Here is an 86999-nt window from a genome sequence, read left to right as displayed (position 1 = left end):
CGCTAAAACCGGCCCGGTAGGGGCGTTTTCCCCGAGATCAACGAGGAGCGGCACCGGGGGTGCGGGCGCCACGAGCGCGCTTGGCCATTCGCCCACCCGGTCGCGCCACTGCCCGGACCGCGAGGGGCCCGCCGGACGGCAGGCAGGGCCCGGGAACCGCCCCGCTCTCGCCGTCGCTGCCATTCACGGTGACCATCCGCACGCCCGACGGCCGACAGCGCTTCAGTGCGGGCCGCCGGCCTTTCCTCGTTGCTGCCCCTACCTGGCGCTTCGCCGACCCGCCGCCCGGCCGGGGCCTGGAGTGGGGTACCAGCTCAGCCGCCCGACCTCCCAGACCACCAATAGCCGGACGGACGGCAGGTAGGGCCCGGGAACCGCCCCGCTCTCGCCGTCGCTGCCATTCACAGTGACCACGCACACGCCCGGCGGCCGACGGCGCTGCGGCGTGGGCCACCGACCTTTCCTCGTCGCTGCCCTGCCTGGCGCTTCGCCGACCCGCCGCCCGGCCGAGGCCTGGAGCGGGGTACCGGCCCAGCCGCCCACCCCGACCGCGAGAACCTGAGACCTGAGCCGCGGCCGTAGGGTCCATCCCCCCCGAGAAGCGTCAACGCGGCAAGTGCTGGTCCGGCAGGCGGCCGAGGAGGGCCGTCGCGTCGTCGTGGCGCTTGCCCCGCGGCGCGGTGTGGGCCTCCTCGCTCCGTATCTCCTCGCTCCGCACCCAGGAGATCAGCGCCCTGGGCCCCTCGTCCTCCAGGCACTTCCAGACCCGGTCCCAGCCGTGGCCGAACCGCTCGGCCAGCCGTGTGCAGCCGTCGGTGAGCAGGGCGAACCGCCGGTCCGGGGTGCCGTCCGGCGCCGCCGGGAACGGGCGCACCCCGGTCAGCGCCTCGCGCGCGGCCTCCGGCCGGGACCCGGCCACCCAGAACCCGCCCGGCGCGTTGCGCATCGCCCGCACCAGCGCCGGGCTGTAGGGGCGCCCGCCGGGCAGGTGGTCGAGCCGGTCGTCGGTGAGCACCTCCGGCGGGCCGCCGGGCACCGGGAGCAGCACCGCCGAGTCGGCCAGCACCAGGTACTCCAGGCCGTCGGGGACCGCGCGCACCGCCGCGACCGTCGTCGCCGGGGCGTCGGGGTGGTCGGGGTCGCAGCCGGGGCCGTGCGCGGCGCGCGTGCGGACGGTCGCCTCCTCCAGCGCCGAGACGAGCGGGAGCCGCGGGGCGCCCTCGTCCCCCACACCGTCCAGGAGCGCCGCCAGCTCGGCCGCCAGGCGCCGCACCGTCCAGCGCACGCTGTGCCGGCACGCCTCCTCCGCGCCCGGCGGCGCGGTCGCCCCGTCCAGCACGAAGGCCCAGCCGCCGCCGGAGGCGGCCACGTCCTCGTTGAACGCGCCGTCCCCCGGACGCGACGCCCACGCGATGTCCACGGCGGAACCCTACGCGCGCTGCGGGGGCGGAGGGATGAGCTTCCCGGGATTCAGCACGCCCTCGGGGTCCAGGCGCTCCTTGACGGCGCGCAGGACCTCGGCGCCCAGAGGGCCGATCTCCGCCTCCATCCACGGCAGGTGGTCGGTGCCCACGGCGTGGTGGTGGCTGATGGTGCCCCCGCCCTCCGCGATCGCGTTCCCCGCCGCGCGCTTGGCGCGCTCCCACCGCGCCGACGGGTCCTCCCCAGCCGCGGTGACCACGGTGAAGTACAGGGAGGCGCCCTCGGGGTAGGTGTGCGAGATGTGGCACAGCACCACGGCGTCGCCCTCCGGCCCCTTGAGGGCCTGGGAGACCGCGCCCGAGACCGCCCGGTAGAGCGGCAGCAGGTCCGCCCACGTGGCGGCGGTCTCCAGGGTCTCGGCGAGCACTCCCGCCGACAGCAGGGTGTCCCGCAGGTAGGGGGCGTGGAACCGGGAGCCGCGCCAGTCGGCGACCGGCTCCGACCCCAGCGGCGTGCCGCCCGCCCCGGACAGCACGCGCGCGCACGCCGCCCGCCGGGCCTCCACGTCGTCCTCCTCTCCGTCGAAGCCCACCACCGCGAGGCAGCCGGGGGCGGCCTCCTTGCCGGACAGTGCGGCGTTGACGAAGGTCTCGGTCTCGTCGGAGAGCCGGGCCGTGGTCGGGCGCAGCGGCGACCGCGCCAGGGCGCGCAGCGCGGCGGCGCCCTCGGTGAAGGAGGGGAACGCCCACGCCTCGTCCCGGTGGGCCGAGGGGAGCGGCCGCACGCGCACCGTCACCTCGGTGATCACTCCGAAGACGCCCTCCGAGCCGAGGAGGAGCTGGCGCAGGTCCGGCCCGGCGGCGGAGGCGGGGGCGCGCCCCGCCTCCAGGGTGCCGCGCGGGGTGGCGGCCTTGAGCGCGAGCACCATGGAGTCGAAGCGGCCGTAGCCCGATGAGGCCTGGCCGCTGGAACGGGTCGCCGCGTAGCCGCCGATGGTGGCGTACTCGTAGCTCTGCGGCAGGTGGCCGAGCGTGTACCCGTGCGCGGCCAGCAGCTCCTCGGCCTCGGGGGTGCGCAGCCCGGCCTGCAGAACGGCGGTGCCCGACTCGGCGTCCAGGCGCACCAGCCGGTCCATCTCGCGCAGGTCCAGCGCGACGACGGCGGCGAACGGCCCGCGCAGCGGGTCGACCCCGCCGACGACGCTGGTGCCGCCGCCGAACGGCACCACCGCGACCCGGTGCCGGGAGCAGGCGGCGAGCACCGCCTCCACCTCCTCGTGCGCGGCGGGCAGCACGACGGCGTCGGGGGCCCGCACGTCCCGCCCGGCGCGCATGCGCAGCAGGTCGGGGGTGGACTTCCCGGCGCCGTGCCGCAGCCGCGCGGCGCGGTCGTCGCGCACCCGGCCGGAGTCGCCGCCGACGGCGTCCACCAGGTCGGCGCGGGCGGCCGCGGGCAGCGCAGGGTCGGGCAGGCGCACGGCGTCCTCGGGCACGGGAGGCAGGTCGCGCAGCTCCGCGCCGAGGGTCTGGGCGATCAGGGCGCGCACGTTCGGGTCGAGGGGCGCGGCGCGGTCCGGGTCGCCCCAGGCGTACCAGGACATCGCGCCGGTGCGGGCGGCGGGGCGCTGCTGCATGCTCATGGCGTACAGTTTTACACATGACGTCAAGACGTAACGTTGAGGACGCGGTCCTGGACGCCGCCCGCGCCTGCGTCGAGGCCTTCGGTATCCGCCGCACCACCCTGACCGACGTGGCCCGCAGGGCGGGGGTGAGCCGTCCGACCGTCTACCGCCGCTGGCCGGACGCCACCGCCCTCGTCGCCGACCTGCTCACCCGGGAGCTGCTGGCGCTGCTCGACCGGGCCGACGACACCGGCGGCGATGGCGGCGACGGCGACGGCGGCGCGGAGGGCGCGCGCACCGCCCGGGGGCGGCTGACCGCCCAGGCCGAAGGGCTGATGCGGGAGGCACTGCACCACCCCCTGCTCACCCGGATCATCGACCACGAGCCCGAGACCATGGCCGTCTACGCCTTCCAGCGCCTGGGCACCAGCCAGTTCGCCGCGCTGGACCTGCTCCGCTCCGGCATCGAGGACGGGCAGGTCGACGGGTCCATCAGGGACGGCGACGCCGAAGGGATGGCGCGCATCGTGCTGCTGTCCGTGCAGTCGCTGATGACCTCCCGGCGCCTCACCGAGGACGTGCTCGACGAGGACGCGCTCGTCGCCGAGGCGCGCAGGGTCCTCGACGGCTATCTGGCGCCGGAGGGCGGGCGATGAGCACGGTCCTGGACGCGGCGCGCCGTGAGGCCGACATCGACGCCCTGGCCGACGGGGGCGATGGGGCCGCCGGGGGCGCGGTGGACGTGCTCGTGGTCGGCGCCGGGGTCACGGGCGCGGGGGTCGCGCTCGACGCGGCGTCGCGCGGTCTGAAGGTCGCCCTCGTTGAGCGCGGGGACCTGGCGCACGGCACCAGCCGGTGGAGCTCCAAGCTCGTCCACGGCGGACTGCGCTACCTCGCGAAGGGGCAGGTCGGCGTGGCCATGGAGAGCGCGCGCGAGCGCGGCATCCTGCTGGAGACCACCGCGCCGCACCTGGTGCGGACGCTGCCCATGGTGCTGCCGCTGCACGAGGCCGTGGGCGCCGCGAACGCCGTCGCGGCGCGCGCGGGGATGGCCGTGGGAGACGTGCTGCGCGTCGCGGCGGGGACGGGACGCCGGGCGCTGCCGCGGTCGCGCAGGCTCACGGCGGAGCAGACGGTGCGGCTGCTGCCGGGGGTGCGCGCCGAGGGGCTGCGCGGGGGAGTGCTCTCCTTCGACGGGCAGCTGACCGATGACGCGCGCCTCGTCGTCGCGCTGGCGCGCACCGCCGCCGGGTTCGGGGCGCGGGTCGTCACGCGGTGCGCCGCCGAGCGCCTGGGCGGCGACGGCGCGGTGCTGCGGGACCTGCGGTCGGGGCGGAGGATCGAGGTCCGGGCGCGCGCGGTCGTCAACGCGGCGGGCGTCTATGCGGGGGAACTGGTCCCGGACGTGCGGCTGCGGCCCAGCAGGGGCACGCACATCGTCCTGAGGGCGGAGGCGCTTGGGCGGCCGAAGGCGGCGCTGATGGTGCCGGTGCCGGGGACCGCCAACCGGTTCGTGTTCGCGCTGCCGCAGGTGGACGGGAGGGTGTTCGCCGGCCTGACCGACGAGCCCGTGGACGGCCCGCTGCCGGAGGTCCCGGAGGCGCCGGAGGAGGACGTCGCGTTCCTGCTGGAGGTGCTGAACCGGGCGCTGGGGACGGCGCTGGAGCGGTCGGACGTGGCGGGCGCGTACGCGGGCCTGCGCCCGCTGCTGGAGGACGGCGGGGGCCGCGGCGGCCCGAGCGCCGACCTGTCCCGGCGGCACGCCGTGCTGCGGTCGGGGGAGGGCGTGCTGACGGTGGTCGGGGGGAAGCTGACGACCTACCGGAGGATGGCCGAGGAGGCCGTGGACGCCGCGGTGGAGTCGGTAGGGCTGCGGGCGGGGGCGTGCAGGACGCGCGCGCTGCCGGTGGTCGGCGCGGCGCCGTGGGAGGAGCTGGACGCGGTGGAGGCGCCGAGGAGGCTGATCGCCAGGTACGGCACGGAGGCCCCGGAGGTGATGGCCATGGCGGAGGGCGATCCGGAGCTCCTGCGCCCGGTGGCGGCGGGGGTGACCGGGGCGGAGATGCGCTTCGCGGTGAAGGCGGAGGGGGCGCTGGAAGCGGAGGACATCCTGGACCGGCGGACGAGGCTGGGCCTGGTGGCAGAGGACAGGGAGGCGGGCCGCCAGGCGGCGGAGGACGCGATCAAGTGGGCGAGGAGCGGGGCGTCGGGGCGGCGGTTTTAGCCGCGATGCGGAAAGAGGAAGCGTAAAGTTGCACGAGCGGGGGTTCCGCCACCCTGGAACCCCAGGTCAACGAGACAGCTCCCCGCCCGCGCGGGGATGGACCCTCGGCCGAGGGACAGCAGCAGCTCGGCGAACTCAGCTCCCCGCCCGCGCGGGGATGGACCCTCGCGGCTGGGCCAGCGGATGGGGCGTGTGAACTGCTCCCCGCATGTGCGGGGATGGACCGGTCCGCAGTTGGGTCCTCGCTGTCACGCAGCTCATCCCCCCGCGCGTGGGCCCCTTCGGCCGCCCTTCGCCGGGTGGCCGAAGGGGCCACGCCACCCCGTCCGGAACGTGCCTCCGGGGCACTCCCCATCCTTCCCACGCGCACCACGCGTTCGCGTCATTCCCGGTTGACCGGCATTCCTGTCCGGAACAGGACATCGCCAGGGCTTTCGCCCTATTGACTCCTTAACGCCACCTCCGTAGGACGGGTGAGGACCGGAGGGAACGCGGGAGGGGAGCCGATCATGCAGCCGGTGGTGGACACCGTCACCGGGCGGGTGCGGGGCGCCTTCGACGGTGGGGTCGCGGTCTTCCGTGGGATCCCCTACGCCGCGCCCCCGGTCGGTGACCTGCGGTTCCGCCCTCCGCGGCACCCCGCCCCCTGGGACGACGTCCGGGACGCCACCGTCCCCGGGCCCACCCCGCCCGCGCCGCCGCCGTCCCCCGACCCGGCCCTGCGCCCCCTCCTGCCCGACCGGCGGGTGCCCGGTGACGACTACCTCAACCTCGACGTGTGGACCCCCGACCCCGGCCCCGGGGCCGGAGGGCTGCCCGTCATGGTGTGGATCCCCGGCGACGGGTTCCACCGCGGCTCCGGCGCGGGCGCCGGCCCGGGCTTCGGACCCACCTCCGTCACCGACGGCGCCGCCCTGGCCCGGGAGGGCGTCGTCGCCGTCGCGATCCACCACCGGGTGGGCGCCGAGGGCTTCGCGCTGATCGACGGCGGCACCCCCAACGTCGGCCTGCTGGACCAGATCCACGCCCTGGAGTGGGTGCGCGACAACATCGAGCGGTTCGGCGGCGACCCGCGCAAGGTCACCGTCTTCGGCCACTCCTCCGGCGCCATGTCCGCGGTCACCCTCATGGCCGTGCCCCGCGCCCGCGGCCTGTTCCGGCGCGTCATCGCCCAGTCCGGCGCCGGGCACCACGCCATCCGGAGCGGGGACGCCCGGCGCGTCGCCGCCCACCTCGCCCGCCGTGCGGGCGTGCGCGCCGCCTCCGCCGCGGTCCTGTCCCGCCTGCCCGCCGCGCGGCTGCTGGACGCCCAGGCCTCCATCGCCGACGAGTTCACCGGCGGCCCCGACCCGGCCGTGTGGGGCGAGCGGCTGTCCCACCCCGCCGCCCTGCCGTTCGCGCCGGTCGTCGACGGCGAGCTGGTCACCCGCCGCCCCGTCGACGGCCTGCGGGCGGGCGACGGCGCCGAGGTGGACCTGCTCATTGGCACCACGTCCGAGGAGTTCCGGCGCTACGCCGTCCCGGCGGGCACCCACCGCTCCGGCGCCGAGAAGGACCTGGCCGACGCGGTGGCGCGGCTGGGCCTGGAGGCCAAGGCGGCCGCCGTCTACACCGCCGAGCACCCGGGCGGCCCGGGGGAGGCCCACACGGCGCTGCTCGGCGACGCGTACTTCCGCATCCCCGCCTACCGGGTGCTGGAGGCCCGCTCGCGGGTGGGCGTGCGCGCCTACGGCTACGAGTTCGCCTGGCGCTCACCGGGGTTCGGCGGGGAGCTGGGCGCCTGCCACGGGGTCGAGCTGCCGTTCCTGTTCGACACCCTGCCGCGCGCCGGTGAGCTGGTGGGGGACGCGCCGCCGGAGCGGCTCTCCGGCGAGATCCGGTCCGCCTGGGTGCGGTTCGCCCGCACCGGCGACCCGGGGTGGGCGCCGTGGAACCCGGTGAGCCGACCGGTGTGGCGGTTCGCCGACCCGGAGTCGTCCCTGGTTGAGGACCCCGGGGCGGAGACCCGGCGGCTCTGGGACGCGGTCCCGGCGACGCGCTAGCGGCGCCGGCCCGCCCTCCGGCCCGCTCCTTCAGCCCGCCCCGGCGCGCTCGCGCGCGTCCTCGATGGCGGCGATCGCGGCGCTCCGGTCCTGCCAGCCGCGGACCTCCGAGCTCTTGCCCGGCTCCAGCAGCTTGTAGATCTCGAAGAAGTGGGTGACCTCCCGGCGCTGGAACTCGGGCAGGTCCTTCAGGTCGCGGATGTGCTCCAGGCGGGGGTCGCCCGCCGGCATGCACAGCACCTTGGCGTCCGGCCCCTTCTCGTCGCGCATCCAGAACACCGCCACCGGCCGCACCCGCACCAGGCACCCGGGGAACGACGGCTGCTCCAGCGGCACCATGGCGTCCAGCGGGTCGCCGTCCTCGGCGAGCGTCCCGGGGAAGAAGCCGTAGTCGGCCGGGTACTGGGTCGAGGTGAACAGGGTGCGGTCCAGCCGGATCCGGCCCGACCGGTGGTCCATCTCGTACTTGTTCTGCGACCCCTGCGGGATCTCCACGACCATGTCCAGGTTCATGCGCGCTCCTTCCGGCCCACGGGCGGCGCCCGGCGTCCGGCTCCTACCCGCTCGCCGGCCGCCCGACCCTCCTCGGCGCCCCCCGGCGCCCCTCCGGCCCCACGGGGGCCCACAGAGGCGGGGCTGCATACTGTCCACGATGTGAACTGGCTAACATTGCCCTGCTTTGACGGTCCACGATCGAGGAGGCAGGTGTGACCGGTACATCCGAGGACGCCGGGCGCCCGCGCGCGCCCCGCGAACCGATACGCCGACCGTGGGTGTGGATCGTGACCGCCGTGCTCATCGTCGGCGGGGTGCCCTGGTACTGGCCGCCGGGGACCGTCCACCCCCTCGTCCTCGGCGTCCCCCTGTGGGCCCTGGTGAGCATGGCCTTCACCGTCGCCCTGGCCGCCCACCTGAGCCATGTGTGCCGGACCCAGTGGGCGATGGCCGACGAGGACGAAGGCGAGGGCGGCGCGTGAACGAGCTGACCTTCGGCGGCGCCCCCGGGATCGCCGTCCTCACCGCCTACGCCGTCATCATGCTGGGCATCGGCTTCTGGGTGAGCCGCCGCCGGCCCGGCGTGCGCGACGGCCTGAAGAGCTACTACCTGGCGGGCGGCCACCTGGGCGCGGTCGTCCTGTTCTTCACCCTCTACGCCAGCCAGTACAGCGGCAACAACGTGGTCGGCTACGCCCCGGCCGCCTACCGGTCCGGCTTCACCTGGTGGCAGTCGGTCACCTTCATGACCGCCATCATCGGCGGCTACCTGCTCTTCGCGCCCCGGCTGTACACCGTCGCCAAGCGCGAGGGGTTCGTGACCCCGACCGACTGGATGCGCTACCGCTTCGGCGGCGCCCGCGGCCCCCTGCTGGCCGCGCTGCTGATGCTCTGGGCGCTGGCCAACTTCCTGCTGGAGCAGCTGGTCGCGATGGGCCACGGCATCGCCGGGCTCACCGGCGGCACCGTCCCCTACCAGGCGGCGGTCATCGGATTCGTCGTGGTGATGCTGGCCTACTCCTGGATGGGCGGCATGCGGGCGGTCGCCTTCACCGATGTCATGCAGGGCATCGCGCTCCTGGTCGGCGTCACCGTGCTGCTCGCCGGAGGGCTGTGGCTGGCCGGGGGCTCCCTGGGCGGGGTGGTCGACCACATCATCGCCAACGAGCCCGAGAAGGCGGCGGTGCCGCCGGTGCGCGACTCGGTCAACTGGCTGTCCCTGGTGGTGATGGTCGGCATCGGCGCGGCCCTGTACCCGCACGCGGTACAGCGCATCTACGCGGCCGACAGCGAGCGCACCCTCAAGCGGTCCCTGTCCCGGATGGCCTGGATGCCCCTGGTCACCACCGGCGTGGTGTTCGCCGTGGGCCTCATCGGCATCCGGCTCTTCCCCGGGCTGGACGACACCGAATCCGAACAGCTGGTCGGGCTCATCGCCAACGAGGTCGCCGGGATCAACGTGTTCTTCTACGTCATGATGATCCTGCTGTTCGGCGGCGTCGTCGCGGCCATCGTGTCCACCGCCGACTCGGTGCTGCTGTCCCTGTCCTCGATCATCTCCAAGGACGTCTACGCGCGGCACATCGCGCCCGGCGCCGACGAGAAGAAGGCCGTGGCGGTCGGCAAGGGCGTCGGCGTGGCCGCCGTCGCGGTGCTGCTGGTGCTGGCGTGGAACCCGCCCACCCTGCTGGTGAACATCTTCGTGCTCAAGTTCGAGTTGCTCATCCAGGTGGCGCCCGCGTTCATCCTCGGCCTGTACTGGAAGCGGCTGGCCGAGGGGCCGGTGTTCTGGGGCATGGCGGCCGGGGCGGCGCTCGCGGGCGGACTGGTCCTGGCCGGGGTCGAGGACGTGTACGGCGTCCACGGCGGCCTGGTCGGGCTGGCCCTGAACACGCTGGTGTGCGTGGTGGGCTCGCTCATGCGGCGGCCGGGGGCCGGGCCCGTCCCCGTGCCCGGGGTCAGGGACGCGGAACGTTCCGCAGATTAGAGCGCGCGAGGTCGAGCATCTTCCCGACGCCCCCTTCCAGCACGGTGCGCCCGGCGGACAGCGCGAAGCCCTTCACCTGCCCGGCCTTGATGTGCGCGGGGATGGACAGGGCGTTGGAGTCGGTGACGAGCTCCACCAGCGCCGGGCCGTCCGCCGCGAACGCCTCCCGGAGGGCCCCGTCGACACCGGCGGGGTCCTCCACCCGCCACGCGGGCATCCCGCAGGCGCGGGCGATCGCCGAGAAGTCGGCCTGCGGGTGGTCGGTGCCGAAGGAGGGCAGGCCGTCGACCATCATCTCCAGCTTCACCATCCCCAGGGACGCGTTGTTGAAGACGACGGTCTTCACCGGCAGGCGGTACTGCACGACCGTCAGCAGCTCGCCCATGAGCATGCTCAGCCCGCCGTCGCCCGCCATCGCCACGACCTGGCGGCCGCCTCCCGCGAACGCCGCCCCGATGGCGTGCGGCAGGGCGTTGGCCATGCTGCCGTGCGTGAACGACCCGATGATGCGCCGTCGCCCGTTGGGGGACAGGTAGCGGGCGGCCCACACGTTGTTCATGCCGGTGTCGACGGTGAACACCGCGTCGTCGTCGGCCGCCTCGTCCAGCAGGCGCGCGGCGTACTCGGGGTGGATGGGGCGCATCCGCTCGATGTCGTGCGTGTAGGCCTCCACCACCTTCGACAGCGCGCGCTCGTGCCGCTTGAGCATCGACACCAGGAACCGCTCGGGGTGGTCGCGGGTGAGCAGCGGCAGCACCTCCTCCAGGGTCGCCCCGACGTCCCCGTGGACCGCCTGCACCAGGGGCGTGCGGCGGCCCAGCCGGCGGGCGTCCCGGTCCACCTGGACGGTGTCGCGGCCCGGGAGGAACTCGTCGTAGGGGAAGTCGCACCCCAGCATCAGCACGAGGTCGGCCTCGTGCAGCGCCTCGTGGCACGCCCCGTAGCCCAGCAGGCCGATCATGCCCACGTCGAACGGGTTGCCGTACTGGATCCACTCCTTGCCGCGCAGGGTGTGCCCGACCGGGGCGTTGAGGCGGTCGGCCAGCGACAGCACCGCGTCGCGGGCGCCGCGCACCCCGGCGCCGCAGAAGAGCGCCACCGACTCGGCCGCGTCCAGCCTGCGCGCCAGCTCGCGCACCGCCCCGGGGTCGGGGTGCACGGTGGCCGGCGCCAGGCAGGGGGCCGCCGTCCCGGCGGGCGCGGAGGCCTCCTCGTCGGCCACGTCGCCCGGCAGCACCAGTACGGCGGTGCCGGGGGCGCCCATCGCCTCCTGCACCGCGATCCGCGCCAGCCGCGGCATCTGGCCCGAGTGGGCGACCTGCACGGTGTAGTCGGCCGCCTCGCCCAGCAGCCGGTCGGGGCGGGTCTCCTGGAAGTAGTCGGTGCCGATCTGCCGCGACGGGATCTGCGATGCCAGCGCGAGGACCGGGGCCCCGCTGCGCCGGGCGTCGTACAGGCCCTGCACGAGGTGGGTGTTGCCGGGGCCGCAGGAGCCCGCGCACACCGCGAGCCGGCCGGTGGTCTGCGCCTCGGCCGCGGCGGCGAACGCGCCGGCCTCCTCGTTGCGGACGTACACCCACTCCAGGCGGCCGCTGCGGCGCACGGCGTCCACCACGGGGTTGAGGCTGTCGCCCACCACGCCGTAGATCCGCTCGGCGCCCGCTTCGAGCAGGACCTGCACCAACTGGTCGGCGATGCGCTCGGTAGCCATGCCCCGGACGCTAGGCGCCCGGGCCCGGGGTGCGGCGGCGGCACACGGGCCCGGGCCGATCTTTTACCCGGCGGGCGGTCGCCCGGGCGTCACCTCCCGGCCGCGTAGCCTTGGGCGCCGCGCGGGTTGGCGGCGGCGCGCAGCACCCCGCTCGCCGGGTCGCGGACCACGGCCGACAGCCGCCCCAGGGTCCACGGGCCCGAGACGGTGACCCGGTGGCCCCGGCGGCGCAGCTCGTCGATGGCCTCGGCGCCCAGGCGGTCCTCGACCACCAGCTCGCCGGGCACGACCTCCCGCGGGTAGAAGGAGCTGGGCAGGGAGTTGGTGTGGAACATGGGGGCGTCGATCGCCGCCTGCAGGTCCCCCTCCAGGGGGTGGGCGGCCCCGTGCACCAGGCGCAGGAAGAGCGTCAGCGACCACTGGTCCTGCTGGTCGCCGCCGGGGGTGCCGAGCGCCGCCACCGGCTCCCCGCCCCGGGTGACCAGCGTCGGCGACAGGGTCGTGCGGGGGCGCTTGCGCGGGGCCAGGGCGCTGGGCGAGCGCGGGTCGAGCCAGAACATCTGGCCGCGGGTGCCCAGCGGGAACCCCAGGCCGGGGATGACGGGGGAGCTGGCCAGCCAGCCGCCGGAGGGGGTGGCGGCCACCATGTTGCCCTCGGCGTCGACGACGTCCAGGTGGCAGGTGTCGCCGCGCTGGGCGCCGGAGCGCTCCACGGTCGGCTCGCCCCCGGCGCGGTCGGCGGCGCTCGCGTCGGCGTCGAACTCCAGGTCGGGCAGGTAGGGGGAGCGGCCTCCGGGGGATCCGGGGCGCAGTTCCAGGGAGGCCTGCGCGGTGACCAGCGCGGCGCGGTCGGCGGCGTAGGCGTGCGAGAGCAGGGCCTCCAGGGGGACGTCGGCGAAGCGCGGGTCGCCGTAGTGGGCCTCGCGGTCGGCGAAGCCGAGCTTGGCGGCCTCGGTGACCAGGTGGACGAAGTCGGCCGAGAGCGGGTCGGCGTCCCCGGTTCCCAGGGCCTCGGCCAGGCGGAGCTGCTGCAGGAAGACCGGTCCCTGGCCCCAGGGCCCGGTCTTGTGCACGGTCAGGCCCGCGTGGTCGATGCTGCAGGTCTCCTCGTAGGTGGCGCTCCAGCAGGCCAGGTCGTCACCGGTGAGCAGGGCCCGGTGCGGCTCCCCGGTGCCGCTGGGCACGGGGTCGGCGAGGAAGTCGAGGATCGCCTCGGCGACGAAGCCCTCCCGCCAGACGCGGCGGGCGGCGTCGTAGACCCCCTCGCGGCCGCGGGCGGAGGCCTCGGCCTCGCGCAGGAGCCGCTCGTAGGCGTCGGCGAGGGCGGGGTTGCGGTGGAACCCGCGGGGGTCGGGGACCGCGCCGCCGCGGTCCAGCCACACCTCGGCGGAGGTGGGCCAGTGCTCCAGGAACACCGGGCGGACGGCGGCGATCTTCTCGGTGATCTGCGGCATCAGGGGGAAGCCGGAGCGGGCGTAGCCGATGGCGGGGGAGAGCAGGTCGCGCAGCGGCAGGGTGCCGTGGTCGCGGGCGAGCAGCGCCCAGGCGTCGAAGGCCCCGGGGACGCAGGCGGGGAGCACGCCGCTGCCGGGGATCCGCCCCATCCCGTCGAACGCCTCGGGGACGGCGGCGGCGGGGGAGGGGCCCTGCCCGCAGAGCACGGCGGGGCGCTCTCCGGCGGCCTGGAAGATGATCGGCACCTCACCGCCGGGCCCGTTGAGGTGGGGTTCGACCACTTGGAGGGTGAACCCGGCGGCGACCGCCGCGTCGAAGGCGTTGCCGCCGCGTTCGAGGACGGACATCCCGACGGCACTGGCGATCCAGTGCGTCGAGGCGACCATCCCGAAGCTCCCGCGCAGCTCGGGCCGGGTGGTGAATCCGCTCATCCGATGGTCCCTCCTATGCGCCGCTGTGACGGTGCACACGGTATACCGCGCCACCTCCCCGACGGCAGGGGGCCGGGGTGGGCGGGTTTCCATCCTGCTCGAAAGGCCTTGTGCGCGCCCTCTCCGGGCCGCGAGCATGCCGGTTCGTCCTCCCGCCCCCGGACCCCAGGAGCCGACCCGTGACGACACGCAGACGCCTGCCGCCAGTGTGGAGACTCGGCATCGCGGCGGGAGTCGTCACCCTGGCCGCCGGGGGTGTCGTCCTGGTCGGGGCTCAACCGGAGACCGCGCCGTCGATCGAGGTCACAGGGGAAGAGGAGGCTTTGACCGTCGCCTGGGAGGCACCCGCGGACGACGACCCGAACCCGGCGTATTCGCGCTTCGACGGTTGGGCCGCCCTATGGCCGAGGGCCGGTGCCGTCGTGCATGCCGACCAGCGAGGGGTGGCCGCCTACACCCCCGACGAGGGGGAGCTGCTCTGGGAGTTCACCCCGGAGGGCCGGGGGCTGTGCGCCGCGGCCGAGACCCCCGCCGGGGAGGAGGGGGACATCGGGGTCGTCCTCGTCGAAGAGGACGATGTCGACAACGAGTACGGGATCTACGGCAACGCCTGCCGCACCGTGGTCGCCCTCGATCTGGAGAGCGGTGAGGAGGTGTGGACCGCCCAGGTCGGATCCCCGTGGGCGGGGATCGGCGAGGAGGCGGGGCGAATGCCGGACGCGACCGGGGCAGGGGTGTGGGCCGACGGTCCGCGTGTGGTGGTCCAGCGGGCGGAGATCCTGGTCGGCCTGGACGCCGACAAGGAGGGGCGGGAGATGTGGCGGGAGGAGGACCCGCTGTTCTCCGGCGACCGCTGTTCCATGACGGAGCAGTACCTGTTGCCCAGAGGGACGGGGGAGCTGGCGGTTCAGGGCGCCTGTGACGAACGGTGGCGTGTCGGTGTCCTCGACACCGGGACGGGAGGCCTGTCGGGACGCAGTGACGCGCCTGAGAGAGGGCCCCGCTTCTGTCGGGAGATCCGCTCGTGAGGTCCTGCTGGGGGGAAGAGTGCAGACTGCCCGACGGTGGATTCGATGTGTATGTGTTCGACGGCGGCGAGGCGGAGACCGTCCACGTCGGACAGGAGCAGGAGGCGCTCCCCGACGAGCCGGACGAGGCGCCCGAATACGAATACTACGAATACCTGGAAGGCCCGGGGGAGTGGGACCACCCCGTCGTCGATGGAACCCTTTACCTGATCGCGTCCGACACGAGGAGGATCTGGGACCGCACGGCCGCCGTCGACCTGACGACCGGGCAGACCCGATGGGCTCGCTATGCCGAGGGGTACGTGCCCCGAGAGGTGCTGGCCGTCGAGGACGGCCGGGTCCTCGTCCTCGCGCTCCACGCCCCAGGGGCGTCGTCGACCCCGATGAGCGAAGACGAAGGGGTGGACCTGCGCCTCCTCGCCTTCCCCGCCGATGGTGAAGGCGCCGCCGAGGTGGTCGCCGACGGGCTCCCGCGGCTGTTCGACACTTTCGCCGACGAGGCCCGGGTGAGCGTGTCCGACGGCCGCTACTACCTCGCGCTCCCACCGCGCCTGCTGGGGAAGCGAACCGACGACGGCGAGCGGGTCCGCCCGCTCTACGCCATCGGCTGATCCTCCGTCGGGCCGAAGCGGCTGTACTGGGATGATCGGGACATGCTGTCCCCCGGTCGGATCCTGCGCAGCGCCCTCGGCAGCGTTGTCGCCCTCCTGTACGGCTTCGCCCTGGTGGGCGGTGCCGCCTATGCCGTCGCCGTCAACCTCGCCGACGGGCACCGGGACAACCGTGCCTACCTGGCCGCCGAGCCCTGCCCCTCCCCGCCCGAGGAGGCGGCCGAGTGCCTGTGGGAGCAGGAGTTCACCGCCTCCGACATCGTCAATGAGAGGGGCAGGAGCGGCACGCGCGCGCTGACGCTCAACGCCGAGGACGGCACCCGGATCAGGGTCGACATGGACGGCAGGGGCCCCGTCCTGCGGACCCTGGACGACGGGCAGAAGGTGACCGGCACGGTGTGGCGGGGCCTGCCCAGGGAGATCGCGGCGGAGGGGATGACCCAGCGCACCGGCTTGTACCCGATCGACATGCGGCACACCGCCCTGGTCCTCGCGCTCATCCTCGCCCCGTCGGGGACGGTGGTCGCCGCCGTCACCGGGCTGCGGCTCATCCGGTGGCGGCGGACCCCGACCAGGGCGATGGCCGCCGCGCTCGGCCTCGGCCTGGCGCTGCCGTTCGCCGGACTCCTGATGCCCATGTTCCTCGGGGACCTGGTCAACCGGCTCTGGGCCGCGACACTGGTGTGGGCCGTGCTCGCCGGACTGATGACCCTTACCGCCTGGGTCTGCGCGACCTACACCCCGCCGAAGGACGTCATCGACCCGGAGCCCTTCGCAAAGGACCGGTGAGTCGGCCTCAGAGGTTGAACCAGTGGATGTACCGGCACTCCGCGCAGATGTAACAGATCGCGCTCCGGTTGAGGAAGTCCAGATTGAAGAAGCTCATCCCCGCGGTGTTGAGCTGCCACTCGCGCTCATGGAAGGAGTCGTTCCGGCACACCACGCACGACAGGTCCATACCGTTGCGCAGCTTCACCCTGTGACCGGGCTGTTCGGCCATGGCTGTTTCCGCCTCCATCCGCTCATCGGAGTAAAGGGCCGTCTCCGGCCCCGTGCGGCGGATCGGACGGGCACGACACGTCCGGGGTTCCGGTGGCGGCCCCGCCACGGGCCAGGGAAGTGCTCGGCGGCAGGGAGAAGGAGCAACGGCCTGTCGGAGCCGTGTGTCCTGAAAGGGCCGGGCACACGAAAAACCAGCGGGTGCCGAAGCGATCCCGCTGGTCTTGACAGTGCCCCCTGGAGGATTCGAACCTCCGCACACGGCTCCGGAGGCCGTTGCTCTATCCCCTGAGCTAAGGGGGCGCGCTGCGTGATCCACTCTAGCAGTACTCCGGAGGTGGATCGTGCGAAACGGCCGCGCGGGCGGTGGTGCGGGCGCTACCCTCGCGGACGTGGGTGAAGAGGCGGCTCGGGTCCTGGTGGTCGACGACAACGAGGTCATCAGGCAGCTCATAGCGGTGAATCTGCAGCTCGAAGGGTTCGAGGTGCACCAGGCCGTCGACGGCCGGGACTGCCTGGAGCGGGCCGAGGAGGTGCGGCCGCACGTCATCACGCTCGACGTCATGATGCCCCGGCTCGACGGCTGGGTCACCGCCACCCGCCTGCGCGAGAACGCCGGCACCCGCGAGGCCAAGGTCGTGCTCATCACCGCCCGCGCCCAGGGCGAGGACCTCAAGCGCGGCGAGGAGCTCGGCGTCGACGCCTACCTCACCAAGCCCTTCGACCCGAACGAGCTCATCGGGACCGTCCGCGAGCTCGCCGGGGTCGCCTGATGGCGCTCGCCTCCGCCTCCCCCTGGGAGGTCGACGCCGCCGTGCGCCGCGCCGCCGCCGATGCGCTGGGGGCCGACCCCGGCGCCCTCCCCCCGGCCGACCCCCGGCGGGAGAAGGACGCCCTGGGCCTCACCTCTGCCATCGCCCTGAGGGTGGGGCAGAAGGCGGGGGACGGCGCGGAGCCGCTCGCCCGTGCCATCGCCGACCGCCTCAGACACGAGGACGGCATCGCCGACGCCTCCGCCGCCCCCGGCGGGCGCCTCCTCCTCACCCCCGAGCCCCGCCTCTTCGGGCCCCTCATCCTCGACGCCCGCGACGGGGCGGTGTTCCTCCACTCCGGGCGGCGCCCCCCGTCCCCGCTCCCCGGGCTGACCGACCTGGCTGCCCTCCCGACCCTGCACGCCGCCCGCTCCGCCGCCCGCGATGACGCCCGCAGGAGGTTGGAGGGGAGGGGAGAAGAAGGGGAAGGGGGCAGGAGAGCGGAGGACGTGCGGACCGGCGTCGGCTGGCGGGAGCCGCTCGTGGACCGTCCCCGCCTCGACACCCCGCCCGGCCGCCTCATCGCCGCCGTCGGCGAGGCCTCCGCCCGCTTCGCGTTCTGCCGCTCGCTCTCCGAGCAGCCCCGCCCCGGCGAGCTCACCGGGCCCGGCCTGCCCGCCCTGCCCACCGCCGACGCCCCCGGTGCCTGGGCCCGCCTCACCGCCGACAACCCCGCCTTCGCCGTCCGCTACGCCCACGCGCACGCCGTGACGGCGCGGGAATGGGAGGCGGGAGCGGAGGAGGAGGGAAGAGACGCGGCCGGACCCGCGTTGCACCTTCCGGGAGAGCCCGACCCGGAACTGACCGGACTCCTCGGCGCCCTCTACGACGGGCCCGGCGCAGCCGCCGCGGCCGGGCGGCGTGGGCGACCCCATATGCTGGTCAGATACCTGGAGGGGCTCGCCACGGCCTACCATGTGTGGGCCGGTCCCCGCGACGGCGCGGGGGCAGCGGGGGAGCGCGCCGCCTACCGGCAGGACCTGCGCGCCGCCGTGTCCGGAGTCCTCGGAGCCGGCCTCCTCCTTCTCGGTGTGACCGCGCCCACAAGGCTCTAGGCACCCCGGCCCCGCCCCGCCCGTGACACGCTTCCCAGAGCCCCGACACACCGCCGAGAGCCGTACATGAGCCGTTACGCCCACCCCGCAGGCCCACGCCACGCGGACGTGCTGCCCGAGGACCACCCGCCCGCCCCGCCCGAGGACCTCTACGCCCTCGACCCGCGGGTGTGGCCCGGCGGCGCCCACCGCGCCGACGGGGAGATCGTGCTGGGCGGGGTCGCGGCCACCGAGCTCGCCCGCGAGTACGGGACCCCCCTGTTCGTGCTCGACGAGGAGGACTTCCGCGCCCGCGCCCGCGAGTTCCGCGAGTCCTTCTCCGCCGTCGGCGCCGACGTCTACTACGCGGGCAAGGCCCTGCTCACCAAGGCCGTCGCCCGGTGGGTGCAGGAGGAGGGGCTCAAGCTCGACGTGTGCAGCGGCGGCGAGCTGGCCGTCGCCCTGGCCGCCGGGTTCCCCGCCGAGGACATCGGCCTGCACGGCAACAACAAGTCCGAGTCCGAGCTGGCCCGCGCCGTCGACGCCGGGGTGGGCCGCATCATCGTCGACTCCTTCGACGAGATCGACCGCCTGGAGCGCATCGCCGCCGACCGCGGCGCCCGCCCCCGGGTGCTGGTGCGCGTCACCACCGGCGTGGAGGCGCACACCCACGAGTTCGTCGCCACCGCCCACGACGACCAGAAGTTCGGCCTGGCGCTGAGCACCGGCGCCGCCGAGCGCGCCGTGCGCCGCCTGCTCGACTCCGACCACATCGACCTGGTCGGCCTGCACTCCCACATCGGCTCGCAGATCTTCGACACCGCCGGGTTCGAGGTCGCCGCCCGCCGCGTCGCCGCGTTCCTGGCCCGGATCCACGCCGACACCGGCGCCACCCTGTCCGAACTGGACCTGGGCGGCGGCCTGGGCATCGCCTACACCCCCGCCGACACCCCGCTGGCCGCCAAGGACATCGCGCAGAGCCTCAGCGCCATCGTCGCCCGCGAGTGCGAGGCCGGGGGCCTGCCGGTGCCCCGGCTGTCGGTCGAGCCCGGACGCGCCGTCGCCGGCCCCGCCGGGGTCACCCTCTACACCGTCGGCACCGTCAAGGACGTCGAGGGCATCCGCACCTACGTCAGCGTCGACGGCGGCATGAGCGACAACATCCGCACCGCCCTGTACGGCGCCGAGTACACCTGCGCCCCCGCCTCCCGCGCCGGCTCCGCCGAGCCGATGCTCTCCCGCCTGGTCGGCAAGCACTGCGAGAGCGGCGACATCATCGTGAACGACCTGCACCTGCCCCGGGACCTGCGCCCCGGCGACCTCGTCGCGGTGGCCGCCACCGGCGCCTACTGCCACTCGATGGCCAGCAACTACAACCACCTGCCGCGCCCGGCCGTGGTCGCCGTGCGCGGCGGGAGCTCCCGGACGCTGGTGCGCCGGGAGACCGAGGAGGACCTGCTCCGCCTCGACCGGGGCTGAGCAGGTCCGCAAGCAGGACAGGAACCGCACAAGCACATGAGAGAAGCGGGAGTCACCCCCCTATGGCGATGAAGGTGGCGCTGCTCGGATGCGGCGTCGTTGGTGCTGAGGTCGTCCGCCTGATCGACGAGCAGTCCGAGGAGCTCGCCGCGCGTATCGGCACGCCCGTCGAGATCGGCGGGATCGCGGTGCGGCGCCTGGGCCGCACCCGCGGCACGGGCCTGGACCCCGAGCTGTTCACCACCGACGCCGCGTCCCTCGTCACGCGCGACGACATCGACCTGGTGGTGGAGGTGATCGGCGGCATCGAGCCCGCCCGCTCGCTCATCCTGGCGGCGATCAAGGCCGGCAAGTCGGTGGTGACCGCCAACAAGGCGCTGCTCGCCGAGGACGGCGCCACCATCCACGACGCCGCCCGCGAGGCCGGGGTGGACGTGTACTACGAGGCCGCGGTCGCCGGGGCCATCCCGCTGCTGCGGCCGCTGCGCGACTCGCTGGCCGGGGACCGCGTCCGCCGCGTCATGGGCATCGTCAACGGCACCACCAACTTCATCCTGGACCGGATGGACTCCCAGGGCGCCGGGTTCGCCGAGTCCCTGGAGGAGGCCCAGGCGCTGGGCTACGCCGAGGCCGACCCCACCGCCGACGTGGAGGGCTTCGACGCCGCCGCCAAGGCCGCCATCCTGGCCCGGCTGGCCTTCCACACCCGGCAGGTCACCGCCGCCGACGTGCACCGCGAGGGCATCACCGGGGTGACCGCCGCCGACATCGCCAGCGCCAAGGCCATGGGCTGCGTCGTCAAACCCCTGGCGATCTGCCAGCTCTCCGAGGACGGCGCCTCGGTCGGCGTGCGCGTGCACCCGGCCATGCTGCCCCGCGAGCACCCGCTGGCCACCGTCGGCGGCGCCTACAACGCCGTGTTCGTGGAGGCCGAGTCGGCCGGGCGGCTGATGTTCTACGGGGCCGGCGCCGGGGGCGCCCCCACCGCCAGCGCCGTGCTCGGCGACCTGGTCGCGGTGGGCCGCAACCGGCTGGCCTCCACCTCGGTGGGCGAGGGCGCGCACGACACCGGCCTGCCGGTGCACCCGATGGGCGCCACCGTCACCCGCTACCACCTGTCCCTGGACGTGGCCGACCGGCCCGGCGTGCTGGCCCGGGTGGCCGAGGTGTTCGCCGAGAACGGGGTGTCCATCATGAACGTGCGCCAGGAGGGCCGCGGCGACGACGCCCAGCTCGTTCTGGTCAGCCACCCGGCCCCGGACGCGGCGCTGGACGCCACCGTCGAGCGGCTGCGCGCCCTGGACGAGGTGCGCTCGGTCGCCAGCGTGATGCGGGTCGAGGCGCTGGGCACGGGCATCTAGACTGCTGGCGCGGGTTCCCGCGTTTTCCGAATCACTTCTGATCAATCACTTCTGATCGCGAGAGGTCCCTGTCGTGAGCATGGCACGGGCGTGGCGCGGGGTGGTCGAGGAGTACCGCGACCGCCTCCCCGTCACGGCGAACACCCCGGTGGTCACCCTCCAGGAGGGCGGCACCCCGCTGGTACCGGCGCGGCGGGTGTCGGAGCTGACCGGATGCGAGGTCTTCCTGAAGGTGGAGGGCCTCAACCCCACCGGCTCCTTCAAGGACCGCGGTATGACGATGGCCATCAGCAAGGCCGCCGAGGACGGCGCGAAGGCGGTCATCTGCGCCTCCACCGGCAACACCAGCGCCAGCGCCGCCGCCTACGCGGTGCGCGCCGGCATGACGTGCGCGGTGCTGGTGCCCCAGGGCAAGATCGCCATGGGCAAGCTCGCCCAGGCGCTCGTGCACGGCGCCAAGCTGCTGCAGGTCGACGGCAACTTCGACGACTGCCTGGAGCTGGCCCGCAAGCTGTCGGTCGACTACCCGGTGGCGCTGGTCAACTCGGTCAACCCCTACCGGCTGCAGGGCCAGAAGACCGCCGCCTTCGAGGTGGTCGACGCCCTGGGCGACGCCCCCGACGTGCACTGCCTGCCGGTGGGCAACGCCGGGAACATCACCGCCTACTGGATGGGCTACCGGGAGTTCGCCGACGACGGCCCGGCCACCCGCACCCCGCGCATGCTCGGCTTCCAGGCCAGCGGCGCCGCGCCCATCGTCGGCGGCGAGCCGGTGCGCTCCCCGCGCACCATCGCCACCGCGATCCGCATCGGCAACCCCGCCTCCTGGCGCACCGCCGAGCAGGCGCGGGACGAGTCCGGCGGCGCCATCGACTCGGTCACCGACCGGCAGATCCTGGCCGCCTACCGGATGCTCGCCGCCGAGGAGGGCGTCTTCGTGGAGCTGGCCTCGGCCGCCAGTGTCGCGGGGCTGCTGCAGAGCGCCGAGGCCGGGCTGGTCGAGCCCGGCTCCCGGGTGGTCTGCACGGTGACCGGGAACGGCCTGAAGGACCCCGACTGGGCCCTGGCCGGGGCCTCGTCGGCGACCACGGTCCCGGTGGACGCCCGCGCCGCCGCGGGCGCCCTGGGCCTGGCGTGAGCGCCGCGCCCGCCGGGGTGCGCGTGCGCACCCCGGCCACCAGCGCGAACCTGGGGCCCGGGTTCGACGCCATGGGTCTGGCCCTGGACCTGCACGACGAGGTGGAGGCGAGGGTCCGCGACGACGGGCGGGTGCGCGTGGCGGTCGAGGGCGAGGGCGCCGGGACGGTGCCCGAGGGCCCCGACCACCTCGTCGCCCGCGCCTTCCGCGCCGCCTACGAGGCCGCGGGGGAGCGGCCCCCGGGCGTGGAGCTGCGCTGCCGCAACGCCGTGCCGCACGGGCGCGGCCTGGGCTCGTCGGCCTCGGCGATCACCGCCGGGGTGGCGGCCGCCGCCGCCCTGATGCGGCGTGTGGGCCCCGGCGGGGACGTCGACCGGGACTGGGTGTTCGGCACCGCCGCCGACATCGAGGGCCACCCCGACAACGTGGCCCCCTGCGTGTACGGCGGGTTCACCCTGTCCTGGGGCGGGCGCGGCGCCTGGCGGGCGCTGCGCCTGGAGCCCGACCCCCGGCTGCGGCCGGTGGTGTGCGTCCCCGACGCCGAGCTGTCCACCGAGGCCGCGCGCGGGCTGCTGCCCGCCGAGGTGCCGCACGCCGACGCCGCGTTCACCGCGGGCCGGGCGGCGCTGCTCACCGCGGCCGTTTCCGGCCACCCCGAGCTGCTCCTGGAGGCGACCGAGGACCGCCTGCACGAGCGCTACCGCGCCGCCGCCATGCCCGACAGCGCCCGCCTGGCCGCCGACCTGCGCGGACGGGACGGCCTGCCCGCGGTGGTGTCCGGCGCGGGGCCCACCGTGCTGGTGCTCGCCGCCGATGGGGGCACCGGTGCCCGAAACGCCCCAGTGGCGGGCGATGCCGGGCAAATCCATCGGGATGCGGTTGATTCGATTCACGCCCGAACGGGTACGGGTTGGCACATACGCCCCTTAGCAATCGATCCGGCTGGGGTGCGGATCAGTTCTCCCCGTTCATTGACCAGTGTCGAGGAATAGCCTTGGGCTCCGGTGATGTTAGGCTGGTCGTAGCACCAGATGCCCCGTTGCGGGGCGTGTGCTCATCCGCCACAGGGACCTCCGCGTCGCGCGGCCCGGCCCCCGTGTCGAGCTCACGTCGCCCCCGCGGCCCCGCCCATCCCACCGAGGCGCCGTCCTCGCCCGGCGAGAGCGACAGAACGGTCCGCGGGACGATCCATCGAGTTCACCGCCCCGACGTCTGGCTGTACCCAGAGCCCGCCGCGATTGGGTAAGGGCGCCGACCGACGGTTCCCGACAACCACGTGGGGCACGCCCGACCCGGCCCCCGCCGGTTCGCACCACCGGGCCGGCCGTTCATGACAAGACAACGGCACGAGCCCGCTCCTTGGGAAGGACCCTTAGTGAGCGACACCACCGAACTCCACACGGACGCGGCGGTCAGCACCAACGACGAATCCACCGCGCCCGCTGCGGACGCCGGCGACGGCGCGGCGCGCGCCGCCAAGAGCGCCCCGGCCCGGTCCCGGGCCGGCTCCGGCGCCACCGGGCTGTCGGCGCTCAAGCTCACCGAGCTCCAGCGGCTCGCGTCGAGCCTGGGCATCACCGGCACGGGGCGGATGCGCAAGAACGACGTCATCGCCGCCATCGAGGCCAAGCAGGGCGGCCCGGTGGCCACCCCCCAGGCCGACCGGAAGGACGCGCCGAAGGAGGCCCCGGAGAAGGGCTCCGCCGGGGGGTCCGCCAAGAAGGGCCGGGCCGCCGGGGGCGGCGGCAAGGGCGCCGACAAGGGCGGCGCCGACAAGAGCACCGAGCAGGACGGCCCCAAGGCCGACAAGGACACCGCGGGCCGCGGCCGCCGCTCGGCGCGGCGCCGCTCCGACGAGGCCGAGCAGGCCCCGGCGGCCGCGGAAGCGACCGAGACCCCGACCTCCGCGAGCAGTGTGAAGACCTCCAGCACCTCCCAGAAGAGCGGCTCCGACGGCGGCGAGGGCCGCAAGCAGGGCCGCGAGCGCCAGCGCAACCGCCGCAACCGGGGCGGACGCGAGGACGGCCCCGCCGAGGGCCACGGCGACGGCGGCCAGCAGCACGGCGGCTCCGGCGGCCAGGGCGGCCGGCAGGGCGCCGACGACGACTCCGGCGGCGGGCGCCGCCGCGGGCGCCGCCGGGACCGGCGCGACCGCCGCGGCCGCGACCGCCAGGACACCGAGCCGGTGATCAGCGAGGACGACGTCCTGCTGCCGGTGGCCGGGATCCTCGACATCCTGGACAACTACGCGTTCGTGCGCACCACCGGCTACCTGCCCGGGCCCAACGACGTCTACGTCTCGCTGGCCCAGGTGCGCAAGTACGGCCTGCGCAAGGGCGATGCGATCACCGGCGCGGTGCGCCAGCCCCGCGAGGGCGAGCGCCGCGAGAAGTTCAACGCGCTGGTGCGCCTGGACACCATCAACGGGATGGCGCCCGACCAGGCCCGCAACCGCCCCGAGTTCTCCAAGCTGGTGCCGCTGTACCCGCAGGACCGGCTCCGCCTGGAGACCGAGCCCAACGTGCTGACCACGCGGATCATCGACCTGGTCGCGCCGATCGGCAAGGGGCAGCGCGGGCTGATCGTCTCCCCGCCCAAGGCGGGCAAGACGATGGTGCTGCAGTCCATCGCCAACGCGATCACCGAGAACAACCCCGAGTGCCACCTCATGGTCGTCCTCGTCGACGAGCGGCCCGAAGAGGTCACCGACATGCAGCGCACGGTCAAGGGGGAGGTCATCCACTCCACCTTCGACCGCCCGGCCGAGGACCACACCACCGTGGCCGAGCTGTCCATCGAGCGCGCCAAGCGCCTGGTGGAGATGGGCCTGGACGTGGTCGTGCTGCTGGACTCCATCACCCGCCTGGGCCGCGCCTACAACCTGGCCGCCCCGGCCAGCGGGCGCATCCTCTCCGGCGGTGTGGACTCCACCGCGCTGTACCCGCCCAAGCGGTTCTTCGGCGCCGCCCGCAACATCGAGAACGGCGGCTCGCTGACGATCCTGGCCACCGCGCTGGTGGAGACCGGCTCGCGGATGGACGAGGTCATCTTCGAGGAGTTCAAGGGCACCGGCAACATGGAGCTCAAGCTCAACCGGTCGCTGGCCGACAAGCGCATCTTCCCGGCCGTGGACGTGGACGCCTCCTCCACCCGCAAGGAGGAGATCCTCATGTCCCAGGAGGAGCTGTCCATCATCTGGAAGCTCCGCCGGGTGCTGCACGCGCTGGACACCCAGCAGGCGGTCGAGCTGCTCCTGGACAAGATGAAGGACAGCAAGAGCAACGCCGAGTTCCTGATGCAGGTGCAGAAGACCAGCCCCGGGGGCGACTAGCCCGAGCGCCGCGGCGGCCCTTCCCGTGCGGGGAGGGCCGCTTTCGCGTCCTCCGGTGCCTTTACGGGGCCCACACGCCGGGCTTAGCATCCTCCCAGCTCGTGTATACGGTGTACTCCATTCCCCCCGGGAGTTGCCTGGATGGACGACCTCGCCCTGCTCAGCCTCTTCGCCCTGGCCCCCGTTCTGACCGTCGGCATCCTGCTGGTCGGCCTGCGCTGGCCCGCCAAGTACGCCATGCCCGCCGGGTACGCGGTGGTCGTGGCCGTCGCCGCCGGCGTCTGGGACGTGGACTGGACGGTCATCGCCGCCTCCAGCGCCCAGGGCCTGATCCTGGCCGCCGGACTCCTCTACATCGTCATTCGGGGAATATCAGCAAACAGTGGTACCCCTGTATGCAGGTGCGCTAAATTGTGACCATGTCGAGCCGGAGAGTGAAGCGGGCGTTCAAGTACCGCTTTTACCCCACTCCCGAACAGGCGGCTGAGCTAAGCCGCACGTTCGGCTGCGTCCGGCTCGTTTACAACAAAGCCTTGGCTGCCCGAAGCGAGGCCTGGCGCCAGCGCGGTGAGCGGGTGACCTACAACGCCAGCTCGGCGATGCTCACCGCCTGGAAGCGCACCGAGGAGCTGGCCTTTCTGAACGAGGTGTCCTCGGTGCCGCTGCAGCAGGCCCTGCGCCACCTGCAGGCGGCATTTACCAACTTCTTCGCAAAGCGTGCCCGGTACCCCAGGTTCAAGTGCAAGAAGAAGACGCGCGACTCCGCGGTGTACACCCGCAGCGCGTTCTGCATGCGTGGCGGCGAGCTGTACTTGGCGAAGATGGCCGGATCGCTGCGCGTTGTGTGGTCTCGGCCGCTTCCCGAGGGCGCGGAACCGTCAACGGTGACCGTCTCGCGTGATGCGGCCGGGCGTTGGTTCGTCTCTCTGCTGTGCACCGATATCCCGGAGGCGGCGCCGCCGACGGATCGGGCGGTGGCCTTGGACGCCGGGGTGGCCTCGCTGGTGACCCTTTCCACCGGGGAGAAGGTCGCCAACCCTAAACATGAGCGGCGCGACCGGAACAGGTTGGCCAGGGCCCAGCGAGAACTGTCCCGGAAGCAGAAGGGATCGAACAACCGGGCCAAAGCCCGCCGCGCGGTGGCCCGGGTGCACGCCCGGATCTCCGACCGCAGGAAGGACTTCCTGCACAAGCTCTCCACTCGGCTCGTCCGCGAAAACCAAGTGGTCGTGATCGAGGACCTGTCCGTGCGCAACATGGTCAAGAACCGAAGCCTGGCTCGCGCGATCTCCGATGCGTCCTGGCGCATGCTGCGGAACATGCTGGAATACAAGGCGGCCTGGCGCGGCCGGGAGCTGGTCGTCGTCGACCGGTTCTTCCCCTCCACAAGGCTGTGCTCGGCCTGCGGGGCGCTCCGGGAGCGCCTGCCGGTAGACGTTCGGGAATGGGGCTGTGGGTGCGGTGCGGTCCATGACCGCGACGTGAATGCGGCGATCAACATCAAGGCCGCCGGGCTGGCGGCATCGGCCTGTGGAGACGGTGTGAGACCTCGACGGGAGTCCTCCCGGACGGGGCGGTCGTCGGTGAAGCAGGAACTCCAGCGGGTGACCGCTGGAATCTCCGGCTTTTAGGCGCGGAGATGAAGCCAAGTTCAGCCTGTTCCAGTTCTCCACCGCCGAGCAGATCGGCGCCTCCCCCTCCACCGTGGTGGCCGCGCAGGCGGTCGGCGGCGCCGCCGGGAACATGGTCACCGTGCACAACGTCGTCGCCGCGTCCGCGGTCGTCGGCCTGGCCGGGCGGGAGGGCGATCTCATCCGCCAGAGCGTGATCCCGCTCACGTACTATCTGCTCGCGTCGGGCGCGCTGGCCTACCTCTTCGCCTACGGGGCGGGGGTGAACGCCGGTGCCGTCCAACTGGCGGCGCTGCTGCTCGCGCTGGCCGCGGTGGTGGTCCTGCTGCGCCGCCGGGACCGGGCCGAGGCGGCGGCGCGCGCGGCCGCGGGGGGCGGGGGATAACCCCGGATCCTTACCCGCCCGGCGGTTCGCCAAAACCCCGGTTCCGTGCTTCCATGCCACCCGATGGAGAAGAAGAGATGGGCCGCCGCTGCGGGAGTGTGCGCGGTCGCACTGGCCGCCGGGGGCGTGCTCGTCGCCTCCCCGTGGAGCTCTGACGCCCACGCCCCGGCGCCGGAGGCCTCGTCCCCGCCCCCCGACCCGCCGCGCATCAGCGACGAGCGCCGGCTGGCCCTCCAGCGCGCGCTGAACGAGACCGTGGCCGGGGGGTCGGCCAGCGGCGCCGTCGCCGAGTACGTCGAGCACAACGAGGGCGGCAGCGACTCCTGGACCGGCGTGGCCGGCGTGGCCGACCTGGCCTCCAAGGACCCCGTCGACCCGCAGGCGCACTTCCGCGTGGCCAGCATCTCCAAGCCGTTCGTCGCCGCCACCGTGCTCCAGCTCGTCGAGGAGGAGAGGATCCGCCTCGACGACACCATGGAGGACCTGCTGCCCGGCCTGGTCGACGGCGGCGACCGGATCACCCTGCGCATGGTGCTCAGCCACACCAGCGGGCTGTACAGCTACAACAAGGCCATGCCGAGCGTGCGCAGCGACCCCGGGCGGTCCTGGCGCCCCGAAGAGCTGGTGGAGATCGCCAACGAGCACGACCCGGTGTTCGCCCCCGGCACCGACGTGGAGTACTCCAACACCAACTACGTCCTGGCCGCCCTGGTCATCGAGGCCGTCACCGGCAACCCCTACCGCGACGAGGTCCGGGCGCGCATCCTGGACCCCCTGGAACTGGCCGACACCTCCATCCCCACCGACACCGGTGTGCCCGCCCCGTCCATGCACGGCTACGCCTGGGTCTCCGACGGCGCCGGCGGGCGCACCGCCGAGGACGTCACCGCCTTCGACACCTCCCGCTGGTACGGCACCGCGCAGGTCGTCTCCACCGTGAGCGACATCAACACCTACTGGCGCGCGCTGCTCGACGGCGAGGTGCTCGGCGAGGACATGCTCGAGGAGATGCTCACCGTCCAGGCCTACAACACCGGCGACTACGGATACGCCCTGGGTCCACGCTCCTACACCCTGTCCTGCGGGACGCAGGTGTGGATGCACCCCGGCAACATCCCGGGCCACCGCACCTGGACCGTGCACTCCGAGGACCGCGACCTGACCGTCTTCCAGGCCCGCTACCGCGAGGACCCCGACCCGCCCGCCTGGGCCATGATCGAGATGGCCATGTGCCCCGAGGGCGCCCCCTCCGAGCCGTCCCCCTCGCCCACCCCCGGCGACTACCCCAGCGAGGACGTCACCGGCACCGGCCGCGGCAAGGACGGCGGGAAGTAGTCCCGGTCGGTTCTTGTTGCACTCTCTGGCAGACTGGTAGGGGAAGGAACCCCTCTGCCCAGGGCAGGGGCACGCCAGGTCCGCATGAGAGACCGAGAGGCGGTACCGGTTCCCGCGCGCCGCAGACCTCTGCACCCGTGTCCAGCGTTCCTTCCACGGCGCGCGTCCGGCGACCGCACACAGCGAGGAGACCCAGTGAAGGCCGATATCCACCCCGAGTACGTCGTCACCCAGGTGACCTGCACCTGCGGGAACAGCTTCACCACCCGCAGCACCAAGACCGACGGCGCCATCCGCGCCGACATCTGCTCCGCCTGCCACCCGTTCTACACGGGCAAGCAGAAGATCATGGACACCGGCGGCCGGGTCGCCCGCTTCGAGAAGCGCTTCGGCAAGCGCAAGTAGCGCCAGCCGCAGCGGCGCCGGGACGTGCGACGGCGCGTCCCGGCGCCGCGCCTTGAGACCCGACCGCGCTATCGATGGGGACTGACGACACGTGAAGCTGGACGACCTCCTCGGCGAGTACTACGAACTGGAGCAGCAGCTCGCCGACCCCGACGTGCACGCCGACCCGGGCCGCGCGCGCTCCCTGGGCAAGCGGTACTCCCAGCTCACCCCCGTCATCGCCGCCTACCGCGAGCTGCAGCAGGTGGAGAGCGACCTGGAGGCGGCCCACGAGCTCGCCGCCGAGGACCGCTCCTTCGCCGAGGAGGCCGAGCGCCTGGAGGCCGAGCGCGAGCGCCTCACCGAGCGCCTGCGCGTGCTGCTCGTCCCGCGCGACCCCGCCGACGACAAGAACGTCATCCTGGAGGTCAAGGCCGGGGAGGGCGGCGAGGAGTCCGCGCTGTTCGCCGGCGACCTGGTCCGCATGTACCTGCGCTACGCCGAGCAGCGCGGCTGGAGGACCGAGGTGATCGACTCCACCGCCTCGGACCTGGGCGGGTACAAGGACATCACCATCGCCTTCAAGAACAAGGGCACCCCCGAGCCCGGCGAGGGCGTGTGGCCCCGCCTGAAGTTCGAGGGCGGCGTGCACCGCGTCCAGCGCGTCCCGGTCACCGAGTCCCAGGGCCGCATCCACACCTCGGCCGCCGGGGTGCTCGTGGTGCCCGAGGCCGAGGAGATCGAGGTCGAGGTCAACGAGAACGACCTGCGCATCGACGTGTACCGGTCCTCGGGCCCGGGCGGGCAGAGCGTCAACACCACCGACTCGGCCGTGCGCATCACCCACCTGCCCAGCGGCATCGTCGTCTCCTGCCAGAACGAGAAGAGCCAGCTGCAGAACAAGGAGCAGGCCATGCGCATCCTGCGCGCCCGCCTGTTCGCCGAGGCCCAGGCCAGCGCCGACGCCGAGGCCGCCGCCGAGCGCAAGAGCCAGGTCCGCACCGTGGACCGCTCCGAGCGGGTGCGCACCTACAATTTCCCGGAGAACCGCATCTCCGACCACCGGGTCGGCTACAAGGCCTACAACCTCGACCAGGTCCTCGACGGCGAGCTGGACGGCGTGCTGCAGGCCCTCATCGACGCCGACACCACCGAGAGGCTGGAGCAGGCCCAGTCATGAACTTCCTGCTCGACGAAGTCGCGCGCGCCACGCTGAGGCTGGCCGAGGCGGGCGTCGACTCGCCCCGCACCGACGCCGAGGAGCTCGCGGCGTTCGTGCACGGCGTTCGTCGAGGAGAGCTCCACCAGGTGGCCGACTCCGACTTCGACGCCCTGTACTGGGAGTGCGTCGCCCGCCGCGCCGCCCGCGAGCCGCTGCAGCACATCACCGGCCGCGCCTACTTCCGCTACCTGGAGCTGGCGGTGGGCCCCGGGGTGTTCACCCCCCGCCCCGAGACCGAGATCATGGTCGACTGGGCGATCGAGACGCTGCGCGCCATGGACGTGGCCGACCCCGTCGTGGTCGACCTGGGCACCGGCTCGGGCGCCATCGCCATCTCCATCGCCCAGGAGGTGCCGCGCTCGCGGGTGCACGCGGTCGAGCTCGACCCCGCGGCGCTGGAGTGGGCCCGGCGCAACATCGGCGCCACCGGCCACGCCGAGCGGGTCACCGCCCACCACGGCGACATGCGCACCGCCCTGGGCGAGCTGGACGGCCGGGCCGACATGGTGGTGAGCAACCCCCCCTACGTGCCCACCGGCCAGGCCGACACCGTCCCGCCCGAGGTCCGCGACCACGACCCCGCCCCCGCCCTGTGGGCCGGCGCCGACGGGCTGGACCTCATCCGCGACCTGGAGGCGGTCGGCCGCCGCCTGCTGCGCCCCGGCGGCGCCATGGCCATCGAGCACGGCGACGGACAGGGCATCGACATCCCCCCGCTCTTCCCCGAGGAGCGGGGATGGCGCGACGTGCGCAACCGCAAGGACCTGGCCCGCCGGGACCGGTTCGTCGCCATGCGCCGCGCCGACGACTGACCACCCGAGGACGCTGGGAGAAGGGGACCGATGAGCCGCCGCTACGACTGCGCGCAGGAGTCCGAGCGCAAGGACGGGGTCGCCGACGCCGCCTCGACCGTCCGCCGGGGCGAGCGGGTGGTGCTGCCCACCGACACCGTCTACGGGATCGGCGCCGACGCCTTCAGCCCCGCCGCGGTCGCCGGGCTGCTGGAGGCCAAGGGGCGCGGGCGGGACATGCCGCCGCCGGTGCTGGTGGGGTCGGTGCGCGCCGCCCACGCCCTCATCGACGACCTGGGCGGGCACGGCCAGGACCTGATCGAGGAGTTCTGGCCCGGGCCGCTGACCGTCGTGTGCACGGCCACCCCCAGCCTGTCCTGGGACCTGGGCGACACCAAGGGCACGGTCGCGGTGCGGATGCCGATGCACCCGGTCGCCCTGGAGCTGCTCAAGGAGACCGGCCCGATGGCGGTCAGCAGCGCCAACGTCTCCGGCGAGCCCGCGGCGACCACCGCCGCCGAGGCCCAGGCCCAGCTCGGCGAGAGCGTGGCGGTGTACCTGGACGGCGGCCCCTGCGCCGAGGCGGTGCCCTCCACCATCGTGGACCTGACCTACGCGGTGCCGCGGGTGCTGCGCCTGGGCGCCGTCCCGATCGAGAAGCTGCGCGCGGTGTGCGGCACGGTGATCGGGGAGGCCAAGCCGCGGCGCAGGCCCGAACCGGAGCCCGAACCGGAGCCCGGGCCCGGCCCCGGGGCACGGGACGAGGGGGCGGAGCCGGGCGAGGCGTCCGCACCGTGACCCCGGGGGTGCTAGGTTCGTGCACACCCGCAAGCCGTTCCAGCCAGCCAGCTCCGTGAAAGGCCTCCGGTCACGCCGTGCGTGAGTACGCGCTCACTTTCGTCATCGCCCTGGCGGTCACCTATCTGCTGACCCCCTTCGTGCGCAGGGCGGCGATCGCGGTCGGGGCCGTGCCCCCGGTGCGCGACCGCGACGTGCACACCGAGCCGATCCCGCGGATGGGCGGCATCGCGATCTACGGCGGGTTCGCCGCGGCGCTGCTGATCTCGGCGCAGCTGCCGCACCTGCAGGAGGTCTTCCGCACCGACACCGCCAAGATCTGGGCCGGGCTGCTGCTCAGCGGCGGGCTGATCACCGTGATCGGGATCATCGACGACCGGTGGGGGATGGGCCCAGTACCCAAGCTGGCCGGGCAGACCGCCGCCGCGGGCATCCTCGTCTCCCAGGGCGTGCAGCTGCTCTGGCTGCCCCTGCCCGGCATGCAGCTCTCCCTGGGCCCCTGGCTGGGCGCGGTGCTGTCGGTGCTGCTGGTGCTGGTCACCATCAACGCGGTCAACTTCGCCGACGGGCTGGACGGCCTGGCCGCCGGCATCGTCGCCATCTCGTCGCTGGCGTTCTTCGCCTACTACTACGTGGCCGCCGTGGACCGCGGCTTCGACCGCCAGTCCTACCCCGCGATGATCGCCATCATCCTGGTCGGGGTGTGCGTGGGGTTCCTGCTGCACAACTTCAACCCGGCCCGGGTGTTCATGGGCGACACCGGGTCGATGCTGCTGGGGCTGCTGCTGGCCTCCATCACCATCTCGGTGACCGGGCTGTTCCTGCCCGAGAGCCAGGCCGCCCCCGAGGCCGGGGGACTGGGCGGCATCCACTCGCTGGCCGCCTTCCTGCCGGTGCTGCTGCCGCTGCTGGTGCTGGCGCTGCCGCTGGCCGACCTGGTGCTGGCGGTGGTGCGGCGCACCCTGGCGGGCAAGTCGCCGTTCGCCCCGGACAAGAAGCACCTGCACCACCGGCTGCTGGAGCTGGGCCACTCGCACAAGCGCGCCGTGCTGCTGATGTACCTGTGGGCGGCGATCATCGCCTTCGCCTCGGTGTCGCTGTCGGTGCTGAGCTCGCCGGTCACCGTGCTGGCCGTGACCACATTGGTAGCCGCCTGCGCCGTGGGACTGATCACCCTGCCCCGGCTGCGCCGCAGGCGCGCCGCGGGGGCCGCCCAACGCTGACCCACCGGCGGTGGTCGGTTCTGTGAACTCCTGGGACACCGGGCCGGCGGGGCCGGGACAGGGGGGCGGTGCGGAGCATTCCGGAGCAGCGCTTACTCTGGAGTCCTCCCCCGGAACCGGACAACTCGGGCGACGGTAAGGTCCCGGTAAAGGTCCCAGGCGACGGGGGCAGAAAACCTTGTGATAGCTTTCACGAGCAAGCACCCCACTGAACATCCCGGAGCTCCGCACATGCAGGAACACGACGCCCGGATCCTCCGCGGCGCCGCGATTCCCACGGCCGCCGCCGGTCTGACCGGCATGGCCGCCGCCACGGCGGCGGCGGGCGTCCACGGACTCCTCGGCGCCCTGTACGGCACCCTCCTCGTCGTGGGCGCCTTCGCGGTGTCGGCCTGGGTCATCGCCCGCACGGGCGAGAAGAACCCGCAGCTCATGCTGCCGGTCGCATTCCTGGTCTACACCACCAAGGTCGGTGTTCTGGCGGTCGTCCTGGTGCTCTTCGGCGGGTCCACGGCCTTCGACCACACCGCCTTCGCCTTCACCGCGCTGGCCTGCGTCATCTGCTGGCTCGGCGGGCAGGCGTGGGCGAGCAGGCGGGTCAAGCAGCCCACGGTGGTCCCCGACGCCGAGTCCGAGGACGAACCGGCGGAGGCCGAGCAGGCCGAACCGGTCGAGGGGGGCCGGTGAGCCCCTTCCGGCAGGGGGATGTGCGAACGGTTATCACCTCCTGCTATCTTCCGGAGCGACGAGATGAACGAGCGTACAGACGCGAGGGACGGCGCCGAGCCCCCACGCGCCAACGCCGGCACGGTCCTCTCGTATCTGCTGGGAGGCCTGGCCTTCTGGGGCCTCATCGGCTGGGGAGCGGATCGGGCCCTCGGGTTCGACACGCTGTTCCTGCCCATCGGCCTGCTGCTGGGACTGGTCGGGGGGATCTACCTGATCATCACCCAGTACGTCCGGTCCTGAACGTCCAGCCCGGTAGCCGGCGGCTCCCCGAGAGCGGCGCGGCAGGGCCCTATAAATCGAGGATTGAGTTGCGTCACGACGAAAGGGTTCGCCGTGAGTGCTGACGTTATGTACAGCGCCGCCTCCGAGGAGGGCTGCCACCTCTTCAACGACTTCGGGTGCGGCTTCGAAGCTCCCGGCACGGACCTCTTCTTCCCCACCCCTTGGCTCGACTTCGGTCTGCCCTACGCCTCCGGCATCACCAAGTACACGCTGGTGCTGGTGGTCGCGCTGCTGATCTCCGCCGGGTTCTGGTACTTCACCACCCGCAACTCCAAGGTGGTGCCGGGCCGCGGCCAGAGCATGGCCGAGCTGTTCGTCGGGTTCATCCGGGACCAGATCACCCGCAACACCATGGGCAAGGAGGGGGACAAGTTCCTCCCCCTGATGGTGACCCTGTTCCTGTTCATCTTCTCGATGAACGTGATGGGGCTCATCCCGGGCCTGCAGCTGCCGGTGACCTCCAACCTGGCCTTCCCCGCCGTGCTGGCGGTCTTCGTCTTCGTGCTGTGGAACGCCGTGGGCATCCGCAGGCACGGGGTCGGGGCCCACTTCAAGGCCCGTCTGGTCCCCGGCGGCGTGCCCGCGTGGATCCTCCCGGTCGTGGTGCCGATCGAGGCCCTCTCGAACTTCGTCATCCGCCCGGCCACGCACATGATCCGGCTCTTCGCGACCATGTTCGCCGGCCACCTGCTGCTCGCGGTCTTCGCCGCCGGCGGCTGGTACATGTTCAACCTCTTCGGCGCCCCCAACATCGGGCTCGGCCTGCTCTCCACGGGCTTCTCGGCCATCGCGCTGATCGGGTTCCTGGCGTTCACCGCCTTCGAGCTCTTCATCATGGCCGTCCAGGCCTATGTGTTCGTCCTGCTGTCCTCCATTTACCTCGGTGAGGCCATGGAGGGTGCGCACTAGGACCGCCCCCGGCGGCCCGCCCCGTGCGCGCGCTTTACGACCCCAGTCCGGTAATCAACGTCAGTTCGACGGCACGAAATGCCCGTCGGCGTGTCTGAGTAAAGAGGAAATCAGAATGGAAATCACCGGTAGCCTCGCGACCATCGGTTACGGTCTCGCCGCCATCGGCCCCGGCATCGGCGTCGGCCTCATCTTCGGCATGGGCGTGCAGGCCATCGCCCGCCAGCCCGAGGCCCGCGGCATCCTGCAGGGCCAGATGATCTTCGGTTTCGCGGTCGTCGAGGCGCTGGCCATCCTCGGTTTCGTTCTCGCGTTCATCCAGGCCGGCTAAGCAGCCCGTAAACGAACGCGACTTCGAAGGAGATGCCAGCCATGATCGAATTGGCTGCGGAAGAGAACATCCTGCGCATCCACTGGGATGAGTTCGTCTTCGGCTCCATCGCCTTCCTCATCATCTTGGGCATCGTCTACAAGATGTGGCCCAAGCTGACCTCGGCTCTGGACGAGCGTGCCAACCAGATCGAGGGTGGCATCGAGCGTGCGAAGAAGGCCGAGGCGGAGGCGGAGGAGATCCGCCAGCAGTACCGGGAGAAGCTCGACGAGGCGCACCGCCAGTACGCCGCCGAGCTGGAGAAGGCCAAGGAGCAGCGCGCCGCCATCATCGCGGAGGCGCGGGAGGAGGCCCAGGCCGAGTCCCGCCGCATCATCGAGGCGGCGCACCAGCAGATCGAGGCCGACCGGCAGCACGCGTTCGCCCAGCTGCGCAATGAGATCGGGACGCTGTCCACCGATCTCGCCTCGCGCATCGTGGGCGAGTCGCTGAACGACGACGGGCTGCAGTCCCGCGTCGTGGACCGGTTCCTGGAGGAGCTGGAGCAGGGCGCCGGCGACAGCGACCGGGCCGAGGTGCGCTGATGCGTGGGATCAGCCGCACCTCCCTGGAAGAGGTGACCCGGCGCCTGGACGCCATCCTCCCCTCCGCCAACGCCGCCACGCTGGGGCACGAGCTCTTCGAGGTCGTGTCCCTCTTCGAGGGCGAGCACTCGCTGCGGCGGATGCTGGCCGACCAGGCCGTCGGCGCCGACGCCAAGTCGGAGCTGATCGGCGGGCTGCTGGAGTCCAAGGTGTCGCCGTCCACGGTCCTGGTGGTCGGCGACATCGTCCGGGCCAAGTGGTCCCGCCCGCGCGACATGGTCGACGCCGCCGAGCGGATGGCGGTCTACGCGACCGCCGCCGGCGCCGAGGGCACCCGGCTCGACGAACTGGAGGACGAGCTCTTCCGGTTCGAGCGCATCGTCGCGGCCCAGCCGGAGCTGCGGGCCGCCCTCACCCGTGAGGGCGTGGCCGCCGAGCACAAGCGGAGCCTGGTGGAGAACCTGCTCTCGGGCAAGGTCAGCGCCCCCTCGCTGTCCCTGATCACCGAGTCGGTCACCCGCCCCCGCGGCCGTACCCTGGAACAGGGCCTGGAGTACTTCGGCCAGGTCGTCGCCGAGCGCGCGCAGCGGTTCATCGCCGTGGTGCGCACGGCGTCGCCGCTGAGCCGGGGCCAGCAGGAACGGCTGCAGGCGGTGCTCACCCGCACCTACGGCCGGGACATCCACCTGAACATCGAGGTCGTCCCCGAGCTCGTCGGAGGCCTGTCCATCCGGGTCGGCGACGAGGTCATCGACGGCAGCGTCGCCGGGCGGCTCGCGGAGGTCCGCCGCCGCCTGGCCGGCTGACACGACGGATACACGCAACGCAAGACGCACGGCGCCGGGCAACGCGGCGCCATACGAGAGCAAGGACATACCTGAGATGGCGGAGCTGACGATCCGGCCGGAGGAAATCCGGAACGCGCTGCAGCGCTTCGTCCAGTCGTACGAGCCCGACGCCGCCGCGCGCGAGGAGGTCGGTACCGTCACCAGTGCGGGTGACGGGACCGCCCGTGTCGGTGGCCTTCCCTCGGCGATGGCGAACGAGCTGCTCGAATTCGAGGACGGCACCCTGGGCCTTGCCCTGAACCTGGAGATCGGCGAGATCGGCGCCATCGTCCTGGGCGACTTCACCGGCATCGAGGAGGGCCAGACGGTGCGCCGCACCGGCCAGGTCCTCTCGGTCCCGGTGGGCGACGCCTTCCTGGGCCGCGTCGTCGACCCCATGGGCCGCCCCATCGACGGCCAGGGCGAGATCGCGACCACCGAGCGCCGTGAACTTGAGCTGCAGGCCCCCACCGTGATGCAGCGGCAGCCGGTCGGCGAGCCGATGCAGACCGGGATCAAGGCCATCGACTCGATGACCCCCGTCGGCCGCGGCCAGCGCCAGCTGGTCATCGGCGACCGGCAGACCGGCAAGACCGCGGTCTGCATCGACACCATCATCAACCAGAAGGCCAACTGGGAGTCCGGCGACCCGGACAAGCAGGTGCGCTGCATCTACGTCGCGGTGGGGCAGAAGGGCTCGACCATCGCCGGCGTGAAGGGCGCCCTGGAGGAGGCCGGGGCGATGGAGTACACCACCATCGTCGCCGCGCCCGCCTCCGACCCGGCCGGCTTCAAGTACATCGCCCCCTACACCGGCTCGGCCATCGGCCAGCACTGGATGTACGAGGGCAAGCACGTCCTGATCGTCTTCGACGACCTGACCAAGCAGGCCGAGGCCTACCGCGCCGTGTCCCTGCTGCTGCGCCGCCCGCCGGGCCGCGAGGCCTACCCGGGCGACGTGTTCTACCTGCACTCCCGCCTGCTGGAGCGGTGCGCCAAGCTCTCCGACGAGATGGGCGCGGGCTCGATGACCGGCCTGCCGATCATCGAGACCAAGGCCAACGACGTGTCGGCCTACATCCCCACCAACGTCATCTCGATCACCGACGGCCAGGTCTTCCTGGAGTCGGACCTGTTCAACCAGGGCCAGCGCCCCGCCATCAACGTCGGCGTGTCCGTCTCCCGTGTGGGCGGCGCCGCGCAGACCAAGGCGATGAAGTCGGTCAGCGGCTCGCTCCGCCTGGGCCTGGCCCAGTTCCGCGAGCTGGAGGCCTTCGCCGCGTTCGGCTCGGACCTGGACGCCGTCTCCAAGCAGCAGCTGGAGCGCGGGCAGCGCCTGATGGAGCTGCTCAAGCAGGGCCAGTACGAGCCGCTGGCGATGGAGCGCGAGGTCGTCTCCATCTGGGCGGGCACCACCGGCCAGATCGACGACGTCCCGGTCGAGGACGTGCGCCGCTTCGAGGCGGACCTCCTCGACTACCTGGCCCGCGAGCACGCCGGGATCCTCGACGGCATCCGCGAGAGCGGCAAGTTCCCCGAGGAGACCGAGGCGGCGCTCAAGGAGGCGGTCACCGCCTTCAAGCAGACCTTCCAGACCTCCTCCGGCTCGATCCTCGGCTCCGAGGAGGCCGAGGCGCTGGACGAGGACGAGGTCGGCCAGGAGTCCGTCAAGGTCGCCAAGAGCTCCGGGAAGTAGCCGATGGGAGCACAGCTTCGCATCTACCGCCGGAGGATCCGCGCCACCAAGTCGACGGCGAAGATCACCCAGGCGATGGAGCTGATCGCCACCACCCGCATCTCCAAGGCGCAGCGGGCGGTCGACGCGGCGCGCCCCTACGCCCAGGAGATCACCCGGGCGGTCTCGGCCGTCGCCGGACGCGTCAGCGACCACGCGCTGCTCACCGAGTCCCAGAACCCGGTCCGGTCGGCGGTGCTGGTCGTCACCAGCGACAAGGGGCTGGCGGGCGCGTACTCGGCCAACGCCATCAAGGAGGCGGAGTCCCTCACCGCCCTGCTCACCGAGCAGGGCAAGGAGGTCGTCACCTACATGGTCGGCCGCAAGGGCGTGGCCTACTACAGCTTCCGCGACCGGCCCCTCGAACGGTCCTGGGAGGGCATCACCGAGCGGCCCGCCTACGCGCACGCCAAGGAGATCGGCGAGGTCCTGATGGACCGCTTCATCCAGGACAGCGCCGAGGGCGGCGTGGACGAGATCCACATCGTCTCCACCGAGTTCGTCTCCATGCTCACCCAGCAGGCGTCCGCACGCCGGGCGCTGCCGCTGGAGCTGGAGGAGGTCGGCCCGGAGGAGCTGGAGAAGCAGAACGGGGGCGCGCTCCCGCTGTACGAGTTCGAGCCCTCCGCCGAGGAGGCGCTCGACCAGCTCCTGCCGCAGTACGTGACGAACCGGATCTATTTCGCCCTCCTCGAGTCGGCGGCCTCCCAGTGGGCCTCGCGCCGCAACGCCATGAAGGCGGCCACCGACAACGCCGAGGAGCTTGTCAAGACCCTGACCCGCCAGGCCAACCAGGCCCGCCAGGCGGAGATCACGAACGAGATCAGCGAGATCGTCGGCGGTGCCGACGCCCTCGCCGCAGCCAGCGGGGAGTGAGTAAGGAAAGTGACTGCGACAGTTGAAGGGACCGCCGCCGAGGCGGGGCGGGCCACGGGGCGGATCGCCCGCGTCACCGGCCCGGTCGTCGACGTGGAGTTCCCCGTCGGCTCCCTGCCGGACATCTACAACGCCCTGAAGACCGACGTGGTCGTCGGCGGCGAGGAGCGCACGGTGACCCTGGAGGTCGCCCAGCACCTGGGTGACAACCTGGTCCGCTGCGTCTCCCTGGCCCCGCAGGACGGCATGGTCCGCGGCGCCGAGGTGCGCGACACCGGCGAGCCGATCAGCGTGCCGGTGGGCGACGTCGTCAAGGGCCACGTGTTCAACACCCTGGGCCAGCCCCTGGACGTGCCGACCGCGGACCTGAAGGTCACCGAGCGCTGGCCGATCCACCGCAAGGCGCCCGACTTCGACCAGCTCGAGTCCAAGACCGAGATGATGGTCACCGGCATCAAGGTCATCGACCTGCTGACCCCCTACGTGCGGGGCGGCAAGATCGGCCTGTTCGGCGGCGCCGGTGTGGGCAAGACGGTGCTCATCCAGGAGATGATCACCCGTATCGCCCGCAACTTCGGCGGTGTGTCGGTGTTCGCCGGCGTCGGCGAGCGCACCCGTGAGGGCACCGACCTGTTCCTGGAGATGGACGAGATGGAGGTCCTCCAGGACACCGCGCTCGTCTTCGGCCAGATGGACGAGCCCCCGGGCACCCGTCTGCGGGTCGCCCTGTCGGCGCTGACCATGGCGGAGTACTTCCGCGATGTGCAGAAGCAGGACGTGCTGCTGTTCATCGACAACATCTTCCGCTTCACCCAGGCCGGCCAGGAGGTCTCCACCCTGCTGGGCCGCATGCCCTCGGCCGTGGGCTACCAGCCCAACCTGGCCGACGAGATGGGCCAGCTGCAGGAGCGCATCACCTCCACCCGCGGCCACTCGATCACCTCGATGCAGGCGATCTACGTGCCCGCGGACGACTACACCGACCCGGCGCCGGCGACCACCTTCGCCCACCTGGACGCGACGACCGAGCTCTCCCGCCCGATCTCGCAGAAGGGCATCTACCCGGCGGTGGACCCGCTGGCCTCCACCTCGCGCATCCTCGACCCGCAGTACGTGGGCCAGGAGCACTACGACGTGGCCCAGCGGGTCAAGGAGATCCTGCAGCGCAACAACGACCTGCAGGACCAGATCGCCATCCTCGGTATCGACGAGCTGTCCGAGGAGGACAAGATCATCGTCAACCGGGCACGGCGCCTGGAGCGCTTCCTGTCGCAGAACATGTTCGTGGCCGAGAAGTTCACCGGCAACCCGGGCGTGTTCGTGCCGCTGGAGGAGACCATCGCCTCCTTCAAGGCCCTGTGCGACGGCGAGTACGACCACCTGCCCGAGCAGGCCTTCCTCGACGTCGGCAACATCGAGATGGCCGTCGAGAAGGCCAAGGCGCTGCAGGGCTAGCGCCGCAGCGCTGAGGCGCCCGCCGCCGGGCGGGCTCCCCGCCGAGGGGAGCCCGCCCGGCGCGGATCCGCCCGCGGACGAAGGAGTTTGTGGCAGTGTCGAAGAAGCTTTTCGTCGAGATCGTCTCGCCCGAGCGCGAGCTGTGGGCGGGCGAGGGCGACATGGTCATCGCCAAGACGGTCGACGGCGAGTTCGGCGTGCAGCCGGGCCACACCCCGGTGCTGGCGATGCTGGCCTCCGGGTCGGTGGTGCGGGTGCTCGGCGGCCGGGAGACCGGCGAGGTGCGGGCGGCCGTGCACGGCGGCTTCATGTCGGTGACCGACGACGACCGGATCTCCATCCTCGCCGAGGTCGCCGAGCTGGCCGAGGAAGTGGACGTCGAACGCGCCAAGCGGGCCCTGAGCGAGGTCGAGGCCGAGGGCGTGTCCCCCGAGGACACCGAGGCCCAGGACCGGGCCGCGCGGGCGCGCAGCCGCCTGGCCGCCGCCGGCGGGGACGCGGCCTAGGCACGGAGAGGCGGGGCGCGCAGTGGGGGAGCGGCTGACCGGGGTGCACATCGCCGAGTGGTCCTTCCTCGTCCTGCTCGCCCTCGCGCTGGCCGGTATCGCCGCGCTGGCCGTGCGCCGCTACGCGCTGGAGCGGCGGGGCGGCGCCGTCGAATGCTATCTGCGCCCCTACGGGGGCGGTCCCTGGCGCATCGGGCTGGGCCGGTACGGGAGCTCCGCGCTCCACTGGTACCGGGTCCTGTCCCTCTGGCCGCGGCCGGCAGCCACGCTGCCGCGCCGCGGCCTCGTCGTCGTCGGCAGGCGCGCCCCGGACGCCGGCGACCTCGCCGAGCTGACCGGCGACATGACCGTGGTGCAGCTCGGCTGGACCGGGCCCGACGGCGCCGACCCCGACACGCCCGGGTACGAACTGGCGATGGGCACCGCCGCGCTCACGGGCTTCCTGTCCTGGCTGGAATCCATGCCCCCCGGCCCCCATTGGGAGGACTAGCCCCCGGTTAGGGTGAGGGCATGATCGTCGCATTCTCAGTGAGCCCCATGGGCGAAGGGGAGTCGGTCGCCCCCGCGGTCGCCCGCGCCGTGCGGGTGGTGCGCGAGAGCGGGCTGCCCAACCGCACCGACGCCATGTTCACCACCGTCGAGGGCGAGTGGGACGAGGTGATGGACGTGGTCCGGCGGGCCGTGGAGGCCGCCGGCCAGGGGGCGTCCCGGGTGAGCCTGACCCTGAAGGCCGACATCCGGGACGGCGTCACCGACGGCCTCACGTCCAAGGTGGAGGCGGTCGAGCAGGAGCTCGCCCGAGGGGAGTAGCCGCTCAGCGCTCCCCGCCCGGCTTCCACAGCACCTCGCCGCCGTCGCGGCCCAGGTGCCGGCAGAGCACGAACAGAAGGTCGGACAGGCGGTTGAGGTAGCGCGCGGCGAGCGGGTTGACCCCGCCCTCGCCGGTCCCGTGCTCCTCGACCGCCGCCCAGGCCGAGCGCTCGGCCCGGCGGGCCACCACGCGCGCCGTGTGCATCAGCGCCACGGCGGGGGCGCCCCCGGGCCGGATGAAGCTGCGCAGCGTCGGCAGCCCGGCGTTGTAGGCGTCGCAGGCCTCTTCGAGGCGGTCGATGTAGGCCTGCTCGACGCGCAGCGGGGGGAACCCGGGGTCCTCCACGACCGGGGTGGACAGGTCCGCCCCCAGGTCGAACATCTCGTTCTGGACGCGCCCCAGCAGCGCGCGCACGTCCTCGGGCACCTCTCCCAGCGCCAGCGCCGTCCCGATGGCCGCGTTGGCCTCCTCGACGTCGGCGTAGGCCGCGATGCGGCTGTCGGTCTTGCGGGCGCGGCTCATGTCGCTCAGGCGGGTCTGCCCGCCGTCGCCGCCGCGGGTGTAGATGGTGGAGAGCACGACCGGCTTGTCGGTGTCCTTCTTCGTCATGGGACCACCCTAGGGCGCGTCGCGTCGGGTAACCGTTCGGCAACGGGGGGTTATGGGCCCCGGGCGACGCTGATACTGTGTGACACACGCAACGCACGGAGCGTAGTCGATCGGTGCCGAGGGGGACACCGTCGACCGGGTGAGGAACCGGGGGCCATCCGGTAGAGGCCGCGCCGGCACGGAGGGGACGTGCCCGGGAGGGGCGGCCGGAGCGGTTCGGGCGGGCGGTGCGGGTCGGGGGGCCCACCGCCCGCCCGGCCCGCCGCTGAATGGGCCCATCCGCCCGCCGCCCCGTGCCGCGGACGCGGAGGAGCCCGCCGGGGAGCGCCCCGGCGGGCTCCGACGGGCCCCTCTTTCGGCCCCTCAGCGTGCTACCGCAGCCACAGGTCGCCCAGCTGCGCGGGCTCCTGCTGCGCCGACAGCGACCGCACCTTGCCGTTGACCGGCAGGGTGGAGGCGGAGAAGGTCTCCACCGAGTGCGCCAGGCCGCCGGACAGGATGTCGATCGACTCCCAGCTGATGTTGTCCAGGTCGTCCTCGGGGGTGTGGTAGTTGGGGTCGAAGGTGATCCCCGGCGTACCGCCCCACTTGTCGGCCTGCTCCTGGGTCTTGATCGCGTCGCCGCCGCTGAACAGCCCGCCGACCGGCACCCCGGCGCTCATGAAGGGGTAGTGGTCCGAGCGCGAGCCCAGCACCGTCGGGTCGGTGTCGAGGTTCTGGCCGGCGAAGTAGTCCTCGAAGGTCTTCTGGATCGCGCCCGAGCCGGACGGGGCCGGGTCGGACTCCGGCAGCTCGCCGCGGCCGTCGTAGACCAGCAGCCCGTAGTTGGGCGAGCCGAGCATGTCGAAGTTCAGGTAGAGCCCGATGTCGTCGAGCCTCTTGTCCGACAGGCCCTCCACGTACTTCGTGGACCCGACCAGGCCCTGCTCCTCGGTGCCCCACCAGGCGAAGCGGACCTTGTTCTTGGGCTTGTCGTCCAGCTCCGGGTACTGGATCGCGGTCTCCAGCAGCGAGGCCGAGCCGCTGGCGTTGTCGTTGATGCCCGGCCCCTCGGGGACGCTGTCCAGGTGCGCCCCGGCCATGACCACGTTGTCCTTCGCCCCGCCCTTGGCGTCGGCGATGATGTTGTAGGAGGTCTCGGTGACCACGCTGGCGTCCACGAAGACCCGCAGCTCCAGGCCCTCGGCGGCGACCAGCTCCTCGCCCACGGCCAGGCTGGTGCTCAGCGCCGGGATCTGGCTCTCCTCGCCGAGCGTGCCGTAGAACAGCTCGGTGGTGTCCGGGTCGCTCGGGTCGCTGCCGGAGTTGAACACCACCGCGGCCGAGGCGCCCGCGTCCGCGGCGTTCTGCGTCTTCTGCGCGAAGCTGCACGCCCCGCGCCGGATGACGGCCACCGCGCCCTCGGGGAAGCCCTCGAACTGCCCGGCCTCGCAGCCGCTGTCCGCGGCGTCGGGCGCCACCGGCACGCCCGGGGCGGTCACGTCACCGGCCGCCGAGAACGTCATCGGGGCGTACTCTTCGTCCTCGGTGTAGGTGTAGGGGTCCGGCGCGGTGCGCGCGAACTCCGCGTCCGAGTGCTGCCTCCAGAGCGAGTATTCGTACTCGTTCTTCTTCGGCTTGTACCCGGCCTGCTTCAGCTGGTCGATGACGTAGTTCGCGGCCACGTCGTAGCCGGGCGTGCTGGTCGCCCGGTTGCCGCCGTTGTACTCGGCGATCGTCTGGAGGTTCTCCATGTGGCCGCGGATCGCGTCCGCGGTCACCAGCTCGTCCAGCGACGCCGGGGAGGCCGCGGCGGGGGAGGCCGGGGCCAGGCCGAGCGCGACGACGGCGGCCAGGCCGGCGCCTCCGGCGGCCGCGCGGCGCAGCGCCGAGGCGCGGCGGGGGGAAGGGGATGTAGGGATTCTGCGCACGGAACGTCCTCCTGTTGGGCCCGCCCACGGGGAACCATGGGCCGGGCGCGAACGGTGCGAGGTACCGTGCAGCCTGTCACCGGGCCGGGTGGCGGGCAAGAAATCGGACGGCCTGTTGCCACAATCAGCCAGAGGGGTTACGGATGTACCCCGGAGTGTGCTGTGATGGTCGCTTTCGTCCAACCCGGCGCCGTTCGGGACCGGCGCTAGTCGAGCAGCCCCTCGCGCATCGCCCGGGTGACCGCCGCGGTCCGGTCGGACACCTCCAGCTTGGCGTAGACGCGCACCAGGTGGGTCTTGACGGTGGTGGCGCCGATGAACAGCCGCGCCCCGATCTCGGCGTTGGTCAGCCCGTCGGCGGCCAGCCGCAGCACCTGGACCTCCCTCTCGGACAGCGCCGGGGCCTCGGCCCGCGCCCGCATCCCCGACACCAGCCGGGTGGCCACCGACGGCGACAGCGCCGTCTCGCCGCGCGCGGCCGCCCGCACCGCCGCCGCCAGCTCCGTGCGCGGCGCGTCCTTGAGCAGGTAGCCGGTGGCCCCGGCCTCCACCGCCCGCAGGATGTCGGCGTCGGTGTCGTAGGTGGTCAGGATGAGCACCCGGACCCGCGGCGCCTCGTGCCGCAGCCGCTCGGTCGCCTCGGCGCCGTCCCCGCCCGGCATGCGCAGGTCCATCAGCACCACGTCGGCGCCGACCGCGGCCGCGACGGCCACCGCCTCGCCGCCCGAGGCGGCCTCCCCGGCCACCTCGATGTCGTCCTCGGCCGCCAGCATCCCCCGGATGCCCTCGCGGACCACCGGGTGGTCGTCGGCCAGCACCACGCGGATCATGACCCCTCCTCCGTGCCCCTCGTGCCCGCCGCCCCTCCCGGGTACGGGATCTCCAGCCGGACCTCGGTGCCGCCGCCCGGGGCGGTCTCCAGGGCGAGGCTCCCGCCCGCCGCCTCGGCCCGGCGGCGCATCCCCACCAGGCCGAAGCCGCACCGCGCCGCGCCCGGGTCGAAGCCGCGCCCGTCGTCGCGCACGGTGACCCGGCAGGCCCCCGGAAGGTACTCCAGCAGCACCCCGATGCGCGAGGCCCCGGCGTGGCGGCGAGCGTTGGCCAGCGCCTCCTGCGCGCCGCGCAACAGGTCCACCTGGACCTCGGGGGGCAGGCGCCCCGGCGCGTCCCCGCGCACCGTGAACGCCGTGTCGGCCCCGGCCTCCTGGCCGCTGCGCCCGGCCGTGCGGCGCAGCGCCTCCTCCAGCTCCAGTGCGGTCCCTCCGGCCGCGCCCCCGGCCACCAGGGCCCGCGCCTCGGCCAGGTTCTCCCGCCCGGTCTCCTTGATCAGCTCCAGGTGCCGCCGGGCTGCCTCCGGGTCGCGGTCCATCTCCGACTCCACGGCCTGCGCCAGCGCCACCACGCTGGTGAACCCCTGGGCCAGGGTGTCGTGGATGTCGCGGGCGATGCGCTCGCGCTCGGCCAGCGCGCCCGCCTGCGCCGACAGCGCCGCCGCCTGCTCCCGGCTGCGCTCCAGCTCCTCGATGAGCTTCGCCCGCTCGGCGCTCTGCCTGATGATCCGGCCGATCCACCCGCCGAACCACAGGGAGAAGAGCAGGACCACGGTGAGCACGGGCAGCTCGACCGCCAGCCCGCCGGCCGACGACGGGTCCAGTGCGGTGCGCAGCAGGGCCGGACCGTAGAGCATGGCGCCCACGGCCGTCGCGGCCGGAAGCCCCGGGATGGTCATGAACGCCAGCGGTGCCAGCGCGACCAGGGCGGTGGCCACCGAGGGCACCGCCGTGGCGGCGGGGACGAACAGCGCGGCGTACCCGGCCAGCGCCGGGGCCGCCCGCCACCCCTGGAACGGCCCACGCCGCAGCACCCGCCGCCCGTACGCCAGGTAGAAGGCGGCCAGGGCGGCCAGCGCCCCCGAGGCGGTCCAGCGGGCGGCGGCGCCCTCTCCGGCGAGGGCGCCCACCAGCGCCATCAGCCCGAGCACCGCCACCACGAAGGCGTCCCAGTAGGGCGTGGCGACCCAGTCCTCCGGCGCGGGCGGCAGCCGCCCCGGGCTCACCCCTGCGTCGTGCTCTTCCAGCGGAACGTCAGCAGACACAGCACCAATCCTCCTGCACACCACGCGGCCAGCACGAGCGCGACCGTCCCCAGCTGCCACGACCCGCCCGCCTCCGCGGCGGCCGCCGACTCCGGCAGGAACACCGACCGCAGTCCTTGGGCCATCCACCGCAGCGGGAACGCCGCGCCGACGTTCAGCAGCCAGGGCGGCAGCGCCTGGACGGGGACGAACACCCCGGAGGCGAACTGCAGTAGCAGGAAGGGGAGCGCGACCACCGCCTGGGCCGCGCGGGCCGTGCGGGCGGCGGAACTGACGGCGATGCCGAGCAGCGTACAGGCGGTCGTGCCCAGCAGCAGGATCCAGGCCAGGTCGAGCCACCGGCGCGGGTCACTCGGCAGGTCCATGCCGAACGCCGCCGCCCCGGTCCCGACGAGCAGCGCCGCCTGCAGCACCGCCAGCACCAGCACCATGCCCGCCTTGCCGGTGAAGTAGGCGGCCGCGGGAAGCGGCAGCCCCCGCAGCCGCCGCAGCGTCCCGTCGCCCCGCTCGGCGGCGATGGCGGTGCCCAGGTTCTGGAAGCTCACCGCCATCAGGCCCATCGCGGTCAGCGTGGGCACGTAGTAGGCGGCGGCCCCGGCGGAACCGCCCTCGAACCCCTGGCCGAAGACGGTGGTGAACAGCAGGAGCAGCAGGAACGGCAGGGCGAAGGTGAACACCACCTGCAGGCCCTCCCGGAAGTACTCCCGCAGCTCCAGGACGGCCCGCGAGGCGCCCAGTCTCAGCACGGTCATTCGGCCGCCTCCCCGTGTTCCCCGCTCTCCTCGCCGATCAGCGACAGGTAGACCTCCTCCAGCGTGGGCCGGTGCACCGACAGCCCCGGCACCTCGCCCCCGAACCGCGCCGCCAGCTCCGCCACGGTCCGCGTCGGCTCGTCGGTGGGGACCCGCCGCGCCGCCCCGTCCTCGGTCCACGACACCGTCGCCCGCGCGGTGCGCCGCCCGCCCAGCGTGGCCGCGTCCCCGCGGGCCGCGACGGTCCCCGAGCGCAGCACAACCACCTCGTCGGCCAGCGCCTCGGCCTCCTCCAGGTAGTGGGTGGTGAGCAGCACGGTGGTCCCGCCGCCGGCCAGGGAGCGCACCATCGCCCAGAAGCGGCGCCGGGAGGCCGGGTCGAACCCGGTGGTCGGCTCGTCCAGGAAGAGCAGCTCGGGGCGGCCGATCAAGCCCACGGCCACGTCCAGCCGCCGCCGCTGGCCGCCGGAGAGCGCGCGGGCGCCCGAGCGGGCCCGGTCGGCCAGGCCGACGAGCTCCAGCGCCTCGTCCGGGTGCAGCGGGTCCGGGAAGTACCCGGCGAAGTGCCGGAGCAGGTCCCGCACCGGCAGCGGCGAGGGCTCCACCGGCTCCTGCCAGACGATGCCGATGCGCGCCCGCCAGGCCCGCCCGGCGCGGGACGGGTCGGCGCCCAGCACCCGCACGTGTCCCGCGTCGGGGGTGCGGAAGCCCTCCAGGATCTCCACGGTGGTGCTCTTCCCGGCGCCGTTGGGGCCGAGCAGGGCCGTGATCCGGCCCCGCTCCACCCCCAGGTCGACGCCGTCGACGGCGGGGGCGCCCCCGTAGGCCTTGCGCAGCCCCCGCACGTCGATCACGGGTCCCTCGGTTCCTTCGGTCTCGGTCATGGCCCGATCCTCCGGCGCGGGGCGCCGCGCCGGTATCGGCGCGGCGGACGGACCGGTGTCGTCCGTTCGGACGACCCCGCGCCGTGGGCCCCCGTGGGCCCGGGGCCTACCATCGTCCCCGTCGGCCACACCCACACACCGGAGGCACCCATGGCGGCGACCCTCGACCCCAGTGTCGACCCCCTCTACCGGGACATCCTGCGCCGCAACCCCGGCCAGGAGGAGTTCCACCAGGCGGTGCACGAGGTCCTGGACACCCTCGGCCCGGTCCTGGCGCGGCGCCCCGAGTTCGCCGAGGCCGGGCTGGTCGAGCGGATCGCCGAGCCGGAGCGGCAGCTCATCTTCCGGGTGCCCTGGACCGACGATGTGGGCCGGGTGCACGTCGCCCGCGGGTTCCGGGTGGAGTTCAACAGCGCGCTCGGCCCCTACAAGGGCGGCCTGCGCTTCCACCCGTCGGTGGACCTGGGCATCGTCAAGTTCCTCGGCTTCGAGCAGATCTTCAAGAACGCGCTCACCGGAATGGCCATCGGCGGCGGCAAGGGCGGCAGCGACTTCGACCCCAAGGGCCGCTCGGACGCCGAGGTCATGCGGTTCTGCCAGTCCTTCATGACCGAGCTCTACCGCCACCTGGGCGAGCACACCGACGTGCCCGCGGGCGACATCGGCGTCGGCGGCCGGGAGATCGGCTACCTGTTCGGCCAGTACCGGCGGATCACCAACCGCCACGAGGCGGGCGTGCTCACCGGCAAGGGCACCGGCTGGGGCGGGTCGCAGGCGCGCACCGAGGCCACCGGGTACGGCTGCGTGCTGTTCACCAAGGAGATGCTGCGCATGCGCGACCGGGACCTGGAGGGGCTGCGGGTGGCGGTCTCCGGGTCGGGCAACGTGGCGCTCTACGCCGCCGAGAAGGCCCAGCAGCTCGGCGCGACGGTGGTCACCGTCTCCGACTCCGGCGGGTGCGTCGTGGACGACAAGGGCATCGACACCGCCCTGCTCAAGCAGGTCAAGGAGGTCGAGCGGGGCCGGGTCGCCGACTACGCCGAGCGGCGCGGCGGCGAGGTCCGGTACGTCCCCGGCGGCCGGGTCTGGGAGGTGCCCTGCGACGTGGCGCTGCCGTGCGCCACGCAGAACGAGCTGACCGCCGAGGACGCGCGCACCCTGGTCGCGAACGGGGTGCTGGCCGTGGCCGAGGGCGCCAACATGCCGACCACCCCCGAGGGCGCCGCCGTCCTCCGGGAGGCCGGGGTGGCGTTCGCGCCGGGCAAGGCCGCCAACGCCGGCGGGGTGGCCACCAGCGCCCTGGAGATGCAGCAGAACGCCTCCCGGGACGCGTGGTCCTTCGCCCGCACCGAGGAGCGGCTGACCGCGGTGATGCGCTCCATCCACGACGCCTGCCATGAGACGGCCGAGCGCTACGGGCGCCCCGGCGACTACGTGGCGGGGGCCAACATCGCGGGCTTCGAGCGGGTCGCCGAGGCGATGCTGGCCCAGGGGGTCATCTGACCCGCTCCCCGGTGCCGAGTCCGCCGGTGCCCAGCGCCTCCCGCAGGTCGGCGACCTCGGCCCGCAGCCCCCGGAGCTCGGCGAGCAGGGCCTCCTGCTCGCGGCTCTGCTCGCGGCTGTGCTCGCGCTCGGCCGGGCGGTCCCGGCCCCTGCCCTGCTCCAGGGCCTCGACCGCCACGGCGATGAACAGGTTGAGCGCGATGAAGGTCGAGACCAGGATGTAGGCGATGAAGAACACCCAGGCCAGCGGTTCCTCCTCCATCACCTCGCGGGCGATGGAGCTCCAGGAGTCGCCGGTCATGATCTGGAAGAGGGTGAACAGGGAGGTCCACAGGTCGCCGAAGTGCCGCGGCGCCTCCTCCTGGAAGAGCTTGGTGGCCATCACCCCGGACACGTAGAGCAGCAGCACCAGCAGCAGCGAGATCGACGCCATCCCGGGCAGCGCCCGGAACAGCCCGGTCACCACCATCCGCAGGGACGGGATGACCGACAGCAGGCGCAGGACCCGCAGCACGCGCAGCACCCGCAGCACCGAGAACGGGCCGGTGGCCGGGAGCAGCGCGATGCCGATGATGACCAGGTCGAACCAGTTCCACGGGTCGGACAGGAACCGCCGCCCGTGCGCGTACCAGCGCAGCGCGATCTCGGTCACGAAGACCCACACCAGCACGCGGTCCAGCGCGTGCAGCAGCGGGCCGTGGGCCTCGACGACCGCCGGGGAGGTCTCCAGCCCGAGGATCCCGGCGTTGACGAGGATGAGGGTGATGATGGCGCGCTGGAACAGCGGCGCGTCGACGAGCGCGTGGATGCGGGGGCGCACGGGGGCGGGACTCCTGACGTGGACCGGTCGGCGGGGGGTACGGGGCGCATCATGCACGCCCCTGACGACACTCGGTCCGGTCAGAAGAGCCGCGGGGTGTCCGGCTCGATCCCGCGCAGCGCGTCGTAGTCGAGCGTGACGCACCCGATGCCGCGGTCCGCGGCCAGCACCCGCGCCTGCGGCTTGATCTCCTGGGCGGCGAACACCCCGCGCACCGGCTTGAGCGCCGGGTCCCGGTTGAGCAGCTCCAGGTAGCGGGTCAGCTGTTCGACGCCGTCGATGTCGCCGCGCCGCTTGAGCTCCACGGCCACGGTGCCGCCGTCGCCGTCCCGGCACAGGATGTCCACGGGGCCGATCGCGGTCGGGTACTCCCGCCGGATCAGCGTGTACCCCTCGCCCAGGGTGGTGATGTGCTCGGCGAGCAGCTCCTGCAGGTGCGCCTCGACGCCGTCCTTCTGCAGGCCCGGGTCGGGGCCGAGCTCGTGCGTGCTGTCGTGCAGGACCTCCTCGATCCGCAGCACGAGCTTCTCGCCCGACTTGCCGTGGGTGACCGTCCACTCGGCCGTGCCGTCCTCCGCGGTGCCCTCGCGCACCGTACACGGCGGGTTCATCCAGTTCAGCGGCTTGAACGCGCGGTCGTCGGCGTGCACCGAGACCGAGCCGTCGGCCTTGAACAGCACGAGCCGCGGGGCCATGGGCAGGTGGGCGGTCAGGCGGCCGACGTAGTCGACGCTGCACCGGGCGATCACGAGTCTCACGGCCCCCGATCCTAGCGGCGGACGGGGCCCCGCTTCCCCCGAAAGCCCGCCGGAACCGCCTCCCCCGGAACCGCCGGCGCCGAACGGGAATGATAACTATTTTCATATGGCGGCCGGGACAGCCTTCTGTGGCCCCCGGGCCCCGTGACGCGCCGTGGCGCGGGGCTTACCGTCGCAACGACCGCCCGACGAGAAGATGGGACACCCATGTCGCTGACGGTTCCTCCCGAACTGCTGGACAAGGCCGAGCGGGGCGAGGTCTCCGACGCCGACTTCATCGCCTGCATCCGCGAATCGCTGCCGTACGCCTGGTCCCTGGTGAGCGGCCTGGCCGAGCGCGCCGGGACCGACGCCGACGGCACCGGATTCGCCGCCAACGAGACCCCGCCGCCCAGCGAGGCCGAGCGCGGCCAGCTCCTGCGGATGGTGGCCAGCGACGCCATGCGCGCCGCCGTCGAGCGCCACTTCGGCATGCGGCTGGCCTTCCAGAACTGCCACCGCCTCGCCCTGTTCCCGCCCGGCACCGACGACGCCTACAAGGCGTTCACCACCCCGCGGGCCCAGCTCCTCAACCAGTCGCCCGAACTCGTCGACTGCTGATGCGAGCGCGCGGGTGCGCGGCGCCGCACTGCCGCCGCGCACCCGCGGCAGCACCTCCTCGCCCAGCCGGGCGATGTTCTCCAGCACCGCGGCCTCCTCGCCCGCGCCCTCCACCAGCAGCATCAGCGCGTCCGCGCCGGTCGCCTCCGCCCGCTCGCGCAGCACCGCGGCGCAGTCCTCCGCCGTGCCCACCGCGTGGGCGTCGCACAGGAACCGCGCATAGGCGTCCGGGTCCCGCTGCGGCCGCGGCCGCCCGTCCACCGGCACGTAGCCCTCCAGGCCCGGGCCCAGCCACCGCGGCAGCGCCTCCAGCAGCGCCTTGCGCGCCTCCTCGCGCGAATCGGCCACGTGCGCCACCGCCGCCGCCACGTGCCCGCGCACCGCGCCCTCCGCGCAGGCCTCAGCGCGCAGCTCCCCGTAGCGCTCCAGCATCGCCGCCTGGGCCGCCCCGTCCTGGTGCAGCCCGAGCATCACCGGCAGCCCGGCACCGGCGGCCAGCGCCAGCGTCGGCTCCGAGGTCGCCGCCACCACCACCTCCGGGTGCGGCAGCGTCCGCGGCCCCGGGACCACCTCCACCTCCCGGAACCCGAACACCGCGCCGTCGGCGCGCATCGGCCCACCGCGCAGCGCCTCCAGCAGCAGTTCCAGCGACTCGCCGAACCCCCGTTCGTACCGCTCCAGCCCGGTGCCGAACACCTCCAGGTCCACCCACGGGCCGCCGCGCCCCACCCCCAGCCGGAACCGCCCCCCGGACACCTGGTCCAGCAGGTTGGCCTGCTCGGCCAGGGCCACCGGGTGGGCGGTGCTCAGCACGCTCACCGCCGTGCCCACCCGCACCCGGCGGGTGCGCCCCAGCACGTAGGCCGCCATCGCCACCGCCGACGGGCACACCCCGTAGGACATGAAGTGGTGCTCGGCGAACCACACGTCGTCGAACCCGGCCCGCTCGGCGGCCTCGGCCGCCCGCGCCGCCGCCTCCAGCGTGGCGGTGTGGTCGCGGCCCGGGAACTGGGCCGCGGGAAGGAAGGCTCCGATGCGCATGGGGCCATTGTGGCCGCCCGCCCGGCGCCGCGGGGGCGGAACCGGGGCACCCGGAGGCGACCGTCTAGGGTTGGCCCCATGGTGCAGGAATTCAACAAGGTCGGAGTGGTCGGGCTCGGCACGATGGGCGCGGGGATCGCCGAGGTCTTCGCCCGGGCCGGCTTCTCCGTCACCGGAGTCGAGATCGACACGGACGCCGTCGAGCGCGGCCGCGGGCACATCGCCGCGTCCCTCGGGCGCGCCCGCGACAAGGGCAAGATCACCCCAGAGGAGCACGACACCATCCTCGGCCGGATCGTGCTGACGACCGACCGCGAGGACCTCGGCGACGCCGACTTCGTCGTCGAGGCCGTCCCCGAGCGGCCCGACATCAAGCGCGACGTCTTCGCCGACCTGGACCGGATCTGCCCGCCCGGCACGATCCTGGCCACCAACACCTCCTCGCTGTCGGTCACGGAGATCGCCGCCCTGACCGACCGCCCGGGCCTGGTCGTGGGCCTCCACTTCTTCAACCCCGCGCCGGTGATGAAGCTGGTGGAGGTGGTCTCCACCCCCTCCACCGACCCCGGAACCGCCGCGGTGGCCGAGGAGGTCGCCAAGCGCATCGGCAAGACCCCGGTCAGCGTGGGCGACCGCGCCGGGTTCGTCGCCAACGCCCTTCTGGTGCCCTACATCAACGACGCCGTCTCCCTCTACGAGCGCCGCCTGGCCTCCCGCGAGGAGATCGACGCCGCCGCCACCGGCGGCGCCGGGCTGCCCATGGGGCCGCTCACCCTCGCCGACCTGGTCGGCCTGGACGTGTGCCTGGCCGTCATGGACGTGCTCTGGGAGGAGTTCCGCACCCCCCGCTACGCGGCGGCGCCGCTGCTGCGCCGCATGGTCGCCGCCGGGATGCTCGGCCGCAAGAGCGGCCGCGGCTTCTACGCCTACGGCGGCCAGGCCCCGGCCGCCGAGGAGCACCCCTCCGGCCCCGTCGCCGAGTCCGTGCGCGACGGATCGCTCGGCTTCGGCCTGGCCGACCTGCTGCTGGCCCCGCACATGGACGACGCGCTGCGGATGGTCGGCGACGGCTACGCCTCCGCGGTCGACGTCGACACCGCCATGCGCTTCGGCTGCGGCTACCCCAAGGGCCCGGTCGAGCTGGCCGAGGAGCGCGGCGGCGCCGAGGTGGCGCGCGTGCTGCGCGCCGTCGCCGACGCCGGACTCGCCCCCTACGCCCCCTCCCCGCTCACGGCCAAGGCGGCGCGGGAGAACGCGTAGAGCGGCACACACCCCGGGGCCCCTGGAGCCTCCAGGGGCCCCTACCCTTGAAGGGTGAGCCCGCGCCGAAACACACCCCGCCGCAAAGGGGCGCCCGCCCGCGACGCCGACCCCGACGCCCTGATGCTGCGCGTCACCGGGGGCCAGCGGCGGGAGACCGGACCCGACGGCGAGTGGGTGCTCCGGCGGATCAGCGGCGCCGCGGCCGCCAAGACCTACCGCTGCCCCGGGTGCCGCCAGGACCTCCCGCCGGGCACCCCGCACGTGGTGGCCTGGCGGCCCTATGGCGACGGCGAGGACCGCCGGCACTGGCACTCCTCCTGCTGGCAGCGGCGCGCGCACCTGCGCTGAGAGGAACCCATGGAGATCCGCGCCACCACGGTGCTCCCCGCCGAGCGCCGCCCCATCACCCTGCACACCGCCGACGGCCTGGAGCTCGTCGGCGAGCTGGCGCTGCCCGAGGGCGGCGGCGCCCCCGCCGCCACCCTGGTGTGCCTGCACCCGCTGCCCACCGCCGAGGGCATGATGGACAGCCACGTGCTGCGCAAGGCCGCCTTCCGGCTGCCGGCGCTGGCCGACACCGCGGTGCTGCGCTTCAACACCCGCGGCACCTCCTCGCGGCACGGCACCAGCCAGGGCTCCTTCGGCGACGGCGAGGCCGAGCGCTACGACGTGGCCGCCGCCATCGAGTACGCCGAGTTCGAGGGGCTGCCCCGGCCGTGGCTGCTGGGCTGGTCCTTCGGCACCGAGCTGGCCCTCAAATGGGGGCGCGACCCCGAGGTGGAGGGCGCGGTCCTGCTCTCCCCGCCGCTGCACCGCGCCACCGACGCCGACCTGGACGCCTGGGCGGAGTTCGGGCGGCCGCTGACGGCGCTGGTCCCCGAGTTCGACGACTACCTGCGCCCCGACGAGGCGCGGCGCCGCTTCGCCCGGGTACCGCAGGCCGAGGTGATCGGCGTCCCGGGCGCCAAGCACCTGTGGGTCGGCGAGCCCTACGTGCGCACCGTCCTGGACGAGGTCGTCAAGCGGGTGGCACCCAAGGCCCACCCGCTGCCGACCGAGTGGGACGGCCCCGCCACCAAGGACACCGGCCTGTAGGCCGCACCGCACGACGCACGAAGGCCCGGCCCCTGAGGGGCCGGGCCTCGGCGTGTGCCCGGGTCCGGGCTCAGGGCCTACGGGCTACTCCTGCCACCAGTCCTCGTTCTCCTCGCCGGAGGAGGCGTTGGCGGGCTCCTTCTTCTTGGCCTGGCCGTTGGAGGAGGCCTTCTGCTCCAGGGCGGGCGCCTCCGCCGGGGCCGGGGCCGCGGGGGCGGCCGGGGCCGGGGCGTCGCCGCCGCCGAGCAGCTGGCGCAGCTGCTGCAGGTGCGACTGGATGCTGTCGCGCTGCTTGGTCAGCTCGTCGACCTGCTGGCGGGCGGCGGTCAGGATGCGGTCCGCCTCCGACTTGGCGTCGCTGACCAGGTGCTCGGCCTTGGACCGGGCCTCCTGGCCGATCTGCTCGGCCTGCTTCTTGGCGTTGCCGACGACCTGCTTGGCGTGCTGCTCGGCCTCCTTGCGGGTCTGCTCGGCCTGGCTGCTGGCCTTGGTGGCGCGCTGGTCGGCGCTGGCGGCCCGCTCCTCGGCCTCGGCCACCAGCTTCTGGGTGGCGGCCTGAGCGGCGGCCAGGCGCTCCTGGTCCTGGCGCTCGGCCTCCTCGCGGCGGCTGGCCAGCTGGATCTCGAACTCCGACTCCTCCTGGGCGCGCCGGGCCTCGCTCTCCTCCATGTTCCGCTGCGCCTGCGCGCGCAGCTCCTCGGCCTGGCGCTTGGCGGACTGGATGGTCTCGTCGCGCTCGCGCTTCATGGCCGCGCGGGCCTGGGTGCACTCGCGCTCGGTGGTCATCCGGATCTTGGAGATCTCGGCCTCGTGCGTGGCCTGGCGCTCGGCCATCTCATGCTCGACCTGCGAGATCTTCTTCTGGACCTCGCGCTCGGTGGTGGCGGTGAGCTCGTCGGCCTGGCGCCGCGCGGTGGTGCGCACCTCCTCGGCCTCGTTCTCGGCCGAGGTGCGCATCTCGTCCGCCTCGCGCTGGGCGGTGGTGCGCAGCTCGGTGGCCTCGTTCTCGGCGGCCGCGCGCATGTCGGCGGCCTCGATCTTGGCCTCGGCGCGGATGTCGTCGGCCTCGGCGCGGGCGCCCTGCACGAGCTCGGCGGCCTGCTCCTCGGCCAGGCGCAGCAGCTGCTCGATGCGCGCGCCCAGGCCCGCGTAGGTCGGGCGCTCCTGCTCCTGCAGCTGGCGCTTGACCTCGGTGAGCTCGTTGCGCGCGGCCTCGGCGTCCTCGCGCGCCTGGGTCAGGTCGGTGTGCTTCTGGGTGATGTACTCCTGGACCTGCTGCCGGTCATAGCCGCGCAGGACCACGTCGAACTCGGTCGACTGGGTGCCTTCATCGAAGAAGTTGGTGAGCTGGGCTTCAATATCGGACGACATGTGGCGGAATCCTGAACGGTGACGAGACGGCAAGCGGACGGACGGGTGGCGAGTCGCCCTCCGCGCACGCCCTCCAGGGGAGGGTACTGCGCGCCGACCTCAGGCGTATCGAAGTTCTCTCCATTGATACGGAGTCTTGGTCGGCCGTTGCGGACACCATTAGCGCCGGGGGACGCCGTCGGCTCCGGGGGAGGCTCGCCGGCCGTGGACGACTGGGCGGGCGCCAGGATCCTGGCGGTCAGCAGACTTTACCAAGTGCGGGGAGGCCCTGTGTGACGGTTGCGTCACGAACCTTCCGGACAGTGCTCACGATCCGGGCTCACGATCCGGTTCCGGGCCCGCGGCCTGGACCAGCTCGGTCAGCACCCCGCCGCAGTCCTTGGGGTGCAGGAAGGCGATGCGCGACCCCATCGACCCGGGCCGCGGCTCGGCGTCCAGGACCCGCACCCCGCGCCCGGCGACCGCCGCCGAGGCCCCGGCCACGTCGCCGGTGCCGAACGCCACGTGGTGCACGCCCTCGCCGTTGCGCTCCAGGAACCTGGCCACCGGGGAGTCGTCCCGGATCGGCTCCAGGAGCTGCAGGTAGCTGGCGCCGCCGTCGTCGGTGCCGTTGACGCGCAGCATCGCCTCGCGCACCCCCTGCTCCTCGTTGACCTCTTCGTGGGCCACCTCGAAGCCGTAGGTCGAGCGGTAGAACGCGACGGCGGCGTCCAGGTCGCGGCAGGCGATGCCGACGTGGTCGATGCGGGTGAACACGGGTGCCGATCCTCCCGGGAGGCGGTCGAGCGGACATCTGTATCGTGGCAGAACAAGTGCGACCAGGAACACGTGGAGGCCCTTCATGCCCGGATCCGTCATCGTCAGCGGCGCCCGGACGCCGATCGGCCGGCTCCTCGGCGGGCTGGCCCCGCTGAAGGCGGTCGACCTCGGCGCGGCGGCCATCGCCGCGGCCCTGGAGCGCGCGGGGATCTCCGGCGACCAGGTCGGCTACACCGTGATGGGCCAGGTGCTGCAGGCCGGGCAGGGGCAGATCCCCTCCCGCCAGGCCGCCGTCAAGGCCGGCATCCCCCTGACCGTGCCCTCGCTGACCGTCAACAAGGTCTGCCTGAGCGGCCTGGACGCCATCGCCCTGGCCGACCAGCTCATCGGCGCCGGGGAGTTCGACGTCGTCGTCGCCGGGGGCATGGAGTCCATGACCAACGCCCCGCACGTGCTGCCCGCGGCCCGCAAGGGCCACAAGTACGGGGCGATCGAGGTGCTCGACGCCACCGAGCACGACGGGCTCACCGACCCCTTCGACGGCGAGTCGATGGGCGCCTCCACCGACCGGCACAACGCCCGGCTCGGCCTCACCCGCGAGGAGCAGGACGCCTTCGCCGCGCTGTCCCACCAGCGCGCCGCCGCCGCGCAGAAGGACGGCCGCTTCGACGCCGAGATCACCCCGGTGCGCATCCCCCAGCGCAAGGGCGAGGACAAGGTCGTCGACGCCGACGAGGGCGTGCGCCCCGACACCACCGCCGAGGGGCTGGCCAAGCTGCGCCCGGCCTTCGGGGAGGGCGGCACCGTCACCGCCGGGTCCGCCTCCCAGATCTCCGACGGCGCCTGCGCCGTGGTCGTGATGAGCCGCGCCAGGGCCGAGGAGCTCGGCTGCGAGGTGCTCGCCGAGATCGGCGCGCACGGCAACGTGGCCGGCCCCGACACCTCCCTGCACTCCCAGCCCTCCAACGCCATCCGCCACGCGCTGGGCAAGGCCGGGGCCGACGCGGCCGACCTGGACCTCATCGAGATCAACGAGGCCTTCGCCGCCGTCGCCGTGCAGTCCATGCGGGACCTGGGCGTCAGCGAGGAGAAGGTGAACGTCGACGGCGGCGCCATCGCGCTGGGCCACCCCATCGGCATGTCCGGGGCGCGCCTGGCCCTGCACCTGGCCTTCGAGCTGCGCCGCCGGGGCGGCGGCCTGGGCGCGGCCGCCCTGTGCGGTGGCGGCGGCCAGGGCGACGCGCTGCTGCTGCGGGTACCCGGGGCCTGAGCCGTGGACGCGCTGCGGCGGGTGATGGCCGCCGCCCCCGAGGGCGGCGAGCGCGAGGTGCTGGAGGCGTTCCTGGACGCCTACCGCCTGTCGGTGGAGGAGAAGGCCGCCGGGCTGTCCGACGAGGACGCCCGGCGCCGCCTGGTGCCCTCCCGCACCACGATGGCCGGGCTGCTGCGGCACCTGGCCCTGGTCGAGCGGAACTGGTTCGGGCACGTCCTGCAGGGGATCCCGGCCGAACGGCTGGGCATCGACCTGTCCGACCCCGATTCCACCTGGGCGGACCTGCGGCCCGGGGACACGGTCGCCTCGCTCACCGAGGAGTACCGCCGGGCCTGCGCCGAGTCGCGGGCCGCGGCCGCCGGGTCCTCCCTGGACGACGCGGTGCCCCACGCCGAGCTCGGCCGGGTCACCCTGCGCTGGATCTATGTGCACATGATCGAGGAGACCGCGAGGCACGCCGGGCACGCCGACATCCTGCGCGAGCAGACCGACGGCGCAACCGGGCGGTTCGCCGACGCGCGCTAGAAGCGGTACGGCAGCGGTACGGCATACGGCAGTGGTACGACGGAGTGGCGGTTTGGACGTCCCCGGTCTCGTCGAGCGCGTCCTGCGCGGTGAGCGGCGCGCCGTGGCGCGCGCCGTGTCCCTGGTGGAGAACGGCGCCCCGCAGCTGCGGGAGATCATGGCCGGGCTGGCGCCCGCCGCGGGGCGCGCCCGCATCGTCGGCCTGACCGGCGCCCCCGGCGTCGGCAAGTCGACCACCACCAGCGCGCTCACCGCCGAGCTGCGCAAGCGCGGCCGCACCGTGGCGGTGCTCGCCGTCGACCCGTCCTCGCCCTTCAGCGGCGGGGCGCTGCTCGGCGACCGGGTGCGCATGCAGGACCACGCCACCGACCCGGGGGTGTTCATCCGCTCCATGGCCAGCCGCGGGCACCTGGGCGGGCTGTCCTGGGCCACCCCGCACGCGCTGCGGGTGCTCGACGCCGCCGGGTTCGACACCGTCCTGGTGGAGACCGTCGGCGTCGGCCAGGCCGAGGTCGACATCGCCGGGCACGCCGACACCACGGTCGTGCTCGCCGCCCCCGGCATGGGCGACGGCATCCAGGCCGCCAAGGCCGGCATGCTGGAGATCGCCGACGTGTTCGCGGTCAACAAGGCCGACCGGGAGGGCGCCCGCGCCACCGTGCGCGACCTGCGCCAGATGGTCGCCATGGCCGAGCGGGACACCGGGGAGTGGAAGCCCCCGGTGGCCAGCACCGTCGCCGCCACCGGCGAGGGCGTCGACGAGCTGCTGGACCACCTCGACAAGCACGCCGAGTACCTGCGCACCTCGGGCCTGCTGGCCCGCAGGCGGCGCGCCCGCGCCCGCGAGGAGGTCGAGGCGATCGCGATGCGGGCGCTGCGCGAGCGTCTGGCCGACGTGCACGGCCACGACGCGCTGGACCGCCTCGCCGACGAGGTCGTCGCCGGGTCCGACCCCTACACCGCCGCCGACGCGCTGCTCAAGGCGCTGAACGGCGCATAGGCACGTGGGGGATGCCGTCCTCCAGGAACTCGGGCCCGTCCTCGGCGAAGCCGTAGCGGGCGTACAGGCCGCGCACCCGCGTCTGGGCGTCCAGGACGGCCTCCCGCGGGCCGATGCGCTCCAGGGCCGCCTGCACCAGGCGGCCCGCCACGCCCCGGCCCCGGGCCCCGGGGGCGGTGGCCACCCGCCCGATCCGGGCGGTCCCGCCCTCCTCCTCCAGCACCCGCAGGCACCCCAGCAGGTGATCCCCCTCCGAGGCCCACACGTGCAGCGTCCCGGGCTCGGTGTCGCGCCCGTCCAGCTCGGGGTAGGGGCACTCCTGCTCCACGACGAACACGTCGACGCGCAGGCGCAGCAGGGCGTAGAGGGTGGCGGCGTCCAGACCGGAGAAGTCCGACGCCCGCACGGTGATCACGGACATGGGTCCGAGCATAGGGCGGGGCGCCGCCGTCTCCCGTCGGCAGCGCCCCGCGTCCGGGGAGGGCTCACCCTCTTCCGTTCAGCTCCCCGTGCAGGGCCGCGGTCAGCTCGCCCTGCGCGGTGTCGCCGTCCAGGGACCAGGCCATCGCGCCGCTGAGCCCGTACTCGCGCGCCCAGGCGGCCTTCTGGGCGATGGCGGTGGCGTCGTCGTAGTTCCACCACTGGTCGCCGTCGTAGATCCAGGCGGTCCCGGCGTGCTCGTCCCGGTGCACGGTGAACCCCTCGGAGGCGGCCATCCCCTTGAGGACGTTGAAGTCGTTGTAGCCGGGGTCGCGCGGCCCGGGGGCGGCGCCGTCGGCCGCCTGCCACAGCCCGTCGCCGTCCGGCCCGGGCTCGACGCCCTGCCAGCCGCGCCCGTAGAAGGGCATGCCCATCACGATGTCCTCGGGCTCGGCCCCGCGGTCCACCCACTCCCGCACGACCGTCTCGTAGGAGCGCGGCGCCTGCGCCGGGTCGCCCTCGGCCACCCGCACGTTCGCCTGGTGCCCGGTGGCCGGGTTCCAGGCGCCGGTCAGGTCGTAGCCCTGCACGTTGATGAAGTCCAGGTCCTCCATGAGCGCGGGCACCTCGTACCCGGCGTCGATCGCGCCGGTGTTGGCCGGCATGAACGAGGTGAGCAGGTACTCCTGCCCGGTCTCCTCGCCCAGGGCGTCCATCTGATGGCGGAACTCGCCCACCAGCGCGGTGAAGTTCTCCTTGTCCTCGGGCCGGACGACGTTGCCGGGCTCGCCCGGGGTGGCGGGCCACTCCCAGTCGAGGTCGATGCCGTCGAACAGGCCCGCTGCGGCGCCCTCGCCGCCCGCGCCGTTGAGCTCGGGCAGGTTCCCGCGCAGGAACATGTCGACGCAGGAGGCCACCGCCTCCTCCCGGTTCTCCGGCAGCGCCGCGTCCGAGAAGTTCGTGGACCACGACCAGCCGCCCAGCGCGATGGACACCTTCAGGCCGGGGTTGGCCTCCTTGAGCTCGCGGAGCTGGTTGAAGGTCCCGCGCAGCGGCTGCTCCGGGTCGTCGGCGGTGCCGTCGACGCTCTCCCGGGCCGGGTAGGGGCGGCCGTAGTCCCAGTAGGCCTCGCCCTCGCCCTCCTCGTCGGTGGCGAAGCAGCCCTCGCCGTCGATGTTGGCGAAGGCGTAGATGACGTGGGTGAGCCTGTCGGCCTGCCCGGTCTCCTCCAGCGACCGGGGGTGGAAGCCCTTGTCCTCGGCCCCCCACTGGGTGAAGTAGCCGACCTGGCGGTACTCGGGCTCCTCGGCGCCGTCGTCCCCGTCCTTGCAGGGGGCGCCGTCGAGGGTGCAGGAGACCGGGTCGGTGGGGCCGTCCCCGTCGTACCGGCCGTTGTAGCCGAAGGTGTAGCTGCCGCCGGGCGGGACGGCCGCGCCCCAGTGCGGGGGAGCGGCGGTGTAGCCGCCGCCGGAGTCCTCCAGCTCGGCGTTCCACATCTGGTGGACCTCGGCGCCCTCGGGGAGGGCGAACTCCAGGCTCCAGTCCTCCAGCGGCTCGGTGCCGGGGTTGGTGATGGTGATCTGCGCCTGGTAGCCGCCGGGCCAGCGGGAGACCTCGGTGTGCTCGGCGGTGGGGGCGGGGGCGCCGCCCGGCGCGGCCAGGGCCGCGCCGGGCGTGAGGGGGACGAGCAGCAGGGCGGCACCGGCCGCCCCGGCCGCCCGGGGGATGCGGACAGAGCGCATGCGGGGGGTACTCCATCTCTCGTGCCGAATTTTTTAAGAAACTTAACTATTTGCCTCGGCGGAGGTCAACGGAGGTTCCGCCCTGCACAATCGGCCCTGCTCGGCCCTGCTCGGCCCTGCGCCCGCCCCTACAGGGCCCCGTCCAGGGAGCGCATCAGCGACCCCTGGGCGTCGTCGCCGTCGAGCGACCACACCATGGCGCCGCCCAGGCCCTGCGCGGTGATCCAGTCCGCCTTGCGCCGCATCTCGGTCTCGTCGTCGAAGGTCCACAGCGTGGTGCCGTCGTAGATCCACGCGGCCCCGGCCTGCTCGTCCCGGTGCAGGGTGAACCCGGGCAGGTCCTTCAGGCGCTTCCAGTCCTCGATGCCGTCCTCATAGGTGCCCCGGGCGGGGCCGGAGGAGGACTGGAACATCCCGTCCCCGTCCGGGCCCGGCTGCACACCGGTCCAGCCGCGCCCGTAGAACGGCACGCCCATCACGATGTCCGCCGGGTCCGCGCCGCGCGAGGTCCAGGCCTCCAGGGCGATCTCCCCGCTGAAGCGCCGCTCCGGGGCGCTCGGGTCGCCCGCGGCCAGCACCAGGTTGGACTGGTGCCCCGTGGTCGCCTCCCAGGCGCCGTGGTAGTCGTAGCCCTGAAGGGTCACGAAGGAGAAGTCCTTCATGATCTTGTCGACCTCGAACCCGGCCTCCACCTTCGCCGGGTCGGCCGGCATGAACGAGGTCAGCTCGTAGGCGCGCCCGGTCTCGGTCTCCAGGGCGTCCAGCTGGGTGCGGAACTCCGACACCAGCGCGGTGAAGTTCTGCTTGTCCTCGGGCTTCCACACGTTGTCCGGGTGGCCCTCCGAGCCCGGCCACTCCCAGTCCAGGTCGATGCCGTCGAAGACGCCGAACGCCGAGCCGGGGCCGCCCGCGCCGTCGAAGGCCGGCAGGTTCCCGCGCAGGAACATGTCGATGCACGAGGAGGCCATCCGCTGCCGCGACTCCGGCGTGCTCGCCGCCTCCGAGATGTTCTTGGACCAGGTCCACCCGCCGATCGACAGGTTCACCTTCAGGTGCGGGTACTTCTCCTTGAGCTCGCGCAGCTGGTTGAAGTTGCCGCGCAGGTCCTGGTCCCAGGTGTCGCCCACGCCGTCCACGCTCTCGTCGGCGCGGAAGGAGCGGCCGTAGTCGGCCCAGGCGTCGCCCTGGCCGAGCGGGTTGGCCTGGAAGCACTGGCCGTTGGCGTTGATGTTGGCGAAGGCGTAGTTGATGTGCGTCAGCCGCTCGGCGGTGCCACTGGTGTCGACGTTCTTCACCAGGTAGCCGCGGTCGTAGATGCCCCACTGGGTGAAGTAGCCGACCCGCTTGCCGCCGCCGGGCCCGCCGGGGCCGCCGCCCTTGGCCGTGCGGGCGGTGACCGCCGCGCTCTCGCCGGAGGTGTTGCCCGCGGCGTCGAAGGCGCGGACGGTGAAGGAGTACTCGGTGTCGGGGGTCAGCCCCGACACGGTGGCCGCGGGCGTGTCCCCGATGACCGTGCGCACGGCCTGCCCGCCGGAGAGCACCTCGTAGCCGGCCACGGCGGTGTCGTCGGTGGAGGCGGTCCAGGACAGGTCCACGCTGGTGGAGGTGGTCCCGGCCACCGAGAGGCCCGTCGGGGCGGTGGGCGCCTGCGTGTCGTCCCCGCCGGGTCCGCCCGCGCACGGCGAGCCGTTGACGGTGCAGGAGACCGGCGCGGTCTCGGTGGCGCCGGCGGACAGGGAGCCGTTGAAGCCGATCTGGTAGGTGCCGCCGGCCGGGACGGTCGCCCCCCAGCTCGGCGGGGTGAGCGTGTAGTCGCTTCCGGCCCTGTCCATGGTGGCGTTCCACAGGCTGGTGATCTCGGCGCCGGCGGGCAGCGTGACCTTGATCGTCCAGTCCGACAGGTCGGAGGAGGAGGCGTTGTCGATGGTGAACTGGCCGCTGTAGCCGGTCTCCCAGGAGGAGCCCTCGGTGTAGAGGACGGTGACGCCCTCGGGGGCGGCGGCGGGGGCCGGGTCGGCCGCGGCGGGGACGGCCGCCAGGGCCAGGGGGAGCGCGGTCACCGCGGCGATCAGCGCGGCGAGTGCGGGGGGTCTCGCGGACATGGGGGGTGTCCTCACGCTCGGGATTAATTTTTAGGAAAGTTAACTATTAATTCCTTGGCGGGCAAGGGCCCCTCGCCGTCCGCTTCCCCGGGCGCGGGGAAGTGTGCAGGTCGCTACAGTGGCCGCGTGGGAAACCCGCTGAACCTGCCGTTCGACCCGATCGAGCGCGCGCACGAGAACTGGACGCGCCGCTGGGGCGCATCGCCCGCCATGGCCGCGGTCACCTCCGTCATGCGCGCCCAGCAGATCCTCATCGGCCGCCTCGACGCCGCCCTCAAGCCCTACGCGCTCACCTTCGCCCGCTACGAGGCGCTGGTCCTGCTCACCTTCAGCCACTCCGGCGGCCTGCCCCTCGGCAAGATCGGCGAGCGCCTGATGGTGCACCCCACCAGCGTCACCAACACCATCGACCGGCTGGAGCGCCAGGGGTTCGTCCGCCGCAGGCCCAACCCCAGCGACGGGCGCGGGACCCTGGCCGAGATCACCGAGGAGGGGCGCGAGGTGGTCGAGCGGGCCACCCGGGACCTGCTGGACATGGACTTCGGCCTGGAGGGCTACGGCGACGAGGAGCTGCGCGAGATGCACCGCTCCTTCATCAAGCTGCGCGTGGGGTTCGGGGACTTCCCCGACCCGGGGGGCGCCCCTACCGAAAATTAGTTGGAAGTCCTACTATCGTCGGTATGGCGACCAGTGAGCAGATCGTGGCCGGACGGGACCGCTGGCAGCGGCGCTACGACTCGGCCCGCAAGCGCGAGGCCGACTTCAGCACGCTCTCCGGGCAGGAGGTCGACCCGGTCTACGGCCCGCCGGAGGGCGCCGGCATCCCCGGCTTCGAGCGGATCGGCTGGCCCGGGGAGTTCCCCTTCACCCGCGGGCTCCACCCCACCGGTTACCGCGGCCGCCCCTGGACCATCCGCCAGTTCGCCGGGTTCGGCAACGCCCGCCAGACCAACGAGCGCTACAAGATGATCCTGGAGGCCGGGGGCGGGGGCCTGTCCGTCGCCTTCGACATGCCCACCCTCATGGGGTACGACTCCGACGCCCCCTTCGCCCTGGGCGAGGTGGGCCACTGCGGCGTCGCGGTGGACTCCACCGCCGACATGGACGTCCTCTTCGACGGCATCCCGTTGCAGGACACCACCACCTCGATGACCATCAGCGGCCCCGCGGTGCCCGCCTTCTGCATGTACCTGGCCGCCGCCGAGCGCCAGGGCGCCGACCTGTCCAGGCTCAACGGCACCCTGCAGACCGACATCTTCAAGGAGTACATCGCCCAGAAGGAGTGGCTGTACCCGCCCGAGCCCCACCTGCGCCTCATCGGCGACCTGATGGAGTACTGCGCGGAGAACATCCCCGCCTTCAAGCCGCTGTCGGTCTCCGGCTACCACATCCGCGAGGCCGGGGCCACCGCCGCCCAGGAGCTGGCCTTCACCCTCGCCGACGGGTTCGGCTACGTCGAGCTGGGCCTGTCCCGCGGCCTGGACGTGAACACCTTCGCGCCCGGGCTGTCCTTCTTCTTCGACGCCCACATCGACTTCTTCGAGGAGATCGCCAAGTTCCGCGCCGCCCGCCGCATCTGGGCCCGCTGGATGCGCGACCGCTTCGGCGCCACCTCAGAGAAGGCCCAGTGGCTCCGGTTCCACACCCAGACCGCCGGGGTGTCGCTCACCGCCCAGCAGCCCTACAACAACGTGGTGCGCACCGCCGTCGAGGCGCTCTCGGCCGTCCTGGGCGGCACCAACTCCCTGCACACCAACGCCCTTGACGAGACCCTGGCGCTGCCCACCGAGCAGTCCGCCGAGATCGCCCTGCGCACCCAGCAGGTGCTGATGGAGGAGACCGGGGTGGCCAACGTGGCCGACCCGCTCGGCGGCTCCTACTACCTGGAGGCACTCACCGACCGGATGGAGGCCGAGGCCGAGCGGATCTTCGCCAGGATCATCGCGATGGGCGGCGGCGAGGAGGCCGAGCACGCGATCGGCCCGGTCACCTCCGGCATCCTCGCCGGGATCCGCAACGGGTGGTTCAGCTCCGAGATCGCCGAATCGGCCTTCCGGTACCAGCAGGCGCTGGAGAAGGGCGACAAGCGCATCGTCGGCGTCAACACCGCCACCTCCACCGTCTCCGGCGAGGTCGACATCCTGCGGATCAGCCACGAGGTCGAGCGCGACCAGGTGGCGCTGCTGGGACGGCGGCGGGAGGAGCGCGACGGCGCCGCAGTGCGGGCCGCCCTGGACAGGCTGCTGGCCGCGGTGCGCGACCCCGCCGGGGGCAACCTCGTCCCCCTCATCCTGGACGCCGCCCGAGCCGAGGCCACCCTCGGGGAGATCTGCCGCACGATGGGCGAGGAGTTCGGCACCTACGTGGAGGACCCACGATTCTAGATGGGGCAGGATGGAGGCATGCAGCCATCGGACTACTCCATGCAGGGTGCGGTCGACCTCGGGGCGCGCAAGGCCGCCATGGAACGCGAGGCCAAGCGGGAGGCCGCGCAGGCCTCGGGGACCGCCAACCCCTACGCGATCGACGTCGACGAGAACAACTTCCAGGACGAGGTCCTGCAGCGCTCGATGAGCACGCCCGTCGTGCTGGCCGTGCTGCAGTCCTCCTCTGAGCAGTCCTCGCAGGTCGAGGCGGCCATCGACCGGCTGGCCATCGGCGCCGGGGGCCAGTGGGCGGTCGCCAAGGTCGACGTGCAGGCCAGCCCGCAGCTCGCCCAGGCGCTGCGGGTGCCCGCCGCCCCGATGATCGCCCTGGTCATCGGCGGCCAGGTGGTGCCCGGCCCCACCGGCCCGGCCACCGAGGCCCAGCTGCGCGACTGGCTGTCCCAGGTCTTCGAGGAGCTGCGCAACCAGAACGTGCTGCCGCCGGAGTTCACCGGGCTGGGGCCCGAGGGCGCCGAGGGCGGCGCGGGGCCGGCCGAGCAGGCCGACCCGGTCGACGCCGAGGCCCAGGAGGCGCTGCAGCGCGACGACTTCGACGCCGCCGAGCAGGTCTACGCCAAGGCGCTGGAGTCCGACCCCAAGAACGAGCACGCCAAGCAGCGCCTGGCCCAGGTGCGGCTCATCCGGCGGCTGCGCGGGGTCGACGCCGCCGCGGCGCGCAAGGCCGCCGCCGACGACCCCGGCGACATCGACGCCCAGCTGCAGGTCGCCGACATCGACATGTACGGCCAGAAGGTCGAGGACGCCTTCGACCGGCTCATCACCCTGGTCAAGAACACCCGCGACGACGACCGCGACCGGGTGCGCAAGCACCTGCTGTCGCTGTTCGAGGTGCTGCCCGCCACCGACCCGGCGGTGTCGGCGGCGCGGCGGCGGCTCACCGCGGCGCTGTTCTAGCCGGGACCGTTCCGACCCGCCCGCCGACGGGTAGAACCAGTTCATGCCGTATGTGGTGACGATCTCGGCGACCTTCGGGGCCGGCGGCGGCGCGGTGGGTCCGGCCGTCGCCGAGCGGCTGGGCGTGCCCTTCGTGGACCGGGCCGTCCCCGGGGCGGTCGCCGAGGAGATCGGCTGCTCCCTGGAGGACGCGCTGCGCCACGACGACCGGGCCCCCACCGGCTTCGAGCGGCTGCTGGCCAGCGCCGCCCGGCTGCCCACGGTCACCCTCGGCAGCGTCGACCCCTCCTACGTCACCCCCTCCGACGCCGACGGGCGGATCCTGTACGACCAGGAGTTCGTCGACCGCACCGAGGAGGTCCTGGAGCGGGTCGCCGCCACCGGCGCGGTGGTGCTGGGGCGGGCCGGGGCGGTGGTCCTCGCCGACCGGCCCGGCGCCCTGCACGTGCGCCTGGACGGCCCCAAGGACGCCCGGCTCGCCCGGTCGGGCACCTCGGACATGCGCGAACTGGAGGCCAACGACCGCGCCCGCAGCGCCTATGTGCGCCGCTTCTACCGGGTGGACCCGGCCGACTCCGCCCTCTACCACCTGGTGCTCGACGCCACCGCCGTCTCGCCCGAGGCCTGCACCGACGTGATCGTGCGCCTGGCCCGGGAGCGGGCACCGGAAATGTAGTGCGGTGCACCGTTTGATCTGCGGCGGTGGCACCATGAAGGGTGCGCCCGAGCACCGGGAGCCACCGGGGGCCCACCCAGCCAGGACCGCCCGGCGGTGCCGCCGGCGCGCGACCTGAGCCTGAGCGCGCCGTGGCGCAGCAGACATGTGACACAGAGGAGCTTTACGTGGCCACCCTTCCCAGCGTCTCCTACTCCATAACCGTCCGGCTCGAGGTCGACGGCCACGGCAGCGCGGTCGGCGGCCTCACCAGCGCGGTCGAGCACGTGGGGGGCGTCATCACCGCCCTGGACGTGGCGCAGGCCGGCCACGAGCGGATCCGCATCGACGTGACCTGCGCGGCCCGCGACACCGACCACGCCCAGGCGATCGTGGACGCCCTGGGCGCAGTGGAGGGCGTCGTCGTCCACAAGGTCAGCGACCGCACCTTCCTGATGCACCTCGGCGGCAAGATCGAGATGAAGTCCAAGGTGCCGCTGCGCAACCGCGACGAGCTGTCCATGGCCTACACCCCCGGCGTGGCCCGCGTCTCCCAGGCCATCGCCGCCAACCCCGCCGACGCCCGCCGCCTGACCGTCAAGCGCAACAGCGTCGCCGTGGTCACCGACGGCTCGGCCGTGCTCGGCCTGGGCAACATCGGCCCCGAGGCCTCCATGCCGGTCATGGAGGGCAAGGCGGCGCTGTTCAAACGCTTCGCCGACATCGACGCCTGGCCCATCGCCCTGGACACCCAGGACGTCGACGAGATCGTGCGCACCGTCCAGGTCATCGCCCCCGGCTTCGGCGGCGTCAACCTGGAGGACATCTCCGCCCCCCGCTGCTTCGAGGTCGAGGCCCGCCTGCGCGAGCTGCTCGACATCCCCGTCTTCCACGACGACCAGCACGGCACCGCCATCGTCGTGCTCGCCGCGCTCAAGAACGCGCTGCGGGTGGTCGGCAAGGACCTGGGCGGGGTGCGCATCGCCATGTCCGGCGCCGGCGCCGCCGGCACCGCCATCCTCAAGCTGCTCATGCACGCCGGGGCCAAGCACATCGTGGTCTGCGACGTCCACGGCGCCGTCCACAGGGGCCGCGACGACCTCGACCCCAACCTGGAGTGGATCGCCGCCAACACCAACCCCGAGGGCTACTCCGGCGACCTGCGGGGCGCCGTGGACGGGGCCGACGTGTTCATCGGCGTCTCGGCCCCCAACGTGCTCGGCGGCGAGGACATCGCCGAGATGAACGACGACGCCATCATCTTCGCCCTGGCCAACCCCGACCCCGAGGTCGACCCGGACGTGGCCCGGCTGCACGCCGCGGTGGTGGCCACCGGCCGCAGCGACTACCCCAACCAGATCAACAACGTGCTGGTCTTCCCCGGGTTCTTCCGCGGCCTGCTGGACGCCCAGAGCGACCACGTCGACTCCGACATGATGGTCGCCGCCGCCGACGCCATCGCCGGCGCGGTCACCGACGACGAGCTCGGACCGCACTACATCATCCCCAGCGTCTTCCACACCAACCTGTCCAAGAGCGTGGCCGCCGCCGTCCGCGACGTCGCCGTGCGCGGCGGGCACGGCCGCGCCGAGGACTAGGGGGCCGAGTTGGCCGCGCCGGGGGCGGGGTAGACAGCCGGGTATGGACGGAACCGACCTCACCGGGCGGCTGCTGGTGGCCGCGCCCGCGCTGGAGGACCCCCACTTCCGCCGCACCGTCGTGCTGGTCGTCGTCAACCGCCCGTCCCGGCTGCCCGTGTCCGACGTGCTCGCCGACTGGGGCGGCTTCGCCAGCGACCCGCCGGTCATGTTCGCCGGCGGCCCCGTCGGCGAGGGCGCCGGCCTCGCCCTGGGCGTGCCCGGCGGCGAGGAGGAGCCGCTGGGCTGGCGCCCCCTGGAGTCGCCCCCCGACGGCCCTCCCGCCCCCGAGGGGCTGGGCGTGGTCGACCTGGACGCGCCGCCGCAGATCCTCGGCGGGGCCCTGGGCCGCTTCCGCGTCTTCGCCGGGTACGCCGGGTGGGGCGAGGGCCAGCTCGGCGCCGAGATCGAGGAGGGCGCCTGGTACGTGCTGCCCGCCCTGGCCGAGGACGTGTTCTCCGCCGACCCGCGGACCCTGTGGGCGCGGGTGCTGCGCCGCCAGGGCGGCGACCTGGCCCTGGTGGCCACCCTGCCCGACGACCCGGAGTTGAACTGACCCCGCCCGCGCGGCGATACGGTGGACTGCAGACGCAGGAGGTGTGAGGCGAACATGGCCATGGATGTGGTGAACAAGGTCGTCCCGGAGTCCGAGACCCGGCCGGACATCTCGCACGACGACGGCGACCGCGAGCGCTTCGCGCACTACGTGCAGAAGGACAAGATCACCGAGAGCGCGGTGACCGGGGCCCCCGTCATCGCGCTGTGCGGCAAGGTCTGGGTGCCCAACCGGGACCCCAAGAAGTTCCCCGTCTGCCCGGAGTGCAAGGAGATCTACGAGGAGATGACCGCCTGACCGGTCGGGTCGTCCCGGTCCGCCCGCCGCTGCGGGGTTTCGCGCACCCAGGGGCGGGTGGGGCAGGATACGCTCCCTTAGGACGGTGACGACGGGTAGGTCAGGTAGGTCACATGGTTTCCACCACCGAGCGGGGGACGCACCGCAGGGGTGAGCGCGGGCAGCGCGGGCGGCGCCGCAGGCGGCGCCCCGTCACCGCGGGCGACGTCGCCCGCGGGATCCTGCGCGGTTTCGGCGAGCTGCTGTTCACCGCCGGGATCGTGATGCTGTTCTTCGCCGCCTACCAGGTGTACGGCAAGGCGCTGGAGACGCGACAGGAGCAGGAGAGCCTGGGCGACGACCTCCAGCAGGCCTGGGAGGAGCCCAAGGGGCCCGACTCCGAGCCGCTGCCGGGCTCGGCCGACAGCAGGATGTACATCCCCGCGCTCGACCTGCAGTGGGTGGTCGTCAGCGGCGTCCAGCCCGACGACATCCGCTACAGCCCCGGCCACTACACCGACGACGACGTGGCCGGCGGCGACGCGGCCGACGCGGGTGAGAAGGGCAACTACGCCGTGGCCGGGCACCGCGTGTCCGGCATCTTCTGGGACATCGACCAGCTGTCCGACGGCGACCCGATCGTCCTGGAGGACGCGGAGAACTTCTACACCTACGAGGTCGTCGACGAGCGGACCGTCACCCCCGACCAGGTCGAGGTGGTCGACCCCGACCCGTTCGACCCCGAGAACAACGACGACCCCCAGCGGGCGCTGCTGACCCTCACCACCTGCGCGCCCAAGCTCAACAACACCCACCGGCTGATCGTGACGGCCGAGCTGACCGACACCCGCCCCAAGGACCAGGGCATGCCCGAGAGCATCGCGGACATGGCCCCCGAGAACCAGGCGGACGAGGGGGAGTGACGCGATGTACGGGCTGATCTGGCGACTGCTCCCGGGGCCCGTCCCGGTCAAGATCGTGCTGGCGCTGGCCCTGCTGGCCGGGGCCGCCTGGCTGCTCTGGTACGTCGTCTTCCCCTGGGCCGACCCCTACATGCCCTTCAACGACGGCGCGGTCGACACGGGCGCGGGGGCAGGCGGCTGACCTCCCCGCCTCGGATACCCTCGTCCGGGTGAGCAACAGGGGAATGGTCGGATGACGGTTCTGCAGACGAGCACGGGGGAGCGCCTCGCCGGGCTGCGCCAGTGGCAGCGCGAGGCGTTCGAGGAGTACTTCCGAAGAGAGCCGAGGGACTTCCTCGCGGTGGCCACGCCCGGGGCGGGCAAGACCACCTTCGCGCTGACGCTCGCCTCCGAGCTGCTGGCGCGGCACGCGGTGCGGGCCGTCACCATCGTGTGCCCCACCGAGCACCTCAAGAAGCAGTGGGCCGAGGCCGCCGCGCGGTTCGGCATCGCCATCGACCCCGACTTCAAGAACGGCCAGGGGGCGCTCGGGCGGCAGTACACCGGGGCGGCCGTCACCTACGCGCAGGTGGCCGCGCACCCGATGCTGCACCGCAACCGCACCGAGGCGCGCCGCACCCTGGTCATCTTCGACGAGGTGCACCACGCCGGCGACGCGCTGTCCTGGGGCGACGCGGCGCGCGAGGCCTTCGACCCGGCCGCCCGGCGGCTGGCGCTGACCGGCACCCCCTTCCGGTCCGACGTCAACCCCATCCCCTTCGTGGACTACGTCCAGGACGCCGAGGGCGTGCGCCGCTGCTCCTGGGACTACAACTACGGCTACGCCCCGGCGCTGGGCGACGGCGTCGTCCGGCCCGTGCTGTTCATGGCCTACTCCGGCGAGATGCGCTGGCGCACCAAGGCCGGGGACGAGCTCGCCGCCCGCCTGGGCGAGCCGCTCACCCAGGACGCCCTGGCACAGGCCTGGAAGGCCGCGCTCGACCCCAAGGGCGACTGGATTAAGAAGGTCCTGGCCGCCGCCGACCGGCGGCTGACCGAGGTGCGCAACGCCACCCCCGACGCCGGGGGCCTGGTCATCGCCACCGACCACGAGGCCGCCCGCGCCTACGCGCGCATCCTGCGCAAGATCACCGGGCAGGGCGCCACCGTGGTGCTCTCCGACGACCCGACCGCCAGCAAGAAGATCTCCCGCTTCGCCGAGTCCGACGAGCGGTGGATGGTGGCGGTGCGCATGGTCTCCGAGGGCGTGGACGTGCCGCGGCTGATGGTCGGCGTGTACGCCACCTCCACCAGCACCGCGCTGTTCTTCGCCCAGGCCGTGGGGCGCTTCGTGCGCTCGCGCCGCCGCGGCGAGGTCGCCTCGGTCTTCCTGCCGTCGGTGCCCACCCTGCTGGAGCTGGCCGGGGAGATGGAGCGCGAGCGCGACCACGCGCTGGACCGGCCGCTCAAGGAGGGCGAGGAGTTCGACCCCGAGGGCCGGGAGCTGGACGAGGCCCGCAAGAAGCGGGACACCCCCGACGCGGGGGAGGAGCTGCCCTTCGAGACGATGGAGGCCTCGGCCGAGTTCGACCGGGTGCTCTACGACGGCTCGGAGTTCGGCGGCGGCACCCCCGACTCGCCCGAGGAGGAGGACTTCCTCGGGCTGCCCGGACTGCTGGAGCCCGACCAGGTGGCCCAGCTGCTGCGCAAGCGCAAGGCCGACCAGCGGGCCGGGCAGCGCAAGGCGCCGGCGGCCGACGGGCGCGAGGACGGCCCGCCCGAGCACGAGCGGGTGGCGGCGCTGCGCAAGGAGCTGCAGGGGCTGGTGGGCGCCTGGCACCACCGCACCGGGCGCCCGCACGGGATGATCCACAACGAGCTGCGCCGGGCCTGCGGCGGCCCCCCGATCGCGCAGGCCTCCCCGGACCAGATCTCCGAGCGCATCGCCAAGATCCGCTCCTGGGCCACCGGCGGCTCCTGACCCGGTAAACACCCGGCAAGGGCGGCGATGCGGACCCGCGCGGCGTAATCACCCAAAGTGGTCGCGCAGGTACGTTCCGCACCATGGGGGAACGAGCGAGAGCGATCGGGCGGACCGGTGCGGGCCTGGCGGCCTGCGCCGCCGCCCTGGCCGGACTGCTGGGCACCACGACCGCCGCACAGGAGGAGGCGCCACGGGAGGTGTGCGCGCCCGGCGGCGCCGCCGCGGACGCGCGCATCGACGGGAGGATCGGGGGCCGCGCCTCCGAGGGCGGCGCCATCAGCGACGCCCAGGCCGCTGAGTACGAGCGCCGCCTGAGGCAGGAGCGGGTGCCCCAGCAGGCCCGCGACGAGCGGCGCACCGTCCCCGTCGTGGTGCACGTCGTCAGCGCCGAGGACGGCACCGGCGACCTGTCCGAGGCCACCGTCCGCCGCCAGGTCGACGTGCTCAACCGGGCCTTCGGCGGCGGCTACGGCGGCGCCGACACCGGCTTCCGATTCGAACTGCGCGACATCACCCGCACCGCCGACGACGGCGCGTTCGCCTCCGTCGGCCGCCGCGGCTCCGCCGAACGCGCCGGCCTGCGCCGGGGCGGCCCCGAGACGCTCAACCTGTACACCGCCGACCTGGGCCACGGCATCCTGGGCCGGTCCACCTTCCCCCAGGACTACGCCGACGACCCCGGCGCCGACGGCGTCGTCGTCGACCACCGCACCGTGCCCGGCGGCGGCCGGGAGAACTTCGACCTGGGCCACACCGCCACCCACGAGACCGGGCACTGGCTCGGCCTGTTCCACACCTTCCAGAACGGGTGCTCCTCGCCCGGGGACTACGTCGCCGACACCGCCTACGAGCGCGAGCAGGCCACCGGCTGCCCGACCGGCCGCGACACCTGCCCCGACCGCAGCGGCACCGATCCCGTGGACAACTTCATGAACTACAGCGACGACGCCTGCATGGAGCGCTTCACCGGCGGCCAGGCCGACCGGATGGCCGACCACTGGTACGCCTTCCGCGCAGGGAAAGGCGCCTGACCGCCGCTAGGATTGTCCCCATGGCAGCGACCAAGACCTACCTGACCGGCATCCAGACCTCGGGGATGCCGCACCTCGGAAACTACATCGGGGCCATCCGCCCGGCGCTGGAAGCCGCACGCGAGCACGACAGCATGTACTTCCTCGCCGACTACCACTCGCTCAACTCGGTCCGCGACCCTGAGAGGCTCCGCCACGACGTCCGGTCGGTCGCCGCCACGTGGCTCGCCTGCGGTCTGGACCCCGAGCGCACCGTCCTGTACCGGCAGTCGAGCGTCCCCGAGGTGTTCGAGCTGGCCACCGTGCTCGGCGCGGTGACCGCCAAGGGGCTGATGAACCGCGCCCACGCCTACAAGGCCGCCCGGGACCGCAACGCCGAGGCCGGCGTGGAGGACCTGGACGCCGGGGTCAACATGGGGCTGTTCAACTACCCGGTCCTCATGGCCGCCGACATCCTGGTGATGGAGGCCGACATCGTGCCCGTCGGCCGCGACCAGCGCCAGCACATCGAGTACACCGCCGACATCGCCGGGTCGTTCAACCACCTCTACGGGGCCGGGTACGCCTTCCCGATCCCCGAGGGGGCGTTCCCCGAGGGCGAGTCCAGCCTGCTCCCCGGCATCGACGGCCGGAAGATGAGCAAGTCCTACGACAACCACATCCCGCTGTTCCTGCCGGAGAACAGGCTCAAGAAGCTGGTGCGGCGCATCCCGACCGACTCCACGCCGGTCGAGGACCCCAAGAACCCCGACACCTCGTCGGTCTTCCAGCTGCTGGAGCACTTCGCCGACGCCGACCGCAGCGCCGCCGTCCGCAAGCGGCTGGAGGCCGGGGGCATGGGCTGGGGCGAGCTCAAGAACGAGCTCTTCGACGTCCTCAACGGCATCTTCGGGCCCATGCGGGAGCGCTACGACGCGCTGATGGAGCCCGACAGCGAACTCGACGCCGTCCTGGAGGACGGCGCCGAGCGCGCGCGGGCCCGGGCCCGGGCCACCATGGCCAAGGTCCGCGCGGCCATCGGCATCGCCTAGCAGCGCCCGGGACGACGGGCCTCAGGCGACCACCGGCACGCCCTCCAGGACGACGCCCTTGGCGGACAGCTCCTCCAGGGCGGCGTCGGTGGTCGCCCGGGCCACCCCGGCCGTCAGGTTCAGCAGCACCCGGGTGGCGAACCCGGCCTCGGCGGCGTCGGCCGCGGTGGCCCGCACGCAGTGGTCGGTGGCGATGCCCACCACGTCCACCGCGTCCACCCCGCGCTCCCGCAGCCACTCCTCCAGGGACCGGCCGTCCTCGGCCGCGCCCTCGAAGCCGCTGTAGGCGGCGGTGTAGGCGCCCTTGCTGAACACCTCGTCCACCCCGGAGGCGTCGAAGGACCGGTGGAACTCGGCGCCCTCGGTGCCCACCACGCAGTGCGGCGGCCAGGAGTCGGTGAAGTCCGGCTGCGCCGAGAAGTGGGCGCCCGGGTCCACGTGGAAGTCGCGGGTGGCCACCACATGGGCGTAGTCGTCGCGGTGCGCGGCGATGTGGGCGGTGACCTCCGCGGCCACCGCGGCGCCCCCGCTCACCCCCATGCTGCCGCCCTCGCAGAAGTCGTTCTGCACGTCGACGACGATCAGCGCTCTTCGGCCCGTGTGCGCACTCATCTACAGCCTCCCTGGGAACTCGGTGGGCAGCGCGGGCTCCCCGCGCGACATCCGGCGGGCCGGGGCGGGCAGCTCGGCCACCGACCGGGTGTGCCGCTTGCGGGCCGCCTCCAGCGGCTCGTCGCCCACCACCTCGCCGCGCTCCACCAGGCGCCGCAGCAGCGGTCGCAGCCCCGGGCGCGGCTCGGGCTCGTGGCCGTGCACCAGCTCGGCGGTGGCGGTCCCGTCCTCGCCGACCGCGCGCGAGGCCCACTTGCGCCCGCCCTTGCTGGGCTTGCCCACCGACCGCTTGGCCACCGGCTCCAGCGGCGCGTCCGGCGCCGCCTCCCGGGACCGGGCCACCAGCTTGTACACCAGCGACGCCGTCGGCGCGCCCGAGCCGGTCACCAGCGCGGTGCCCACCCCGTAGCCGTCCACCGGGGCGATCGCCAGCGCCTGGATCGCGTACTCGTCCAGGTCGCCGGTGACCACGATGCGGGTGCCGGCGGCGCCCAGCCCGTCCAGCTGGCGGCGCACCCGCGCCGCCTCGGCGGCCAGGTCGCCCGAGTCCACGCGCACCCCGCCCAGGCCGGTCCCGGCCAGCTCCACCGCGGTGCCCACGGCGCGCTCCACGTCGTAGGTGTCCACCAGCAGGGTGGTGCCCGGCCCCAGCGCGTCGATCTGGGCGCCGAAGGCGTGCCGCTCGCTGTCGTGCAGCAGGGTGAAGGCGTGCGCGCTGGTCCCGGCGGTGGGCACGCCCCAGCGGCGGCCCGCCTCCAGGTTGGAGGTGCTGGCGAACCCGGCGATGTAGGCGGCGCGCGCGGAGGCCGTCGCCGCGCCCTCGTGGGTGCGGCGCGAGCCCATCTCGATCATCGGCCGCCCCTGGGCCGCGACGGCCATCCGGGAGGCGGCCGAGGCGATCGCGGTGTCGTGGTTGAACACCGACAGCGCCAGCGTCTCCAGCAGCACGGCCTCGGCGAAGGTGCCCTCGACCACCAGGATGGGGGAGCCGGGGAAGTAGCACTCGCCCTCCCCGTAGCCCCACACGTCGCCGGTGAAGCGGTAGTCGGCGAGCCAGTCCAGGGTGGGCCCGTCCACCACGCCGGCGTCGGACAGGTAGTCCAGCTCGGCCGTGCCGAACCGGAAGTCGCGCAGCGCCTCCAGGAAGCGCCCGGTTCCGGCCACCACCCCGTAGCGGCGCGCCTCGGGCAGGCGCCGGGCGAACATCTCGAAGACGGCCCGCCGGTGCGCCGCGCCGCTGCGCAGGGCCCCCTGCAGCATGGTCAGCTCGTACCGGTCGGTGAGCAGGGCGCTGCTCGCGTGCTCGGTCATGGGCATCCAGACTAGTTTGTGTCTCTCGGTACCAAAATAGCGGTGCCCGCGGGTGGGACAATGGGGCCGGTACCGCAGGAGGAGAGGGGAGTGACCCATGGGGACCGCTCCGGCGCCGGTCGAGCTGGAACGGCCGGAGGCGGACGAGGACGTCCGGCCCGACAAGCCGTGGGTGACCATCGTCTGGAACGATCCGGTGAACCTCATGTCGTACGTCACCTACGTCTTCCAGACCGTCTTCGGCTACTCCAGGGCCAAGGCGCACAAGCTGATGATGGACGTGCACCACAAGGGGCGCGCCGTGGTCTCCACCGGCTCGCGCGAGGAGATGGAGCGCGACGTGTCGGTGCTGCACTCCTACGGCCTGTGGGCGACGCTCCAGCACGATGAATAGGGTGTCCGGATGACCGACGGATTCCGCGCCGTGCGCGGCGGGGTGAGCATCCGCCTGGACCGGGACGAGGCCGCCGTGCTGCGCTCGATGGCCGGGCTCGTCCTGGAGCTGGTGGAGCCGCCCGAGGACGGGGGCGACCCGCTGGAGGCGCTGGTCGGCATCTCCGGCACCGCCGACACCCCCGAGGACCCCGTGCTGGCCCGGCTGCTGCCCGACGCCTACGGGGGCGACCGCGAGGCGGCCGGGGAGTTCCGCCGCTACACCGAGGGGGACCTGCGGCGGCACAAGCGGGAGAACGCCGAGACGGTGATCTCCGGGCTGGCCGGGCTGGGCCCGGACGGCGGGGAGCTGGTGCTCGACACCGGCGACGCGCACGCCTGGCTCAAGGCGCTCAACGACGTCCGGCTGGCGCTGGGCACGCGGCTGGGCGTGGAGGAGGACGGCGGCGAGACGCGGGTGCGCGCCGAGGGGCCGGCGGACCGGGCGGCGCTGAACGTCTACGAGTGGCTCGGCGGGGTGCAGGAGACGCTGGTCCAGGCGCTGATGGCGGAGCGCTGAGGGCGGGGCGGCGGGGCCCGCCGAAAAAGTCATACCCACTGTGTGGGTAGGGATAATTTCTCGGCTACGCTGAGGGCCATGCTGAGGATCAACCGGGAGATCCGCGACCGGATCGTCGCGCACGCCCGCCGCGACCACCCCGACGAGGCGTGCGGGATCGTGGCCGGCCCCATCGGGTCCGACCGGCCCGAGCGGATGGTCGAGATGGCCAACGCCGAGCGCTCGCCGACCTTCTACCGCTTCGACTCCAAGGAGCAGCTCCAGGTCTGGCGGGAGATGGACGACCGGGACGAGGAGCCCGTGGTCATCTACCACTCGCACACCGCGACGGAGGCCTACCCCTCCCGGACCGACGTCTCCTACGCCTCCGAGCCCAACGCGCACTACGTGCTGGTCTCCACGCGCGACCCGGAGACCGCCGAGTTCCGCTCCTACCGGATCGTCGACGGCGAGATCACCGAGGAGCCCGTGGAATTCACCGGCGAACCCGCCCGTTGACACCGATCAGCACAGCCGACCACGAACTGGAGACACCATGGCCACCGAGGTCCGCATCCCCACCATCATGCGCAACCTGACCGACGGCGCCAAGGCCGTCGAGGCCAGCGGCGCCACCCTCGCCGAGCTCATCGACGACCTCGACCAGCGCCACCCCGGCCTGGGCGAGAAGCTGGTGGACGGCGGCAAGCTGCGCCGCTTCGTCAACGTCTACCTCAACGACGAGGACGTGCGCTTCCTCGGCGGGATCGAGGCGCCGGTCGCCGACGGCGACACCGTCACCGTCCTCCCGGCCGTCGCCGGGGGCATGCGCTAGCCGCCATGCGCCACGACTCGCTCCTCGACTCCCTGGGCGGCACGCCCCTCGTCGGCCTGCCCGCCCTCTCGCCCGCCCCCGACGTGCGCCTGTGGGCCAAGCTGGAGGACCGCAACCCCACCGGCTCCATCAAGGACCGGGCGGCCTTCTATATGGTCCAGCAGGCCGAGAAGGACGGGCTGCTCACGCCGGGATGCACCATCCTGGAGCCCACCTCGGGCAACACCGGCATCTCCCTGGCCATGGTCGCCCGCCTGCGCGGCTACCGGATGGTCTGCGTGATGCCGGAGAACACCTCCGCCGAGCGCCGCCAGCTGCTGCGGATGTGGGGGGCCGAGGTGCACTCCTCCCCGGCCGAGGGCGGCTCCAACGAGGCCGTCCGGGTGGCCAAGCGGATGGCCGCCGAGCACCCCGACTGGGTGATGCTGTACCAGTACGGCAACCCCGCCAACGCCCGCGCGCACTACGAGACCACCGGTCCCGAACTGCTCGCGGACCTGCCGGAGATCACCCACTTCGTGGCGGGGCTGGGCACCACCGGCACGCTCATGGGGGTGGGGCGCTACCTGCGCGAGCACCGGCCCGACGTGAAGATCGTCGCCGCCGAGCCGCGCTACGGCGAGCTCGTCTACGGGCTGCGCAACCTCGACGAGGGGTTCGTGCCCGAGCTCTACGACGCCGACGTGCTCACCACCCGCTTCTCCGTGCCCTCGGACGCGGCCCTGCGCCGCACCCGGGACCTGCTGGAGAAGGAGGGCATCTTCGCCGGGATCTCCACCGGCGGGGCCCTGCACGCCGCGCTGGCCATGGCCGACAAGGCGGCCAGGGCCGGGGAGCGCGCCGACATCGCCCTGGTCATCGCCGACGGCGGGTGGAAGTACCTGTCCACCGGCGCCTACGAGGGCACGCTCGCCGAGGCCGAGGAGCGCCTCGACGGCCAGCTCTGGGCCTAGCCCGGGCCTGGCTCGGGCCGGGTACACGCCGGGTACGGCCACCCCGGGTGGCGCGTTCCGAACACTGTTCGGTTCAATGGGGCGCATGTCCCGCTTCGACCGCGCCACCCGGGTCCGCCCCGAGGACGACGGCCGGTGGTACGCCGCCGACCTCGACCCCGGCTACCTGATCGGCACCGCCATGAACGGCGGCTACCTCATGGCCGTCCTCCAGCGCGCCGCCCTGCACCTCGCCCCCGGCCAGCCCCACCCCGTCTCCTCCTCCTACCACTTCCTGCGCCCGGCCGGCCCCGGCCCCGCACGGGTCCGCACCGAGGTGCTCAAGACCGGGCGCACCGTCACCACCCTGCGCGCCACCCTCAGCCAGGACGGGCGCGACCTGGTCACCGGGCACATCTCCGCCGGGCGCCTGGACCCCCGCGCCGCACCCGACTACACCGCCGCCGCGCCCGACCTGCCGCCCCCCGAGGCGTGCCGCAGGATGGACCCCCGCCGCAGCGCCACCGGCGAGGACGGCTTCAGCGGCCGGATCGAGCAGTACTTCACCCCGCGCACCTGGGAGCGGCTCGCCCGCCGCACCGAGGCGCCCGAACCCGAGCTCGCCGGGCACCTGCGCGCCGCACCCGGCGACGGTGAGCCCGCCGACCCCGCCGCCTTCCTCGCCCTGGCCGTCGACGCGCTGCCGCCCGTCGTCAGCGTCGTCCGCCCCTGGAGGTGGGCCCCCACCGTGGAGCTGACCTGGCACATGCGCGCCGTGCCCGAGCCCGGTCCGCTCGCCTTCCGCGCCGAGGGGCGCAGCGCCGCCGACGGCTGGTTCGACGAGAGCGTGGAGTTGTGGGATGTGAAGGGGCGCCTCGTCGCCCAGGCGCGACAACTCGCCCGATCCGGGCTTTGACCGGCCTTGATACCCTTGACCAGGAAAAACGTGGAGTGTTCGGTTCTGGTACCCGGTCACATGTGATTCAGGCCGCGTGAGACGCGGGCCACATTCGGTACCACCGCAGCGGTCATTGGGGTAGACCCGTAACACGGAGAACATGGAGAGGCCCGGCTCGGCGCCGCCGCGCTGGTCTCCGCGGAGGCATTCCACCCGAAAAGGCAAAAGCGACGTGCGACTCACCATCATCGGCTCCTCGGGGAGCTTCCCCGGCCCGGCCAGCCCCGCCTCGTGCTACCTCGTCGAGGCCGGCGGCTTCCGCCTGCTCCTCGACCTCGGCAACGGCGCCCTCGGAGCGCTCCAGAAGTACACCGACATCTACGGGATCGACGCGGTCTACCTCAGCCACCTGCACGCCGACCACTGCTTCGACCTGTGCTCCTACTGGGTCGCGCGCACCTACCCCCAGGGTGGGCCCAAGCCCCGCATCCCCGTCTACGGTCCGCCCGGCGTCGCCGACCGCATGGCCGAGGCCTACGGGCTCGACCCCGACCCCGGCATGCGCGAGACCTTCGACTTCGTCGAACTCGCCCCCGGCGAGGTGAACATCGGCCCCATCACCGCCACCGTCGACCGGGTCAACCACCCCGTGGACGCCTTCGGCATCCGCCTGGAGCACGAGGGGTCCACCCTCGCCTACAGCGGCGACACCGCCACCTGCGACGAGCTCACCCGCCTGGCCCTGGACACCGACCTGTTCCTGTGCGAGGCCTCGTTCCACGACCACCACGACAACCCGCACGGGGTGCACCTCACCGGCGCCGAGGCCGGCACCCACGCCGACCGGGCCGGGGCGCGCCGCCTCGTGCTGACCCACCTGGTGCCCTGGAACGACGACGCCATCACCCTGAGAGAGGCCCGCAGCGCCTACACCGGCCCCGTCGAGCTGGCACGCCCGGGCGCGGTCTACCGGATCGGGGTCGAGGCCGAGGCCCTCGACGCCGTGGGGAGCTGAGCCGGGGAGCCGGACCGGGAGCACGCCGGGGGAGGGGCTAGTCGAGCAGCCCCTCCGCGGCGGCGGTCGCCGCCTCAACGGCCGCGCCGCCCTCCTCTTCCCACATGTCGCTGTTGGCCTGCACCGTCACCAGAAGGCCCGGCAGGTGCAGCCGTACCCGCGAGAACCGCTCGCCGGGCCGCCACTCGGCGAACCCGCCCAGCGCGGTCAGCCCAGGGGTGGTGAAGTAGGCGCGGGAGCCCTCCGCCACCGCCTCGCCCACCTGGGGCGGGAGCGCGCCCGGGGTCTCCGCCAGGCTGCCTTCGGACGCCAGCGACACCAGCACCACCTCGCTGCCGTCGCCCCGGTCGAACCCCGCCCACGAGCACTCCAGCACCCTCTCCCCGCGCACCTGGGTGAACTGGGCGCCCTCGGGCGCCATCGCCGCGAACGCCTCCGCGTCCTCCGGCAGCCCCGCCGCCTCGCAGGTGCCGGGCACCTCCACCGGCTCCGCGCCGTCCGGGGCCTCCGCCTCGTCGGCCGCGCTCGCCTCACCGGACGGGCCGCCGGGCGGGTCCAGGGGGACCCCGCCGAACGCCTCCCAGGCCGGGGGCGCCTCCGGTGGTCCCGACGGCGACCCTCCGGGGGCCTTCGGGGAGGGGGACGGCTCCCCGGCCGCGCAGCCCGCCGCCAGCGTCACCGCCGCCACCGCCGCGGCCGCGGCGGCCGGCGTCCTCGGGAGCCCTCGGGGAAGCGCGAACATGGCCCCAATGGTGCCAGAGATCCGCGCGACCGAACCGCGGCCACCGATAGTCTGCGGAGCATGGCTCGACCCGACGGACGCGCTCCGAACCAACTTCGCCCCGTGAACATCACCCGCAACTGGCTCCGCCACGCGGAGGGCTCCGCGCTCATCGAGTTCGGGGACACCCGCGTCCTGTGCGCGGCCACCGTGGAGGAAGGCGTCCCGCGCTGGCGCCGCGGCACCGGCGAGGGCTGGGTGACCGCCGAGTACGCGATGCTCCCCCGCTCCACCGACACCCGCGGCGCCCGCGAGTCGGTCAAGGGGAAGATCGGCGGCCGCACGCACGAGATCTCCCGCCTGGTCGGCCGGTCGCTGCGCGCGGTCGTCGACTTCAAGGCGATGGGGGAGAACACGATCACCCTCGACTGCGACGTGCTCCAGGCCGACGGCGGCACCCGCACCGCGGCCATCACCGGCGCCTACGTCGCCCTCGCCGACGCCGTCAAGTTCCTGCGCAAGAAGCGCAACCTGAAGAACAACCCGCTCGCCGGGTCCGTCGCCGCGGTCAGCGTCGGCATGGTGCAGGGCCAGGCCCGCCTGGACCTGAACTACCTGGAGGACTCGGTCGCCCAGACCGACATGAACGTCGTCGTCACCGGCGACGGGAACTTCGTCGAGGTGCAGGGCACGGCCGAGGGCGCCCCCTTCGACCGCTCCGAGCTGGACACCCTGCTGGACCTGGCCGTCGGCGGCTGCGCCGAGCTGACCGAGCTGCAGAAGAAGGCCCTGGCCGGATGAGCGGGCGGCTGAAGCTGGTGCTGGCCACCAGGAACGCCAAGAAGGTGCCCGAGATGCAGGCGGTGCTGGCCGGCGCCGGGGTGGAGGCCGACGTGGTCGGCCTCGACGCCTACCCGGAGGCGCCGGAGGTGGCCGAGACCGAGCCCACCTTCACCGGCAACGCCCTGCTCAAGGCGCGGGCGGTCGCCGCGCACACCGGGCTCCCGGCGGTGGCCGACGACTCCGGGCTGCGGGTGGACGCGCTCAACGGGATGCCCGGGGTGCTGTCCGCGCGCTGGTCGGGGCGGTTCGGCGAGGCCACCGGTGACAAGGACCTGGCCAACCTGCACCTGGTGCTCGACCAGCTCGCCGACACCCCCGACGGGCGCCGCGGCGCGGAGTTCGTCGCCGCGGCGGCACTCGTCGTGCCCGGGGGCCTGGAGACCGGGGGAGTGGAGACCGCGGTCGAGGGCGTCATGCGGGGGAGCATCATCCGCGAGCGGCGGGGGAGTAACGGGTTCGGCTACGACCCGGTGTTCGTGCCCGAGGGGGAGACCCGCACCACCGCGGAGATGGAGCCCGAGGAGAAGAACGCCATCAGCCACCGGGGCAAGGCCTTCCGCGCGCTTGCCGAGGAGATCCGGGACCTGGTCTGAAGGACGCCCGGTCCGAGAACCGCGGGGCCGCCCCGACCGCCGAGCAGGCGGTGCGGGGCGGCCCTTCGCCGTGTACGGGGGCGCTGTGTGTACGGGGGCACGGTGGCGCGGACACTGTGCAGGGAGACGAGAACGGACATGTGACGGGGCGCACGGCGTGTCATGCGCGGAGCGGTGACGGGGTCGGGTAGCGTTACTGGAGTCGCCGGATGGGACGGCTCCTTAAGGGAGCATCGATCGGTCCGGCGCACGTTCTCTGGAAAACCGTTCGAGGCACCGCCCTCGGGTGTGTATGCTGGAGGACATCGCGGCTCACCGAGTCCCGAACATCCAGATGGCTTCAGGGCCGGAGGGGATGGGCGGTCGGGGCCGCACCTCACCGAAGACACTCCGTCCGCTTGAGCGGGCATATCTTCCGTACGAACTCCGATCTCGTCCGTGGCGCGTCACGCGCAGGGCCGGGAGCGGTCGGCGGGAGAAGGGTGTCGCAGGGAATTGCGATAGCCCCCGATTTGGCGGGAATGAGCGGCCCTGATAAAGTGAGGGCACAACAAAGCGGAAAGCCGCCTCTAGCGGAAAAGCGACATGATCCTCGCGGGTCAGGGCTTGTACGGGATGAGCGGTTGTTTCTTGAGAACTCAACAGCGCGTGTTTGTTCAATGATGTGCCATGTTTGTTTTGGCCCCGTCGGACGCTCCTTCGGAGTGTTCGCGAGGTTCCTTTGACAAACCCGGGGTCATTCCGCCCCGGGGAGGTCAGGGTTTCTCTTCCAGGTTTCACCCGCGCCCCTTGCGGCAGCGGGTGTGTTTGACCTTGATGGAGAGTTTGATCCTGGCTCAGGACGAACGCTGGCGGCGTGCTTAACACATGCAAGTCGAGCGGTAAGGCCCTTCGGGGTACACGAGCGGCGAACGGGTGAGTAACACGTGAGCAACCTGCCCCCGACACCGGGATAAGCCGTGGAAACGCGGTCTAATACCGGATACGACACGCCCCTGCATGGGGTGCGTGTGGAAAGGGTTTCTGGTCGGGGATGGGCTCGCGGCCTATCAGCTTGTTGGTGGGGTAACGGCCTACCAAGGCGATTACGGGTAGCCGGCCTGAGAGGGCGACCGGCCACACTGGGACTGAGACACGGCCCAGACTCCTGCGGGAGGCAGCAGTGGGGAATATTGCGCAATGGGCGGAAGCCTGACGCAGCGACGCCGCGTGGGGGATGACGGCCTTCGGGTTGTAAACCTCTTTTACCACTCACGCAGGCCCCGGGTTCTCCCGGGGTTGACGGTAGGTGGGGAATAAGGACCGGCTAACTACGTGCCAGCAGCCGCGGTAATACGTAGGGTCCGAGCGTTGTCCGGAATTATTGGGCGTAAAGAGCTCGTAGGCGGCGTGTCGCGTCTGCTGTGAAAGACCGGGGCTTAACCCCGGTTCTGCAGTGGATACGGGCATGCTAGAGGTAGGTAGGGGAGACTGGAATTCCTGGTGTAGCGGTGAAATGCGCAGATATCAGGAGGAACACCGGTGGCGAAGGCGGGTCTCTGGGCCTTACCTGACGCTGAGGAGCGAAAGCGTGGGGAGCGAACAGGATTAGATACCCTGGTAGTCCACGCCGTAAACGTTGGGCGCTAGGTGTGGGGGCTTTCCACGGTTCCCGTGCCGCAGCTAACGCATTAAGCGCCCCGCCTGGGGAGTACGGCCGCAAGGCTAAAACTCAAAGGAATTGACGGGGGCCCGCACAAGCGGCGGAGCATGTTGCTTAATTCGACGCAACGCGAAGAACCTTACCAAGGTTTGACATCACCGGTAATCCATCGGAGACGGTGGGTCCTTCGGGGATCGGTGACAGGTGGTGCATGGCTGTCGTCAGCTCGTGTCGTGAGATGTTGGGTTAAGTCCCGCAACGAGCGCAACCCTTGTTCCATGTTGCCAGCACGTGATGGTGGGGACTCATGGGAGACTGCCGGGGTCAACTCGGAGGAAGGTGGGGATGACGTCAAGTCATCATGCCCCTTATGTCTTGGGCTGCAAACATGCTACAATGGCCGGTACAGTGGGCGTGCGATGTCGTAAGGCGGAGCGAATCCCTAAAAGCCGGTCTCAGTTCGGATTGGGGTCTGCAACTCGACCCCATGAAGGTGGAGTCGCTAGTAATCGCGGATCAGCAATGCCGCGGTGAATACGTTCCCGGGCCTTGTACACACCGCCCGTCACGTCATGAAAGTCGGCAACACCCGAAACTTGCGGCCTAACCCCTTGTGGGAGGGAGTGAGTGAAGGTGGGGCTGGCGATTGGGACGAAGTCGTAACAAGGTAGCCGTACCGGAAGGTGCGGCTGGATCACCTCCTTTCTAAGGAGTCTTTGATTAGCTGGCCTGTTTT

General features: G+C 73.0%; 86 protein-coding genes, 1 tRNA gene, 1 rRNA gene and 2 pseudogenes. 66 read left to right on the top strand and 24 right to left on the bottom strand.

Going from position 1 to position 86999, the window contains the following annotated elements:
• Positions 1-604 precede the first annotated feature (604 nt).
• Both O4J56_RS07520 and O4J56_RS07515 read right to left on the bottom strand, forming a co-directional pair.
• Positions 605-1420: a protein phosphatase 2C domain-containing protein gene (locus O4J56_RS07520; RefSeq protein WP_270684625.1), complete on the bottom strand. Its 816-nt coding sequence runs from the start codon at positions 1418-1420 to the stop codon at positions 605-607.
• 9 nt (positions 1421-1429) lie between these two features.
• Positions 1430-3022 (bottom strand): FAD-binding oxidoreductase, encoded by a 1593-nt coding sequence (locus O4J56_RS07515; RefSeq protein WP_270684632.1) that lies wholly within the window; start codon positions 3020-3022, stop codon positions 1430-1432.
• Between the two features lie 56 nt (positions 3023-3078).
• Here O4J56_RS07515 and O4J56_RS07510 point away from each other — a divergent pair, with 56 nt between their 5' ends.
• From O4J56_RS07510 to O4J56_RS07500, 3 genes are all read left to right on the top strand, one after another.
• Positions 3079-3699, top strand: coding sequence for a TetR/AcrR family transcriptional regulator (locus tag O4J56_RS07510; RefSeq protein ID WP_270684623.1), 621 nt, complete (start codon positions 3079-3081; stop codon positions 3697-3699).
• Complete coding sequence (locus tag O4J56_RS07505; RefSeq protein ID WP_270684621.1) at positions 3696-5267, top strand: glycerol-3-phosphate dehydrogenase/oxidase; 1572 nt, start codon at positions 3696-3698, stop codon at positions 5265-5267. Before O4J56_RS07510 ends, O4J56_RS07505 begins: the two co-directional genes overlap by 4 nt.
• A 509-nt stretch (positions 5268-5776) precedes the next feature.
• Positions 5777-7309: a carboxylesterase/lipase family protein gene (locus O4J56_RS07500; RefSeq protein ID WP_270684619.1), complete on the top strand. Its 1533-nt coding sequence runs from the start codon at positions 5777-5779 to the stop codon at positions 7307-7309.
• A gap of 30 nt (positions 7310-7339) precedes the next feature.
• On the opposite strand, the gene O4J56_RS07495 is transcribed toward O4J56_RS07500, so the two are convergent.
• Entirely contained in the window at positions 7340-7822 is a 483-nt protein-coding gene (locus O4J56_RS07495; protein ID WP_270684617.1) for an inorganic diphosphatase, read from the bottom strand.
• A gap of 194 nt (positions 7823-8016) precedes the next feature.
• On the opposite strand from O4J56_RS07495, the gene O4J56_RS07490 reads away from it, so the two are divergent.
• Positions 8017-8286 (top strand): hypothetical protein, encoded by a 270-nt coding sequence (locus tag O4J56_RS07490; RefSeq protein ID WP_270684615.1) that lies wholly within the window; start codon positions 8017-8019, stop codon positions 8284-8286.
• Positions 8283-9791, top strand: coding sequence for a sodium:solute symporter family protein (locus O4J56_RS07485; RefSeq protein ID WP_270684613.1), 1509 nt, complete (start codon positions 8283-8285; stop codon positions 9789-9791). Before O4J56_RS07490 ends, O4J56_RS07485 begins: the two co-directional genes overlap by 4 nt.
• On the opposite strand, the gene O4J56_RS07480 is transcribed toward O4J56_RS07485, so the two are convergent.
• Together O4J56_RS07480 and O4J56_RS07475 are read right to left on the bottom strand one after the other, a co-directional pair.
• Positions 9763-11502 carry a pyruvate dehydrogenase gene (locus O4J56_RS07480; protein ID WP_270684611.1) on the bottom strand — a complete coding sequence of 580 codons (1740 nt, stop codon included), beginning with the start codon at positions 11500-11502 and terminating at the stop codon, positions 9763-9765. The two genes, O4J56_RS07485 and O4J56_RS07480, sit on opposite strands and share 29 nt — an antisense overlap.
• An 89-nt stretch (positions 11503-11591) precedes the next feature.
• A complete protein-coding gene (locus tag O4J56_RS07475; protein WP_270684609.1) occupies positions 11592-13388 on the bottom strand; it encodes a gamma-glutamyltransferase family protein in 1797 nt (598 codons plus the stop codon).
• Positions 13389-13567: 179 nt separating this feature from the next.
• Between O4J56_RS07475 and O4J56_RS07470 the strand changes: the two genes are divergently transcribed.
• From O4J56_RS07470 to O4J56_RS07460, 3 genes are read left to right on the top strand one after another with little or no spacing between them, the layout of a single operon-like run.
• Positions 13568-14416 (top strand): outer membrane protein assembly factor BamB family protein, encoded by an 849-nt coding sequence (locus tag O4J56_RS07470; RefSeq protein ID WP_270684607.1) that lies wholly within the window; start codon positions 13568-13570, stop codon positions 14414-14416.
• A gap of 47 nt (positions 14417-14463) precedes the next feature.
• A complete protein-coding gene (locus O4J56_RS07465) occupies positions 14464-15027 on the top strand; it encodes a hypothetical protein (protein WP_270684605.1) in 564 nt (187 codons plus the stop codon).
• A 42-nt stretch (positions 15028-15069) separates the two neighbouring features.
• Positions 15070-15816, top strand: a complete 747-nt coding sequence (locus O4J56_RS07460) for a hypothetical protein (protein WP_270684604.1) — start codon at positions 15070-15072, stop codon at positions 15814-15816.
• 7 nt (positions 15817-15823) lie between these two features.
• On the opposite strand, the gene O4J56_RS07455 is transcribed toward O4J56_RS07460, so the two are convergent.
• Together O4J56_RS07455 and O4J56_RS07450 are read right to left on the bottom strand one after the other, a co-directional pair.
• Complete coding sequence (locus O4J56_RS07455; protein ID WP_270684602.1) at positions 15824-16045, bottom strand: hypothetical protein; 222 nt, start codon at positions 16043-16045, stop codon at positions 15824-15826.
• A gap of 212 nt (positions 16046-16257) precedes the next feature.
• A tRNA-Arg gene (locus O4J56_RS07450) sits at positions 16258-16329 on the bottom strand.
• An 89-nt stretch (positions 16330-16418) separates the two neighbouring features.
• Between O4J56_RS07450 and O4J56_RS07445 the strand changes: the two genes are divergently transcribed.
• The 28 genes and pseudogenes from O4J56_RS07445 to O4J56_RS07310 all read left to right on the top strand — a co-directional run bounded on the left by O4J56_RS07445 (position 16419) and on the right by O4J56_RS07310 (position 41994).
• On the top strand, positions 16419-16799 hold the full coding sequence (locus O4J56_RS07445; protein ID WP_270684600.1) for a response regulator transcription factor: 381 nt from the start codon (positions 16419-16421) through the stop codon (positions 16797-16799).
• Positions 16799-17893, top strand: coding sequence for a DALR anticodon-binding domain-containing protein (locus tag O4J56_RS07440; RefSeq protein WP_270684599.1), 1095 nt, complete (start codon positions 16799-16801; stop codon positions 17891-17893). Before O4J56_RS07445 ends, O4J56_RS07440 begins: the two co-directional genes overlap by 1 nt.
• 66 nt (positions 17894-17959) lie before the next feature.
• Positions 17960-19351: a diaminopimelate decarboxylase gene (gene lysA, locus O4J56_RS07435; RefSeq protein WP_270684597.1), complete on the top strand. Its 1392-nt coding sequence runs from the start codon at positions 17960-17962 to the stop codon at positions 19349-19351.
• 62 nt (positions 19352-19413) lie between these two features.
• Positions 19414-20712, top strand: coding sequence for a homoserine dehydrogenase (locus O4J56_RS07430; RefSeq protein WP_270684595.1), 1299 nt, complete (start codon positions 19414-19416; stop codon positions 20710-20712).
• Between the two features lie 79 nt (positions 20713-20791).
• Positions 20792-21850, top strand: coding sequence for a threonine synthase (gene thrC / locus O4J56_RS07425; protein ID WP_270684630.1), 1059 nt, complete (start codon positions 20792-20794; stop codon positions 21848-21850).
• Positions 21847-22842, top strand: a complete 996-nt coding sequence (gene thrB, locus O4J56_RS07420; RefSeq protein ID WP_270684594.1) for a homoserine kinase — start codon at positions 21847-21849, stop codon at positions 22840-22842. Before thrC ends, thrB begins: the two co-directional genes overlap by 4 nt.
• A gap of 383 nt (positions 22843-23225) precedes the next feature.
• Entirely contained in the window at positions 23226-25181 is a 1956-nt protein-coding gene (rho, locus tag O4J56_RS07415) for a transcription termination factor Rho (protein WP_270684592.1), read from the top strand.
• A gap of 141 nt (positions 25182-25322) precedes the next feature.
• A pseudogene (locus O4J56_RS07410) lies at positions 25323-25541 on the top strand (L-lactate permease); the annotation flags it as partial.
• A 59-nt stretch (positions 25542-25600) separates the two neighbouring features.
• Positions 25601-26812: an RNA-guided endonuclease InsQ/TnpB family protein gene (locus O4J56_RS07405; RefSeq protein ID WP_270684590.1), complete on the top strand. Its 1212-nt coding sequence runs from the start codon at positions 25601-25603 to the stop codon at positions 26810-26812.
• Positions 26813-26888: 76 nt separating this feature from the next.
• Positions 26889-27197, top strand: coding sequence for an L-lactate permease (locus O4J56_RS07400; protein WP_408639094.1), 309 nt, complete (start codon positions 26889-26891; stop codon positions 27195-27197).
• Positions 27198-27260: 63 nt separating this feature from the next.
• The gene (locus O4J56_RS07395) at positions 27261-28532 is read left to right on the top strand and encodes a serine hydrolase domain-containing protein (RefSeq protein ID WP_270684589.1); all 1272 of its coding nucleotides are present in this window, start codon (positions 27261-27263) and stop codon (positions 28530-28532) included.
• Between the two features lie 195 nt (positions 28533-28727).
• Complete coding sequence (gene rpmE / locus O4J56_RS07390; RefSeq protein WP_270684587.1) at positions 28728-28937, top strand: 50S ribosomal protein L31; 210 nt, start codon at positions 28728-28730, stop codon at positions 28935-28937.
• A gap of 91 nt (positions 28938-29028) precedes the next feature.
• Positions 29029-30096, top strand: a complete 1068-nt coding sequence (gene prfA / locus O4J56_RS07385) for a peptide chain release factor 1 (protein ID WP_270684586.1) — start codon at positions 29029-29031, stop codon at positions 30094-30096.
• The gene (prmC, locus tag O4J56_RS07380; RefSeq protein ID WP_270684584.1) at positions 30093-30950 is read left to right on the top strand and encodes a peptide chain release factor N(5)-glutamine methyltransferase; all 858 of its coding nucleotides are present in this window, start codon (positions 30093-30095) and stop codon (positions 30948-30950) included. Before prfA ends, prmC begins: the two co-directional genes overlap by 4 nt.
• Before the next feature lie 30 nt (positions 30951-30980).
• Positions 30981-31727, top strand: coding sequence for an L-threonylcarbamoyladenylate synthase (locus tag O4J56_RS07375; RefSeq protein ID WP_270684582.1), 747 nt, complete (start codon positions 30981-30983; stop codon positions 31725-31727).
• Between the two features lie 77 nt (positions 31728-31804).
• Positions 31805-32950, top strand: coding sequence for a glycosyltransferase family 4 protein (locus tag O4J56_RS07370; RefSeq protein ID WP_270684581.1), 1146 nt, complete (start codon positions 31805-31807; stop codon positions 32948-32950).
• A gap of 231 nt (positions 32951-33181) precedes the next feature.
• Positions 33182-33637, top strand: coding sequence for a hypothetical protein (locus O4J56_RS07365; protein ID WP_270684580.1), 456 nt, complete (start codon positions 33182-33184; stop codon positions 33635-33637).
• A 63-nt stretch (positions 33638-33700) separates the two neighbouring features.
• Complete coding sequence (locus tag O4J56_RS07360; RefSeq protein ID WP_270684579.1) at positions 33701-33919, top strand: hypothetical protein; 219 nt, start codon at positions 33701-33703, stop codon at positions 33917-33919.
• Between the two features lie 108 nt (positions 33920-34027).
• On the top strand, positions 34028-34870 hold the full coding sequence (atpB, locus tag O4J56_RS07355; RefSeq protein WP_270684629.1) for a F0F1 ATP synthase subunit A: 843 nt from the start codon (positions 34028-34030) through the stop codon (positions 34868-34870).
• Between the two features lie 115 nt (positions 34871-34985).
• Positions 34986-35201, top strand: coding sequence for an ATP synthase F0 subunit C (atpE, locus tag O4J56_RS07350; protein WP_017593576.1), 216 nt, complete (start codon positions 34986-34988; stop codon positions 35199-35201).
• A 41-nt stretch (positions 35202-35242) separates the two neighbouring features.
• Complete coding sequence (locus tag O4J56_RS07345) at positions 35243-35785, top strand: F0F1 ATP synthase subunit B (RefSeq protein ID WP_270684578.1); 543 nt, start codon at positions 35243-35245, stop codon at positions 35783-35785.
• Complete coding sequence (locus O4J56_RS07340; RefSeq protein WP_270684577.1) at positions 35785-36591, top strand: F0F1 ATP synthase subunit delta; 807 nt, start codon at positions 35785-35787, stop codon at positions 36589-36591. The genes O4J56_RS07345 and O4J56_RS07340 overlap by 1 nt, the downstream gene beginning before the upstream one ends.
• Before the next feature lie 76 nt (positions 36592-36667).
• Positions 36668-38308 (top strand): F0F1 ATP synthase subunit alpha, encoded by a 1641-nt coding sequence (gene atpA / locus O4J56_RS07335; protein ID WP_270684576.1) that lies wholly within the window; start codon positions 36668-36670, stop codon positions 38306-38308.
• A 3-nt stretch (positions 38309-38311) separates the two neighbouring features.
• Complete coding sequence (locus O4J56_RS07330) at positions 38312-39223, top strand: F0F1 ATP synthase subunit gamma (protein ID WP_270684575.1); 912 nt, start codon at positions 38312-38314, stop codon at positions 39221-39223.
• Between the two features lie 9 nt (positions 39224-39232).
• Positions 39233-40678, top strand: coding sequence for a F0F1 ATP synthase subunit beta (gene atpD / locus O4J56_RS07325; RefSeq protein ID WP_270684574.1), 1446 nt, complete (start codon positions 39233-39235; stop codon positions 40676-40678).
• 95 nt (positions 40679-40773) lie between these two features.
• The gene (locus O4J56_RS07320; protein WP_270684573.1) at positions 40774-41184 is read left to right on the top strand and encodes a F0F1 ATP synthase subunit epsilon; all 411 of its coding nucleotides are present in this window, start codon (positions 40774-40776) and stop codon (positions 41182-41184) included.
• A gap of 22 nt (positions 41185-41206) precedes the next feature.
• The gene (locus O4J56_RS07315; protein ID WP_270684572.1) at positions 41207-41674 is read left to right on the top strand and encodes a DUF2550 domain-containing protein; all 468 of its coding nucleotides are present in this window, start codon (positions 41207-41209) and stop codon (positions 41672-41674) included.
• 20 nt (positions 41675-41694) lie between these two features.
• Entirely contained in the window at positions 41695-41994 is a 300-nt protein-coding gene (locus O4J56_RS07310) for an MTH1187 family thiamine-binding protein (protein ID WP_270684570.1), read from the top strand.
• Positions 41995-41998: 4 nt separating this feature from the next.
• Here O4J56_RS07310 and O4J56_RS07305 read toward each other — a convergent pair whose 3' ends face one another.
• The 6 genes from O4J56_RS07305 to O4J56_RS07280 form a co-directional block, all read right to left on the bottom strand.
• Complete coding sequence (locus tag O4J56_RS07305) at positions 41999-42604, bottom strand: cob(I)yrinic acid a,c-diamide adenosyltransferase (RefSeq protein ID WP_270684569.1); 606 nt, start codon at positions 42602-42604, stop codon at positions 41999-42001.
• Positions 42605-42975: 371 nt separating this feature from the next.
• The gene (locus O4J56_RS07300) at positions 42976-44514 is read right to left on the bottom strand and encodes a M28 family peptidase (protein WP_270684567.1); all 1539 of its coding nucleotides are present in this window, start codon (positions 44512-44514) and stop codon (positions 42976-42978) included.
• A 206-nt stretch (positions 44515-44720) separates the two neighbouring features.
• On the bottom strand, positions 44721-45344 hold the full coding sequence (locus tag O4J56_RS07295; RefSeq protein ID WP_270684566.1) for a response regulator transcription factor: 624 nt from the start codon (positions 45342-45344) through the stop codon (positions 44721-44723).
• Positions 45341-46609: a sensor histidine kinase gene (locus O4J56_RS07290; protein WP_270684564.1), complete on the bottom strand. Its 1269-nt coding sequence runs from the start codon at positions 46607-46609 to the stop codon at positions 45341-45343. Before O4J56_RS07290 ends, O4J56_RS07295 begins: the two co-directional genes overlap by 4 nt.
• Positions 46567-47361: an ABC transporter permease gene (locus O4J56_RS07285; RefSeq protein WP_270684562.1), complete on the bottom strand. Its 795-nt coding sequence runs from the start codon at positions 47359-47361 to the stop codon at positions 46567-46569. Before O4J56_RS07285 ends, O4J56_RS07290 begins: the two co-directional genes overlap by 43 nt.
• Entirely contained in the window at positions 47358-48245 is an 888-nt protein-coding gene (locus tag O4J56_RS07280; protein WP_270684560.1) for an ABC transporter ATP-binding protein, read from the bottom strand. The genes O4J56_RS07285 and O4J56_RS07280 overlap by 4 nt, the downstream gene beginning before the upstream one ends.
• A 150-nt stretch (positions 48246-48395) precedes the next feature.
• On the opposite strand from O4J56_RS07280, the gene gdhA reads away from it, so the two are divergent.
• Positions 48396-49748, top strand: coding sequence for an NADP-specific glutamate dehydrogenase (gdhA, locus tag O4J56_RS07275; protein WP_270684558.1), 1353 nt, complete (start codon positions 48396-48398; stop codon positions 49746-49748).
• Here gdhA and O4J56_RS07270 read toward each other — a convergent pair.
• Both O4J56_RS07270 and nucS read right to left on the bottom strand, forming a co-directional pair.
• On the bottom strand, positions 49741-50568 hold the full coding sequence (locus O4J56_RS07270; protein ID WP_270684556.1) for an ion transporter: 828 nt from the start codon (positions 50566-50568) through the stop codon (positions 49741-49743). The two genes, gdhA and O4J56_RS07270, sit on opposite strands and share 8 nt — an antisense overlap.
• Positions 50569-50648: 80 nt before the next feature.
• Positions 50649-51326: an endonuclease NucS gene (gene nucS, locus O4J56_RS07265; protein WP_270684554.1), complete on the bottom strand. Its 678-nt coding sequence runs from the start codon at positions 51324-51326 to the stop codon at positions 50649-50651.
• Between the two features lie 207 nt (positions 51327-51533).
• Between nucS and O4J56_RS07260 the strand changes: the two genes are divergently transcribed.
• Positions 51534-51926, top strand: a complete 393-nt coding sequence (locus tag O4J56_RS07260) for an SCO5389 family protein (protein ID WP_270684627.1) — start codon at positions 51534-51536, stop codon at positions 51924-51926.
• 141 nt (positions 51927-52067) lie between these two features.
• On the opposite strand, the pseudogene O4J56_RS07255 reads toward O4J56_RS07260, so the two are convergent.
• Positions 52068-52967, bottom strand: a pseudogene (locus tag O4J56_RS07255) (LLM class flavin-dependent oxidoreductase); the annotation flags it as partial.
• A gap of 78 nt (positions 52968-53045) precedes the next feature.
• Here O4J56_RS07255 and O4J56_RS07250 point away from each other — a divergent pair.
• From O4J56_RS07250 to O4J56_RS07240, 3 genes are read left to right on the top strand one after another with little or no spacing between them, the layout of a single operon-like run.
• On the top strand, positions 53046-54227 hold the full coding sequence (locus O4J56_RS07250; protein WP_270684552.1) for a 3-hydroxyacyl-CoA dehydrogenase: 1182 nt from the start codon (positions 53046-53048) through the stop codon (positions 54225-54227).
• A 54-nt stretch (positions 54228-54281) separates the two neighbouring features.
• Positions 54282-54578, top strand: a complete 297-nt coding sequence (locus O4J56_RS07245) for an ATP/GTP-binding protein (protein ID WP_270684550.1) — start codon at positions 54282-54284, stop codon at positions 54576-54578.
• 9 nt (positions 54579-54587) lie between these two features.
• Positions 54588-55325, top strand: a complete 738-nt coding sequence (locus O4J56_RS07240) for an alpha/beta hydrolase (RefSeq protein WP_270684549.1) — start codon at positions 54588-54590, stop codon at positions 55323-55325.
• An 84-nt stretch (positions 55326-55409) separates the two neighbouring features.
• On the opposite strand, the gene O4J56_RS07235 is transcribed toward O4J56_RS07240, so the two are convergent.
• Both O4J56_RS07235 and mce read right to left on the bottom strand, forming a co-directional pair.
• Positions 55410-56696 (bottom strand): DivIVA domain-containing protein, encoded by a 1287-nt coding sequence (locus O4J56_RS07235; protein WP_270684547.1) that lies wholly within the window; start codon positions 56694-56696, stop codon positions 55410-55412.
• A 306-nt stretch (positions 56697-57002) separates the two neighbouring features.
• Positions 57003-57452, bottom strand: coding sequence for a methylmalonyl-CoA epimerase (gene mce / locus O4J56_RS07230; protein WP_270684546.1), 450 nt, complete (start codon positions 57450-57452; stop codon positions 57003-57005).
• A gap of 85 nt (positions 57453-57537) precedes the next feature.
• On the opposite strand from mce, the gene O4J56_RS07225 reads away from it, so the two are divergent.
• Genes O4J56_RS07225 through meaB form a run of 3 tightly spaced genes read left to right on the top strand, consistent with a single transcriptional unit; the run spans position 57538 to position 60253 of the window.
• Entirely contained in the window at positions 57538-58725 is a 1188-nt protein-coding gene (locus tag O4J56_RS07225; RefSeq protein ID WP_270684544.1) for an acetyl-CoA C-acetyltransferase, read from the top strand.
• 3 nt (positions 58726-58728) lie between these two features.
• Positions 58729-59253: a DinB family protein gene (locus O4J56_RS07220; protein ID WP_270684542.1), complete on the top strand. Its 525-nt coding sequence runs from the start codon at positions 58729-58731 to the stop codon at positions 59251-59253.
• A gap of 52 nt (positions 59254-59305) precedes the next feature.
• The gene (gene meaB, locus O4J56_RS07215; protein WP_270684541.1) at positions 59306-60253 is read left to right on the top strand and encodes a methylmalonyl Co-A mutase-associated GTPase MeaB; all 948 of its coding nucleotides are present in this window, start codon (positions 59306-59308) and stop codon (positions 60251-60253) included.
• On the opposite strand, the gene O4J56_RS07210 is transcribed toward meaB, so the two are convergent.
• The 3 genes from O4J56_RS07210 to O4J56_RS07200 all read right to left on the bottom strand — a co-directional run bounded on the left by O4J56_RS07210 (position 60231) and on the right by O4J56_RS07200 (position 64517).
• Positions 60231-60674 (bottom strand): GNAT family N-acetyltransferase, encoded by a 444-nt coding sequence (locus tag O4J56_RS07210; RefSeq protein WP_270684539.1) that lies wholly within the window; start codon positions 60672-60674, stop codon positions 60231-60233. The two genes, meaB and O4J56_RS07210, sit on opposite strands and share 23 nt — an antisense overlap.
• A 64-nt stretch (positions 60675-60738) precedes the next feature.
• Positions 60739-62415 (bottom strand): glycosyl hydrolase family 18 protein, encoded by a 1677-nt coding sequence (locus O4J56_RS07205; RefSeq protein WP_270684537.1) that lies wholly within the window; start codon positions 62413-62415, stop codon positions 60739-60741.
• Between the two features lie 128 nt (positions 62416-62543).
• Positions 62544-64517, bottom strand: a complete 1974-nt coding sequence (locus O4J56_RS07200) for a glycoside hydrolase family 18 chitinase (RefSeq protein ID WP_270684536.1) — start codon at positions 64515-64517, stop codon at positions 62544-62546.
• Positions 64518-64643: 126 nt separating this feature from the next.
• On the opposite strand from O4J56_RS07200, the gene O4J56_RS07195 reads away from it, so the two are divergent.
• The 12 genes from O4J56_RS07195 to O4J56_RS07140 all read left to right on the top strand — a co-directional run bounded on the left by O4J56_RS07195 (position 64644) and on the right by O4J56_RS07140 (position 75930).
• Positions 64644-65174, top strand: a complete 531-nt coding sequence (locus O4J56_RS07195) for a MarR family winged helix-turn-helix transcriptional regulator (RefSeq protein WP_270684534.1) — start codon at positions 64644-64646, stop codon at positions 65172-65174.
• A 23-nt stretch (positions 65175-65197) separates the two neighbouring features.
• Positions 65198-66901, top strand: a complete 1704-nt coding sequence (locus O4J56_RS07190; RefSeq protein WP_270684532.1) for an acyl-CoA mutase large subunit family protein — start codon at positions 65198-65200, stop codon at positions 66899-66901.
• Positions 66902-66919: 18 nt separating this feature from the next.
• A complete protein-coding gene (locus O4J56_RS07185) occupies positions 66920-67858 on the top strand; it encodes a co-chaperone YbbN (protein ID WP_270684530.1) in 939 nt (312 codons plus the stop codon).
• A 43-nt stretch (positions 67859-67901) separates the two neighbouring features.
• The gene (locus O4J56_RS07180; protein WP_270684528.1) at positions 67902-68534 is read left to right on the top strand and encodes a cytidylate kinase-like family protein; all 633 of its coding nucleotides are present in this window, start codon (positions 67902-67904) and stop codon (positions 68532-68534) included.
• Between the two features lie 167 nt (positions 68535-68701).
• Positions 68702-70111 carry an NAD-dependent malic enzyme gene (locus O4J56_RS07175; protein WP_270684527.1) on the top strand — a complete coding sequence of 470 codons (1410 nt, stop codon included), beginning with the start codon at positions 68702-68704 and terminating at the stop codon, positions 70109-70111.
• A gap of 43 nt (positions 70112-70154) precedes the next feature.
• The gene (locus O4J56_RS07170; protein ID WP_270684525.1) at positions 70155-70706 is read left to right on the top strand and encodes a YqgE/AlgH family protein; all 552 of its coding nucleotides are present in this window, start codon (positions 70155-70157) and stop codon (positions 70704-70706) included.
• Between the two features lie 54 nt (positions 70707-70760).
• Positions 70761-71003, top strand: a complete 243-nt coding sequence (locus O4J56_RS07165; RefSeq protein WP_270684523.1) for a DUF3039 domain-containing protein — start codon at positions 70761-70763, stop codon at positions 71001-71003.
• Between the two features lie 113 nt (positions 71004-71116).
• The gene (locus O4J56_RS07160; RefSeq protein ID WP_270684522.1) at positions 71117-71905 is read left to right on the top strand and encodes a class E sortase; all 789 of its coding nucleotides are present in this window, start codon (positions 71117-71119) and stop codon (positions 71903-71905) included.
• Positions 71906-71909: 4 nt separating this feature from the next.
• The gene (locus tag O4J56_RS07155) at positions 71910-72086 is read left to right on the top strand and encodes a hypothetical protein (RefSeq protein ID WP_270677080.1); all 177 of its coding nucleotides are present in this window, start codon (positions 71910-71912) and stop codon (positions 72084-72086) included.
• Positions 72087-72137: 51 nt separating this feature from the next.
• The gene (locus O4J56_RS07150; protein WP_270684520.1) at positions 72138-73865 is read left to right on the top strand and encodes a DEAD/DEAH box helicase; all 1728 of its coding nucleotides are present in this window, start codon (positions 72138-72140) and stop codon (positions 73863-73865) included.
• An 83-nt stretch (positions 73866-73948) separates the two neighbouring features.
• Positions 73949-74899, top strand: coding sequence for a zinc metalloprotease (locus O4J56_RS07145; RefSeq protein WP_270684519.1), 951 nt, complete (start codon positions 73949-73951; stop codon positions 74897-74899).
• 20 nt (positions 74900-74919) lie between these two features.
• The gene (locus O4J56_RS07140) at positions 74920-75930 is read left to right on the top strand and encodes a tryptophan--tRNA ligase (protein ID WP_270684517.1); all 1011 of its coding nucleotides are present in this window, start codon (positions 74920-74922) and stop codon (positions 75928-75930) included.
• A gap of 21 nt (positions 75931-75951) precedes the next feature.
• On the opposite strand, the gene O4J56_RS07135 is transcribed toward O4J56_RS07140, so the two are convergent.
• Positions 75952-76542, bottom strand: a complete 591-nt coding sequence (locus O4J56_RS07135; RefSeq protein WP_270684516.1) for an isochorismatase family protein — start codon at positions 76540-76542, stop codon at positions 75952-75954.
• A complete protein-coding gene (locus tag O4J56_RS07130; protein WP_270684515.1) occupies positions 76543-77853 on the bottom strand; it encodes a nicotinate phosphoribosyltransferase in 1311 nt (436 codons plus the stop codon).
• Positions 77854-77950: 97 nt separating this feature from the next.
• Between O4J56_RS07130 and clpS the strand changes: the two genes are divergently transcribed.
• The 7 genes from clpS (at position 77951) to O4J56_RS07095 (ending at position 82464) form a co-directional block, all read left to right on the top strand.
• On the top strand, positions 77951-78247 hold the full coding sequence (gene clpS / locus O4J56_RS07125) for an ATP-dependent Clp protease adapter ClpS (RefSeq protein WP_270684514.1): 297 nt from the start codon (positions 77951-77953) through the stop codon (positions 78245-78247).
• 9 nt (positions 78248-78256) lie between these two features.
• Positions 78257-78805 (top strand): DUF2017 domain-containing protein, encoded by a 549-nt coding sequence (locus tag O4J56_RS07120; RefSeq protein ID WP_270684512.1) that lies wholly within the window; start codon positions 78257-78259, stop codon positions 78803-78805.
• A 78-nt stretch (positions 78806-78883) separates the two neighbouring features.
• Positions 78884-79303 (top strand): M67 family metallopeptidase, encoded by a 420-nt coding sequence (locus tag O4J56_RS07115; protein ID WP_270684510.1) that lies wholly within the window; start codon positions 78884-78886, stop codon positions 79301-79303.
• Between the two features lie 37 nt (positions 79304-79340).
• Entirely contained in the window at positions 79341-79619 is a 279-nt protein-coding gene (locus O4J56_RS07110) for a MoaD/ThiS family protein (protein ID WP_270684509.1), read from the top strand.
• 5 nt (positions 79620-79624) lie between these two features.
• On the top strand, positions 79625-80572 hold the full coding sequence (locus O4J56_RS07105) for a PLP-dependent cysteine synthase family protein (protein ID WP_270684508.1): 948 nt from the start codon (positions 79625-79627) through the stop codon (positions 80570-80572).
• 76 nt (positions 80573-80648) lie between these two features.
• Positions 80649-81467 (top strand): thioesterase family protein, encoded by an 819-nt coding sequence (locus O4J56_RS07100; protein ID WP_456299794.1) that lies wholly within the window; start codon positions 80649-80651, stop codon positions 81465-81467.
• Positions 81468-81681: 214 nt separating this feature from the next.
• On the top strand, positions 81682-82464 hold the full coding sequence (locus tag O4J56_RS07095) for an MBL fold metallo-hydrolase (protein WP_270684505.1): 783 nt from the start codon (positions 81682-81684) through the stop codon (positions 82462-82464).
• A 37-nt stretch (positions 82465-82501) separates the two neighbouring features.
• On the opposite strand, the gene O4J56_RS07090 is transcribed toward O4J56_RS07095, so the two are convergent.
• Positions 82502-83206 (bottom strand): hypothetical protein, encoded by a 705-nt coding sequence (locus O4J56_RS07090; protein ID WP_270684504.1) that lies wholly within the window; start codon positions 83204-83206, stop codon positions 82502-82504.
• Positions 83207-83308: 102 nt separating this feature from the next.
• Between O4J56_RS07090 and rph the strand changes: the two genes are divergently transcribed.
• From rph to O4J56_RS07075, 3 genes are all read left to right on the top strand, one after another.
• The gene (gene rph, locus O4J56_RS07085) at positions 83309-83986 is read left to right on the top strand and encodes a ribonuclease PH (RefSeq protein WP_408639093.1); all 678 of its coding nucleotides are present in this window, start codon (positions 83309-83311) and stop codon (positions 83984-83986) included.
• Positions 83983-84621 carry an RdgB/HAM1 family non-canonical purine NTP pyrophosphatase gene (gene rdgB / locus O4J56_RS07080; RefSeq protein WP_270684502.1) on the top strand — a complete coding sequence of 213 codons (639 nt, stop codon included), beginning with the start codon at positions 83983-83985 and terminating at the stop codon, positions 84619-84621. The genes rph and rdgB overlap by 4 nt, the downstream gene beginning before the upstream one ends.
• Before the next feature lie 813 nt (positions 84622-85434).
• Positions 85435-86968 (top strand): 16S ribosomal RNA (locus tag O4J56_RS07075).
• The last annotated feature ends 31 nt before the right edge of the window (positions 86969-86999 follow it).

The organism is Nocardiopsis endophytica (genome assembly GCF_027706725.1).
GTDB classification, from domain to species: domain Bacteria; phylum Actinomycetota; class Actinomycetes; order Streptosporangiales; family Streptosporangiaceae; genus Nocardiopsis_A; species Nocardiopsis_A endophytica.
The sequence above is the reverse complement of the archived record's forward strand: the minus strand, read 5'-3'. Positions and strand labels throughout refer to the sequence as shown.

Coding starts and splice junctions, on each gene's coding strand:
- O4J56_RS07185 (WP_270684530.1), top strand. CDS start 66,920: ATGCAGCCATCGGACTACTCCATGCAGGGTGCGGTCGACCTCGGGGCG.
- O4J56_RS07505 (WP_270684621.1), top strand. CDS start 3,696: ATGAGCACGGTCCTGGACGCGGCGCGCCGTGAGGCCGACATCGACGCC.
- O4J56_RS07330 (WP_270684575.1), top strand. CDS start 38,312: ATGGGAGCACAGCTTCGCATCTACCGCCGGAGGATCCGCGCCACCAAG.
- rdgB (WP_270684502.1), top strand. CDS start 83,983: ATGAGCGGGCGGCTGAAGCTGGTGCTGGCCACCAGGAACGCCAAGAAG.
- O4J56_RS07515 (WP_270684632.1), bottom strand. CDS start 3,022: ATGTCCTGGTACGCCTGGGGCGACCCGGACCGCGCCGCGCCCCTCGAC.
- clpS (WP_270684514.1), top strand. CDS start 77,951: ATGGGGACCGCTCCGGCGCCGGTCGAGCTGGAACGGCCGGAGGCGGAC.
- atpB (WP_270684629.1), top strand. CDS start 34,028: ATGTACAGCGCCGCCTCCGAGGAGGGCTGCCACCTCTTCAACGACTTC.
- gdhA (WP_270684558.1), top strand. CDS start 48,396: ATGGCGGCGACCCTCGACCCCAGTGTCGACCCCCTCTACCGGGACATC.
- O4J56_RS07160 (WP_270684522.1), top strand. CDS start 71,117: ATGGTTTCCACCACCGAGCGGGGGACGCACCGCAGGGGTGAGCGCGGG.
- O4J56_RS07145 (WP_270684519.1), top strand. CDS start 73,949: ATGGGGGAACGAGCGAGAGCGATCGGGCGGACCGGTGCGGGCCTGGCG.
- atpA (WP_270684576.1), top strand. CDS start 36,668: ATGGCGGAGCTGACGATCCGGCCGGAGGAAATCCGGAACGCGCTGCAG.
- O4J56_RS07115 (WP_270684510.1), top strand. CDS start 78,884: ATGCTGAGGATCAACCGGGAGATCCGCGACCGGATCGTCGCGCACGCC.
- O4J56_RS07340 (WP_270684577.1), top strand. CDS start 35,785: ATGCGTGGGATCAGCCGCACCTCCCTGGAAGAGGTGACCCGGCGCCTG.
- O4J56_RS07210 (WP_270684539.1), bottom strand. CDS start 60,674: ATGTCCGTGATCACCGTGCGGGCGTCGGACTTCTCCGGTCTGGACGCC.
- O4J56_RS07510 (WP_270684623.1), top strand. CDS start 3,079: ATGACGTCAAGACGTAACGTTGAGGACGCGGTCCTGGACGCCGCCCGC.
- O4J56_RS07345 (WP_270684578.1), top strand. CDS start 35,243: ATGATCGAATTGGCTGCGGAAGAGAACATCCTGCGCATCCACTGGGAT.
- O4J56_RS07250 (WP_270684552.1), top strand. CDS start 53,046: ATGGTGCAGGAATTCAACAAGGTCGGAGTGGTCGGGCTCGGCACGATG.
- O4J56_RS07170 (WP_270684525.1), top strand. CDS start 70,155: ATGGACGGAACCGACCTCACCGGGCGGCTGCTGGTGGCCGCGCCCGCG.
- O4J56_RS07405 (WP_270684590.1), top strand. CDS start 25,601: ATGTCGAGCCGGAGAGTGAAGCGGGCGTTCAAGTACCGCTTTTACCCC.
- O4J56_RS07310 (WP_270684570.1), top strand. CDS start 41,695: ATGATCGTCGCATTCTCAGTGAGCCCCATGGGCGAAGGGGAGTCGGTC.
- O4J56_RS07260 (WP_270684627.1), top strand. CDS start 51,534: ATGTCGCTGACGGTTCCTCCCGAACTGCTGGACAAGGCCGAGCGGGGC.
- thrC (WP_270684630.1), top strand. CDS start 20,792: ATGGCACGGGCGTGGCGCGGGGTGGTCGAGGAGTACCGCGACCGCCTC.
- O4J56_RS07205 (WP_270684537.1), bottom strand. CDS start 62,415: ATGCGCTCTGTCCGCATCCCCCGGGCGGCCGGGGCGGCCGGTGCCGCC.
- O4J56_RS07150 (WP_270684520.1), top strand. CDS start 72,138: ATGACGGTTCTGCAGACGAGCACGGGGGAGCGCCTCGCCGGGCTGCGC.
- O4J56_RS07105 (WP_270684508.1), top strand. CDS start 79,625: ATGCGCCACGACTCGCTCCTCGACTCCCTGGGCGGCACGCCCCTCGTC.
- O4J56_RS07495 (WP_270684617.1), bottom strand. CDS start 7,822: ATGAACCTGGACATGGTCGTGGAGATCCCGCAGGGGTCGCAGAACAAG.
- O4J56_RS07235 (WP_270684547.1), bottom strand. CDS start 56,696: ATGTCGTCCGATATTGAAGCCCAGCTCACCAACTTCTTCGATGAAGGC.
- O4J56_RS07240 (WP_270684549.1), top strand. CDS start 54,588: ATGGAGATCCGCGCCACCACGGTGCTCCCCGCCGAGCGCCGCCCCATC.
- O4J56_RS07455 (WP_270684602.1), bottom strand. CDS start 16,045: ATGGAGGCGGAAACAGCCATGGCCGAACAGCCCGGTCACAGGGTGAAG.
- O4J56_RS07100 (WP_456299794.1), top strand. CDS start 80,649: ATGGGGCGCATGTCCCGCTTCGACCGCGCCACCCGGGTCCGCCCCGAG.
- O4J56_RS07130 (WP_270684515.1), bottom strand. CDS start 77,853: ATGACCGAGCACGCGAGCAGCGCCCTGCTCACCGACCGGTACGAGCTG.
- O4J56_RS07225 (WP_270684544.1), top strand. CDS start 57,538: ATGCCCGGATCCGTCATCGTCAGCGGCGCCCGGACGCCGATCGGCCGG.
- O4J56_RS07480 (WP_270684611.1), bottom strand. CDS start 11,502: ATGGCTACCGAGCGCATCGCCGACCAGTTGGTGCAGGTCCTGCTCGAA.
- O4J56_RS07475 (WP_270684609.1), bottom strand. CDS start 13,388: ATGAGCGGATTCACCACCCGGCCCGAGCTGCGCGGGAGCTTCGGGATG.
- O4J56_RS07090 (WP_270684504.1), bottom strand. CDS start 83,206: ATGTTCGCGCTTCCCCGAGGGCTCCCGAGGACGCCGGCCGCCGCGGCC.
- O4J56_RS07190 (WP_270684532.1), top strand. CDS start 65,198: ATGGCGACCAGTGAGCAGATCGTGGCCGGACGGGACCGCTGGCAGCGG.
- O4J56_RS07120 (WP_270684512.1), top strand. CDS start 78,257: ATGACCGACGGATTCCGCGCCGTGCGCGGCGGGGTGAGCATCCGCCTG.
- O4J56_RS07155 (WP_270677080.1), top strand. CDS start 71,910: ATGTACGGGCTGATCTGGCGACTGCTCCCGGGGCCCGTCCCGGTCAAG.
- O4J56_RS07110 (WP_270684509.1), top strand. CDS start 79,341: ATGGCCACCGAGGTCCGCATCCCCACCATCATGCGCAACCTGACCGAC.
- O4J56_RS07140 (WP_270684517.1), top strand. CDS start 74,920: ATGGCAGCGACCAAGACCTACCTGACCGGCATCCAGACCTCGGGGATG.
- O4J56_RS07180 (WP_270684528.1), top strand. CDS start 67,902: ATGCCGTATGTGGTGACGATCTCGGCGACCTTCGGGGCCGGCGGCGGC.
- O4J56_RS07360 (WP_270684579.1), top strand. CDS start 33,701: ATGAACGAGCGTACAGACGCGAGGGACGGCGCCGAGCCCCCACGCGCC.
- O4J56_RS07365 (WP_270684580.1), top strand. CDS start 33,182: ATGCAGGAACACGACGCCCGGATCCTCCGCGGCGCCGCGATTCCCACG.
- atpE (WP_017593576.1), top strand. CDS start 34,986: ATGGAAATCACCGGTAGCCTCGCGACCATCGGTTACGGTCTCGCCGCC.
- O4J56_RS07500 (WP_270684619.1), top strand. CDS start 5,777: ATGCAGCCGGTGGTGGACACCGTCACCGGGCGGGTGCGGGGCGCCTTC.
- O4J56_RS07430 (WP_270684595.1), top strand. CDS start 19,414: ATGGCGATGAAGGTGGCGCTGCTCGGATGCGGCGTCGTTGGTGCTGAG.
- O4J56_RS07280 (WP_270684560.1), bottom strand. CDS start 48,245: ATGACCGAGACCGAAGGAACCGAGGGACCCGTGATCGACGTGCGGGGG.
- O4J56_RS07135 (WP_270684516.1), bottom strand. CDS start 76,542: ATGAGTGCGCACACGGGCCGAAGAGCGCTGATCGTCGTCGACGTGCAG.
- O4J56_RS07165 (WP_270684523.1), top strand. CDS start 70,761: ATGGCCATGGATGTGGTGAACAAGGTCGTCCCGGAGTCCGAGACCCGG.
- O4J56_RS07285 (WP_270684562.1), bottom strand. CDS start 47,361: ATGACCGTGCTGAGACTGGGCGCCTCGCGGGCCGTCCTGGAGCTGCGG.
- O4J56_RS07295 (WP_270684566.1), bottom strand. CDS start 45,344: ATGATCCGCGTGGTGCTGGCCGACGACCACCCGGTGGTCCGCGAGGGC.
- lysA (WP_270684597.1), top strand. CDS start 17,960: ATGAGCCGTTACGCCCACCCCGCAGGCCCACGCCACGCGGACGTGCTG.
- O4J56_RS07395 (WP_270684589.1), top strand. CDS start 27,261: ATGGAGAAGAAGAGATGGGCCGCCGCTGCGGGAGTGTGCGCGGTCGCA.
- O4J56_RS07305 (WP_270684569.1), bottom strand. CDS start 42,604: ATGACGAAGAAGGACACCGACAAGCCGGTCGTGCTCTCCACCATCTAC.
- O4J56_RS07460 (WP_270684604.1), top strand. CDS start 15,070: ATGCTGTCCCCCGGTCGGATCCTGCGCAGCGCCCTCGGCAGCGTTGTC.
- O4J56_RS07375 (WP_270684582.1), top strand. CDS start 30,981: ATGAGCCGCCGCTACGACTGCGCGCAGGAGTCCGAGCGCAAGGACGGG.
- O4J56_RS07440 (WP_270684599.1), top strand. CDS start 16,799: ATGGCGCTCGCCTCCGCCTCCCCCTGGGAGGTCGACGCCGCCGTGCGC.
- prmC (WP_270684584.1), top strand. CDS start 30,093: ATGAACTTCCTGCTCGACGAAGTCGCGCGCGCCACGCTGAGGCTGGCC.
- O4J56_RS07200 (WP_270684536.1), bottom strand. CDS start 64,517: ATGTCCGCGAGACCCCCCGCACTCGCCGCGCTGATCGCCGCGGTGACC.